The following is a 110,336-nucleotide window of genomic DNA, read 5'->3' as shown; positions in this document are numbered from 1 at the left end:
AGGCAGAAGTCATCTTCAACAATTCCTCGATGATGTGCTTCCACCACTTGGACAATATGACGCCCGAGTTCGGGAGTGAAATCGGGCTCAACGCCGAGGAAGCGACCTTTGTCAATAGTGCCCTCCCCGGCGACAAAGACCGTGGCTATTCGGAAATGCTGCTCGCCGTGGACGAGGATGGAACACGGGAGTGCTACCCGCAACGGGTTGAAATGAGTATGGATGTGAACCCGGTCGAGTTCTCGATCGTCGATTATGAACCGAGTGACCACGGCAACTGGCATGAGTACTTAGAACGCCAGCTTGGCGACCGCTTCGATGATGGGCAGCAATCCAGTGATGAGTCGGAGAACGAGACAGAGACACACCGTTCGGTAGTGGCGGCTGACGGAGGTGAGCAGGAATGAGCCTCCTATTCCAGGCTGTCGAGATGGTAGTGGCCGCGTTTCACACACTCGCGAGTGTTCCACCTATCCAGCAGTTCTCAACGTTCCTCGCCGAGCGGCTGTTCGCGGTCTTCTTCACGAACAGCCTCGTGCCGGGGTTCCTGGGCTACTCGGCACCGGAACTCAACGCGCTGCTCGGTGACATCGTTGCGTCGTATCTCACGATCGTTGGTGTGTTGATCGGAGCCTCGAAACTCATTCCGGGGGTAGGTCGATGAGTCGCCTGAGTCGGTCAGCCGAGTACCGTGCCACACAACTCGGTGCAACGTCCAACGACCAAGCTAGTGATGAACTCATTCGCGTTCGGCCGTTCAAAGACGATGGCGGGATAGACACCGCGATCGAGTGGTTCGAATCCGTCCATCCGTCTCACTCAGACCTGAGTGGCAAACGAAGCGTGCCCCGTGCAGCAGAGATTGTCTACGACGGTGAGCAGATCAGCTTCCGCTACCTGCCGTGCAGTGATGATTTCCACTGGTTCCTCACTCGACTCCGGCACAAGTATCCTGATTCGGACGTCCGGCGGGAAGAGGCCAACCTCATACACATCGATGAGGGGGATTACGTGGCAGGCGGTGAGTGGACGCTCCGGAAGCACCGATGGTGGCCAATACGTCGCCGTGACCTCGAAGGGTTCCGCGAAGACGACCCATACGAGACCGTCCTCGGCGATATCGTGGATGATGCGGTGAAAGCCGGTGGTGCAACTGGCCGAGAGCCGATCCGGAGCGTCATCCAAGTCATGTTTCGCCCGACAACACGAAACTGGCAGACAGGACGGCTTCTGACGACGAATCTCACCGAACTCTACTATCATTTGAACGGCGTCTACACGATTCACGACCTCGCCGAAACAAAACGTGAGAAAGAGACAGCCGATGCAACGGAGATCGGGAATGTCCTTGATCGGCGTGCAAAGGAGAAGGCGTTCGATGTGATGATTCGCCACCTTTCGGTGGGTGACGACAAGGAAGCGGTCAAGCACCACGCCGAAGCGGTCGGTGCCTCCTTTGCGAGCTACTACAACTCGAAGACCGAGCAGGCGTTCATCGTCGAGCCGAGTAGTTCGCCGGACACATTGGCGGAAACGATGGCCCGCCGGGAGTGGTCGGGCGAGAAAATGCTGCTCACGTCGCTAGAGATCGCTCCAATTGTGCACCTGCCACCAGCAGATATCTCGATCGCGCAACTCGACCGCCGCCAGACTAAACGCGGCGAAGAGGTGCCGGTTGGGTCCCACGAGCACAGCGGATACATCACGGGGGAGAAAGATGCTTAATCGACTCTTCGGTGGTGGGAAAGACGATTCGGTGGATGAATCACCGGGGGGTAAAGCCGAAGAGAGCGCTACCGTTCCGACGACGATCACGAACGAACCGTATGGGTTCACGCAAACGGGTGCAGAGTACGCGGCGGATGGAATGACCGAAACAATCACCGAGACCGAAGAGCAGGGACCGGTGGCAGGCCCAGAGATCCGCGAACTGCTCGAACGTGCCCGAGACCATCCAGACATGCCACTGTGGCTTGGATACAACGATAGCGCCCAGCAGGGCTTCGATCCAGCTCCTGTGGAGTTCAACCAGCTCTTCCAGCATCTCTGGGTTGTCGGCACCACTGGTGCCGGGAAGACCACCGAAATGCTGAACTGGATGGTGCAGCTCGCGTGGGCAGGCTACGGGTTCATCTACTTTGACCCCAAGGCCGAGGACAGCAAAGAACTCCTCCAGAAACTCCCCGAATACCGGCATGACGACGTGATCTGGATTGAGCCAGGTGACGACGACCACGATCGGAGTATCGGGATCAACTTCCTCGAAGTCCCGGACTGTGAGAGCGAGATGGAGCTTGAACAGCACGTCACCGATCGTATTCAAGTTCTCAAGGCTGTTCTGTCGGGTGACGACTACTGGGGCCCACGGATGAATGCGATCGTTGAGTCGATGGCTCGGGCGATGATGCAGGCGAATCACGAGATCGAGGACCCAGACGAGCAGTACTGTGTGCTCGATATGTATTTCGTCCTCTTGAACGCCCAACGACGCGAGGACTTCGCCGACGAGATTGACGATCCGTGGGTCGGTGAGTTCGTCTCCGAAATCGCCGAAATGGATGATGACGCTGTGCGACCCGTGATCACCCGGCTGAAACCGTGGGTCGAGAGTCCTGTCACCCGTCGCATCGCGGGCTGTCGTGCGAGTACGATCGACTTTCGGGAGATCCTCGATGACGAGAAAATCGTCATCGTTCGTACGGCGGTTTCCGACGACGATATCAAGCAACTCGTGACACTCGGCACGCTTCGCCCGCTATGGAATGCGATTCAAAACCGCTCGATCGAAGGTGCGGAGAAAACGCCGTTCTTCGCAATCCTCGACGAAGCCGATCGCGTCCTTCACAAGAATCTTGACGTCGACGACATGCTGGCACGTGCCCGTTCGATGCGCCTCTCGGTGACGTTGGCGTGTCAGTATCCGACGCAACTCAAAGAGTCGGGTGTGCTCAAACCAGTCAAGAACAACTGCAACACGGGTGTGTTCTTCCGCGTGCTGGACGACGAGGACGCCCGCCCTCTCACGCGGCGGTTGAGTGACTGTGATATCGAGGATTTCACCGAACTCGAGAACCATCGAATCTGGTCACGTATTCCGTTAGACGGCGGCACCCGGTTCTCTGGTGCGCTCAAGCTCAAGACGTTTGCGCCGTATCCGAACATCCGGGACGAAGACGAAGCAGAGGCAATTATCACTGAAAGTCTGGAGCGGTTTGCGGCCCCGCCACTCACTGACGACGAGATGATGCGCCAGCTCAAGTTTGGTGGGATGAACGAAGCCGTCACGCCGGAGAAAGCGAGTGCCAAGACACTCGATACGGCGAATGATGAGCGATCGCGTGATGCGGCACTGAAAGCCATCTACGACGAGAGCATTCGGCAGGGGCAACCAGGTGAGTTCATGCCGATTGAGGCGTGTCTCGATCGCCTCACCGACTACCTACCTGCACGGGGCGGCGTTGAGACCGCTGAACGTGCGTGGCGGCATGTGCTCAAAGACATCCCTGAGGCCTACCTCGAATACCGCGAAGAGAGCGGCCAAAGCCAAGTGAAGGTACGTTCTCGGAGCTTCATGAACGTCGGCGATAGCGAGAATGACGGCGGGGCAGAACACTGGGCACCGATGGCTGACGCCTATGTCCCGATGACACAGCTCGGTTTTATCTTCGAAATTCCAGATCAGACGGGCAACGCAATGCCGGACGGTCTTGCACGGGTTGATGAGATGCTCGCCATCGACGACGCTGATGATCCCGAAGCGATCACCGCCAAAGTGACCACCTATCGGGACAATCACGCTCTCCTGAATCGGCTTGCGGGAGCGAAGGACGCCTATATTGAGAGTGAACACACGACCGGCAGCACCCAGCCCTCACAGACAGTGAAAAACCTCGCCCAAGCTCACAACGCCGGACATCGGTGTCTGTTCTTTGCCCGGGAGGAGGTGGCTGAGAACGTTTATGAGACGGTGGCAGACGAGCCGTTCTGTTGTCGGAGCAATCACCCGGTGGCTGACGAACGGCGGTTCTACACCGGCACCCAGATGCTTACGATCGATGGCGAGACGATGACCCGGCCTGGAAGTCGAGAAAACGTCTGGATACATGACGAGCAGACTGGCGAGTACGTGCTACGCGACAGTGAGGGCACCATCCATGCCCGGTTCGAGTCGGCAGCAGACATCTTCACTGACGCGAGTGCCTACCCCAGCGGTGGCGAGCGGAACATCAAGCCGCCAGTGATCCCCGAGTACGAAATGGATGGCGACCTCGACGCGGTGGAATGGGATGTGATCGTGGTGCCGCCGGAGACGCAAACACCGATGGATATCCGGCTGTATGAAGGCGAGACACAGACGCTACTGACTGATCTGGTGAACGATGCATCCAGCTATCAGCTGGAATCGAACGTCGGGAGTACCAATGAATCAGGCACAGACGGTGAGAGAGACGAGCATGAAACAGACAGTAGAGACGACCTGGGAGCCGAACGAGAGGAAGGCATAGCACCGACTGCTGAGAACGTGAGCGACGAACGCGATACGAACAGTGACGAGGAGGAAAATCCCGAGTCGGACAGCGGATTTGGCGTGTTACGATAGCTTTGTGTCGGCTTCGGCGAGGATCTGTTGTACTTGCTTTTGCGTTTCGTCGTCTTGTGCTCCGGAGATGACTTCGAGGATGTCGATGATAACTTGACGTCGCTGGCGGGTTTCTGCTTCGAGGTCTTCGATACGATTTTCAAGCGCCGTTACCCGTGTGGCAGTCTGTGCGGTTTCTGGTGGTGAGAGCACGTCGTCATGCTCTTCGATGAATGCCACGCCGTCGTCGGTGAGCTGCCACACGCGAGCACGTGAGCCACCTTGCCCAGTGTAAGTGCGATCCGGTTGTTGCTCAATGAGATTCCAGCGGGTGAGTAGCTTCAAGTGATGGTCAATACTCCCGGTTGGAACGTCAGCCCGTTGTCGAAGTGTTGATGTATCCAATGTGGCCTCGTCGGCCCGGTTGAGTGTGGCGAGCATTTTCCGGCGCTGGTCGCCCAGCTTGTCTCGCATTTCTTCAGGGGTTGGTGTGGAGGTGTCAGAGTCCATAGTATGCCTACACCCAGCACTATTGAGGTAGTACACCTTCAATATTAGGGCACTATACAGCTGTATCAATAACTCCCGATAGCTGTGCATGAAGCGGTAAACAACACCAAAAAATAACGGCAAGGGGGCACCCCCTCAATTCTATCAAAAGTTGGAAAAGAGTGTGCGCGACACAACGCGGGGGCTGATGCCCCCGACTACAGAATAAATTGACCTACGACGAAAACAGACAAATCCAGGACAGTGAGAGCCAGCGGGACCCCCAATCTATCACAAAACAGATGATGCACAGTACTGGCGGAAAGAGGGCACCCCAACAGGCGACCAGCAGAAGCATCTGAGGTGATGCGAGAGTGCAGATAGCCGGGAGCAATAGCACCCGGACAGTCTACCAGAGCGAATTCTCGACGACACCCAGGACACGAAGAAGAGGACAGTCCACCATGCAGAACAACCGGGAAGGAAGAACATCGAAGGAAGGGACAATCCACCGAGGTCACACGAGGAATACAGAGAGCGAGACAGTGGGACAGTCAGGCCGTGCCGATCCTAAAGGGAACAACAGACTGACGAAAAGGGGACGCCCACCACTGTACTTAGCGGGCCCGCTGAGGGCAACGCAGTGTAGCAGGAACAACAACACAGCACTGGCGGCAAGCCGCCATGAGTAGCACTGGACAGTGTGCCGCACAGCAGAGAGGCTACAACAGCACAGCGACAGCGACCGCAACAGCAGACCTGGAATGATGGCCAGCACAAGCGAGTGGGGCCGTGATTACCCTTGAGCCAGTGATAGACGAGAAAAGTGGACAGTCTGCCCTGCCAGGACATACTGAGAAACCCGCAAAGCGACTATGTGGGGTGCCAGTATCCGAACTGGAATGGGGTGCCGATGAGCGACACGCAGTCAACCAGTCTTGGTGCACTGACTGGGGTGCCAGTAGCACGTACTCACGGAATCCTCATGTGATGGCAAAGGTGGGGTGCCACATGGGCACCAAAGAAGGACAGCAGCGAGAAAACGAGAGTTAGCGTTGGTAGTAGAACTCAACGACTTTGAACACACCCCAGATGGTGATGAAGATCGAACTGATGAAGATCACATTTACCCAGAGGAGCGGCAGTGGTTGTGCAACGCCAAAGAGGTCAAGCCCAAAGCTGATGAGCTTGCCAAGGGCTGCATAGATGAGTGGCCCAATCAAGATCAGTGCGAGGAGCGACGCACCAATGACTTCGAGAACGTTCCGAGTGTAGGGCTTTTTGAGTGACTGAACAACTGAGCTCATAGTCAATACTACAACGGCAGCGATAATATAGATTTCTAAAATATTAGCTGTGTATCTAAGCGCAGCTGTAGAGAGTTTCACCACTAGTTACCGATGGTGGGTCAACGATAGAACACGGTGCACAGTTCTCTTGGGTACCACATGGGCGCCAATAGGTGAGCGACCGTCTTCCATAGAACGCACGAGTGGCGGCAGTAACGCACTGCCAAACTGTCCACAGGACGTTAGGGCACCGTCCCTGGGACGGCACAGGGCAGCATATTGGACTGTCCAGGGCTACAGCACAGTAGAGATAAGCAGGCGAGAGCCCGGTGGACTGTCCTCTGCGTACCAGCAGGAGAGTGGTAGGTTTAGTAACGGTGGGACTGTCGAGCAAGCGCTGTTAACAGCGGAACCCTGGAGTCTCACTAGCAGGGCTGTCAGGACCTGGGGCTGACTGTCTAGCCGGTGAAAAAGCAGATGAAATCCAGTGTGTTGCAGCTGGGTGGGCACCCATGTGTTTCTGCCGGCCGACTGTCCTCCGTACGAACGCAGGTCGACTGTCCACTGCGTATGAGGGATTGTGAATGGTGAGGGCTATGGGTTGGTGGTTGGCGTAGGCGGTTATCGGGAAGACGAGGGTGTTCGGCTCGGTTAGATTGTTCAAAAAGCGTGCGATATGCTACCGAGTAGCCCCTAAAAACTATTAGCACACCTTGCTTGAGCAGAGCGTATGGAGAACACGTCATCATCGCAGCCAGAGCCATCGATACGTACGACACCTTCGGACACGGAGTCGATCACTGGTGCCGTGGTGACAGCAGTAACTGAAGCCAATGGCACGAAGCCTGCGACCCCTCTTTACGAGGTGATTGACCCAGATGCCCTCGAAGCGCTCTATCAACATGGCTCACCAGAAGTGAGCTTTGAGTATATTGGATATCGTGTTACGATTCATTCTGACCGGACGGTTTCTGTTGCTGCCGTCGATTCGTAGAGTGCTACGAGTTAGATTCGTTCACATCCGATTCAGTGCCATCGTCACCGAGGCTCTGTCCTGCCTGCAGCAGTGCTTCGAGGCGAGGGTGTTCCGTGTACGAAACGAGCTGTAGTGAGGAATTGTACTCGATTACGCCATAATCAGCAAGTTTGGGCAGATGGAGATGATGGAGCCGAATCACGAGGCGCTCTCGGTCAGTGTCTGTGTGTCTCTCGAGATGTTCCACGAGTGCCTCGAGCGGCACAGGTTGATCGGCATGTGTAACGAGGTACGTAAGGATATGACGGCGGTGTCTATCTGCCAAGAGTTTGAATAGCTCGTCAAGCGAACATCGCTTGTCTGGGTTGTCCGAAGAGGAGTCCATCAATTTCACTGCCAGCAAAATGGATTTGCTGGCAGATTAAAATGGTACTTTACTGGTCAACCCTCGTGCTAAATTCACTATTCTCCAAGAGGTGTTCGAATATTGTTGCATATGCCTTTCGGAGATGTTCATGAAAGGCTTGCTTTGAAATACCCATCCTCTCTGCTAGTTCCTCACCCGTACTCATGCGTGGTTGCTCGTAGTACCCACTGAAGTATGCGATCCGCAATGCAGTCAGTTGTCGGTCAGTCAATTGGTCTTCGATGACGTGTCGAAAGACGTGGACTGTTTGAATCGTGTGAGAGGAAACAAGATCGAGATCCGGATAAATGTCGTGAACAGCATCGACAACCATGTCTGTTTTGACACTCGACGGAAATTCTGCAACGACATGGACTCCATTCTCATCATACACGGCGGCTTTGGTGTCGCCATCAAATTCATCGAAGGCTGAGAATAACGACGAGGTATCACCATGAACCTCGATGCGATGGGTATCGCCAACCGTGCTCAATAGTCGAGCATCGAGAGTGGTCGGGAAATTCACGACTGTTTTGCAAAGTCGATCGGGGGAGGTGTGAGTGACCGTCCAGTACTGGAGGTGAGTCCCATCGGCAAGTTGGACGACCGAATTCACTGTGATTGTTACCGGTTCATCGAACGTCTCTTGAAACGGCTTTGCGAGATTATCGGAATGAAATTCGAGTCTGAGGCGTGGATCTCTGGGTGGAAAGTCGTCATCTGCTGTAGAACGTCCCGAAGTATCATCTGGAGACTCACCTGTCATTAGCAACTGGTAGGTATCGTGTCGTCAAAACCCTCGTGTCTTGTGCAACTGTGTTGCAACATAGAATTGAGATCAGGAAAACCTCGTAGTGACCGCTGTACACTGCAAGCGGTCATTGATGGTGACATCCGAGAACGACAATTGGAATCATTTAAATTTATATATAATCGAAGTTGTTCAAGAACCACATCACCAGGATCTACTCATCGCGAACAGGAGATAGTCGAGTAGCCATATCATCAGTGAAGGATGTTGGTGGCCATGAAGGTCCACCCATCACCCTCAAAGCAGGGAAATATCCCTGCTCTATGTTCTGCTGCTCCCCGCGTGAAAGGTGCAGCAGATTGCCGTACGGTAGTGGAGGTCTTAACCTTGCAACTTTCGTCAATAGCCGAATTCCAATGACGGTCGTCGAGAGAACAGGCGCAGACGCGATGGGCTGTGAGACAGCACAAGACGGTCAACAGCAGCAGGTCAAGGGAAGTGCTCGGCGGCGACGTTCGTTGCGTGTTGCTGTGCTCGGTCGAGGAGGGCCGTCGCTGTCTCCGGTGTATCGTCGGTCACAGCGTTCGCACTTTCCGTGAGCGTTCGCTGGTCGGTGCTATCCGAGACCGTCACTTGGCGTGTTATGCAGAAAAAGAGCTAAAGCGGTGGTTAGTTCGGCAGTTCCTTCCGTCCTACACGAATGCACGGCCAGCACGGGAAGTCACCGAGGTTCTCACAGTCGCAGTCTTCGGGTTCGGTATCGTCGTCCCTCGAGGGGAACGCATGGAGCGTCCCGTCGTCTGTTGCTCCTTCGACAGCAGCCATGTGTTTGCAGAAGGCGTTACGGTGGACGTGATGCGGGCACGTGCAGGCCATCAGTTTCTCGGTCACGTCGTCGATAGAGACTGTGTATTGGTTCTCTTCCGGGTTCTCGTGACTCTCGTTGGTGACTTCAACGAGTCCGGGGGCATCAACGTCGAAGGAAAATTGTTCGGCTTGTGCGCGGTTCTGTGCCGTCACGTCAGCGCCACGGGCTGCGGATTGTTTTGTATTCATGGTCTTCTGGTGCATCTGGAAGACCAGTACCGGGTGCTGTAACACCTGGCACGTTTCTACACACGCCCGAGGGCATCATTCTTCCCACCATATTGTATTCGCCACATAGCATACACTAACAGGACTATACTTCGGTAGTGTGTACTGTGGCGTATGTCCAAAGACCGCAGCGATTCTGGGCGGTATAGGTTCTCAATCTTGTGCTTCATCGCGCATCCCTCGTGCTCCCCACAACAGGAAGAGATTGCTGGCAATTGCAGCAAGGAATGCCACTGGCACTGCCTGAGTAAGGAACGTCGTCTCCCACAGAATGATACCGAGAGCTGTGATGAGTGCCCCCCAGATAATGAGGTTGATTTTCACAACGTCGGGGAGCGTGCTCTTACGCTCAGAGACAGAGGAATTACTGAGTTCCATAGCATATAAAGGAGCGAATAGAGAATAAATATTTCTACATCTGTGAGGGTAGATGATACTTATTTCTGATGTGCCATGCTCTGTATCTATTTGTTTGTAGATGATGAGAACTACTATTCATCTTCCATTTTGATTGAGTGACATTATTCGAATTCGTCGTTGGGACGCGCATAGAGCAATTCGCTCTCACCATCATCGTAATCGCTCTCGGGACTGATGTCATCACAGATCTCATCCAGTCTGGCGAAATTACCATGGACAATATATGCAGATGAGCGAACGCGAGTCAGATCACGGTCCGCAATTGGCTTCGATGGACCATCAGTATGACTGAGTAATTGGTCTATCGTGTTCGTCGAACCAGTACCGGTCATGAAAAGGTGTAGCGCTATTCGTCTGCAGCGTCGCCAGCCATCTTCGCTGCGGCTTCGCGGTCTTTTCGGAGTTGTTCTTCCGATTGGCCCGTTGTCTCGGCCAATTGTTCGACCGTGAGTATCTTTTCCAGCGCCATGTTCGTATGTATCTCTACTTGGTAAAGACGATTATAAGTTTGCACTTGGCAGCTGTGAGCTGCAATCCCCCCGGCTGAGAACTGCGAACGGGAGTTCTCAGTCTCAGTTATTGGTGGGTGGTAGAGTAGTGGGACGATTGTCGGTGTGGGTGGTCAGGGAAGCGGTCAGGGTTTGCAAGATTGCCGAAGGTTAGTATAGAATACTAACATCGGCATCGTGCTAAGAAGAGAGACCGAGCGAAGGCCAGGAAAGTATACCTGATGAAGACGAGAAGAGGAAAACGAGTTCGTACAGGAACGGTCTCCAACGGATGTACTCGAGGTCATGAAATCACTCGAATCCTCTATGGTGAGCGAAATCGCGGACAAATTCGATTGGTCACGGCGGTCGGCCTATAACGATCTCACTCGGCTGCATGAGAACGACGAGATTCGAAAGAAGAAGCCCGAAGTTCATCGGGTGATCTGGATTCGGTTTGAGTAGCGGTTCGTCGTTAGAGAAATGAGTTCTGTGTAGTGACTAGCAAAAACAGGTTGATGTTATCTGAAGCGATGAGCAGCTACAAATCGCGCGCTTGGACGGTTTTGCGATCGTTTTCTTCGGCTCGTTGAGCAGCGTTATCGAGGACTGAAGCGACTTCTTCATCGAGTGCATCGTAGAAGTCGCTGGCCACGTTCTGTCCTTCGAGCTGTTCTTTCACTGCGGATTTGACAATCAAATCAGCCATACAAGCATCCAGACGGTAGAATACTACAAAAAGACAGCGGCAAAATAGTCGAGAGGGGACAGTAATTCGGATCACTGATGAGGATATTCTTCGAGTGATTCGTGCGTCCGAGTTTCCGGCGGTGACCGCTCGGTGGGTCGCAGATACAGTTGAGATGGAGCGACGGCCAGTACATCAGCGGCTCGAGGAGTTGCATGAGCCGGGTGCGTTAGAACGGGGGAAATTGAGTCCGCGAGTGGTTATCTAGTGGTTTTCCGAGGAAGGGTCGATCGTGGAAGAAGACAGGCAGATAACACAGGCGACGTAGACAGCGACTACAGTACCGACAACAACCGAGGCGACGACGCAGCAGCCGACCCAGCCCACGACGATGTGGACGCAGACCACCGTCCAAGTGGACACGCCAAATGGAAGCGACCGCTTTGAGGCCTGCGTGACGACAAGCACCGTCGCTCCGCCGCTCAGGTGGTCTGCCACGCGAGTTCGAATAACTGTCCGAAGGTCGATTGAAGCTGTGAACTCTGGGTCGCCATCGCCACGAATCGATCTTCCTGGTCGCTCAGCCACGTCACCAGGATTCGCTGGGAGTCGAAGAGGTAGATGCGCCCCTCGATGGCGTTCCCGTTCTGAACAGTAGCCCAGTCGTCCGCGGCGTCAAGCACCACGTCCCTGACCTCGTCTTTTGGGACGATAATACGGATATCGACGCCATGTTTGGCCCGATCGCGGAGTATCTCTTTGTGCTTACAAACTACTCGTCCGAGGCTGTCGCCCTTGGTTATCATCTGAATCTCGTCGGTGGCGCTTTGGCAGTACTGACCGAACTGCTTTAGAATGTAGTTTTTCCCTTTGTACGACCAGAACACGTCGATTTCGTCGTTTTGACGGTACTGGAACTGCTGCCCGTCAAGCGCGTCGAGGAACTCGTTGCCAATATTCCGACTCCGTTCGATTTCCGCTTCCAAGTTGCTCCGCTTGTACTGGACGTACTGCGTGATGGCGAGTTCCGGTTCGATCGGGCCGAACTTCTTTGGTCGTCCCGGCTGTACCGTGACGAACCCCTTCGATTCGAGCGATTCGAGGACGTCGTACACTCGTGATTGGGGTATATCGGCGGCTTCCGAGATCTCTTTGGCTGTCGTTGTCCCGCTTTGAAGCACTCCGAGGTAGGCACGAGACTCATACTCCGACAGACCGATTTCGTGTAGGTATATTTCGAAGTCGTCCGCGAGTGATATTCCCATGTCTATGTGTGACATTATCTCGGTTGTATATACCGTTTGCCAAACATTCTACACTTCGTATAATTCTGAACGCTTATGCATGAGGGAAGGCAGTTCTTTTTGTACTCGTCGAAGATACTCAAAATCGAGATCGGCGGTTGTGACGCCGACCGTGTCGCTGGCCTTAGCGACCACGTTCCCCCACGGATCCGCGACCAGCGACCTCCCGTAGCTCGGAACCGAGTTAGGCTTGTCACCGATTTGGCCCGGTGCAAGTACGTACGACTGGGTTTCTATCGCTCGAGCGCGTAGTAACGCCTCCCAGTGATCCTTGCCGGTGTGCTTGGTAAACGCCGCGGGAAGGACGATGACGTCGGCTCCTCGCTCGGCGAGGCTACTGAACAGTTCCGGGAACCGGAGGTCGTAACAGATGCCGAGGCCGACGGTAGCGAATCCGGCGTCGAACGTCACGAGTTCCTCGCCAGGAACCACCCGAGCAGACTCTTGGGTCACGACCTCGTCGCCGATTTCCACGTCGAAGAGGTGGATCTTTCGGTACTGCGCGCGCTGGTCTCCGTTCGGACCGAATACCACGGTCGTATTGTGAACTTTCCCTTCTTCGTCGGCGACCTCGAACATGCTCCCGCCGTGAACCCACATGTCGTGTTCGTCCGCCTTCGCCGAGAGTTTCTCAGTGACCGATCCGGGTACCACCTCGGCCGCTCCTCGATACTCGTCTTTGTCACCCATGAAGGTGAACATTTCCGGGAGCGCGGCAAAGTTCGCTCCTTCCTCGGCCGCCTCGTCGAGGAGTGAGAGAGCCGTCTCGACGTTGGCTGATTTATCGTCTTTCGAGTCCATCTGACAGACCGCGACCGTCGTCTTCGTCATACTCCATGGTACCAAATCACACCTAAAATACGTAATTCACCACCGAAGAGTGGTCGTAAACCGTCTTATACAGTGAATTGCGTTCACATGCCATGGTCATCAATGATCTTGACCGTCCCGAGGAGCGACTCGTCGAACAACTAGCGGGCATCTCACCGAACGACGTGGGTCACCACCGCCACTTCGGTTTTCCGTCCGCAGACGTGGAGTATATGGGCACTGGCCCCGAGGGGCCGCTGACCGTCGCAGGTCCCGCACTGACGGTCCGCATCCCACCGGAGGACTCCACGATGGTCCACAAAGCGACCGAACTCGCGGAACCCGGCGACATCATCGTGGTGGACATGCAGGGTCACACCGAGAACGCGCCGTGGGGCGAGATGACGACGCGAGGCGCGATGGCGAGCGGTGCCGCGGCCGCCGTCATTGATGGGGCCATCACGGACTCGTGGGATATCAACAAACTTGACTTTCCGGTGTTCGCCCGCGGTCGCTCCGCCCGAACGACCCGCCTCCATGGACGCGGCGGTGATATCAACGTCCCGGTGCAGGTAGGTAGAACGGTCGTCGAACCCGGCGACGTGGTTCTGTTGAACGAGGACGGCGTCCTCTTCCTCCCGCCAGAGGAGGCCGAACGCGCGCTCAAACAGGGCGAGGCCGCCCTCGAAAGCGAGGCGACAACGGTGGACCGCATCGAGAACGGCGAGTCCATCGCCGACATCTCGAACGCGAACGACCTCGTGGAAGAAATGCAGTCTGACTAACCATGACTTCGATTAGCCTCGACGCCGTCGGCAAGCGATTCGGCAGTCTTCGAGCAGTCGAGAGCGTGGACGCCCAGATTCAGGACGGCGAGTTCATCAGCATCGTCGGCCCGAGTGGGTGTGGCAAGACGACGACGCTCCGCATCATCGCGGGCCTTGAAGAGGCGTCCAGCGGCACGGTCCTGTTCGGCGAGGAGGACGTGACCGACGCGCCGCCGGAGCGCCGCAACGTCGGGATGGTGTTCCAGAACCTCGCGCTCTACCCCCACATGTCCGTCCGGAAGAACATGGAGTTCGGCCTCAGCGTTGGCGGTGTCCCCAAAGACGAGCGCACCGACCGTGTGGTCGAAGCCGCCGAAATGCTCGACATCGAGGAACTCCTCGACCGCAATCCGAGCGAACTCTCGGGCGGCCAGCAACAGCGGGTCGCCATTGGCCGGACAACGGTCTTGGATCCCGACGTATTCCTGCTGGACGAACCGCTTGCCAGCCTTGACGCGAAACTCCGCGTCGAAATCCGTGAAGAGTTACAGGAACTCCACCGTCGCATCGGCGTAACAACCGTCTATGTCACCCACGACCAAGAGCAGGCGATGACGATGAGCGACCGCATCATCGTGATGAAAGACGGCGAGATACAGCAGTTCGCCGCCCCTGAAGAAGTGTACGCTGACCCGAACAACGAGTTCGTTGCCCACTTCATCGGCACGCCGTCGATGAACTTCTTCGACTGTGAGGTCGCTCGTAGCGGCGACGACCTCTGCGCCGATCTCGGGTTCAACTCGGTCCTACTCGACGTGAGCGAGGGCGACCGGTCGTTGTCGTCCGGCGAAGCGATGCGGTTCGGCGTCCGACCCGAACACGTGGATCTCGTTGGCGACGGCGCGGCGGCCTTCAACGCCGACGTGAAGTTCGTGGAACCGACAGGCAAGGACAAAATCGTCCACCTCGAAGTCGGCGACGAGACGCTCAAAGCCATCGTGGAAGGCGAAGAACGCGTCGAAGCAGGCGAGACGCGCCGGGTGGCCTTCCGCGCCGAGCGCATCCATCTCTTCGAAGCCGACTCCGGCGACTGCGTGTACTGACCGCTCGGCCGGTTCTCCTCAGCAGTTCGGTTCTGTCCCTGTTCTTCCTGATTCGCTCATCGGAGTGCCGATTTGACCATTCGCGTTCGACTGCATCCTGTTTTCCTTCTCGATCGCGTCACTCTAGCGACGAGAAGGCCACTGTGGTCGCTGGTCGAGGGTCGTCACCGGCTGACGATGCCAGCCATTAGTCACGTCGTTCGAAGCGAGTGTAGTGACGCTATCGCCGAGATCTGAGAGAAGCGTGAGTGAAGGACGGAAGCGTAAGCGAAGCTATCATCGCTGTGGCGCTCGACGGATCGTCGAGCGCGTCGCTGGTCGCATAGACGCGATTCGAAAAGACCGCGAAGAGAAGAAGCTATGCGTGGCGTCGCGGCGACTACAGCGTGCTGACGCTGAACCCTTCCAGGAGGTAGTCGTAGAGGAAGAAAATGAGAATCATCGGCGGGAGGCTCATTATCATCACGCCGGCCAGAATCAACCCCCAGTTGGTCGTCGCGATGTTGACGAGGTTGGCGATGCCGATAGGGAGCGTGTAGAGGCCGTTATCGTTCATCATCAGGAGCGCGAAGAAGTACTCCTTCCATGACAGCGCCATCACGAAGATGACGGTCGCCACGATGCCCGGCAGCGATAGCGGCAGTATTATCTTCCGAATGATGGTAAGCCGACTCGCGCCAACGAGCCGCGCCGACTCCACGATTTCAGGCGAAATATCGTTGAAGAACACCCGTAACAGCATCAACGCGAACGGCAGCGCGAACGCCGTGTGCGTCAGCGCCAGCCCGACGCGAGAGTTGGTGAGGCTGAACCGCGAGAAGATGACGAACAGCGGCAGTCCTAACAGCACGAGCGGGAACATGTAGATGATCGTGCTGAGGTTGGTGACGTACTTCCGGCCATGGAACTCGTATCGCGTGACTGCGTAGGCGGCCGGGGTTGCGATCGCGAGTGTGAACACCATGGCGAGGACAGCCGTAATCAGGCTGTTGACGAAGTACTGGGCAAAGTTCGTCGTTTCGAACAGCAGTTGGTAGTTTTCGAGCGTGAGACTCGACGGGATTATCTTCGGCGGCCACGAGAACAGTTCCCGCGAGGGCCGCACCGTCGAGAGGACACCCCAGATCATCGGAATCATCAAAACTACCGTCATCGTCGCGACGAGGCCGTACGTCGTCGCGCGTTCGAGGTAGTGGCGCTGGCGGAGCGAGAGGTCCAACATCTACGCGCTCGCCTCCCCAAACGTCTTGAAGTAGATGGACGTGCCGACCGCCAGCACGACGAACGTGAGGAACGCCACCGCGGTTCCTTCGCCGAGTTTCAGGCCGTCGAGTGCGATGCGGTAGGCCATCACCGGGAGGGTCTCGGTCGCGTTGCCGGGGCCGCCCTGGGTGCCCAGCCAGATGATGTCGAAGAGATTGAACGTCCAGAGCATCCGCAGGAGGATGGCGACGAACAGAACGCTTCGAAGCTGTGGCAGGGTTATCGAGAAGAATTGTCTAGTTCGGGACGCGCCCATCAGTTGCGCGGCCTCGTAGTACTCTGCGGGAATCGTCTGGAGCTTCGCCAGCACGAGCATCGTGACGAACGGGTACAGCGCCCACCCGCTGATGAGGATGAGTATCGGCATCGCGTACGCGGGGTCGCTGAACCACGCGATCGGCTCGCTGATGATGCCGAGTCTGACGAACGCGTAGTTCGCCACGCCCGACAGTCCGTTGAAGAACCAGCGGAAGACGATGACGATTCCGACGATGGGAATCATGTACGGCGAGAGGATGAGTCCGGTAATCACTCGTTCACCGACGAACGACCGATTGAGGACAAGTGCGGTTCCGACGCCGATGACGAGTGTGACCGCGACTGAACCGATCGTGTAGACCACGCCGTTCTGGAACGCGTTCCAGAATCGCCCGGACTGGAGCAGCTCGACGTAGTGGGTCGGTCCAATCCACTCGCCGCCAGTGGCGAACAGGCTGATTTCCTGTAAACTGAACAGGAATGCCCGGAGGATCGGGTACAGGTACAACGTGGCCAACAGGATCGCGAGCGGTGCAACGAGCAGGAGGCCGACCTGATTCTCGCTCAAGTCGTCGAACCGACTTCGAAGCCGTTCGCCCACTCCGGTCGCTGCCGACGTCTGGTGGTCACTGATTTCTGCCATGAGACTATTTGAGGTCCTCGCGCATCTTCTTCGCCCACTTGTTGGCCGATGCCATCGGGTCCATGCCGTTCAACACCACGTCTTGGGCCGACTTGACGACATGCGTCTCGCTTAGTGCCTGCCCAGTGATGGAGTTGACCGTGCCGGGGTTCTCGTTGACGGCGATGATGCGACCGTAGTCCTGTGCGATGCCGACAAGGTTCCGGTAGTGGTCTTCGTACTCTTTGAGCGTCTCGCTCTCCCAGAGCTGGTCCTGTTCGAGGATGCCCTTGACCATCGGAACCTTGCCAGCGGGTTGGGACAACAGAAGACGCGTAACGTTCTCCTTTCGAGTGACGAACTTTATCAACTCCTTCGCCAGTTTGGGGTGTTTGGTCTTACTGCTCAGGCCGTACCCGGTCCCCGTCATTCGGGCGACTGGCGTGTGGCTACTGTCTTTGGCGGGGACGTGGGTCACGTGAACCTTCCCCTTGAGGTCGGGGTTGTACTCCTCGATGTCGCTCGGCATTAGGTTCGTCGAGTACCACGTCATTGCGAACTGGCCCTTGTACAGTGGCGGTCGCATGTCGGGGATGCTGGAGTTGTGAGCGCTCTTCGGACTGAACTGATCCATCTCCTTGATAAACGCGAGTGCCTCGGCGGTCTCTTTCGAGTTGTAGACGATTTTCCCGTTCGAGTTGACGAGGTGGCCGCCGTTGCCCAGTACTAGCATCATTGGCCACACACCGTGGAAGTGGTTGCTTCCGAGGAAAACAGGGTGTCCGTACTGATTCTGGTCGGACTTTGTCAGCATTTTCGCAGCCTTCTTATACTGGTTCCAAGAGTCGAACGGCGGCATCGGTGCACCGGCCTCCTTGAAGAGGTCTTCCCGGTAGAGCAGGTTGAGAACCGACCCGTAGTGGGGGGCGAAGTAGTTGTCACCGTCCAGTTTGAAGATGGCCTTCTCAAGCCAGTAGTCCGACCCGCCGCGATCCGAGATAACGTCGTTGATGGGCTGGAACAGCCCTTTCTTGGCAGCCGTCACGTTGTTCCCTGGCGACGCAAGGTTCATGATGTCATAGGGGTTCCCGGACGCATGCGCCTGTGACGCCTTTTGTGGGGCTTCGGCGAACCCGACGCGGTTGTACTCAATCTTCACGTTGTCGTGTTCGTCCTCGAACTCCGAGAACAGCTTTTTGAACGCTTTCTGCGTGGGTTCATACGCCGAGTTGAGAACTCGGAGCGTTTTCGTTCCGCTACTCCCGGTCTTGCCACCGCCGAGTCCACCGAGACACCCCGCGAAGGCGACGACACTGCTTGCGCTGGCCGTCGCCAAGAATCCACGGCGTGTTCTTTTCGCCCTCGTCACATCGTTGGGAAGAGTATTGTTATCTTCAACCATGATACTCACTCTCTCAATAGGGTATATACTACTTTTTCACCATGGGAGAGTGGTAAATGCTGTTCGAATAGTGACTCAGCTGCGAAGCCGCCGAACTGTTCGCTCGTCAATAGGAAGCCAAACAACGTTCATGCTCAGCCACTCGATGTTTTTCGATAAGAGAGCGCTTGCTTGCCTTGGTCAATAATCACAACTAAATGAACATCACCGTGGGTCTGCTCTTGTGCGTTGCTCGCTATCAACTCCGCGTCCTCGCGATATATCACGTGGATTGTAAACTTGCGTGTGTGGTTAGACGACAGCTGGTACTGGCGCAAGGTTAATCGACTGTAAAGACGGCAACACGCAAAGAATTTCCTCGTAACTACTCTAGATCGAATTGTGTCAGCAACAGAATAACTTGCCACACAGCTTGATGATGCTGGCGAAGGGTAGGAAGAGTAACACCACAGAAATGGAAACTGGTGTCAGTGCAATACTTGAGGCCAGAGTGCAGAGGAAACGACTGATAATGATATTTTTCGAGTGATTCGTGAGTTCGCGGGTCGTTATCTGGTGGATTCCAAAGGAATAGTAGAATTATTTTTTGAGTCTCCGCTAATGCTTTACTATGGACAAGAGTATCATATGTATGCCAAACCTCGTGAGGCGTCTCATCGGTTTCTTGCTTGTCCTCCTCGGAATCGGACTGATGCCTCTGACTTTTCACCAGTAGTACTATTATGGGATGTGATGGTTTTGGCCCTAATTTTTAGGGCATTGAATTTAGTCGAGTCAGAATCACAGAAGTTGATTTGCAAAAAATGGCGGTGTATTGGTACGACGGGTGTAATAGACACATTGGCTCTCTGCTTCTATTTTCTGGTACGCTTTGTCTGGTGATTGCTGGGTTATTTCTGCTTGGTGGGCCAATGGTACGCCAGACGAATTGAGGAAGTCATAGGAGCGGTCAGGGGTTGGGGTCGCTCGAAGTTAGTATACAATACTAACCTTGGAACCAGCACCAAATTCAGAAAAACGACCGAGTGACGGCGAGAGGAGAGAGAGGCGAGTTCATTCAGGAACGGAAGCCGGTGGATGTACTCGGAGTCATGGAACCGCTGGAACCCTACATGACGAGCGAGGTTGCGGAGGAGCTAGGGTGGCCACAGCGGACGGCGTATGAGGTTTTGAACGGGCTTGCCGACGAGGGAGAGATTTGGAAGAAGCCTGAAGCACGTCGGGCGATCTGGATTCGGACGGAATAGCGGTCATTCGGATACTTCGTTGGGACGTGTATAGAGCAATTCGCTCTCACCATCATCGTAATCGCTCTCCGGACCACCGATGATGAGATCTAACTCTCTGGTAATGCCGCCGACCTCGATTGTCTCCGGATAGCGCCCATCATATTCGAATTCGTCCATAGCATCGAAGCTCTCGAATGCGAGGACAACATCAACGTCGCTCTCTTGGGTGACCTCCTTGTTCGGGTTCACAAAACTTCCCGAGAGCTATGCACTGATAGGGGTTAGCAGAAGAATCCATACATTCAGTATACGTACTCACTGCCGACTGTCAGAACCGCCGTGCAAGATGTAGAGGTTCGATCCATCACGACGAATCGGTGTATTTCGTGCCATCGATTCTGATCGTCTGTACGTAGATTCGCTCGTCGAACCGACGACGAAGATGAGGTGAAGACTAGGCTCCGAATCGTTAGTTCGAGTTACGGGCGAATGTGAGAACCTCGTCGATGAAGCGGTCTGACGCAGTGTTCATCGGCTCATGTGATTGGCCGTCAAACCGAACGAGCCGAGAGTTTGGGAGCGCATCGGTGACCGCTTTCGTCGCAGCTTTGTAGAACGAGGGACTCGCGCCACCACCCAACACCAAGGTCGGCGTGGTCACGTTTTCAAACCGGGCCCCATCGAACTCGTACTCGGCGATTGCTTGCCACTCGCGGGGCAGCGTATGGGCCGCGGCCACCATATCCTGCCAGATTGGTGCCGAACGAGCCACATCGATTTCATCCGGCGTGAGGTGGGCTTCTGCTTGTAAGAATAGCATGAGCGTCTGCTCATTTTCACCGTCGTCTAGCAACCGTTTCATTTCAGCCACCACCTCTTCGACATCGAATTCGTGATTACCGACTTGAATTGGTGGTTCGTTCACGATGAGTTTGCGCAGGTTGTCAGTTCGCAGGGCCGCCTCTAGCGAATAGAGAGCGCCACTAGAATGGCCAAGGAGGGTCACTGGGTCGTCGATTGCATCGACGACCGCAGCCACGTCCTCGGCCTCCCGTTCCAGTTCGTATTCGGTGGCGTCGCCACTCTCGCCGCGCCCACGACGATCAATCGCGTAAACCGTGAAGTGTTCCGCAAAGACGGATCGCACGTCAGTCAAATCCCAGAACTCGTGAACGTCGCAAGCCCCGTGCACGAGCACGAGCGGTGGCCCGCTTCCCGTCCGTTCAAAGGCAATTGCAGTCCCATCTGCTGACGTGACTGTTTCTACTTCCCCACCTGCATCTGGTGGTGTTGCGTCTGCCATCGGATGATTCCCCCAACTATCCTCTATGCCTCACAGTCACATAGCATCATTGTCCGAAACATCCACACAGTTAGAACAAGGTGTGCGGCCGCTTGAGGGGGGTCAGTCGGTGACCGATACGCGCCCTGTATTCATCACGCAGATTCATTCAAGTCCGAGAGCTGGTACGTTGGAAAGTGCGAAGACTTCCGCAAATTACTATGAGAAGGCGATATTCGTTGACTTCGAGTGCATCTCGGATCTGTGGCCACATTGGCTTGCGTTCGTTATTGCCCATTGCAGTGGAGTACCGATAATTGGTTACTGTGATACCGGTACCAAGTCGCGATGCCGGAACCAGACATCGATTTCCTTGCCATCGGTTTCGATGCGGTAGCTGTAGGAGTCCAGTTCGCGCCCAGTCTCGTCTCCGAGAGTGTCCTGCAGGACGTCCGTGATGATGCCTTCTTTCCCGTGGTGTTCGCTGTCGGGATCAGTCTTTGAGATGTAGACCTGTACTTTGTCGCCCGGTTGGTAGGGATCGCTCGCAGGGTTGAACGTATCTCTAACTATCATTGCCCCTCGGAGGTTTCGTTTGTAACCGTCAAGTGTCGTCTCGGGGTGCGTGATTATGAGGTTCAACCCAACAAGGGTCCTTCTTCTATATCGTGATTCATTATTGTTTGGCATTAAATGGCATCTGCGGGAATTGTCAAACTGCCGTTACCTTGTCTCTTTTTATAAAACAAGAGCGAAGAATTTTCTTCACCCTTTTTTAAGGGAAATTTTCAGACCATCGTAAATCTCGTTAATCCGGTAAAGTAGCCCTCTTTGTGAATATCTCAATAGCTGGATTAAATCTTCAATATTTGAATCATTTATTTTATAAAAACCAGGTAACCTACACTCTACGTTGAAAACATTTATCCGGAAAATTTCTTGATTAGATAGATAATTAATGTTATCATGGCTTAACAAATAATCGCTTAGAAATTCATCATGAATAGTTCCATCCGAATCATTTTCATTGTCGTACACTCCTGAAGCTAAATACCGCTGTATTGCATATAGTTCACCAATCAATGCTGCTCGTACTTTATTTGCGTTTCTTTTCCTATGGTTCTGATAGATGAAATAAAATGCGGATAATCCCATAACTAGTAAGAAGAAGTACACGGCCGGGACAGGGTTCTGTTGAATAATTGTTATTTGTTGGTCGATAGTCTGATGTGAGGAAGGAGCACCTTGTCTTGCTTGTCCCCCATTCCCATAAAGTGATAGAGTGAACAAAGTGAGCAAAGCATTGACAACAATTGTAACAATGGTTGTAAAACTATTAATAAGAATAGAAATAATTGAAATAAGGCCGTTGATTAAGTTACCAGCTACTGTCGCGGTCGTTTGAATTATTATAGCAGAAATTCCTATAGAGATATTGACAATAGATTCTAATATCTGTATGTATATTCGCAATTCCTTTAGTGGCACTCCTAGCCTAACCAAAGCAAATGCGGATATGTTGACGAGAACCCCAATGATAAGAACAAGCCACGTAATTCGTGATCGAAAAATTCTTGATAGTGTGGACAATAATCGTTGGGATTTCTTTCTACCTATTGTTCTATATTTTTTTGTGCTCATGACTTCCCCCCCAATTTGCTAACTGTTTCCTTCCATCCTTGCGATTGGCTCACTGACGAACTCACCACTCGATGCGAGATTGCCGCCACAGGAGCATGTCTACTCCCCCTATCATGATACGTGCGAGGAGCACCGCTATTGGTTTTGTGTGCCTCATGCCGTTTCCCACCCTCAAATGTAGCTACAACATGCAATTCAATAAAAGTGATTGAAAGTGAATGTTCAAGTCAGAAACCAGAACTACCGGCAGAAGCAAGGGTGCTGTGCGTATACGAGAGACGGGAACGAGTTGGCCGCAAAATGAAGAATCGTCTCACGGTACCTTCCGAGTGGTAGTTCGATTGAACCTGCCGACATCAGACTTGAAGGCATCATGCAACTAACGAGGCCGATTGTTCGAGTCATGGTACTATTGGATATCTCGAAGTAGTACTCATTTATTGTTTCATTGGGAAGAAGTCAACTATGGCTGACGAACGGCGGATGACCACTGATCGATTCTTCGGCGGCGTTGACGGACGACTCTCCAACCTCCAAGTAATGCTCACGTACGTCCATGCCGAAAAACCAGACCAAGAGGATCTCTGGGCGTGGTTGCAGTCGAACACGGCCGCGAGGAGCGACTCAACGATTGAGAAGTACGTCCAGTTCGTTCGTGCAATTGACTTGCTTGAACGCCATGATGGCACCTATACGAGTACCGCCCGTGGGAAGGCGTTTGCCGATACTGGTGACCCGCAATTGATTTTCACCGCGCTCACCGAGCACGTCAAAGGCTTCGAGACGATCCTCCTTGCTATTGACAGTGGAGCGCGAACGATAGAGGAGATCCAGAAACATCTCCATCGGATGTACCCTGACTATAGCTTGCCTACCTCAATCGTTGGACGGCATATAGAATGGTTTCGTGCAGTCGGTGCCATCGAGAAGCACGACGATATGTACCTGCTAACTGGCTTCGGACAAGCAGAAGCTCGAAAGCTAGATCCGGATCAGTGGCTCGATTCCGGTTCTGAGACGGGGGAAGTCAATACGCCGCCATCGCGACGGGGATCAAGTAAGGAATCTACTGATCTTGCATCACTCCGTGAACAGGCCGAGCGCGATGCAACTGACTCCGTTTCGCCGAATGGACAGCGGACGACCACCGAGTATGATCGGTCAGACGCAATTCGACAGTACGTAAAGCGTCGGGCCGATGGTGTCTGTGAAGGCTGTGGAGATCCAGTTCCGTTCACTAATCGGAGAGGTGATCCGTATCTCCACGCCCACCACGTCCACGAAGTCGCTGGAGGTGGGCCAGATTCACCAGAAACCGTGATCGCGCTCTGTCCGAACTGCCACTTCCGCGTGCACCACGGCCGTGACGGAGCAGTTTACAACCGGGAGCTTATCCATCGGCTAGGGAGTATCGAGGATGTTCCGATTGAGAAAATCCTCGCTACCGAAGAACTGTGAGATCAGAATAGTATTCCATCCAACCTAGCCATGAAAAGCAGATCCCAAACCCACATTTATGCTTGCATACTCAACTCATCATACTTGGCAAAGAACTGTCTGATGCCTCCGTAGGGATTCACAAGGCCATGTTCTGCTATCAACACCGATAAGAGGTAGATTAACTATTACTCATTCCTCTTCAGCGGCTGGATACCACGATCACTTCTTTGCCGGAAGCCGGTCTCGGTGCCACTCTTGATTTTCACTTTCACCGAGGCCCACGCAACCTTTAACCTAAACTATCCGATAATAGAACCATGGTTGAAGTGTTTGATCATCCCGGTCCAGAACAGAGAACAAACCTCATTGAGACGTTTGACGCGAAAACGATGACTCATTACGTGTGGGAGGATGTGGACGAGTTATTGGCGGATGATGGAGATACTATAGAGTACAGCGGCGAAGTTGTTACGATGATTAGCACGGATTGGATAGACGACAGTGCCGAAGAGGGAGATATTATTGACATAGAAGGCAACCCAGCTGAAATCGACTTCCTCGAACGCATGAACGGCGAAATCATGGGACCAATCGGTATAACGCTGTTCGAGCACATGGACAACCCGCCAGAAGAGCGCTGTTGTGACAAATGTGGGACGCCCTGGGACGAAGTTCCTGAGTTCCCGAGTGTTGGCGTCAAAGGAACCGGCGCAAACCTAATGCCCCTATATGATCCCGATGACGGCGAAAGATTGCTTTGCCGCGATTGTTGTCCCGACGAACTTCTTGAGGGGACCGACATATAAGCGACGTCCGAAACACGCGTGTCGGACGACACGAGATAGTCCACCCGTGTTCGATGCGCTTCGTCATGAAGCGATTCCGTATCAGCCGTTGTTCACAAGTCGGTACGTGCTCTCGGAGTTAGCCATGCTCACCAGTTGGAAGGTCAACCACAAGACGGCAGTCGATGTGCTTCAGGAGATTCGGCGTTCGGAGAGTTTCAATATTCTTCCCGTTGGAGAGGGTGTGTTTGCGGCGGCGTTTGATGAGTTTGAACGATATGACGACCAGCGAATTTCGTTTGTTGACCATACGAATGCAGTGCTTGCTCGTAAATATGAGATTGAGCATATCTTCGCTTTCGATCAGGATTTCATGAAGCTCGGGCTGACTCGGGATTGCGAATATCCACTTCCCGGAGTGAAATAAGTGGAAGCAATGCCGGGAACTCGCACTCTGCTGTCTCGTTTATAATCTTGATCAGACACTCTAATCGCTAGATGTGGACGGGCTCCGTATCGTCGTGGAGAGTACTCTTTACCTTATCGACAGGACAATAGAAACCTATTCTGCTATCTCTACTGCAGAAGCCGCGTTGATTTGCGCATTTTGAATTGACAGGTTTGAGAGAGAGCTGAGGAACTACCAGGAGCCCTGTGGAGAAGGCGTTTCAGAAGGAGAGACCCCATGTAGTTGACCGGTATGAAGTCTATTAGCGAGTGTTGAGTGATTTTAGTCTATTTTCGGTCTGGATACCAGCGGTCGGCTTACCACGTTACCGGTAGCAGAATGACGAGCCGAGGATGAGGCAGTAGTGGTTCGGACAAATTAACAGCACGGCGGAAAAGAATATCGAAAGTAGAAATCAGAAAATGATTTTCTTGAACTCAGTGGTTAAGACTACTGAATGGCACAACAACCTGTACCAACGAATCAAGTATCTGTATTTACTCGGATACTAGTGGGTCAAGTTTCTCCGTTACAACGTCTTCGGATAATGATTCATCGTGCCGCACGTACACCAACGTCACACCATGTTCTTCACAGAGATTCTGTTTCACTTGATCGCGGTGCTGACGTTTCTGTAAACCCTCTTCACCACCCCAATGCTCCACCACTTCGTAGTGTTGGACTCCCTGATATTCAATCCCGATATCTGCTTCCTCAAGGTAGATATCGAGTTCGAGGCCACCTAAAAAGTCTGGACGATAATGCCGACGGATTGTGTATTCATTATAACAGGTATTCACAAGCTGATAGAGAATCGTTTCGCTCGTCCATCGTGACCCTTTTTCATAGTGACCGACTGCTCTCCGGACTTCGTTCTCAAGCGCATCACTTACCGCTTTTTGCTGTCTTTTGAGTGCATCTTCAAGATGCGCGAATTCTTTTGCTTCTGTGTCCGTCGCCGTAGGATGTAGTTGCACACCCGCGATGGAAATCTCATTAAATCGCTCTATTTGGGTTTTAACATCATCATCAAGCAAATCACGTATTTCGTCAGAGCAGAAATCGAGCGACACGTCTGTAAGGGGTGTTGTAGTGACGGTTGAAAACACGCCGTGTTCGTAGTGTTTTTGATTGACGTACCATCCATAGTTCTGCATAAATACGGTACCATACATATCATTGCAATAGGCGTATTTCGGCACGACTGCGTTGCACTGGTGACATAGTTGGTCTTCAAAATGAAGTTGTGAAATGATCTCGTCCGGGTCGTGAATATCCTGTTCACGAAAATACTCGGTGAGTTCTATCGGGAATACATTGGAACTCACGATGTGATTCTTATTCGGATCAGCATTTGGTCGCGATGAGGTTCTAGCGTGGTAGGTGAGGTAGTTCTCGATAGCTTCTGCAGCACAGGTACAAAAATAAAGAGGAGAATCCGTCTCCGATTTGAATCCAATGAATGCACCATAGTGCCCGGGGTACTGTACAACGGGATATGGTAGATGATCATTATATGACTCAGTACCGTCTTCAAAAGCGACAGGAAGTTCACTCATCAGCAGAATAATTAATTGCATCTTATATTGATTTTTTCACTAGATCTAGAGAAGTTTGATTTTGAATAAAGTTTTACGCGATAGGCTATGCTTCGCCACTCTTTGACTTCAATGAAAAATCAGAGTTACTCGCACATCGAAACGATCAATATTAGTGATGTAATCGATGGCACGCGAGGTAGGGAGCACACCTGCGGCGATAGAGACTCTTCGAAGCAACAGCGTGATCAAGCCGTCTACTGTGTGGGTAAGCAACCGCCTCTCATCGCCTGCTTTAGGAACTGTATTAGACCGGTATGGTTGAGCGCATGAAATCGGGTCCATAAGTTGTTGTCTAGCGGATCTCAGAGGAAAGTAGGCAGTCTGGCAGATCTCTCGCAGCAACAATCGTGAGTCCCGAAATAGTATCCTGTTGGTCAGTTTATTAGTCGGATTTGGCCGCAATTGCATTTATGAGAGGACCAAGGAAAAGCACAGGTCGGTCGATGCTTAATCAGGAAGCAGAATACTCATGGTGAGTAGATTGAGCGTTGATGACGTTGCCACTGTCACGACAGTGGTTGCTGCTGCCATTTTGGTTCTCTCCTCGTCGACCAATTTGATAGTTGCTCCATGAGATGATGCAGTCTCCGTCACTAATTCTGCTAATTTACGACATTATCACTGTCCTCCTCATTTTGCTGTATTTTCCAGAAAGCTTATTACATATGTGTGAAAAATATATCCGTCTGTGATGAAGCGCTGCAAAATCCTCGAGGGGACTGGAGAAACGACCGCTTTCGCTGTAGGAACAGAATATACATCTCCTCCTGCATCTGCAACCCGGTCCAAAATTTGGTTCAGTGATGGTGCTACGATCGCGAACGGTACCAACTATTTCACTGAAATCGTAGCGAATACATCATTGGTGGTTGGTGAGATATTCACATGATCTTTGGACACTTATCTGATATTCACCTTGGCCATCGACAGTACGGTCTAAAACAACGAGAGGATGATATGGCGAACTCATTCAGAGCGACGCTTCAACTCATCTTAAAAAACAATCCGGATACAATTCTACTTCCGGGAGATCTGTTTGACTCTCGTGATCTACGACCGAAAATCCTCGAGGAAGCCGAAAGAGGGTTGGAGATGGTGCCAGATGACATTCCAGTCCTCGTTTCGCGTGGGAATCACGACGAGAATCTCACTCCCCGGAAAGTAACGTGGCTGAACTACCTCCACCGTCGGGGGCACATCATCCTACTGGAAGCGGACCTCAATTCAGACTCCGAAACTGCCAACTTTACGCCCTATCGCGAAGACCCTGAGGCCGGTCGTGCGGGTTTCTACGACATCGAATCGGATTCCGGGACAGTCCGTGTATTCGGACTTCAATGGCGAGGTGCTCGTACGGATACCGCACTCAAACAGGTTGCTCGTGGAATCCAGGCGACCAATGAAAAGTACGGAAACCCAGACTACACGGTTCTCCTCGGTCATTTCGGTATCGAAGATGAGGTCCCTTCTCTTGGAGGGAGTATCACGCACGCAGAGCTACGCGACGTGCGGGAAGTAGTCGATTATCTCGCGCTTGGTCACATTCACAAGCAATACGAAGCGAGTGGCTGGATCTACAATCCCGGAGCGCCAGAAGCACACTCCACTCGAGAGGCACGAGACGACTGGAAGCACGGGTACTACAACGTCACGCTCACACCAGCAAATGACGAATATGGAGGGCCGGGACAACTTCAGCACGACACGGAACATCATCACTCACGCCGTCGCCCGTACTTCAGTCCACCTGCCTTCGATGTCACATCATATGACTCATATGGAGAGCTAAGAGAGGCCTTCCACATTTATATCACCAAACAAGAAGGAGCTCTCAAAGAGGAGATTAACCATAAAGAGTTTTTGAAGCAAGACGAGCCCCGGCGTCCCATCCTCGACCTTCAGTTCGAGGGAACACTCCAATTCGGCAAGGGTGACTTCCACATTGAGGAACTCGCCAACTGGACGGAAAACGCATATAATGCTCTCTATGTCCAGACCAATACTAGTCGAATTACAACAGCTGAAATCGAGAAGTTGTTATCGGAGATTGATGACGACGAAGTGTTCGTCGATGGGCGGCTTCGGACGGACGCCCTCGAACAGCAGGTATTCGAAACCATCGCGACTGAGTCACAGTTCAGCGAACATTCGGAAAAGGTGGCAACGCTTCTCGGAGATACACACCGCATGGCAAAAAACGGAGAAGCCGCCAAGGACATCGCAGATCTCGTGACGGAGCGACGGCGCGCTCTCTTCCCAGACGCCACTGAGAACGTGACGATAGAAGTGGACGAAGACCCCTTCGAGGAAATAGACCAATCGGATGTCGATGAGGAAATCTCTACGATAGGCGAACCAATGGCAGGGGACGGTGGTTCGACGGAGAAGACTGGCGAGATTACCTCTGAAATGAGCGATATCAATGAGGTTGACGACGAATGAAAATCAAAGAAGTCACTCTGGAGAACATCAAGTCCTACGAAGAACGAACGTCAATTGATCTTCAGGGCGGTGTGACAGCGATTCTCGGTGAGAACGGTTCGGGGAAATCAACAATACAGGAGGCAATTGGCTTCACGCTATTCGACTCGCTCCCATTCAATAACAACGAGTTCGTTCGCGAGGGAGCATCATCAGGGACGGTTGACGTTACGATCGAGCTTGAGCAAGGAGGCGAGGTTCAGCAGTATAGAATAACACGCTCTGCCGGGCGGGCCAACTATGATGTCGCTCGATTTGATGAGACGAACGAGGAATGGGTCAGTCAGGATATCGACTCCAAAAGCGCGTTAATTGACTGGCTCTGCGTGCGCTTCGATGTCGAGGACAGAAAAGACTTACAGAGTCTCTGGAAGTCGTGTGTTGGAGTACCGCAGACACGGTTCCTCTCCGACTTTGCGCAAACACCCCGGAATCGAAAACAGACATTCGACGAACTTCTTGGTGTTGACGCATACGAAGAATCGTTCACAGGTGCGCTAAAGAGAGTTCCTGAAACAATCGAAGAGGAGCAAAACCGAATCCAGGGAGGCATCCAGCAACTGACCGGAGAAGTGCAGAATCTCCCGTCACGACGGAACGAGAAATCGGAACTAGAGGGGAAAGTTGAGTCACTGATACAAGAGATCTCCAAAAAGAAATCCGAACTTGGTGAGGTTAAGCAGCAGTTTGAAGAGTTAGATTGCATCAAAGATCGCATTGAAGAGCTGGAGGATGAGATTGCACAGGTCGATCAGGATGTCGGGGTGAAAAAGGACGCATTAGAGACCGCAAAAGCGGAATTGAAAACTGCACGCCAAGCTGCAGAAAAATGTGAGGAAGCAAAGGAGGGACACGACCAATACGAGGAGGCAAAGGAACTTGAAAAGGAACTCAGTGGTCGAAAAAAAGAGCTGGATACTTTAGAAGACCAACATAGGAAAAAACAAGCAGAATTAGAGCACTTACAAGAAAAGAAAGAAACTCTTCAGCAGCAAGCACAGAAATACAATCAGGCCAAAAGGGATCTCGAGGCGTATGAGGATCAGAAGGAACGGTACGAAAACCTAGGCGAACAGATCTCAGATCTTGAGAATAGCCAGGACGCGATCGACCGATTCAGTGACAAAATTGACGATCTCGACAATCAAGCGCATGAGGCACTGCAGCAACTCCGAGCAAAGCAAGAACTCATCGCCGAAATCGAAGCGGAAGCCGAGACCGCCCCCAACGCAAAAGAACTTCGCGATCAAATCAGCGATAGGAAAGTCGAGCAAAGGTCCAATGCGGCGGAGCGAAAGGACATTGAAAACCATCTTGAGATACTCCGAGATGCCGAGGCGAAGGCACCTTGTCCGACGTGTGGAGGACCTCTCGATTCCCAGGATCGTCAAGAGAGAATTAACGAGCAAGAATCCCGCCTCGAAAAAATCGAGTCTGAGTGCGATCGGTTAATAAACGAAATAAGTGACCTACAGACAGAACTGGAAGAAGCGGAAAACGTCGAGGAACGATTTTCGAAGCTCGACATTCATTATGAACAGGCCGCTGAACTAGAGGCCAAATTAGCCGATCTCCAGCAAAATCGGAAGGAAAAGGTCGAGAAAATTGAGGAACTCGAAGAGCAAGTGAGTTTGCTACCTTCTATTCGGGAGAAGCATGCGTCGCTTGAGGATGCCAAGGACTCCTATTATAAGGCGAACGCACGAGTTGACGAGTTCGCGGATGCACCAAAAGAACTGGAGAAAGTGGAGAGTACAATCGAAGAAACAGGAACAGATATAGACCGACTCGAAGGAGAAATAGGCGAGTTCGAAGGCGTCGAAGAGGAACTAAACGATGTCAAAGAAACCCTCAGCGAGTGCGAGGAGGACTACAAGAAATACGAGCAGAACAAGCAAGCCGCAGACCAACTTGAACAGCGACAGAAGACCGTGGAGGGTGTTGAAGATAGAATTGATCGACTTGAAGAAAACAAAAAGAAGTTGAAAGAGGACTTGCTGGAGGACAAAAATTCATTCGACTCCGAGAAATATCAGCAACTGGATGAGCGCATCGACTCTCTCAAGCAAAGACTCACCGAACTCTCTGTACGCAAAAGTGAGCGGGTGAAAAAACTTGAGGAAGTGACCAGCACTGTCGATCGCTTAGAAGAAAAGCTAGAGGAGCGGAGTCAAAAAGTTGAGGCGCTACGCAACCTCGCTGCGGATTACGACTTCGCGACTTGGGTTCGCGAGAACGTTCGCAAGGCCGGACCGAAGATGCGCGAGGTCATCACCAACAGAATCGGAACAAGAGCCAACACAATCTTCCGCTCTATCCGAGGCCGGAAAGCTGAGCAACTGGAATGGACGTCCGATTACGACATTGTTGTGGTCGATGCTGATGTCCGAAAGTCGTTCTCCACGCTATCTGGCGGTGAGAAAATGGCAGCCGCACTCGCAGTTCGGTTAGCAATCCTCGAACAAATGTCGAGTCTAGGAATTGCCTTCCTCGACGAACCGACTGCCAATCTCGATCAACACAAGAAGTCGAATCTTGTGGATCAACTGAACGCGCTGGACGTCTTCGAGCAATTGACTGTGATCAGTCATGACTCGACGTTCGAGTCGATGACGGACTACAGCATCACCATCGAGAAGCCGGAGCAGACCTCCGAAGTGGTGAGTGACTGATGCCGCTGGATAAGGCTAGCGTCGCGGCAGCACTCGACGCGAATATTGAAACGATAAGAACGTATCTGGAGGACGATGATGATCTCGTCGAGCGTTATCGAGCTGCATTTCGTGACCTTCCAGAAAGGGGGTCTGCAGCCGATCTCCGAGACGAGCTATCGAGTTTTTCCTATCCGGGAGCGATGCCGATCGAGTCGTTTGATCAATGCGACTCAATTATTAACCATCATCATCCTTCTGATGAATGGAAGAGCCACGAAGCGGTTAACAGGTGGGCTCGGGATCTCTTGATGGATGTGCCGATGCTGGCAGCCGATGGATCAGAGATTCCCCCGACGACACAGTTCAATGTCCCGCTCGCGTACGTCCAGGCAGCATGGTGCCTCAACCATCACGCCCCCGAGGGTGAACTTGAACGAGCTCGGGAAGGGCGGTTACTCGGACCAATGGACGTAACCCGTGCTGGCGGTCAGAACGACGACGATGAGTACCGTTTCGTCGATAATTCACTGGTAGGACTTCATAGATATGAACACGAGGCAAAGGTACTCATCAATCAAATCGAAGAACTCGCAACCGCGTACGAATTAGGTGACGTCGACCGGCCACCAATCGTACTTTACGACGGGCCTTTGGTTGTCTCATTCGCCAATCCAAGGCGGCCAGCTGTCCGAAACAGGTACCTCGAAGCGGTTAGCCAGATTCTTGCAGCTAGCCAGCATCACGAGATTCCTGTAGTAGGGTACGTGGCTGGGACGAACGCTATCGAGATCGTAAAAATGACTCGACTCCTCCTGAATGAGGAGTTCGGAAGTAATCGTATCATTCCAGATGCACGAGTGCTCACGGGGATGATGAGTCCATGGGGAGATACAACGATTCCGTTCCTATGTCGTCGGGACGGCAGTGTGGATGGATTGAAAACCTCATACAAAGGACGAGAGTACGAGTTCGGTGAGGAGATTCATTTCACCTATATGAAAGTCCCTCCCGGGACAGGTCTGGATCGGTTGGAATTTCCTGGATGGCTCCTTGAAGCGAGTGCTCCGGGCAACTACGATGACCTCTATGAATACACACTCGCAATGATTCGCGCTGAAGCGGGAATCGGTCGAGGATATCCGGAAGTTCTCCAGCAGGCAGACACTGACGCGGTTCTGGATCAACAAGACCGGCAACAGTTCCTACGCCTGCTCCAGAAGTGGGGCGAAGAGAACAATGTCCCGATTGAGTGGGATGCCAAGGCACTCAGTAAGGAGCTCCGGCGGCGATGATCGTCCGAACTGAGGACTTCTGGGACACAACACCCCTAGTCAATAAAAACCGTGGGAGGTCCTCGCTTGAAGGACAGTTCACTGAATCAAAGACATGGACGAAGCACCGACTGGACAAACGCGGTAGTGAGGCCGTCATCTTCACGTTTAGCCAACAGCACACATGAGTTCACTTTCCTCAAACGAGCACAGAGACAGTTCATCAAATCATGTCGATGATTGTCTAGCGGTCGGTAGCATTGTCAACTCAAACAGTCACATGGACTATACGGTCGAAATTTTTAACGAGTCAGATCGCGATAGACCCCCAGAGCGTGACGAGTGTGGGTTTGGACAGCCTGTCTTCATTCGAAAAACCATCGGTGGCAACGACTATCTCATCATAGGCGTCATCTACGACACGCAACTAGTCGATCCCGATCAGGGTCGTTCAGGTCCACGATTGGCCCAAGAGAACCAACCGCAGTTCACACCAGGCTATGTTGAGGAGCGAACAACCCTTGCGGGTGTTGCACTACTTGGAATCGCAGAGGTGACCGATGATGAGACAATCGAAACACCTAGCCACAAAATGCCCAGATGGACGCTTTCAGTTGATGACGTAGTTAAACAATGTCCAGATGGTGTAACACGAGCGTTCCATTCAGGAGAAGACGGTAGCCTGCAAATCGCATACATCGAGCGCCTCCTCGATGTTGCTGGCCCGCTCGGTGCAGAGGTTACACTCGCGATTATAGAGCGACTTCAAGAGCTATTCCCCGATGAAGTACACCAACGGGTATTGAGTGTCGTAGAGAAGAATGTGCGCTGGCAATCTTCTATTGACCGAGGAGTGATGCGATGAGTTCTAACGAGCCCATTTCCTCGGAAGAAGACCGTAGCGAAGAATTCATTGGTACGGTTGCAGGTCCTGGAGATGGTCCAAACGAGTTTTTCGTGGTTACCCCAGATGAACAGGCTGTCAAGACAGGCGAGTTCATCACTTACTCCGTTTCAGTCGAAGGAATTGATCGAGACGTTATTGCTCGAGTGACCAACCGTGAGCAAGAACGTGGGCTCCCTGATACGTTCATGGCAGACCCCAAGGTTGCTCCTGAGATGGTTGCTGAGACGTTAGGAGTCCCAACAGATGACATTGATCTGTATAGACTTGAGGCAACCGTTATCGGATTTTATGACACCCAGATGCAAACGTTTTCGAATCCGCGTCAACTCCCAAGACCGGGAACACGGCTTCAGACTGCACCGCACAGTCTGCTTGAAACCATTCTTCCGAACCTCGGAATCGGAAAAGAGGTGATCGATTCGAGTGGAAAAATAGACCCGAGTCGAGTCGGCGTCGAGGCAAGAGATGGTCTCGCACATATCGGGTGGCTACTCAATCGCGAAACCAATGCGGTCGATATCCACCTCCCCATTGACGAGTTCGCAGCAACACATCTTGCGGTTCTCGCGTCCACCGGATCGGGGAAATCGTACACTGCCGGTGTCCTCATGGAGGAGATGATGATGCCAGACTCCCGGGCATCACTACTTGTCTTTGACCCCCACGGAGAATACGACACACTCGCAGAGATGCGGGGGGACGGGAATTTCGGTGGCGATGACGGCTACCAGCCGGAAGTAGAGTTTTTCAATTCAGAGAATCTTCGGATTCGAATTTCCGAGCTGAATGTCGGTGACGTAATGGCGATTCTCGACAATCCGAGTGACCGAATGCAGGAGCGACTCGATAGTGGGTGGCGTGCCATGCAAGACCAGGAATCGCGCACTTGGGGAGTTGATGATCTGTTAAAGAAAATGCGCGACATATACAAATCAGATGATTCTAGTATCGGAGCGCTGGAGTGGCGACTTCGCCGATCGATTCAGCGTAACGAACTGTTCACGACAGATGCAAACGTCAAATTAGATGATCTAGTTGCACCGGGACGCTGTACGGTTCTCCAAATGGATACACTCAGCCGCCGTGACCAACAGATGATCGCAACCGTGCTCCTACGTCGATTATATCAGGCGCGCCTTGCATCGGTTAGAAACCGTAGTGAAGAGGACGGCTATGAGGGTGAAATTATTGACTATCCCTTGTTTGCACTCTTCGAAGAGGGTCACCGGTTTGCGCCAGCAACTGGAGGTGCGCCATCGTTAGAGATCATGCGAACGATTACATCAGAGGGACGAAAGTTCGGGTTTGGACTGGGAATAATCAGCCAACGTCCCTCGAAGATTGACCAAGACGTACTCTCGCAATGTGGTACGCAGGTGACAATGCAGATACAAAACCCCACTGACCAAGACGCGATCAAAAACAGTGTGGAGGCTGCTGGCGAAGAGGTTCTTCGTGAGTTACCCGGATTGACACCAGGCCAAGCTGTAGTCTCGGGAGATGCAATGAATACGCCGGTGCTCATTCAGGTACGTGAGCGACACACCAACCACGGGGCCGACAGTATTCCGGCGACATCGGACTGGCGTACTGCTTATGAACGCCGTAGTCAACAACCTACTCGCTCGGAAGGTGCAGATATGGGTGGTGGTGAATCGTCTGGAAGTGAAGATTTACTCTGACAGATTTTGAACCAGGTATTTATGTTGCAGTGATTCGATACTTTATGAGAATATGCTAGATAAAATCACCAACTTATTCCGATCCCGAGGAGAAGAAGTTCCAGGTTTACTGAACGTTCTGGGCTTGGGTGAATGGTATACAAACCTGCCTGCAGAAGACCAGCAAAAACTGTATGAATACAGCACAATTTTTGGAATGGGAGGAGAGTCCAACCAACTGGATCATTCCGTCCATTCCACCTCGCAGACCCAACAATCCCACTTAAAGAGTGTTGGTTCGACTGCAGTACATGAGAAAGACTACGAATTTGCCGAAAAGGTTCTGCTAAAAGCGTTAGACGCTGACGGAGACAATCCAACTGATCGTCATTTTGTTTACAACTCTCTAATAGAGCTCTACTACAAGCAGCGAGATGAGCGAAACGACGCGATTGAGAAGTGCATTGCATATTGTGAGGAAGATATCGATACAATCGACGCATTTCTAGACGCATGGGAGCGAGAATACGGCGATGGACCGCCAGGAATTCCGTCATTCAAACGGTTAGCTATCATCCTTGAAAAGCAAGGTAACTACCAAGATGCTCTTGAAATTTGTGAGATGGCAATCCAACGAGGGCTATCAGATGGGACAAAAGGCGGATATAAAGGCCGGAAACAGCGTATACAGAATAAAATAGACGGATGAAACGAAGAGGGGGGACCCTTTATTGGAGAATACAAAACTATTGGAACCCACGCGTCGGTTCGTTCTCAATGCCATCACTCTCCTCGAACTCTTGTTGATGGTCAGCATTTTGTTGAGGTCTCCTCTCATCGGCTGGGTTGCGCAATCCAAGGTACTTCCAGCGTAGGTAAACATACCACAACCCAGCAAACCCACACACAGCGGGCAACCGTGCCCATCTCACTGCTCGTGATGCTTCTGGTGTCCACATATGCCGGGTACTTCGTCGATCCAAATACATCGTAAACCAGGTTAGTGGCCAGAAAACGATAGCAAAGAGTACAAACAACCCACTAATCGGTTGATCACCCATTGCAAGAGCGAGAACCACGCTTGCCGCTTCTACTGCGGATGTTCCCAACACCCATTGCCAACGGCCGTTAGGAAGTCGTGAGCCTATCATCCGTTTGAGTCGCGCTGTGATTCCTCGAGACTCTGCAAGATGTTGGTATGAGTTCATCTTTCCACTATCTGCTGGGATAGGGACTTCTTGTGGATTTGGCGCATACTGCAAGAGCAAGTCATATGCATCCCATACATGGATAATTTCGGCAAGCCGCTGTCCACCTACAAGTTTGACATTCAGCCGCTCTGCTGTATCAATTGCCTGGCTGGTGAACTCACTGGAGGTGACGATCATCGCCATGTCCACATTCTTTTCCATGTCACGCATTGAGTGGTATTGTTGTACTTCTGGACCGCCCACTCGATTATTTGGACCGTATCGCTTTACTTGGATTAGGATTTTCGACCGGACCGGAAAGTCTCGCCACGCTGTAACATCAATTCCATAGTCTTGAGATGCCTGGGACACTTCTGTTTCCCAGCCTATAACTCCCCAAAGATCACCAATGAAATGTTCAAATTGGTAGTCATCCATTCGCTGGAGTTGGGCAATTATTTCGTTGAAGGGGATATATCCGCTGCCATCAGTTGTCATTACCTAACCCCATCTCTGACAATCTCATATAATTCAGGAACTGAGTAGTCATGAACCATTTATGTATTGGTAGATATTAATATTGCCATTGATAACGAATGATTATTTAGTTATGCAAAATTAAGAGATATATAACGGAGACCAATCCCAATGAGCAACGAAACTCACTCAGTTCCCATGAAACGCTTCTGGTTTTGCCCCTATAGACCAGATCCACTCTTCCACGCACAACAGGACTGCTACCGACTCAAGAACAACGTCACTGAAAAGCGTGATCTTGACCAGCTCGCACAGGCACATATCCCAATGGACACCTCTGAAATAGGGGAGCCACCGAAACTGAGGTTCTGTACCGAGTGCGGTACTGACGACCCATTCAACTAGTTTACTCGTCCCTGGGGGAGCGTGGGGTAGAGAGGAAGCAGAGTGCGCCAAAGTTAGTATAGTATACTAACCTCGATACCACTATTGGATCAAGCGACTGAATTACTCGAATGAACGCCTGGGGAGGGATTCAGAACTCAAAGTGCCAAATCCCACTTTAATAGTATGAGTCAGCAACCGAATTCAGCCCCTAGCCGTCATCGATCTTCCTATAATATGCGCCACCAGAGGCACCGCCGTTCGGAAAGTGATCGGGACGGGCGAGACAACCGTATCGGTGACCCACTTCGAGGTCATCGGGGTGTATGTGTAGCGAGTTCGGTAGGTCGAACAACGGAACCCGTTCTCGCGTCGAAATCACGAGGATAGGTCGACAAAAGCTTGCTAGCAAGCTTGATGCGGATGAGTTGGAAGAGTAGCTATTTGGTCAAACCCCATTTTTATAGTGAGAATATCGTGTGCAGCTTCACAGGAGTTGGAGTGGGAGGTAGTGTCTCTTGAATTACGGTTTTAAGAACGTAATCGGACTGTACTCAGCAATTATACCGTTACTTGCCTATTGAATCTCTGTGCTGTTCCCTACTTTACCTAGACCACTATGCTCCGATATTTCAAAAGGACTAATACTTACCAAATGACTGTAGGTAGATAATGGCGTTTACTTCCGGTGTCGTGGGACTCGTGAAGGGGGATCTCGATGACATCTACGATGACCACATAACCGAGGAAGTCGGAAACGATACTCTCAATTGCTATATCAACGTTGAACAACGACGGAAAGATCTCTCGGGTGAAATCACGACCATTCAGGGAAAGGTAGCTACGGAGAAGTACCTAGAGCAAGATATCGTTGAGATCGAGAACGGCGCGATTAGGATCAAAGAAGAACGAAAGTCCGACTGGACATGGTCGAATTTTTGGTTGGTTCCAAGTGGGAGATTCATCGTTGCGGAGAGTACGAACGGGACATTCCCCTTCGACAAATTAAGCCAATCAACTGGCGTTCAAATCGTCCGGGCTAATTTCAATCTGACTAAAATCGTAAAGCAGTATACCGGTCAGTGGATGGGTGGATTCCAAGATCGTCCTGAGCAGGTGCGTTCCGGCACCCTATATGGCGAAGAGATAGAGACTGACATCGACATGGGCGAGCCGTTCTTGGAGTCGGATAAGACGCAGATTGGACCACTCATCGAGTTCGACGGTCAGAAGCTCAAAGCACGCATCACGAAGGATGGGTTAGTACAGGTTGTTGCACCGGGGAACTACCGGCGAGAAAGGTATCTCTCATTCATCGATGAGATGCTAATTCAGCATACCTACTCCTAAAGAGGCCTGAAGTATTTCTCTAAACCTTGTTTTAAGAAGTCTGGATTTTCGAACCTGAGCGTCGTCCAACCGTCATTTATCTTCGCTCTCATCTTCATTTCGTCGTCGTTTATCTCGTCCTGATCGGCGGGGAGTTTCCCTTTTACCTTGCCAGTTAGGAACGTTTGCTTCGGATCGGCATTGCCGAAACACTCACGTTGGACAATCCTTGATATTTCTCTAGAGAGTGATTCGAACTCGGTCAGTGGTTTGTTTTTCCTATATCCAAACGCCATATCAGTAAATGTCTCTACGACTACCTCGTGCCGGTCAGCTGTGTGTGAGTCGAAGTTAGGCATATGCTCAATCCGAATCTCTAGAGGCGTTGGAATTGATTCACCCCGGACTCGGAGTCGATTTCCGTTAAGCGCATCGAACTCAACTGCATTGGAGAATTCACTTATCTCTTCAAAAAGATGCATATCGATGTCGCTAGTTGGTTCAGAATCATAGCGGTCTCTCCGTGACAACTCAACGAAGACCGTCGTGTCTGTGAGGTAGTGACCAGTTCGACGAACAAAGTTGATAACACGCGATCTGAAAAGAAATCCGACAATTGAGATGATACCGGTAGCTAGGAGACTCCCGACGATTCCAAGACCGAGTTTTCCAAGTAGGGCACCCATCTCAGTTGTCATTTCTACCTTCCACACTGATATAGTTATACCGACCGATTGCTGTGTAACTCTGCTTGATATAGACTATATCTCCATCACTGAAAACAATATGGAAAGGGGAGAGTGAAAGTGAAATAACCAATTATCGGGTCAATCAAACCTCACAACCAATTAAGATTGAAATAGGCCCATTAATACAGATGTTACTCATCCCCAATATTTGTTCTATCGCAAACTTCCTCAACGACAAGTTCGTAGACCTTTGGGAAGTTCGCCTCAAGGAAATCAACATCATCACCTAGTCGTTTTTTAATGCGATTTCTAACAGTTGATTCGACTTTATACTGATAGTTATCAGAAACGTCAGCGTTACCTCCGATAATTTCTCTTTCCCGGTCAGTGAGGAGAGCACGCCCTTCGTCACTCATGGTTGGTGGTGTTTCGTCTGCTCTCATATATTCCTCCGTATTGTAGCTGGATTCACTCCAACAAATACCTTACTCTGAGAAGTATATACTCTATGAAGTAACCATTAAGAGGCTAGAGGATACTCTATAAAGTAAGAAGCGTGGAATTCCGGTACAGAAACCGGACGGCGCTGGTGACGCCGACCGCGCTTCGCCACCTGACGAAGCATGACTAGCAATACCCCTGCCGTAGAAAAACGCATCGACTACCAACCACTCGTTTTCGGAGGACTGGACTAATGGCGTCCTTCGACGAGAAACCCAACGGCGGGCTCCTCTCACTCGAGGCTCAATTCGGCGAGAAAACCTTCCACCCCCTCAAGCGCCTCGAACCCACCCCCGAAACCGCCACCAAAGACCCCGACCAACCCACGCCCACTACCGACGAGCAAATCACCCGCGCGTACCTCGTCGAACTCCGCGTGGGCTTTCAAACCCGAACCAAGACCACTGACCAAGCGCCCTACTTGTACTCCATCTACGCCACGCCGGACTGCCAGCAATTCTTCGAACGGTGCTGCCCGATTGAGTACGACGAGGAGGGCTTCCAGATTCCCGAGGACACCGACACCTACCGCTCAGTCGCCACTACCAAAACGGGCAATCCAAACCTCCCTTCGACACCACCGGGCGAAACCCACGCAGAAACCCGCGCACACTACCAGGACATCCTCGAGCAGTGCTACGGGATCGACGCCACCACCCACACCACCACAACCGAGGTGCGCACGTAGATGTCCCCCACAGAACGCCCTTCTCAGCGAGCGACAGCCACCGAAGGTGATGGGCGATGACCCGCACGTTCACCTCGATCACCGCCGAGGAGATCGAGAACACATTCGAGCGTTGTCCGGACTGTGGAACCTACGCGGTGCAGATCACCGACTCCCATTACTGTAATACCCGATTCACAAGCAACCTCACCGATGCCGAACGCGACCAGCGCATCGCCGCCGATTCCTATCCTGGGGACGAGACGGTTGCCATCGTCGATCAATTTGTAGGCGACGCCTTTGCCTATCACGAACTCGACGCGGATAATCACTCACTCTGTACGCTGCATACTGACACCCCACTCGCCTATTGCACTCGTGAAGCGGCACAAGACGATCAGTATGCACCCTGCCAGCTCTGTCAGCGCCTTCGTGAAAAACGGGAGGACAACCGATGACCGACCAGCGGACGGTCCTCGGTCTGGAGTGCACGGATCCAATTCAGATCCACACCCAACAGCGCACGCTGACGGGCGTCGTCTATCAGTGTGAGCATTCGGAGCCCACACTCTCCTGTCGTGGTCCCGAGCCCGGTGAGCACGTCCTGTACATCGCCACCCCAACACATGATCTGTACCGGCTGCTGTTCGCCTACTACGAGAAAATCGAGCACACCGAAGCCACACTCGAACACTACGACCTCTCGCCAAACGGTCGCTACACCTGGCTTCGGACGGGTGCCCGTGTTGAGTGCATCACCAACCCGGCGGGAGGTGAGCAGGCGTGAGTACCGACCACCACTCGATCATCCCCAAGCCACTGAACCCACGCAATTCAGCAGCACTCGTCCAACAGCTCTCTCCTGGTGATCGCGTTCGTATTACCACGACTGAGTTGCCACGGACGATTTGCACCGTCAGAGAGACACACCCCATCACGAGTCACGCTCCACAGCTCGTCCTAACAGCGCCACCGATTACGACGACGGCACAGGACGACATTCAGCAAGCCGCCTTCCACTGTTGTAGCCACGCCGATTCGCCAATGACTGTTCTCGAGTACATCCACACCGCCACTGACACGACTGCTCGTTGTATTGGTTCGCTCACTACCATCGCTCACCTACCGCGTCTTTCGACATCGTCGGAGAACACTGCAGTTCCATTGAAGATGCACGCCGATGAAGGCCCCACTATTTCCACTGAATTCGGCGAGAATACGGTACTAAAACAGCCAGAAACAGACGATTCGATATCGGGAGATGATCGATAGATGTCGGCAACAACCGACTCGGTCACTCAATCACAGTTTCAGAACTCTCAACCGAAAAACGTCCAGAAAACCTTCTGGACAGACAGCCAGGGCAACGCCCAACTCGATGCACTCGCCGCACTCAACGACTGTTCGCAGGGGGCACTCCTTCGGTCACTCGTCGACGAGGCGTTCACTGAACAGTTCGATGACCTCGATCCGCAGCACATCGAACAAAATCAGGTTTCCGTCGACTATCTCCAGGCCCTCGCGAACGACGTGATCACAGTTGAGGAACTCGATTTGACGACTGACACGACTGAATCCGTCGGAGAGTACGAACCGGACTCGTACTATCTCACCGTCACACCCGACGACCTGGCTGAACCCGGCCCCGAACTCGACTGGGAAACCCTCCGCGACGTCGTCGAGAATCCCGAGGATGGTGGCTATTGGAACGACGAGCTCGAAATCCACGAGAGTCGAGTTGGCGACACGACGCTGAAAGCCAGTCATCGACCGGCCGCCCGCATTCTCACGGCGCTCGCTCGCTCGAACGCGTCCGAGAACGGTATTCTCCCACGACCGATGATCGAGGAGCTCATCGATAAGTATTGTCTGCATCTCACGAATCGAATCACAACCGACGAACAGGAACGCGGGAAAGTGCATATCCGCGAGACGTACACGGAGCTCGTCACTGGCCACCTGTACGAGAACCCGTCACCGACTGCAGAATCGTACTACCGGAGCAAAAAGCGGCTCGAGGAGCGACTCCAGGCAGAAATGGATACCTCACAGACCGTCCGTGAGCGTGCCGATATGATCACCGATATCGACGCGTGGAAAGCGAGACAGGAAACGATCGCCGACGCAGACACAGAGGAAGTGGCCGCTGACCTCGACGGCGCAACCGATGAGGAAGTGCGACAGATGTGGATTGATGATCTCGTGTACTGGATGGGAGACCTCGCTCGTGCCAAGCATGTCGGTCGCGTGCATTCGGCTGCCCTCCAGTCGGGTGCCTACGACAGTCCGACACCCAATGAGGAGAAAACGGCATTCAACGCATTGCACTCGAATCTGCATGATGCTCGGGAACAATTTGACGAGCTCTCCGCGGACGTGAAAGTCACGGTCATCGAGTCACTCGACGACGCGTTGCTCGCCGCCGCCCGTTTCGACTAACGAGTGCTCCAGCCGTGACCGCCTGCGGTCGATAGCGATAGCTCTCTCATTCTGATTGCTGAATCACGTCTCATGCCCGTATTGCCGTCTTTAGTAGCGATATTGAAGCAAAGGATGGGTCGTACCCGCTTACTGTGCCGATCCGAGAGATTGTAGATGGCGGCATCCAACCAAATGACGAATACCACGTGGCAATACTGAAACAGCCATCACCAGCGGAGAGCACAAAGCGAGAGACAGCACTCTCGACACCATCACCGACGACACACCAAGAGCAGAATCACGATTGACAGTCGAGCCCTTCGGCAGCTCCAATCGAAGTGGGCGACCATCGAACGGTCGAAATCGAAAGCATCGGCGAGCAAGGCGATGGCATCGCCCGCGTCGACCGTGGGTACGTGATTATCGTGCCCGACACGGAGAATCGTGACCGCGTTACTGTCGAGATCAACGACGTCACACCCACCATCGCTTTTGCTGAGGTCGTCAAATGTAAAGTCTACTACGAGTGTAGCGCCCGCTCCCACGCCTAGTCCACTAGACAACAACCCGATAGAAGTGATATCACTCGGCGGATCGTCGTCCAGTGACGAAACTCGATTCTGTAGAAACCAGCGCTCTCGGTGCCACCAATCACCCCTCGAATGGAGTGATATCACAATTGTCGGTCTTCTTCTCGTCCACACGATTCCACCGAATCCGTCCGACCGATGAAATCGTAGACGGGTCTCACGGGGGACAGCAACACGAAGAGACACGAACCACGAAGGGACACGAAACACCGACAAACCACGCCGTTCCGGACGACCACGCGTCGTCCGTCACCACAAAAGCTCTCCTACGGACTTCTAGAGTACATAGCTATTTAAAATTTTCTCCAATTGTAAGCGAGTTAATTTTGTTTGATTGCTAGTTTACCGTGGATTTTCCCCCGTGTTATTGAAGAATCACCGTCTCGGTGCGTCGGGTTCGACCCTGCGCCGAGACGAATGTGCGAGAAACGCGAACGACGAGAACACGACTGATTGTGATATCACTTGTTTGTGCCACCGTCAACTCTTTCGGCATAACTTCTGAGAAAAACACTCCGTTGTTTTCCTCCACGAACTCGGAGTGGGTCCTGGACATCCTCTCCACCCGAACGGGAAAGAGATTCCACAAAGTGGAAAGTAAGGGCATTCACTATCACCCCTCGATGTAAAGAAATGTAGATTTCCGAAATCGTAGCTTCCAAAATCGAAAATCCCAATTAGGGAGAGATGCTAGTAGCTGTATGGTTCAATTCATTGATCGAGACGTCGAACTCGATCAACTCACAGACTGCTACGAGTCCGAGACCGCAGATCTCGTCGTGATCTACGGACGTCGTCGCCTCGGGAAGAGCGAACTCGTCCGTCAGTCCATTGCTGATCGGGACGACGCCGTCTACTACCAGGCAGTCGAATCCACTGCACAGAACCAGCTCGAACAGTTCGTCGATATCGTCACTGCACAATTCCCCTCGCTGCGAAATGTTCGCCGTGATTGGGAGGCTCTCCTCGAAACGCTCGGCGAGGAAGACGCGGTCGTTGTCATCGACGAATTCCCGTTCCTCATCGAGGAGGACGAGTCGCTTCCCTCGCGGATCCAACGCGTCTGGGACATGGAGTTACAAGAAACCGGGTTGACGCTTCTCCTTGTCGGCTCCTCGATCAGCGTCATGGAGGACAAGGTGCTCTCCGGAAGTGCACCTCTGTACGGTCGCCGGACGGCAACAATTGATCTCAAACCCCTTTCGGCATCCAACGCACAGCAGTTCTTCCCGAACTACGACTCTGAGACCGCCATCACCGCGTGGTCGATCTACGGCGGCACCCCATACTACCTCCAGACTATCGACCCAGAACAGGCGCTGGGGACTAACGTTCAGCAATCGATCCTCTCGGAGCGCGGCCTCTTGTACTCGGAGCCTGAATTCTTGCTCCGGACCGAGCTTCGGCAGCCGAACACGTACTTCAGTATTCTCCGCGCCCTTGCTCACGGCCGCCGCACACCGAACGAGATCGCGGGCATGGCAGGCGTGGAGTCACAGTCGCTGAGTACGTACCTGCAAAAGCTTCGCCGGCTTCGGCTCGTCGAACGGCATATTCCCGTGACGGAATCCCCAACATCCTCGAAACGAGGCCGGTATCGCATCGCTGCGCCGCTGTTCCGGTTCTGGTTTCGATTCGTATACGGCAACCAGGATCAACTTCGCATGCTCAGCGACGACGCGTACGATGAACTCGTCGTGCCTGAACTGGCGGATTACGTGAGTCCGTTGTTCGAACGGCTCTGTCAGCGAGCACTCTCGAAACTCGTCAACCGTCGATTCCGTGACGTCGGGCAGTGGTGGTTCAAGCAACATGAACTGGATGTCCTTGGGCTGACGGATGAAGGACTCGTCGCTGGTGAGTGTAAGTTCACATCCCACCCTGTGAGCGAAGGTGTGCTCTCCGACCTCGAACGAACAGCGTCGGAAGTCCGGTGGTCGGGGATGCCAGCGGACGGGGAAACGTTGTACGTTCTATTTAGCCGATCCGGGTACACCGACGATCTCAAACGCGTCGCTGACACACGAGATGACGTGCTCCTCTTCGACCTATCGGAAATCATCTCAAGTCAGTGAACTACCCCGTCCTACGCGCTTCGCGCGCTGAGGACGGGGCTTCCTGTTTCGATGACGTACTCCCTACGGGCACCGTTGTGTCTGCAAAGCGCGTCGTAGAAACGGGAAGCCTCGGGGCTTGACCCCGAGGCGATTCACTCCGTACAGTCACGGTTGACCTTGATTTGCACACCGCCGATGGCGTTCGAATTGGGACGACGGCCGTCTGGTTTCTTCGAGAGTTGAACCGCAAGCAAAACTCCGAAGAGAGACTGAAAGCCCGTACCCGCTCGATATTCTGTGACTGATGTAGATCGTTTCTGTTGTGGATTCGAACATCTTTTGAGCTGTCAGACATTGATTGCAATAGGCTGCGATGGGGAGTCGGCCTGTATCATCCTATCAAATGTATTATCCACCGTCTCACCTGTGTTTCATACTGCGTGCACCGGTGAATTTGCAAATACGGAAGAGTTAATCTGTGCAACGAATTCAGGCGTCTAAGCCGATTTTCGCCCTCTATTTTCACATAGCACATTCAACCATTTTCATATAGCATGGTTAATAAGACTCAGTGGATTAGCAGTAAATGCGATATTCGGCAGTAAGAGAGCTTAACTCGGTGCATATATCACTCAGAGAGTCCGAAACCATTTGCATATAACAAATAACGGCCAGAGATCACTCTTCCGCTATTATATGCAAATCTAACGCCGTTATATCGCCATTCGTACCTCGAAATTCGTCCAAAGTAAAGGGTAGGTACAGGGTGCAGAGAGACGAGTGTAACAAAGTATCTTGTCGGGGAAGACAGAAATCCACAGAAATCACAAATCTATCAATATTAGAGAATAGAAGTGAAATGCTGAGAACGATGTGTTTGTGAGCATCAGAGATGTGACCAAACACAAGAGCGAAGTGAACGGTTATCGAACGGCTATCGTTCACAGACACATACCTCGGCAAGTGGGTCGATGAACTCGAAGACTATCGCGAGGAGGCGACGAAAGAGCGTGCCCAGGACCGACAGAAACTCAGTAGTCTCGAAGACATGACCGAGACCATGGAATCGGACATCGACGATCTCACCAAAACAGAGGTGAAGAATGCACGAGTTCGGGCGTCGGTGTCGCGTATAATCAACCTCGTGTGAGATTACGAGACTGAAGAGAGCGTTGACGACGATTCGTCGAACCTCGCCGCGGAAGCAACCAATGCAGGTCGCCAGCTCTTCGAGACGGTCCAGCGCTCGGAACAGAACACCGAACTGCTCAACTTCCGGGAAAAACACGCTGAGAGTCAGCAAGTCGAGGACAAGTATCTCGACGTCCTCGAACACGCGAAGAACGTCGCCAAGACGAACGATGTGATGGTTGCACGACTCGGATATCGCGAAGTCGCGACTCACTACGGCTGTGCATACAAAAACGACGGCTATCGGGTGATGGAAGAGATGGCTGAACGGGTACCCGGCGTGAGCTACAAGGAATCGCGAACGCTCTCCGTAGACGACGCGATGGGCGTCGGTGGCCATCATATCGAAATCACGTTCGCGCATCCCGACTTGGCCGGGTGGATGCGCGCCCACGAAGCCAACGCGGCGAACGGAGAGCGCTGATTATAGCGTTGTAATCACGGGGGTTCGACGAACCCCCATTTCGGCGATGCCACCACACGAGATTCACACCGCTTTGTCGGTGACACATGGTGGTACTAGTCGGTTGGTTACGGTGGAGTGTGTCTATTTCTGCGTCTATTTCTGCGAAATGGAGGGGGTCGCTCTCGCGATCCCCCTCTATTATAACGTCATAATCGGCTCTGCTGAAATCATCAGAGAGTTACAAGTTGTCCCGGTAGTCTAACCAGATGGAAGCCCTCCCGAAGTCGCGGTTACTCCGGTTCGTTGAGCAAGCGATGCACTTAGCTCAGCGAGCTGTCGCTCGTTACTCCTCGAAGTTCTCGAAACGGCGGTATACACTTCATCAGCACATCGTCTTGCTCTGTCTCAAGATCCGGAAGAATACGACGTACCGGACGCTTCTTGACGAACTTATAGAGATGCCTCGTATCCGAAGCGCCATCGACCTTCAGGAACTCCCTTCTCCTTCGACGTTGTGTAAGGCGTTCAATCGCCTCGATATGGCGGTTTGGCGCGTCCTGCTCAACCTCTCGGTCGCACTCCTTCCAACCAACGGTGTCGTCGGGATTGATGCCTCGGGGTTCGACCGGAGTCACGCCTCGAAACACTATACAAAGCGAGCGAAGTTGACGATTCAGCAGTTGAAGGTCACGCTTCTCGTGGACACGAGGTCGAACGCGATTCTCGACGTACACGTAACGACGACACGAAAACACGACTCGAAGATCGCGCCGTCGCTCATCAAGCGGAATACCAGGGAAGTAGCGGTTCTCCTCGGCGACAAGGGATACGATGACCAGAAGATTCGCGCATTAGCGCGTAAAACTGGTGTTCGTCCGCTCATCAAGCACCGCGAGTTCTCGTCCCTTCACAAAGCGTGGAACGCTCGGCTGGACGCCGACCTCTACGGCCAACGGAGTCAGAACGAGGCGGTGAACTCTCGCCTCAAACGAAAATATGGCGCATTCGTCCGCTCACGCCGTTGGTGGAAGCAGTTCCGTGAACTTGCTGTTAGCTGTCTCACTCACAACATCGACAAGACACTCTGAACGTTAGATATAGAGGGCTGTGTCTATCAACTAACGAGTTGCTGGCAAACGCTATTGTAGTATCCACATGAATCTCAGTCATCACCAGCATGGACGGGCGTAAGCTATCCGTCGAAATGGTCGCTGATATCAGCTCGCACCTCGTTCCGTCTCTCTGCGTACCTATCGCCAATGTCTGAACGAAGCACTTCTACCGATTCAGTCGACGACGTAACTGGTGAGCTGCCTGCTGTCGGGACAGCCGTGGTGACAGGGGCGAACAGCGGAATCGGCTTCGAGGTGACGAAGGGTCTCGCTAAGAAGGGTGCACACGTCGTGATGGCGTGTCGGAACATCGAGCGCGGCGAGGAAGCGAAGCGGCGAATCGAAGCCGAAGTCCCGGGAGCGTCGCTGACGGTCCACGAGCTTGACCTCGCCGACCTCGAGTCGGTCGCGGCGTTCGCCGAGTGGTTCACGTCGACGTACGAAGCGCTCGACGTCCTCTGTAACAACGCGGGTGTGATGGCTATCCCACGCACGGAGACCGAACAGGGATTCGAGTACCAGTTCGGCGTCAACCACCTCGGCCACTTCGCGCTCACCGCCCACCTCCTCCCCGTCTTACAGCAGACCACGGGCGAGTCCCGTGTCGTCGTGCAGAGTAGTGCCGGGCACAGGAACGGCGATATCGACTTCGAGGATCTCCAGGGCGAGGAGTCGTACAGCGCGTGGGGGGCGTACGCACAGTCGAAACTCGCGAACCTCCTCTTCGCTTACGAACTTGACCGTCGACTCCGCATGGCGAAGGCGAGCGTGAAGAGCCTCGGCTGCCACCCGGGTGGGTCCAAGACGAACCTCCTGGACCACAGCGCCGCACAGGGCGGGTTCCGGCCCGACCTCCTGCTGATGAGACTCCTGAACGCAGTGATCGTACGGAGCGCCGAACGTGGCGCAGAGTCGATGCTCTACGCCGCCCTCGACCCGAGTATCGACGGCGGCGAGTACGTCGGCCCCGACGGCTTCATGAACATGTACGGCGACCCAGTGGTCCAGCCATCGAGCGACCGTTCGTACGATGAGACACTCGCCCGCCGTCTCTGGGACGTCTCCGAAGACCTCACGGGGGTCTCGTTCGACCTCCCTGAACCGAACTAGCGAGAGCGCTGCTGATACACTCGCACACCTACCTAACGGCTATTCCAGCGAGACAAATGTTGGAACGATGGGATTTCAACAGAGCCTCATAATCGACTATTCCCACGAGTGACAGTCGAGGGCGGCATGGTTGAGAACGTTCCAAAGTGTTCCGGGCTGGCGAGACAGCAGTTGAACATTACCTACCAGTCATCAGTTAGAAATGGTGTGCCAGATATAGAGGATGAATCTCTCATACGATGTAGCCAAGACAGAGCGTCTGTTCAGATCCCGGGCCATGAGGTCTGCGGGAACAGCCCTGACTCAGGAAGAGATGCCGAAGATCGCGATGGCCGCCATTGCCAGGCCGACCAGGGTGATGCCCACGGCCTGTGCCCACTGCTTGTCGCGGGCGGCCAGGATCAATGCCATCAGACACTGTATCGCGAAGAACACGGCGAACACCCGCGAAGCCATCGCGACAGCCGTGAGCACGTCGGTGACCAGCACGATCGCGATTGCGCCCACGGCGAGCAGCGGGAAGGTGTACCGACGCGGAATCCGCTTGTTCGAGACTTCCACCAGGACGTCGGAGCGTGAGGCGATCGCATTGATCGAGGCGGACGACTGGCTCCCGATGGCCAGGAGCAGCGCGAGCCAGGGGAGCACGGGGCTCGCCACCTGGGCGATCTCGAGGACCGCTTCCGGCGTCGGCTGGGGAAAAACCTGCGAGAAGAGGAGGAGTGCCGACGCCGGGAAGAGCACGAAGGCGACCGTGGAGATGATCTGTGCGCTCCGCATCGTGCGGATACGGCGTGCGGCGCTGTACTCCTCGGTGAGGTACCGGGACGCCTCGAAACCCTGGACGAGCGCGAAGAAGCCGAGAATCTGGCGGAGACTCTGCGTGGTCCGTGGCGGGTTGTAGGGGCGGAGCGACCAATCCCCCTGTACGGCTATGACGACGTTGTACGCGAGGAACCCGACGATGATCGCCGTGACGGCCGCGAGGTTGAAGGCTGTTATCCGATTACCCCGCTCGTTGAGCCGGTCTAGCCCGTAAAAGTAGCCGACGGCGCCGAGGGCTACAAGCGACCCCACGGCGATTATCGTCACGAGCGTCTGGCCGTCCCCGACGTTGAAGGGAAAGATGATGGCCGAAGCCATCAGCTGCAGGTAGTAGGCGACGTTCACGAGCGAGGCGACGATCAACGCCCACTTGGCGACGTTCGAGATGCCGCGCAAGAGGCCCTTCTCGCCCATCACCGGTTCGAAATTTCGGATGTTGTAGCGCATGACTCCGCCCATCACCAAGCCGAGCACACAGAGGCCGAGCATTGTCAGGGGCGAAAAGACGCCGGTAATGTGCACGATGATCGGCGTCATCGCGACGAACCCGATGTCCATGATGTTGGCGAGCGGGACGACCATGGCCTGGTAGCGCCTCGATTCCTGAACGCGGCTCGAATAGAGCACCAGGCTCAGTGCGAGCAGCGTCACGATCACGACAATCGTAATTACGAGCATGACTTACTCCTCTGCTCAGATCGAGCGCCGAAGTGGATAGTCCACGAGTGTGCGCAGGCCCTGAGCGAGTTTGAGATCGACGTGTCGAACGTCTCTCTCCTCAAACCGTATATTTGGAACATGTCTCTTGCTCGCAACTCCGATGTCTGGCCAGTTATAGATTATTTGTTATTTACTATCTATCTGATGATAGTGTAACCTTAACAATTCCATCGTCAATTGGTTGGTTCGGATAGGACTGTCACGCTCCCATCTCAACCGAGAAGCGCTTTCAATTCAGTAGCGTTACTGAAACCCATCACCGATTGGGGATATCAACAAGGTCGTTGCTCAGTGTTTCTCACCCAAACGACGCCAAACTAGACTCGATATACTGGCCCAATTCCTCCTCAATATCCGACTCACGCCAGCCAAGCGGTGACAACACACTCGCTGCTGCACGAACCAACAACTCTCGATAAAACCCGACATCATACTCACCAAGTTCCTCACCCGCCAACTGTACCCGCTCCCACGATTTCTTCGAATCATCCACCACCACATACGACACACTCTGACCAGGCGCACGTCCCAACCCCAACTCAGCCGCCCGCTCTAAGGCTGCCACACTCCGGGTCGATTGCGTGTAGTCCTCCTTCTTCTTCGAAACACGATTCGTGATCACCAACTCACTCGGATCGACTGCCCCACGCTCAAGCCGATCAACCCACGACCGCAGTTCCTCACAAACCGCTTCTGGATCACGAGACGCATCCACCGCTCGAATCAACGCTTTCTGCGCATCATCGATAGACGACGGCGTACTCCGCTGCCGACACTCGATACCTCGATACTTGGACTCGTCATCACCAGTGACCTTCCCGAAGTACTTCGTCAACGCACCAGCATCTGAATCACGTAACGGCACAAACGATATCCAGTTGTAGTGGGCTTCATGTTCAAGCCGAATTGCCACTTCCTCGGAAATCTCCGAGACAAGCTCTGAAAGCGACGTCTGTTCTTCGTCTTCGATTGGTGTCACCCACACATAGCCCACGATGTCATGCACAATTCTTTATCCATTCTCCCGAAACCTTGAGAGGAGATAGCCTATTGTAAGAAGATTATCTCCCCGTCCTATCACATTGAGTACCTACTCTGAGATGGCTGGTTCGTACTGTCCGAAGCGACTGATTTGCAAATACGGTTGAGACGCTCTCGCTGGGAAATTGAGCAATGTGAGCCGTTTTCCACCGCTTATTTTCATGCACGATTGGTGACCATTTTCATATAGCATTGGAAACATAAAACATCCAATTGGCAACAAATGCCGTATTTAGTCGGGAGAGACCTGCACGCGGTGCATATACCATTTATCGAAATCAAAACCAGTTGCAAACACGATTTTACACGCTGATATCAGTCCTCCGTTGCCATATGCAATTTTAAGGCCGTGATATCGCCTTTCGTACCTCGAAAATCGTCCAAAGAAAGGGGGAGGTACGAAGAGCGAACAAGCAGGTGTGACGAGTGGGAATCCGCGGAAACTCAAAGACCACTGAAAATCACAGAATAGTCAGTTTCGGAGTATAGGTCGAAGCAGACGATGGATGCGATGCACGAACTCTCGAATGGACGGCTCGGGAAGATCAAGTGGCAACGATCCAAGGACGGATTGAGCTACTAAGAGTTACGTCTCGTCCTGAAAACCGATATCGAGCTTCCCGGAGAGATGACGAACAGTGACACAGAGGATAGCACTCGTCTGTGCCACTTTCCGCACTTCGGGTGAGGCTTTGAGAAAACAACAGTGTGTTTTCTCCGCGAGCTCGGAGTGTATATCTCCGTAAGAGATGTTCACAGGGTCACCGAAACAGGTTAGTCTATAGTTCGCGTACTATGGACTACAATGTCAGGAACCATCAAGAACGGCAGTCCCAACGGAGATCAGGGGGCAGCAACCTTCTTTATCGCACAAAAGCTGCTGTCGGACCCCAATCTCGCGTACTTCTACACAGACCTTCTCGTCAATTCACCAACGACGATCAAAGAAGCGATGGCACGCCAGAATATCGTGAAAAGTACGGCATACAAATACGCAAACGAACTAGCTGAACTCGGCATTGCAGAAGAACTCGATCAACTCGAAGATGGGGCAGCACTTTGGCACGTCGATCCAATCGCCGGGACGTGGGAAACAGGCGACACTGCACTCATCGTCTCACCGACGGTCATCGCCGTTTACGGTGCTGCGAAAGTCGACGATGATATCAAGTACTTCAGTGAGCGTTATGGGAACGAGCGCCTGCTCCGTGCTATCGATGAAACACTCGAATACCTCAATGGAAATCATACCCGCCGCGGAGTCGCCAATTCACTACAGGTCTCATCGGCGGCTGGAATCGCAATTTCCCAAGCCATTGAAGCCGTTATTGGGGTCGTGAGTCGATACGATCCGGAACTCCCTGATCTCTCCGAAGAAATCCACCAGCGTGTGATTGCTGACGCCCCATACACGATCAGCCGTGACTAGTACATCTTTTCCCCCTGTTCCGACAGCACTGCTCCTCGACACCAGTTTTCTCCGGACACTCGGTGGACCGGGACACCACCGACACCAACTCTTCACCGAATACGTGAAAGCAAACAGTATTGAATTGTATCTGAGTGAGCGTGTCCGACAGGAGATCGAAGAACAGGAGGTCTGGATCAGCCCAGATTGGCTCCACAAGTCACAAACAGAGTCGTGGGTTACTGCTGCTCAACCAGTTCAGGAGGGAGTAAGCGTCTATGATGGACCATCTGCAGCAGTGATTATGGATCGAATTCAGCAGCGGCTCTCAAAGATTGAGCAAATACCACCGGATAAACTCCGGAAGACAGACGCTGGTCTGGCTGGTACAGCGATCATGATTCTAGCCTCCACAGATCACGACGACATCGGCATCGTGATGGATGACAAAAACGCCGAACAAACGATTCAAACCGTTCTGTCGGATACGTACTATGAAGACTATATTCGGGTATTCAATATTTGGGATATCATCGAATATATTGAAAAGTAAATCCTGCTGATCGGAGATTCACTACCTCCGATAGCGAAAGCGTCTCGGCCGTTCCCTGAGGGCCGAAGATGAAACAGGACAGGCATGAATCAGTACTCAATAATCGGTGAGTCGGAGCTTCCCGTCGACCTCATAGAGATGGCCTTTCATGTAGAGCCGTTCGATAATATCCTCGGCAGCAGGGCGCTCAAGATCTTCTTCGTCGTTGAGAATTGCATACGCTTGCTCGTACGTGAGCTCTCCCGCATCCGGAAGTCTCCTCGCAAGCGCGTCGAGCGCATCCTGCGCGAGTGGAGTGAGTGGCGACGTCCCATTCGAACTCATTGCTATCTCTGGATTTGAGAGCTGTACAGGTAAGTACACGGGATACCGCTAGGAAGGATGGATACCCCCACATCTCACGGTCAACTCCGAGCCGAGAGTGCATCCAGCAGGGCGAATACTCTTGGGTTAGCATAACATACTAACCAATAATGCCCAACACAATCAAACGATCCGGCGATGGCCTTGCTCTTCAGGTCACAAAGCCTGCCAGAGCCGCTGGATTCGTCGAAGAAACCGATGATGAGCCCACCCGTCTTGCAGACATCCGTGTATTCGCATTCAACGACCTCCTGCTCGTCGTCGACATCGACCGCATCACCGATGAGAACATCGTCGAACTCGCAACGTCAGCCGCGCTCGACACCGTCTCGATTCACCGTGTTACAAACGCCTCACTCCAAATCGCAGGGAACGGGTATCAAGTCCAACTGCCGGGTGCTGCAGATGCTGGATTTCATGTCGGTGATCGAGCGCCCTGTACGCCAGCGCCAAATCTGCTCGTGATTGCAGCCAAAGGATCGGAGCGTATGGCGGCAGATATCGTGACGATTCGAAAAGAACAGGTCTGAAAGGGGTTGCGTCGCAGGTTAATATTACATACTAACCCTGGCCCAACCGTTTTCGTTTTGCTACCCTTTGATACACTTTGATTCCGCATTTCGCATACTGGTTCTTGTATGATCAGCCGGGAGTATACGTATAAAGTTTTTATAGTAGTGGTTACATAGGGTATCTATGGAGAGCGAAAGTAGCCAACACGCGGCGTCAACGGGAGGTGAAGAAACATCTGCAGCGACGATACAGGTTCCAGTGCCAGCAAGCAACCCGAATCTCTATCGCCACAAAGCAACAGATAAATTGCTTCAATTTTTAATCGATCGTCCTTTCAAGGAGTACACGATCCGAACACTTGCGTCCATGGTGGACGTCACACATCGGACCGTCGGAAAAGCAGTCGACGTGCTCGCAGCAAATGACCTCGTCCACATTCGACAGGAAGGAAACAAGAAACTCGTCAGTATCAATCGAGAACGGGTGATGATTCCAGATAATCCGTTGCTCCGTATCCCACAGGCAGAATTCCACGCACCGGTACGAGCTGCTGTCGAGACACTCAATGAGGACCTCAATGATGTCCTCGGAATTCTCGTCTACGGAAGTGTCGCACGGGGTGAAGCGGATCGACAAAGCGACATTGATCTCTGGGTGCTCGTTCGCGAACACCGAGGCCGCAACCAACGACGAGCAGCGCAAATCGGGAAAGAACTCGCGTCGGAGCAGATCAATGGTGAACGATACGACTTTCATATCGTTGTTGAATCCCCCGCATCTGTGCCTGCACACACGGAAGATATCGCTGAAACAGTCGTCTCTGGGATCACACTTTCCAAGACCGAAGAGTTCGAGAAATTCCAATTGATTATGGAGGACCTAGTCGATGAGTGACGATCCAAAGGTAGTCACAGATGCACTCGATACGGCACACCGGTCCTTTGAGCGAGGTGGAACGCCGGAAAAAGGGCTTGCCGAACTAACCGAAGATGAAGCACAACTCAAGAAGGCATGTCGCCTAATTGCTGCCGCCCAGACGCTTCAAGATCAAAACGGCTACCATACAGCAGTCGTAGAACTCGCGTTTGGGGCGATCGAACGCTCATTCGAATTCTACGCTATCGCGATGAGCGACGACGCTGTCCACGATTTCATGGATCATGAATACGCATACCAACGCGCGTTTGAACTGGGAGTGATCAGCGACGATTTGAAAGAAGACTTCCAAGCACTGTACAACGAGAACCGAGCGGCGTCGTACTATTCAGGGCGGGCAGTTACCGCCGAGCAGGCGGATGCGATGCTCGAACTTGCGATAACGATACATACGTTCCTGCGAGATCATCCACGAGATCATTTCAACTGCCTTTGTAGATGAGAATCATCGCTTTGAGACCGTATTCTTGTTGAGAGCAGCATTTTGAGTAGACTGAATCCAAATCAGAGAGTGCTTTCTCTGTTCGATTCGTGATACTCGAGAACGAGTGATTAGTAGTTGTGACCACTACACAACAGTAAGAATATCACCATGTCTGAATCCACACGATCGGATCTCCCCCTCGACACCGACTTCGGAGCAATCACGCCGTGATCGCCGAAAACAGATGGCACGAGCGCTTGCTCGCGGTGGAATGGAAGGCGTCCATGTCCTGAGCCATGAAAGCGCGGCTGAAATCCTCACTCCAAAACGACGCGATCTCATCACATACCTCTCCGAGAACGAGATTGCGTCAGTTCGTGATCTCGCACGCCAACTTGACCGCGATAAGGGGCAAGTAAGTCGTGACCTCGAAACACTGGCCCGCCATGGTGTGATCAGCTTCGAGACGGGCGGGCGTACCAAGAAGCCGTATCTGCAGCACGAACATGTTGTCGTCGAACCGATTGTGTGACATCCTCCCGTCTCCATTTCCGATACCTATCGGAGATCAATATTCACAGAATACAGTAACGAGTCTGTCCTACATCAGTTCAAAGAGATCTCATGCTCACTGACCGCCACAACCTGCAAAATGAAGAAGAGCTCGCGACGACGATTGGGCTCTACAGGCGGAGCAGGCCGAGTGCCTCGGGGCTTGACCCCGAGGGTGAAGGCCGTACGCTCCGCTAAACGTGGCTCGTTCGCTCGATATACTGTTCAATCGTGTCGGTTGAAACGTCGCCTGCCGTCCCCACATAGTATGATTCCTCCCAGAACCCACCGCCCCACAGGTACTCTTCTAAGAGCGGCTCGTGCTGTTCCCACATCTCTCGTGCCGTGATACTTTTGACCGTCCGTACGATCTCGCTCGGTGCGTGCTTCGGGTGAGTAGAGAGGAACAAATGTACGTGGTCGGGCGAGATGTGGAGCGACAGTATCTCGTACCCGTACTCGTCGCACACGTCGCGGAAACTCGCTTCCAGCGACTCCTCAATTGGTTCGAGAATCGCGTGACGGTACTTCGGACACCACACAAAGTGGTAGTTGACGTTGTATACCGTGTTGTTCGACCGCTTCTCGCCCATACAGACAGTACGTGAACAAGAATTAAGTATTTCAGTATTTGAGTAAGAATGTGAGATGACGAAACGACTGTCCGTGGACTTCGAGGACGACGTGTACAAGGAGTTCTCGAAGAAATGCATCGAGGTTGATGAAACAAAGTCCGACGTAGTGCGCGGACTCGTCAACGAATGGCTCAACGAATCCGAAAAATGACCGACGCACAGGCTCTCGTCAAGACGCTGGACTTTCAACTCGACATCCAGAGTGACAACGAGAGCCTGCTGTACGACGCCACTCTCGAAGCCCGCTCGGTGTACAACGAAACCATCCGACTCGCCAAACAAGGCGTGGACTGGGACGCGATTCCCGACCGTGTAGCCGACGACGCCAACCTCGTGAAGAACACGACCCAGCGCATCGTCGCCAAAGCACTCGGCGCGATGGAGAACTACTACGAGTACGACGACTTCGGCCAACCCAGTCACACCAAGGACGGTGCGTACCCACTCCGTGCGAACTACGAGGAAGGGTACAACCTGTCGCTCACCGACGACGGTGACGTGGCGTTCCGCATCAGCGCGAAGCCGTACAAGCACGTCAAGGGCGTTCTCAAAGGGAGTGACGCTCACCTCGATATTCTCAAGACCGCACTCGGAAGCGACGAGTGGAAGATTGGAACTGCGGAAGCTCTGTTCCACAACGACACCCCCGAGTTGCACGTCAACGTTACCAACACTGAACAGACCGTCCGTGACAAGCAGGACTCACGAACGGTCGTCGGTTTGGACGTGAACGAGGACAACGTGGCTCTCACCGCGCTCTCCGAGAACGGTGTTGAGGACACGTTGGTCATCGACTTCCCCGAAATCAAATTCGAGCGCCACCGCTACTTCACGATGCGAAAGCGCGTGCAGAACGTGAGACCCCCCCAGATTTCACGAGTGTTTTATCGAAGATGTGGTGACCCCCTCCCCCCACTTTTCACGAGTGTTTCTGCACAGACAGGGGGTGGGGGGGATGAAATCCCTTTCTCTAGTACCGACATCTATAAGTTGATGTGTCTATAACAGAATCCGTAATACAACTAGTCCTTTTATTTCTCGATGTAAGTTGGTTAGAAGATCGTCAGACATTCTTTTTGGATACACGCTTTCGAACCAACTCTCGTGAAGAATGGGGGGAGGGGGTGGTTTAAACACCCGACACTCATGAAACTCGTGAACCGTGGTTTATATCATATGCTATCTAGACCTATTGCAAGATGGGTCTGGAGAAGTTTTCGCCGGATGAAACGATCTTCCAAGACGAGAATGTGCTCCGCGATTCGTATACTCCAGACCAACTCATCTGCCGTGACGAGGAGTTGGCACAGTATCAATCCGCTCTCCGTCCTGTGATCAATGGTGCACAACCCAAGAACATCTTCCTCTACGGCGATGCCGGTCTCGGGAAAACACTCGCGACTGAGCTTGTCCTTGATCGTCTCCGAATGGATCAGGAGGACTACGATCTACACACAGATTGATTCGGGGCCCCGGGGTGTATTCACTGCCGCTTATACTGCCCACAGGAAGTCAATCACCAAAATCGGCTAAATTCGAAAATTCGACCTCGCCGCCGTCGCACGTTCTACTTCCATTATAGAACCAATTACGCATCTTGAAACGCGTTGAAATCCCAGAAAGTAGACTGTTTTCCCCCGATTGTTCAGAGTAGTCGAATTCGATCATCGAAATCAACGACAGTTAGCACGCCAAATATGTAGCACGAACTGTACAGTGATCGACGTTGTCGTACTTGTCGTAGCCAGTGTGCGGGCCACTGATACGCTCGTCGTCCGATGGGAATGCATTGAGCGTGCCGTCGTCAGTTGCGTTCTCGACGCGGCCATGTGCTTGCAGCTGGCAGCGCTATGCTACTACTGAACAAAGTAGCATTTATTGCTGAGTAGAAGAATCTACTAGCATGGCAACGTCAGTGAAAATGGACGAAGGAACGAAGTCTGATTTGGAGGAACTCCAAGCAGAAATTCGTCTAAAAGCAGGAAAGCAAGTAACGCAACAGGAAATTCTCGCCCGGATCGTTGCACAAGCGGTTGACTCGAAAGCTGATCTCATCGATTCATTTCGCGATGAAATGCCAGCACTCGATTCAAGTGAACGAGAAGCGTTCCACCAAGGAATGGTCTCTTCTGGCGTGAAAACATCGGAATCGGACATCGACGAAGAGTTGTACGGATGAGCGTTCTTATCGACACTGGTGTTTTTTACGCCCATCACGATGAAGACGCTGAACGCCATTATACTGCGGTTTCTGCGATGAATACAGTACTTTCTGGTGAATACGGACAACCGTACACCAGTGACTATGTCTATGACGAAACGGTCACATTAACTCGAATGCGGACTGGTTCATTTACGGCTGCAAAAACCGTCTCCGACCGTATTCTTGGACGTGAATCATTCCCAGAGATATTTGAGATTATCCAGATGGGGCACGACGACTTTAAGGCGACAGTCGATACATGGATCCAATATCAAGACCACGATCTGAGTGTGACTGACGCAAGTCTTGTGACGCTCTGTGAACGATATGATATCGATACTCTCCTCAGCTTTGACTCAGATTTCGATGGAATCGTCCATCGAACAGACCCCTCTCATATGTCTACGGAATAAGAAGAGCGAGGAGAATTAGTTCGGTAGTTCCTTCCGTCCGGTTCGCACGCACGGCCAGCACGGGAAGTCACCGAGGCCGTCGCAGTCGCAGTCTTCGGGTTTGGTCTCGTCTTTGTCTTCGGATGGGAAGGTGTCGCGCGTCCCGTCGTCGGTTACATTTTCGACGGCGGCCATGTGTGTGCAGTAGGCGTTTCGGTGGACGTGATGCGGACCCGGACAGGCCATCAGTTCTTCAGTCACGTCGTCGATGGAGACGGTATACTGGTGGGCTGCAGGGTTCTCGTGGCTCTCGTTGGTGACGTCGACGAGTCCGGGAGCATGGACGTCGAAGGCGAATTGGTCGGCCTGTGCGCGTTTCTGTGCCGTCTCGTCAGTTTCAAGGGCTAGGGGCGATATTCGAGAGAAAATAGAGCCCAGAAACATTTCCTTCGTGGAGGACAATCCACCATGACAATGGCTCAAGAGAAACTAACTCTCCTGCACGATTTACCGCCAAGCGCCAAGCTGGTCTACAAGGTATTAGAATACGAATCTGACCTCACCCAAGACCAACTCGTCACGGAAACCCGACTTCCGCCTCGAACCGTTCGGTATGCGTTAAACGAGCTGCACTCATGCGATCTTATTGAAGAAAAACTTTATTTTGCGGATGCTCGGAAGCGACTCTATTCGATTCAAACTGACGAAACCCAGTAAGTGAAGTTCCGGAGTACAACAAAGTGGAAACAGAGCGCCAACAGAGGATCACAGCTAAAATATGGAGTTTGAGCCACCTTGTGCACCGATTACGCCTCGTACGTCTCATTCCAGAGGACCGTATCTAAGTAATCAATGAACCGAGTCATACGACCGTCTTCCAGGTCACAAACGTGTGCAAAGGGAACAGCAAGGGGCTTGTCTGACGTTCTGTGCTTCCCACGGAAGGTACCGAGGACCACGATCGTGTCACCACCATCAATGAATTCATCGGTGTCGACCTCAAAATCCTCGAAGTCCTCAAGGCAGGGGGTGAACACGTTCTTTAGGATCTCCTCAGGGCTATGGTACGTCCCACCGTAGATGTCGCCCTCAGGCTCGATCCACTCGATATCCTCGGCCATTGTGGCCATCGGTGTGTCGATGTCACCCTCGTTGAACGCGTCATAGACACGCTGCACGATTTCGACATTGCTCTTAGCAGCGGCGCTCGCCATGGTTCTTCACCAAGTCGTATGTACGTCACCCAAAAGCATAAAGATAGATATGTGCTAGCACACCACTCCTATGATTTGACACCGTTCTTACTCCATCAAACGTACTATCGTGCTCTACAATCTTCGTTGAGACGGTGAATCGTGAAATAGTGGGTGTAAAGTAAGCAATTCCAGAATCAGTCAGTCAAGATAGATCAATTTGACAGCATGCTCCTGTCTCGAGTTCATTCTCCTCGATGTACCGGGCCAAACACGCATAATTACAGAACTGTCCAATAGTGGTTCGTTCTCCTCCTTGTTCTTCGTCGACAAAGACAGGCTCATGCGCATGGACGTCACTTCCACAGTACGTACAGGCTTTGCTCATATGCTGTGAGAACGAGTTACAGAAGGAAAAGAGTAGTCTCAACGAATCCGGAGATAGGCAACTGATCCAGTCATGTTTCTGTTACCCCGTTCGACGTCTGAGATCGATACTGAGCAAGCTGGCGATATCCACATTCTTGGCATTGATGAATGAGACACAGGTGCAGTCTTTGATACGCTGTCGTCTGAGACGGCTCGCAAACTCCTTGTGGCGATCAATGACGAGCCAGGGACTTCGTCTGAATTTGCCGATCGCCTTGAGACGTCAATTCAAACCGTTTCCTACCATCTTATCCGTTCAGTCAATCATCGTCATCCTAGAAATCATAAGAAATCTTTGTATGGCTCCTTGATATTTAATGGTCATGTATGAGTCAATTCTGATTCCAACCGACGGTAGCCAGAAAATGGAATCAGTCGTTGATCAGGGACTCGAGCTGGCTAAGCAAAATAATGCGACTGTTCATTCACTCTATGTAGTCGATGAACGAGCGTATCTGGCGATTCCGGATGAGGAACGCGACCATGTCCGCAAAACACTCGAGGAGGATGGTCAGGCCACAACGAAAGCCATTGAGGAACGGATCCTTGACGCCGGTCTCGATGTCATTCGAGAGATCCGATGGGGCGATCCCAGTGCGGAGATCCTTACATATGCTGTCGAAAATGAAATCGATCTCATTGTGATGGGAACCCATGGCCGGACGGGATACGAACGGTATTTGCTCGGCAGCGTGGCCGAGAGAGTAGTACGAACCGCACCAATTCCTGTTTTAACGATCGCGGTTGGCAATATCGATAAAGTAATCGCAAATATCCAGGATAGGCTACGGAGTGAATCGGCAGTTGAAGCGACAGAGACGGTATCTGAGACACACGATCAGGTTGACGAACTCCCAGACTCATGATATTCATAGTTTAGATAATCAATCCAGGTTCATGCTCGTAGTGGAAGATAATGTATTTAAAAGAACATGGATTCAAAAAGAACGTATTCGAATTATATCTTGTGTCGCAAGAGTAACCAACTATCTGAGAACGGCCATGTGTGTGCAGTAGGCGTTGCGGTCGATGTGGTGCGGACACGTGCAGGCCATTAGCCGGCCCTCTATATCCTTCAAAGCGAAAAACGCCATCCTAATCGAATTCATAGCATGAACTGAGGTATTCAACGACCGTTACACGTGCCTGTATTCTGGGATATGATGACATGCTACTATAACTATGTTTGAACGATTTTCCGCTTTTTTACTCCCTCTTGGAGAACTGTGTCTGGGAAAACAATGAGTCAAGCTACAAGCGTCGACACGAGTTCAGAGCAATTCCACGGCGGGGTGATAGCAGGAGCCATCATCGTAGTACTCGGCTTTCTTGCGATCCTATTCCCATTTTTCGCGGGAATATCGGTATCGGTACTCCTTGGTGCGCTCTTGGTTGTCGGTGGAATCGTTCACGTTGGGCATGCATTCTCGGCTGGTAGTTTCTGGGGAGTTGTCTGGCAAATTCTCCTCGGGATTCTTTACGGCATCGTGGGAATCATGTTCTTGGCGAATCCAGTTGTCGGTCTCACGTCGCTAACGATTCTTGCGATTGCGTTCTTCATCGTCGATGGGGTCGTTGAAATCGGGTGGGCTGTAGCGGGTCGGGGGAATAGACGATGGATGTGGCTCCTTGCGAGCGGTATCCTATCGCTAACCGTCGCTGGCCTGCTCTGGGTTGGGTTTCCGGCCACAGCAGTGTGGGCGGTTGGTCTCCTCCTTGGTGTGAACCTGCTCTTCACCGGATTTTCGATGGTTATGCTCGGACGAGCAACTCGGAAAACTAACGCGGAAGAAACATCAGCAGATGAGCGAGGTCAAGAAGCGTAAACAGAGACACGTACCACATTCACTGGTTCACTTTTAGATAGAATCGCGACAGTCCGAACGAATGAAAGGGGTTAGTTCGGCCGTTTCTTCCTTCCCGCTCGCACGCACGGCCAACACGGGAAACCACCGAGACCATCACAATCGCACTCCGTTGGTGTGGCATCATCTTCGTCGTCTCGAGGAATGCGGTGAGTATCCTATCGTCGATTGTACTTTCGGCAGCTGCCCTATGTTTGCAAAGGACATTCCGATGGAGATAGTGCAGACAGGTGGCGACCATCAGGCCGAACGACTCTTCTGACGAATCCTGCGAATTGGACGGTAAATTATGGTTTTTGGGCTGAATCGAACCGTCGTACGAGAACGCGGATCCACCAGAGTTTCAGCCCACTTGCCACCACCGTTGCCACTGCGGCACTAGTTGGCCGTCGTTTCCACGCGGCGACGAACGCATAAAGGAAAGCCATCGCGCTGACCGAATTGCAAATATTAGGGTAGGTGACTCCCATGGTTCCTCTTCCTTCCTCGCGTACCCACCAGCGTTCGGCGAGGACGCCTCGAGTCATCCACGCATCGTCCGTTTCCGGCGGCGAGAAGAGAAACGGGTTGATCGCGGCCCAAAGCAATCCCGCGAGGAGGAGTCGCCAGTCGCGCTGGTAGACGGCGTAGACGAGGACAGCCCCGGTCGGGACCCGAGTCCACCCACTCTTCGGGTTTGCATGCCGCGACCAGAGGACTTCCTCAGTCCTGTCGAGCGTGTCTTTCATACTGATTTATTGACGCTGATCAGTCCCCTTGTCCCATCGGGATACGAAGTAGATGACTCCGGCAAGACCAATCGCCAGGGAAAGGGCAACACCGCGACGCCCGACGGTGCCTCGAACAGTGCTCTGGATCGTTCCGTCATGGCGGGACGGAGGTCGTTTGCTCTCGACGAGTTCTCCAAACGACGTCGCGAAGTGTTCGACATCGTCCCAGTCTGTGTACTCGTAATCACGCGACGTATCTGTATCGAGGCCAAATGCGAGCGCGGCCAATTTGAAGAGCCAGCGCATCTTGAAGTCGTACTGCGTGTACTTGAGGGCGCCTGCGAACAGGCCTACTCGATCCGGATGCCAGCCGGTCGTCCCTTCAAGCTTCTCGACGTAGTCCGCTGCCCCGTCTCGGGCCCACTCCGACGAGAAAGCGGACGCCAGCGACAACTGGAAGAACCCGGATGGCCGGTCAGCCAGCGCTTGGTTGTAGCGCTCAACGAAAGTCAATACCTCTGGTTGATGCGTACGGTTGTTAACCGAGGCACCGATTAACACCCCATCGAATTCACTCACGGCGATATCGGAAGCCTCGGACACGTGGGTAGTCGTCACGTCGAATCCCTGCCCCTCGAGGACCGAGTCAATGTACTCGGCCACTTTCTTTGTTTGGCCCTCACCGGTTCCGTACGCGATAAGGATCGAAGTCATGGCGAAATATGTACGTCACGAAGCCCGAAATAGGTTTCCTGACTTTATTCGAGAGCGAGCTCAGTCTTTGGTAGCCAATCAGTTTCAGCTGAGATTCGCTCGAGGAAATCCATAGTGGCGTCCAGGGCACCATTAGGGAAAATATGGATTTTTGGGAAAATCTATATTTGTCTGTGACTCCTAGAGGAGTGTAATGCCCGATTCAGATCCACTGTGGGAAGGAGACGTTAACGAAGCAGTCGTTGAGGAATGGAAAGCGGAGACGACACCATTCGAACGCGTCCGTGAGGTACTTCTCTCGACGACTAGCCCACAGTACGCTAAAGAACTCGCCGAACGCGCCCGCGTTAGCGAGCCAACAGCTCGAAAACATCTTCAAATCCTCGTCGAAGCAGGTATCGCTCAGACGGAAAGGACAGGACGCGGAGAACAATACAAACGCTCGCGACAAACCGTCGCGATGCAACGTATTAGCGAGTTACATACCCAACTCTCACGGGAAGAGCTCGCAAATGGTATTCAAGATCTCCGAGAGCAAGTACAGGCGTATCAAGACGACTTTGACGCGACTACTCCGGATGATCTTGCACTCCAGATAGAGTCCGCAGAGACCGACGAGTGGACAGCCGTTTCGGAGTGGCGAGCACTCGAAAAGAATCTTCACGTTGCACAGGCGGCGCTTGCACTCTATGATTTTACCCCCGATAGTGGAGATCGTACTGAGGCCACTGGAAGTAGTGAGTCTCGTGGAGCGTTCGCCCATGGAACCGATTCTGGAACACTCGTCTGAGAAATGGTAGGCGATTCATCTGCCGGAATTTCTTCTGACGAGCTAAGTGGTGCTATCGGACCGCCTGATGCGGCTGAGATGCAGACGATACGAGATATTGTTCTTCAGGAAGAACCCGTCGTCGAGGACGCGGTGTTCGATAATATTCTCTCTCCGAAAGAACTCCGTGTCATGTTCACTGATGGAATTGGAGACGCTACGTGGTGTCGATTCGATATCACGTGGTACGCATCCGGAGCATACCGATTTCACTACGTAGATGAAGTCGATGTGAACTGGCGATTTGATCGACACCCGAATACCCATTCCCCGGAAAAGCATTTCCACGAACCGCCGGAAGCAGACTCGCAAACGGCAATTCAGTCATGCATAGAAGTTGAGGAACCACGGCTTGTGTCACAAGCCGTGTTGAAACTGTGGCGTCGGGGGTACGAAACCGAGAGTTTTGCCGAGCTCAATACCGCTCAGAATCCACCCTAATAGTCTCCATGAGCGTTCGCTGGTCGGTGATATCTGTGAATGTCAATTGCCGTGCCATGGATAAAAAGAGCTGAAGCAGTGGTTAGTTCGGCAGTTCCTTCCGTCCCGTTCGCACGCATGGCCAGTACGGGAAGCCTCCGAGGCCGTCACAGTCGCAGCCTTCGGGTTCGGAATCGTTGTAGTCCTCGGAGGGGAAGGCTTTGAGCGTTCCGTCGTCGGTTGTGTTTTCGACGGCGGTCATGTGTTCGCAAAAGGCATTGTGGTGGATGATGTTCAGTAGGCTTGTCGTGGCTCTCGTTGGTGACAGTGAGGAGTCTGGGGGCATCGACGTCGAAGGCGAATTGGTCGGCCTGTGCGCGTTTCTGTGCCGTCTCGTCAGCGTCACGGGCTGCGGATTGCTTTGTACTCATGGTCTTCTGGTAGCATTGGGAAGACCGGTGCCGGGTGTTGGCGCATTTGGCGTGTTTCAACACACCAAAGGGAACCGTTCTTTCTACGCCAAATTATGCATTATACCGATTCTGCGTGTGCCATGAGGTGGTGAATTTGTCCACATCTGGTGTTAGCGTGGTCACTTCCTTGCTTTTACTCAGTACTGTACGTCGTAGTTGAAAACACCAGGTCAAACACTTTCCGCTCAGCCTTCCGGAGATGCTGATGGAAAGTCGGTGGGGCCACACCCATTGATTCGGCAACATCCTCACCAGACGTCTCACGGGGCCACTCAAAAAACCCTGCGTGGTAGGCAGCATCCAAGGTGGCGTGTTGTCTATCGGTGAGATCCGATACAAGGTGCCGAAAGAGGCGCTGAGAATCGTCGTGCGATCGCGTAATCTGCCGGCGGCGGATCATCTCGGCCTGTGGATATTCTTTTTCAACGGCGTCGATGACCCGGTGAACGTCGACACTCGGTGCAAGGTGGATTGTCATCTGGTAATTGCCGTCATCGATGGTGACCTCCTTGATGTTACCACCAATGGATGCGACGATCGAGAGTATGGGTGGCTCAGTTAGCTTGAGTTCGAAGCTAGTGGGAGTCCCCTCTGAGTGAAAGGTAACCGCATTCCAGTGAGGGAGCGTTTCGACGAGGCTGGTCACGGTATCGATAGCATCCGATGTTGCGGTGCCATACACGAGGAACTCGTCATCGCCGATCGGAACCGCGTTATCGAGCGTGATGGTCCCCTCCATCTTGGCCGGGATGCCAAGGGTTGCAGCGACGTTTTGAATCCGAAACTCTAGTTCGACAAGTTCATCGCTCATCAGCGCCCGTTTTCGCTCAGTAGCGGCGATTGTATGGCCTATAATCTCACTGAGTTGAGCGATTAACTCGCCTTCGTGGCCGTCGAATGCAAATGGCCGCTCCGCGTAGACACTGAGTACGCCATAAACGGTATCCTCGTGAATAATCGGAATTGCGGCGGACGATCGGAAACCGTACGATTCGATTTGATCCCGCCAGGGATCGTACCGGGAGTCAGAATCGAGGTCCTGTGATGTCTGTATCTCGCCTGTTCGGAACGCTCTGCCGATGGGGCCCTTGCTCCGATCATCGTCGGGATCGACAGAGATCGTGATCCCATCGAGATCACCCTCAACGCCAGCTTTAGCCCGCATGTTCACTGTTTGAGTAGCGGCATCGGCATCGCCAATCCAGGCAAATAGGTACGAATCGGAGTCGGCAAGGTGCTCACAGACGGTCGCCTCGATCTCCTCGCGCGTGGATTGGTTAATAACGGCGTCCATGATCTCCTGAATTACCTTGTTGAGACTATTCAGCGCCGTGAGTTGCTCGTTCCGGTGAATCAGTTCCTGCTTGCTATCTACGCGTTTGTACGCAATTTCGGCGTTCGTCGCCAACAATTCCAGCAATTGACGGATACTCGAATCAAATCCATCGACATCACGTGACCCGGCGGTAAGAATCCCTTCAGTACCCAGTGGGACGAATAGCCCGGCACGCATTTCGGTCGCATCTGGGGACATCTGAAGGTTTGGTGACTCAAGCACGTTCTCGTAGTACTGGGGGTCGCCACTACTGAACACGCTGCCTGTGATGCTACTATCGTCGGACGGGACTTCTGGAAACTCCTCACGCATGAAGTCAGCCTCGCGAGACGTTTTCTCGGGGACGAGGCGGTCACGTTCGGCATCGTAGTCATAGAACACGACTCCAGGGAGGTCGAGGACATCGCTCGCCGTCTCAATGAGAATTTGGCTGATTTCTGGTGTCGTGTCCGCTGTGAGGAATCCGCGTGACGAAGTGTAGAGCGCCTGGAGTCGCTCTTCGTATTGTTTACGTTCAGTTACGTCCTGTGACACCGCCATGGCAGCGAACACGTCGTCATCGTCGGTAGTCAATGGGATCGTTCGAAATTCCAACGTTCGTCCCTGGACCTCCAGCTCGAACGAGTTTGCTGTACCATCGAGTGCAGCACGGTAGTGTGGTTCGATGATCTCTGAGACGTCCTCAGAATACACTTCTTGCATGCGTTTGTTTTGAAGGTCGTTAGCGTTGAAATCCAGGTTGTTAAAGCCCTGTCCTCCGACAATCGTATGCTGTAAATCGTGGTTTAGGAAAGCGACTGCTCCGTTTGGGAAGTTCTCTACGAGCGTGCGGTAGCGCTGCTCAGATTCTTCGAGTGCCCGTTCACGTTCTTTGCGTTCAGTGATGTCTCGGAAGTAGACCGAGAGGCCGCTCTTGGAAGAATAAGCCGTGACCTCCAGCCACGCCTCAGCTGCATCGGAATACTCCTCGAAGGTGACAGGGGTCTGGGTTTCCATTGCCTGTTCGTAGTAATCGATAAATGAGCGATGGAGGTCGCCGGAGAAGGCGTCCCAGACATGTGAGCCCAGAAGTTCTTTTTCCGTCTTCCCGACGAGCTCTTCGGCGCGGTCGTTGAGGTACGTGAACCGCCAGTCCCCATCTAGTCCGCAAACAGCGTCATTAATGCGGTCGAACACCTCGTTAAGTTCAGATCGCAACTTGGTTCGCTGGTGTTCGAGCTGCTGCTCCTTTTGCTTGAGGTCGGTAACGTCGTAGTAGAGTTCGACACGGCCGCCCGCGTACTCTCCAGACTTGATGGGTTTACTTCGGTGTTCGAGCCAGCGACCCTCGTGTTTGTCTCCCGATACCACGTGGCATTCAAAGTGTTCAGTATATGTGTTGTCGTCGTACGTCGCCAGAACCGTCTCCGTAAACTCCCCAGAATCCTTGACGATCCTTGCGATGTGCTCGTCGATGAGTTGGTGCTTGTCTCTGCCAACGACCTGCTCGCGATCAAGCCCAAAGTATCGTTCCGTCGCGCCGTTGATCCAGGCGATGTCAAAGTTCTCGTCGAGGACGAAGATGCCGACTTCGACGTCTCCGAGGACATCGTCGATAAGGGACTCCGCAGCAGCCGACCAGTCAGGAACCGCTTTATCCGCGTTTGTCGGCGATCGCCACCATACACGGGCATTCGCGCCAACCTTCTTCGTTTTGATCTTGTTATGCTCGACAAGCCGCTCCAGTCGGGCGTAGGTGCTCCGTCGACCGAGGCCAAGGGACTCAGCCACTTCAGGCGTCGTCCAAGGTTCCTTAGACTCGTCGAAGATTGCGAGTGTTTCTCGAAGACTGTTGGTTAGCGGTTCCGATTTCATTATCCTGTATACTGGACACCCCGGATATCAAGGTTCCGTCGATGGAGTCATTCTGTCGAGATAGTACCCAATATGGACGGATGTGCATCCCGAACAAAATCGTCAACAAAAATTGCCGTACTAATTCAGAAGCCGTCCACCATTCCGGTGAGAAGAACCTAATCACTTCTAGCGTCCCCTTACGGAAATCAAGTTCATTCATCTATCACAGACTAACTGATGCTGACCAAATCGGAGAGATCCCAATGTCCCACAACTCAAACAACATGATGGATGAAAATTCGAGTACAGACGAATTGACTGCAAGCGATCTTCACAACTTGCTTGCGGTGGAGCGACGCCGTCTAGTTCTCGATATCCTTACAGGGATCAATACCACCGTCGAACTCAAGGAACTAGCCAGGGAGGTTGTGGAGCGAGAAGACGGGATTGACGCCACCGATGAGGACATCATGGAGCGGGTGATGATCGGACTTCAGCACAATCATCTACCTCGCCTCGACGATGCTGGCCTGGTGGACTACGACCCTGATAGCCATACCGTCGATCCGACTCGGTTAAGCAATTATCAACTAGAAGACTATTTAACCATCACTCCAGAGAAGGAGTAATCGCGGATTCCACCATCTACTGTGAGGATATATCGGGGATTTCGTTCGTTGAGCGTTCGCTGGTCGGTGATATCCGAGACCGCCAATCGACGTGCCATGGATACAAAGAGCTGAAGCGGTGGTTCGTTCGGCAGTTCTTTACGACCCGCACGAACGCACGGCCAGCACGGGAAGTCACCGAGGCCCTCACAGTCGCACTCCACCGGTTCGAGATCGTTGTCGTCCTCCGATGAAAATGCCTGAGCGTTCCGTCGTCAGTTGCGGTTTCGACGGCAGCCATGTGTTTGCAGTAGGCGTTCCGGTGGACGTGATGCGGGCACGTGCAGGCCATCAGTTCCTTGGTCACGTCGTCGATGGAGACTGTGTATTGGTGGGCTGCAGGGTTCTCGTGGCTCTCGTTGGTGACTTCGACGAGTCCGGGGGCATCGACATCGAAAGAGAATTGTTCGGCCTGTGCGCGGTTCTGTGCTGTTCCACCATTGCAAACTAACATCGTGTCTCAACCACCCACCGTTTAAGGCCGGTTACAAGTATCAACAAAATGAACTAACGGGTATAGTTCCATCTTTATCGATTCCTACGACGTATACTACGATATGAGTGGGGGAGACTTTCCAGAACCAAACACGTCGGTTGAATCGCTTGACCCCGAACGCTTGAGAGAAACCATCGACCGCGGTGACACGGTAAGTATCCTGGACGTTCGATCTGAATCGGAATACGATACGTGGCACATCGAGGGAGAAAATGTCGACAATGAGAATATCCCGTACTACGAATTCATCGAAGGTGTCGACGCGAAACTATTGACGCGGGAACCACACGCAGATCGATTGGTGGTCGTTTGTGCAAAAGGCGGTGCCAGCGAATACGTCGCGGGCTTAATCGAACAGGAAGGACGCAACGCAGTTAATCTCGCCCACGGGATGAATGGGTGGGCGAACATCTACGACGCGTACGAGATCACTCGATACGAGGGATCGGGTACCGTGCTCCAATACCAACGCCCTTCGAGCGGCTGTCTTGGATACCTCGTCTATCACAATGGTGAGGCATGTGTCGTTGATCCACTGGAGGCGTTCACTGAGCGCTATCGCGCCGATACCGCTGAACTCGGTGTCGAACTCAAATACGCCATCGATACACATATTCACGCCGATCACATCAGCGGTGTGCGCCGACTAAGCAGGGAAGGCATCGAAGCTGTGCTTCCGGCACCTGCCGTCGCACGCGGTTTCAAATATGGCAGTGAGTACACGACCGTCGAAGACGGAGACAAACTATCTGTCGGCGATGCTGAGATCGAGGTACTGCACACACCAGGCCATACGACAGGAATGACATCGTATCTGATAGATGGGAGCGTCCTTTTGACGGGAGATGGCCTGTTCACTGAGAGCATCGCTCGTCCGGATTTGGAGGAGGGCACAGAGGGCGCACCCAGTGCTGCCCGAGTACTTCACCAAACCCTCCACGATCGCATCCTTATACTTCCCGACCAGACGACGATAGCGCCTGGTCACGTCGGACCGACTGGAACGGCTGCAGAAGACGGGACATATACAGCACAGCTGGGGACGCTCCGTGAGTCGATGGCTGTTCTTTCAATGGAACGCGACGAATTCGTGGATTTTATCCTCTCGGATATGCCGCCACGTCCGGCGAACTTCGAAACTATCATCGCCATCAACCTTGGCCAACAGGACGTAGACGACGAGCGAGCCTTCGAGTTGGAACTTGGCCCCAATAACTGTGCTGCAACACCTGACGCGGTCAGGGGAGCCTGACGGTCGGGATTTTTCGGTGAGAAAGAGTCACGATTTCGAAGATGCCGGTGCTCACCCAAAACTGAATACGTGATTTGCGTCTGCAGTGACGGTAAGGAAGTCGGCAGCACCAGCGAACCGGGTCGTGACGGTATCGTCCATCGCCTCTTTATCCCAATCGAGCATATCAAGGGTCGTCGTACAGGCGACGGTCGTCACGTCGTCACCACCGCTCTCGACGAAGTCAGCGAGTAAATCGTACGGGTTGGGAACGCCAGCATCGAGGAGATGCTGGAAGCCCGAAAGGTCTTTTTCACCCTCCATTAGATGTGTCAATCCATCGAATGTGAAGTAGACGATGACTTCTGTGTCCATCGCCAGCGCGACATGTCCGAGGTTCATCGCCATGGCTAGACTCTTCGGGTCGTCGCTGTAAACGATGATTCCGATTTTGTTCATCATGGCCATGTCAGGACACCTTCCTGACGTGGTGTTTGTAGACGATCTCGCCGGACTCCTCTTCTTCGAATTGGTCGACGAGATCGACACCCTCGGTCGCGTTCGCCCACCCGTTGATATCCGGGACGCTTCCAGGGTCCGTCGCTTGCACTTCGAGCACCGCACCGATATCGAGTGCGTCGATGGCCTGTTTGGTCTTAATGACGGGAATCGGGCAGTTCAATCCCGTTACGTCGAGTGTCTCCGTAATTTCGTACTCTTTTGGCATGCTAGCACCCCCCAATTGCATATCGAATATACACTTTCGTCGGGCAAAAGTATAGCGACAGTTAGCAGGTCTTCGAGCGTCAATACCGGGCAATTCGTCCGCCGCAGTCCTCGCAGATGAGCCACCACTTTGGCGTAGTGAAGCGCTCGCAGTGTTGCGAGGTGTTGAGACGGTCTATCCACTGGGTGAACGTGGCTCCGTGATCCGCGTCGCCGAACTCGTGGTACTGCCACGCGTGAATGAGTTCGTGGCGGACGGTTGCACTGAACTGCTCCCATCCGTGTTGTTCATAGGCTTTCCAGGTCAGCACAATCGTGATTGCCTCTGTTGTCGGGTCGTCCTTCGTGACGCCCGCCTGTCGTTGGGCTCGATGTGATACCTCCCACTCAATCGTTTCGACCGGCAGATCCGGGAAGTGCTCGGCGGTGACGTTCGTAGCGTGCTGTTTTGCTCGGTCGAGGAGGGCCGTCGGTGTCTCGGGGGTATCGTCGGTCACAACAGTTAGAAACTGTATCAGTAGAAACAGAACGGTGAGAGATATCGGATTAACAACTGCCGAGATTCCGGAAGTCGCTCTGGTTACACTTTGAACAATGAGATGGTTTTGAAATAAAGGCGGTACCGCATTCTTCGCATTCAAAAATATCACCGGTCGGCCGTACCTGCTGTTCCGTCTGCCGAGAAGGTTTTTCTGAACTAAAGGCACCGCGTAACCGATGTAGTATTTCCATAGCAATGTATAGACACTTGCTCTACATACATAGATTTTGTCACCAAAATACCATAATGACGTCCATCATTACTATGTAGAATATTGTTAATGAAGTCGGCTCACCGGTTATGAGATACCGCTGAAATCCTCATAGTTGCACTCCTTCGGTTCGTTATTCTTCACCCTCGGAGAAAGTCCCAAGCGTCCCGGGACGTACTCGGCGGCGATATCGGCCGCGTGCTGTTGTGTATTTCTCTCAGGTGTATCGTCGGTCGCTGTGTTCGCGCTTTCGGTGAGCGTTTGCTGGTCGGTGATATCCGAGACCACCAACTGGCGTGCCATGGATAAAAGAGACTCAGTCTATTAGCTGGTCACTGGAATCCTCCGGAATGCGTTTTCGTGAGTCGCCAATTTGGATTGATGCACCACAAATCTTGTTCGGTTTAGCGGTCAGTCGAGGATTTTTCGCAGATCACATACCGAACATTGACCGATGGTGGCATGAATACGTCTGTCGTACTAGAACTAGGGGTAACTATGGACATTGTGGGGGCCAATATAATTGGGAGTCAAATTAGCGCGATCGTGCTCGCGACCGGGTCGTTTCGCGAAGTCGGACAGTTCGTTGCCGAGTGGGCATGGGATATTTGGTGGGCACTCGTGCTTGGATTCACGATTTCCGGGGTGATTCAGGCCTACGTCTCGCAAGAACGAATGGTCGATCTCCTCGGAGGCCGCGGATTGCGCGAGATCGAGTTAGGTGCCTTTTTCGGGTTTCTCTCGTCCAGTTGCTCGTTCGCTGCAATCGCAGCCACCAGAACGATCTTCAAAAAAGGAGCATCACCAGAAGCGTCGCTTGCTGCGTTCCAGTTCGCATCTACCAACCTCGTTATCGAAATCGGACTCGTCATGTGGATTCTGCTCGGGTGGCAGTTTGTCGCCGCCGACTTCCTCGGCGGTATTTTCCTGATTCTCTTACTTGCAGTGATAACGAAGTACCTTATTCCTACTTCGTGGTTCGAACGTGCTCGTGAGCATCCTGATGAAACAGGTGGAGGAATGCAAATGGATACGATCCTGTCGTTGTTACTGCGGATTCCCAAACGAGTACTCTCGACCGGATCGCCCCCAGGTTCCAGCGAATCACACCAAGAGCACCACCACGGGCACGCACATCATCCCGACCACGATGCTCACGTAGAACACGACGAGGCGCCATCGAAGACGGGATGGAAGTATGCGTTCCGCCGGGCGATTCACGAGTGGGAGATGGTCTGGAGCGATATCATCATTGGGTTCATCATTGCTGGGTTCATCGCTGCATACGTTCCACAATCGACGTGGACCCAGTTGTTCACACTCGCCCCACAAGGAACATTTGCTTGGGTGGCACTCGGTAGCCTGATCGGTGTCATCGTGGGTATCGTGACGTTCATTTGTTCGGTCGCAAACGTCCCATTCGCGCTCGTGCTGTGGAGTGCAGGGATCCCGTTCGGTGGGGTTCTCGCGTTTATTTTCGCTGACTTAATCGTTCCGCAAATCGTCAATATCTATCGGAAATACTACGGCCTCCGGATGGCCATCGCTCTCTCGGTCTCCATCTTCATCGTCGCCGTCATCAGTGGAATACTCATCCACTATTTGTTCGTCGGCCTTAACCTTGTTCCGCAAGCCACCGATAGGGGTGCTGTGTCCGGAATCTACACGCTCGTGCTGAACGTATTGTTCACGCCTCTCTTCCTCGCACAGGTGTACGTCACTTACATTGAACCGCGTCGAGGATCTCGTCCGACCCCTGCTTGAGTGTGAAGCGAGTGGTCATTTTTATCACCACGTCCGGAAGTGGAAGGACGAGTTGTTGATGGCACCCGAGTACGAGGATCGATAACGAATGCGACCAACTCATCTAAACCAGAAGCAAGTTTGGTGATCCCGATCAGCTAGCTCAATTCTAGATTCTATCTAACGACGAGAGCGCCGTCGAGATCCATATAGGGATGCCCGTAGCCACAGTAGGTCAGACAAGAAAGCGTGTAATCCCCTCGCCGAGAAGCCCTCATGATGGCTGCTGTCGGTTTCGTCGCATCGCGTGGGAGAGCGAGCGGATGCATCATCATCCCACCCCCCATACCACCACCCATGTGATTTCCACCGGACGGCATCACAGCGACGCTGTGGTTTGGGTAGCGCTCGTTTGCCTCCTCCAGCAACGTGTGTAGATCACCGCGCTTGGGAGGCGGGATCCGCTGTTCGTTGCGTTCTTCTAGTTCGTGGTGTTCTGGAATCCTATTCTGAACAGTCGAGGGAAGTTTGTCGAGTGCCTGCTCTGCGTTGGTATTGAACGCAACAAGACGAATCGCGGTTCCGCGGTCAAGGACGACGTGGTCATGAATCTCGTCTCCATCGGCGTCCAATAAAACGAACCCCCAGTGATAGGCTCCGATATAGAGAGTCCGGTCTACATTTCTACCACTCCCAGGCAGACCGCCGGATAGACACCCAGAAAGACCGGTGATCCCTGTCGTTGCACCGATAGCAGCTAAAAAGCTCCGACGGTTCGACGTGGGCGTCATCGTAGCCTTACTCTCTCATTTGGAGCCGTTCATGGCGCTCCACGTACTCTTCCTCCGAGAGTTCACCACGAGCGTACGCCGTCCGGAGCTCTTCGAGTGCTGGATCGCCTGTGTGACCTGTGGTACCGCGACCAACGAGACCGCGGTAGAAGAAGTAGCCAATACCCACAATAATGACCAGCCAGACGAGCAGCATTCCAATCCCCCACAGAGGCGAGAATCTACCTCCGAACATGCCACCGCCCCACCAGCCCATCATCCCCATCATAGGCATGGCGAACACCATCATCAACATCGGGGACAGAAGGATGATAGCAAGAACGATGAGGCCGATCCGAAGAGGACCATCTTCTGTATCCGTAGTAGCCATAGTGTACAATTGGCTGTCCGAATTTATCTCGATTGTGGTTTGCTATCATTTGACAAATGGTGAAATTTCCTAATCTGTTCGCTACACATCCGTCGAGTCATTATTTTCAAAATCGAAGGATCCCAGAGCATCCTTCTACAATAGTATTCTGCGGTACCGCTGCCCAAACCTAGCCTACAGAACGATGGTAACACCGAAATCGACATGACGGAGATCATCTGTACGCATGGAAACGTAGAACGGGAAAAAGTGATTCGCCGGGTTGTTCTCTGGTGGATACGAGGTTTAAGCCACCTTGTACCCCGATTACGTCTCGTACGTCTCATTCCAGAGGACCGTATCTAAGTAATCAATGAACCGGGTCATCCGACCGTCCTCCAGTTCACAAACGTGCGCAAAGGGAACAGTAAGGGGCTTGCCTGACGTTCTGTGCATCCCACGGAAGGTGCCAAGGACAACGATCGTGTCACCGCCGTCGATGAACTCGTCGGTGTCGACCTGGAAGTCCTCGAAGTCCTCAAGACATGGGGTAAACACGTTCTCTAGAACTTCCTCTGGACCGTGATACGTTCCACCGTAGATGTCGCCCTCTGGTTCGATCCATTCGATATCCTCGGCCATTGTGGCCATCGGTGTGTCGATGTCACCCTCGTTGAACGCGTCATAGACGCGCTGCACACGTTCGACATTGCTCTTAGCAGCGGCGCTCGCCATGGTTCTTCACCAAGTCGTATGTTCGTCACCCAAAAACATAAAGATAGATATGTGCTAGCACACCACGCCTGCGATTTGACACTGTTCTTATTCCATCAAACACACGACGCTGCATACACACAACCGGTTAGCGTTCGCTGGTCGGTGATATCCGAGAACGTCACTGAGCGTGCCATGGATACAAAGAGCTGAAGCGGTGGTTAGTTCGGCAGTTCCTTCCGTCCCGTTCGCACGCACGGCCAACACGGGAAATCACCGAGACCGTCGCAGTCACAGTCGTCCGGTTCAGCATCGTCTTTGTCGTCCTCGGAGGGGACGCCTCGAGCGTCCCGTCGTCGGTCGCGGTTTCGACGGCGGCCATGTGTTTGCAGTAGGCGTTGCGGTGGACGTGGTGCGGACACGTGCAAGCCACCAATTCTTCAGTTGCGTCGTCGATGGAGACAGAGTACTGGTGTTCTGCGGGGTTCTCGTGGCTTTCGTTGGTGACTTCGATGAGTCCGGGGGCACCGACGTCGAAGGAAAACTGTTCCCACTGTGCGCGTTTCTGTGCTGTCGCGTCAGCTTCAAGTTCACTAGACGTTTTCGTTGACATGGTCTTCTCGGGATTTGGAAGACCGGTGCCGGGTGCTGGAACACCCGGCGCGTTTCTACACACGCCCGAGGGCACCGTTCTTCCTACCATATTGTATACGCCACATGGCCATAAAGGTTGGTATTCACCACATGGCGTACACCAACAGGACTATACTTCGGTAGTGTGTACTGTGGGGTATGTCCAAAGATCGCAGTGATTCTGGGCGGTACGTCGAGACGGTAACGCTCGCCGACGTCCTCGCTATCTTCGAAGAAGTAGAGGGCCCAGTAGTGACCTCTGGTGATGTGGCTGATGCCCTTGAGTGTTCACGAGAGACCGCTCGACGGAAGCTTGGACAGCTTGAGGATCAGGGCCGAGTGAAGAGCCGTCAGACTGCCGGGCGAGTCGTGTGGTGGCTTGTCGATGAGGATTCGGTGAATGAAGTTGATCCAAGTGACCCGATCTTTACGCGGACGACCTACAGCTCTGGAGAGTCTACCGATGCGTCCGAGCACGTAGATGATATCCTCTATGGGAATCGATCGAAATGAGTCGTCCACTGCTGCTGTTCGTCGATACCGGTGGATTGTACGCTGCTTTTGATGAAGACGATGTAAATCACGAACACGCGAATGCTGTGTTCGATGGAATAGAATCTGGTGAGTATGGGCCAGTGTTTACCAGTCGGTATGTGCTTTCGGAGTTTGCGACGCTGATGTTGTACCAGGTTGGCCATACAGCGGCTGTTGAGGCGCTTTCGACAGTTCGTCAGTCACAGACGTTCAACATCCTGCCTGTGGGAAAGCAGACGTTTGACGCGGCGTGTGAGGAGTTCGAACGATATGGCGACCAGCAGATTTCCTTTGTTGACCAGACGAGTGCCGTGCTTGCTCGAGAGCACGAGATAGAGCATCTGTTTGCCTTCGACAGTGACTTTTCGACGATGGGGTTCGAGCGGGTACCAGTGGATATCGAATGAACTCGGACACAGCAGCTGACTTCGCGGCCGAGCGTGCCCGTCTCCGAAAGCAGCGGCAAGCAGCGGAGACAGTGCACGAACGTTGTGAAGTAATGCGTGAGATGGCGGCACTTGAGCGGAAAGAGCATACCGAGACGTACGAGAAGCTCGCAAAGGAGTATAGAACCGCAGCTTGGTAGTTCTTTTTCGGATAAATCACGTCCCAACTCTGCTGTTAGTTTTGTCACAACTCGATCGTAGAGTCGTTCGAGATAGTCGCTAATCGTCATCCTCAGCTGGAAATCTCCCTGGTAAGCAGGGTGACTGACCGACCTTCTCAACACATCCCATTCATTATTAAATAAATATAATTAATGTATTGGTATATAAATAATCAATCATATATGCAATATCTTTATTGTGGGGTATTGTGACGGAAGTACCAGAGGGTTACGCCTCAATGTACGAATTACCACGACGAACAGTTATAGGTCTCCTTGGAGGAGGAATAACTACTGCACTCGGGAGCGGGCTTGCAGCGGCGAGACACGTTCCAGAACTCCCCCGTATCACGTTCAATAAACAGACCAGTCGCGTCCAAGAAGATAAACCGACCACCATCGTAGTTCCGCGGGCCGATCTTCCGGAGGGCGGGTGGATCGTAATCCATGAAGGTCGACATGAAGACCATATGCGCGGCGAAGGTGATCATCAGATGATGAATATCATCGGTCACTCTGAGTATCTTGAACAGGGTCACTACGGTGGACTCAAGATAGCGGTGTCCCCGTCTGAGACGGGCACCCAAACGCTTACTGCGGTACTCCATAAGGACGATGGTAACGAGGAATTTGATCATCCAGGTGGTGACCCACACTACACGACGTCAGATGGGTCAGAACCGGTTCGGGATGTTGCAGAGGTCAGGTTTAAAAGGTGACCGTATAATTTTAGATATTAAAAGAATAGTGGCGCCCGAGTGGGGATATGGTTCACGGGGTATGTTCATGATGTCGGCGCGGCCTCGGTGGATTCCAGTCGTTCTTTGAAGAAGATGAGTTCCTTATTTGTGTGGTCATAGAGGTTCGATTTGCCGTCAGGAACGGTAGTACACAGCCACTTCAGGGCACGTTCCCGCTGTGAGTTTGGGAAATCCATCCAGACGGCATGTGACATCCGAGTTCCAGCTTCAGTCTCTTCAAGTCGAATGGTACCACCCTCGGAAATACGAACGGTGATGAGTCCGCAAAGGAGGGGATAGTACGCTGTCCCACTCCAGACCGCCACGTTCGGATGATCGATGTACGGAAATCGGCCGTGGAGGTCGGCGTCCATCCCGGCGACCTCTTCACGCTGATGGAATGTTGCCCCTTCACGCGGACGATTGTCGGGGGTATCGTATTCGAGTCCGTAGTGTTCCTCGGGATTCGACGCCGTCCAGTGGACGAGGTCAACGCAAGGGCATGACCATCGCTGACCGCAGCACTCCAATATCCGTTCGCGCGTCAGGCTCCACCGAAGTCTTGCGCCGGATGATCAAAACTGGTACAGTGTTGTCTCACCAACGAAATCGCATGACCAACCGACACGCTAGACTGAGGTGGAGTGGATGAATCGACGTCGGGGCGACATGGTCGTCGGGATTTTCATTGCTGCCATCCTCCTCGTCGGCAGTGCGCTCAGTTGGCAAGCGTTCCAACAGCAGCAAGCCTTCGACCAGATGGGCTCGATGATGGGGACGTCTATGGGTGCCGTCCATGGGACGAATCCGCTCTGGTACGTCCTCGGGACACTGCTCATCTCCGCTGTCGTCGGTGGACTCTATCTCACTGTCCGTGACGATCTCCCGGTAGCGGGGGCAAATAACCAATCTCTGAACGAGTTATCGCGTGCGGCAGACAGAGAGATCGATAGCTCACCGGAGGACGACGTTCAGTCGAATGGCACGATTAACCCGGAGGAGCAGCCTCGAGCCCGCGTCCTCGATCTCTTGCCGGACGACGAACGCCGGATCCTCGAACCAGTCCTCTCTTCGCCCGGTATCACACAGATCGAACTGCGGGATCGCTCGGACTTCTCGAAGAGCAAAGTGAGCCAGACGGTCAGTGCCCTCGAGAAGCGCGGCCTACTGTACCGCGAACGCCAGGGGCGGACGTATCGCATTTATCCGAGCGACGACTTGCAGCAGAATCAGGTGCACTAGCAATCGTTACCACAGAGCTAGAACCGTTTGGACCCGTAGTCGTGGGTGCCGAACTCGAGACGAGCTACGTCCATGTGACCGCGTTCTCACCACGAGGCCGATACCCGATGACCTAAAAATGAGGGCTATGCCCTCCACAAAGCTCTCCCGCCGCCGTATATTGCGAACGAGTCCCATCGCACTTGTCGGACTCGCGGACTGTCTGATAGCCCGGGTCGTCAGATCCAACGACGAACTCGTTACTACGGTCACCGACTACTAGCACGACAAATATGGAGACGAGTAATGACGACAACGAAACAAGCGTCGCGTCCATGGACGTCACCGACTTCGTTTTCTATCCACTCGGGGGTGTCCATCCTCACGTTCATCGCCAGGCCCACACCCAGTACGTTATCGTCCGGCTGGCAACCTCAAAATCGAGGAACACGCTCCATAACCGACTGACGCTCACACTCGACGAGGAGGCCGTTCCGCAGGCGGTGGCGAGACTAACCCCGAAACCACCGGATTCGGCGGAGATGAACGATTCCATTTGCGAGAAACGATTAGAACCCCCTATAAACGTTCTCGGACGTTCTCCTACGCGGATTCACACCCATGGGGGTAACTCCCGAGCGATCCTACGAGTAACCGAGGGGAAGACCAATGACGAACTTCAACATCGGCCGCTGGCTGCTCGTGGCACTCGCGATCGTCGGACTCGCGTTCGCCGCGCCCGTGGTCACCGCACACGGCAATGAAACGACCGCTGACGACGCGCCCCCCTACGATGGGAACGCAGCTGACTGGGCTGCCTGGATGGAAGCACAGATGACCGACCACATGGGCCCTGGTAGCGTCGAGTGGATGGAGTCACACATGGGTGTGACCGTCGACGAGATGGCCCAGGACATGGCTGACGATGACTACAGCGGCGGGATGTACGGACAGGGCCACTGCTGACGAACCCTGACCGTACCGAACGCGTTGAACGAACACGGAAACTCACCCCACAACTCACGATCATGACCCAATTCACCACTCACTTCGGACGCACAACCCGTCGACTCACGCTACTCGCCGTCCCCCTGCTCGTCGCGACGACCGGTACGGCTGCCGCCATGGGCGGAAGCTACGGCGGCGGCATGATGGGCGGCGGCTGGGGACTGTTCGGTGGAGCCATGGGCCTCTGGGGGCTCCTCTGGATGGGATTGCTCATCGCAATCCCGCTCTACCTCGTCTTGGCGCTCGCAAGGCGTGACGGAGACGGAACCGACGAACGGCCGCTGGCGGTCCTCAGAGAGCGCTACGCGCGTGGCGAGCTCTCGGACGATGAATTCGAACGGCGGCGTGAACAACTGGAACGTGCCGGGTAACCCTCCCGGTATCTGTTATAATATCGCCAGATGTCCGTTCTATCGGTAAGATCCAGGGTAGTTTTGTCGTAATTCGTGTTCCGGGCGCTATCACCAGATCATCGGTAAATTTGATGGAGATCCTTTGTCCACAGCAGGTCAGATGACTAGATAGTGTCGTCGATATCGAAGAGATGGGGCTCCAGTGGCTAGAGCTATCGCTCTTGGACAGCCTCACTTCGGCGAAGCGAGGCGGTCAACCGATGGCGTCTCCATACCCTGGCGGCAATCCGACACCGTTCGGTATTTAGTCGAATTCGTCTATGGCCTCGTCGGTCTCAAATGCGAGGACAACATCGACATCGCTCTCTTGCGTGACGTCCTTCGTCGGGGTCACAAAACTTCCCGTGAGCCACGCACTGCAAAGGCGATCCTCGTTAACTTCGAGTGCATCTTTGATCTGTGGCCACGTAAGTTTGCGTTCGTTATCGCCCATTGCAGTGGAGTATCGGTAATTGGTTACTGTGATACCGGTACCAAGTCGCGATGCCGGAACCAGACATCGATTTCCTCACCATCGGTTTCGATGCGGTAGCTATAGGAGTCTAGTTCGCGCCCAGTCTCGTCTCCGAGAGTGTCCTGCAGGACGTCCGTGATGGTGCCTTCTTTCCCGTGGTGTTCGCTATCGGGATCAGTCTTGGACAGGTAGACCTGTACGTCGTCGCCCGGTTGGTAGGGCTCGCTCGCTGGTTGGGGCACGTCCTCCATCGATACTCGGTATTCTGTGTGGAGCGTTTTTATCGGTACCGAACATCTGCGTGATTCGATGGCCAACCATTCCCTGGCCAATACTGAGGATGATTGTGATGTAAATCCCGATATAAACTGGTAGCGGAGAGATCCAAAGGAAACTGGAATGACGCTGGCGAGAAACAAATGAACTTGGGTGGGGTATATCTTCACCATCCGCCGTCGAATTCAGCAGTCAGACCACATAGCTCGGCGAATCTCGTCAGATACCGTTTCTTACTCCCCTGATCTAGCGCGACATAGAGATAGTAGTCATCAGAGAGGTCCCTCTGCATCCGCATTGGCTCTCCGGTGGGATGAATCGGCTCTGAATTGAGGATCGCATTTTTGGAGCCAGGGACATAGGGAAACGACTCTAACTGGTCGAATTCATACCTAACCACGATACTATTCCTACAAATGCAATAGCGTATTCGTCCCACTAACAACGGCAGAAACATCAACAACACCTACACGTTCCAAATAGCCACAAACGCCAGCGGTGTCGTCATGAACTGAAACACGCTCTAGAACGCACCCGTCACTGCAGAATAACAACCCGACAGACGGTAGAAATGAACTCTCGATCCCGCTCGTGATTCTGAGGTAGTTCGCGACCGCGACCACAAGCATTCCAACGAACGCACCGTCGAGTGAGGAGAAGCATCAGCCATTCTGAGTACTGCATGTCTCTTCACGAAGCTCTTTAAGTAGTTCTGGATGATGCTCAGCAAGTAGTTCGATATCTTTCGGAAGTTCATCACGAATTCGCTCCCTTACTCTGGAAATTGCCTGATATCGTTGGGAATCGGTTGGGTTCCCTTCTCCTGCAATGTATTCTCGTTCCGTTTCTGTTAGTAGTGCGCGAGTTCGCGCCATTCGTCTATCCGTTTGTTCCATGATTGTATATACACACATCACATACAGGCATAAAAACTATCCACATTTGCAAACCTTTGCATATTTGCAAACCTATAAGGGTCTCTGTAGCGTACCTGTAGGTGAGAAGCGCGGATTACCTTGTAGAAAGGCCGGTGGTAGGACACCGACCGCGCTTCGCTTGGGACGAAGCATGACTAGCAATACCCCTTCCGTAGAAAAACGCATCGACTACCAACCACCCTTTTCGGGAGGACACTGCTGATGGCGTCCTTCGACGAGAAACCCAACGGCGGACTGCTCTCCCTCGAGGCCCAATTCGGCACAAAAACCTTCCACCCCGTCAAGCGCCTCGAACCCACACCCGAAACCGCCACTCAGGACCCCGACCAACCTACACCCGTCACCGACGAGCCACTCACTCGCGCGTACCTTGTCGAACTCCGAGTGGGCTTTCAAACCCGAACCAAAACCACCAGCCAAGACCCCTACTTGTACTGCATCTACGCCACGCCGGACTGCCAGCAATTCTTCGAACGTCGCTGCCCGATCGACTACGGAGAAGAGGGCTTCCAGATTCCCGAGGACACCGACACCTACCGCTCGGTCGCCACCACCAAAACGGGCAATCCGAACCTCCCCTCGACACCACCGGGCGAAACCCACGCCGAAACCCGCGCACACTACCAGCGTATCCTCAAACGGTGCTACGACATCGACGCCACCCACCCCACCTCCACAACTGAGGTGTGCGCGTAGATGCAGCCCACAGCAAGCCCTTCCCAGAGATCAACAGCCATCGGCGGTGACTGGCGATGACCCGCACGTCCACCTCGATCACCCCCGACGAAATCGAAGACACATTCGAACGCTGTCCGGACTGTGGCACCTACGCGGTGCAGATTACCGACTCCCATTACTGTGACAGTCGATTCACAAGCAACCTCACCGACGCCGAACGCGACCAGCGCATCGCCGCCGACCCCTATCCTGCTGATGAGACGGTCGCGATCGTCGATCAATTCGTAGGTGACGCCTTCGCCTATCACGAACTCGACGCGGACAACCACTCGCTCTGTACACTGCATACCGACAACCCACTCGCCTATTGCACTCGCACAGAGGCACAAGACGATGAATATGCACCCTGCCAGCTCTGTCAGCGCCTTCGTGAAAAACGGGAGGCCGAGCAATGACCGACCAGCGATCGGTCCTCGCGCTGGCGTGCACCGACCCGATTCAAATCAACACGGAAAAGCGCACGCTCACGGGCGTCATCTATCAGTGTGAGCACCACGAACCCACGCTTTCCTGTCGTGGCCCCGAGCCCGGCGAGCACGTCCTGTACGTTGCGACGCCGTCGAACGATCTGTATCGGCTGCAGTACAGCTACTACGATGAGTATGAGCACACCGACACAGAGCTCGATCAGTACGGACGCACCCCCTCCGGCTCGTATGCTTGGTTGCGCACGTATGCCACGGTCGAGTGCATCGTCAATCCGACCGGAGGTGAGCAGGCGTGAGTGGGTATGCACCAAAGCCGTTGAATCCTCGCGATGCCGACGCACTCGTTACACACCTCGAACCGAGTGACCGCGTTCGTATCACGACCACAGAGTTGCCACGGACGATCCTCACGGTCAAAGAGACGAACGCACCGACACGCTGTGCACCGCATCTCGTTCTGACGGCTTCACCGATCACCACGACTGCACAGGACGACATTCAGCAAGCCACCTACCACTGTTCCAGTCAGCCCGATTCTGCCATGACTGTTCTTGAGTACACCCACACCGCCAGCGACACGACTACCCGTTGTATCGGCACGCTCACTACCATCGCCCACCTGCCGCGTCTCTCCACGCCAGCAGAGGACACTGCGGCCACAGTGGAGGTGTCTGCCAATGAGTAACCCCGCCACGTCCGGAGCGTCCACTCTCGAAAATGTCTCGACCAGCGAGCTCGCCAAGCACGTTCAGACACTCGCTAACTCAATCACCGAACTCAAAGCGGAAGTCGCCGAGAAAGACGAACGAATCGACGACCTCGAGCAGCGAGTGGATGAACTCGAAGCCGAACAAAACACACAGGAAAAGCGGATGGATGCCCTTGGAGTGGGAATCGAGAGTGCCAATGACGACATCGCTGATCTCCAAGACAATATCGACGCCACCAGCAGTTGCACTGACGAACAGAGTACACCAGCAGACGACTGGACGCCACTCGAACGGCTCTCGGTGATTGGAGAAGATGCACTCGATGACCACGTCTCGGCCAGTGATCGGCGTGCTGTGGCGTTGTTCGAACATTGGGAAGAGTGGTCAACCAAGACACCGCAGGGAAACCTCCTCAAGACGAGTGATAACCTCAAGTCGCTTCTCTCCACAGCCACCGACGAGCATCTCGCCTGGAAACAGGTGTACCGCGCTTGCCGACGGATCGAACAGCTATCGCAGGGGCGACTCACATTCTTCCAGCACGACAAACACGGTTGGATGCTCAAGCAACATCGATCGTTCTCCTCTATACAGAGTACGGACACAAGAGTGACAGCGTCGTCAGTGACCACGTAGGCAACCCCGTCAGTACACCCATCCCGAGAGGGACACCAATCTAACACGAATCAAAACACCACGACACGAATCGATGCAAGCAACTATCGATTACTGTGGAGTATACCTTGTTTTGCGGTTGGTTTGCGGTTGGAGGGAGGGCGGTGATGCGTGAAATGGTTCTGACGACGGTGTCAGTTGCTTCTGCTCGCGAGCGAACACGGGAGAAACTCACTTCTGTACTCCGAAATAAAACTCGCCAACGTTAGTATTCGATACTAACTTTGTGGCTCCGAGAAATCGTCGACCTTTGTCTATCACAAATATTTGCGAGTTCGAAGCATATATTGCGAAACAGCACGTAGCACTACCAATGACCGAGTTCGATCCCACCCCTGACCCAGATACCACCGACAACATCCGACAGCGGTGGCGGGAAAACACCGACACATTCGGGCGGGTCTACGATACGATCCTGGCAATTACGACGCCGACACCCTATGCTGAAATCGCAGAGACCGCAGCGTGTTCACCAAACGCCGCCAAGAAGCACCTCGAACGACTCGTCGAGATGGGAATCGCGCGTACTGACCGCGAAAGTCGCCCCGCTCGATATGAGCGCAACGAAGGCTATCTCGAATGGCAAGAAGCCAGTCGCATCGCGACCGATCTCACGGTCGACGACATCATCGAGCGAGTCCAGCGACTCGAAGCACACCGTGAGGAGTTCGAAGACAGATTCGAAACAACGGACCCATCCTCGGTCGAGGTCTTTGCACAGGACGACCACGATGCGATTCACGAACGGATGGAGGCGGTGAGCGAGTGGCATGCTGCCGAGCGAGATATTCGTCTCTACGAACTCGCTCGACAGCTAGCACAGAATGACGGCCATCTCGTCCCAGCATGAGTCCACCACCAACAGAGAACGGTGGTGAGACAACAGGGCCACCGGATCGACAGACACTCCGGCTCTTAGAACGGATTCTGACCGACGAACCGACCGTCGCAGCGACAGAGTTCACGCCCGATAGCTACGAACCACGATCACTTCGTGCACTACTCGATACAGGGCGCTATCCATCGATGGTCGACGCTGCCCGGTTGGATATTCGGTGGTTTACGACAGGTGATTTTTCGATCCACTACATCGAAACACACGATAGCAAAAGCTGGGAATGTCGGTGGGACCGTCACCCCAATTCGCATAATGACCGTCTCCATTTTCACCAACCACCAGATGGAAATGACGTTGCGGATATTTCGCTCGAATCAGTGCATCCGTTAGATGTACTCTCGACGGTACTTGCTGCCATCGAACAGCGCATCACTCGGCAGTGGAAAGCGCAGTCACAAGGGTGACCACTAAGCAAAAGGCCACCCCAAATCGAAGAACTAGAAACATCTGCAAGCGTTGCACAAGCCCACCGAGAGGCAATCACCCGCAAAACCCAGTCCCGTGATGAACGCATCGACGAACTGCAAGCACGCGAGTTCGAGAAAGGTGCCCGCCTACTCGCCGACAACGTCGAAGAGGACAGAATTACAGTTGAGGGAAACTCGCTTGAGCGCATCACCAAAGACGACGGTAAGACCTACTTCCGACTCCCCGGTGAGGACGATGTCCTCGGTCGTGGTGGCAGCGTTGCCAATTCGACGGCAGACCTGCTCCCACTGCAACGACTCGCACGTTATGACGACGGGATGCTCGCGTCCGTCCCGAATCGCAAGCCCGACGAACTCGCAGGCAAAGTGTGGCGTGAACGGCTACGAACCACTGGATCTCGATTTGAGTGCGTTCGTGCTCGAACGGAGGTATTCGTCGACCGAATGGATGAGCTCGCGGATCAGCTTCGAAAGGAGAACTGACGAGAACCAGCAAGCCAAGGGCAACTTCGATCTCCTCGAGCATGCGAAGAACGTCACCAAGCCGAACGACGTAATGGTTGCCCGACTCGGCTATCGGGTAATGGAGGAGATAGCCGAACGTGTACCCGGCGTGACCTACAAAACGTCACGAACGCTGTGTGTGGACGATGCGATGGGTGTCGGTGGTCACCACATCGAAATCACGTTCGCGCATCCCGACCTCGCCGGGTGGATGCGAACACACGAAGCCAACGCGGGAGGAAACGGAGGACTCTGATTAGAGCGTTGTAATCACGGGGGTTCGCAGAACCCCCACTCGAACCACGCTACCACACGAGATTCACATCGCATTGCCGGTGAAACATAGTGGTAGTAGTGTGTTGGCGACGGTGGAGTGCGTCTATTTCTGCGAAACGGAGGGGGTCGCTCTCGCGATTCCCCTCCATTACAACGGTGTAATGTGCAGCAAACCGATTGCCAGGAGCAATCACGGAAAATATCCGTGCGCTTGCCTCACGTAACTGGCTGGGCTTCGGGGAACTGATAGCTCCCGTTGATGATTGGCTTGCGCGGTTGATAGAGCCGGACGATATAGTGCCATCCTTCTGGCGTGTAGATGAAGTTCGGCTGGTCGGGATCACCACCGAAATGGATCGTGACACTGCCGTCATCGGCTCGCTCTGCGGTCAGATTGTTAATCGTGTACGCGTCGTGCTTATTCTTCTCGAAGTACAGGTCGCGGTTGTAGACGCTAACCGACCAGAACGCGTCGACGGGAACATCTTCGTCGACGGTGAGTTCGTATGGCGTTGTGCCGTCATTCTGGGTGGGAATCCGTTGGAGGAAGAGCGCCTCCGACGGCTGCGGGACGCCGGTCCACCCCGACGGACTGGCGACGAAAAATTTCACCAGATCGACCTGGCCGACGTCACCATACGCGCCTGAGAAGTTCTCGAGCGTGGTAAAGACTGTCGTGAGTGCGTCGTCGATCTGTTTGAATGATTGCGGATCCCAGTTGGGAATCTCGAACGACCCTGCCGATGCTTGTTCTACGCCGATCTCGTCCTGGAGTTTTTGGACTTGCTTTACATCGTCCGGGTCGTTAGGGTCAACAAATGTGCGAATTCCGACGCCAGCATACCGAGTCTCTGTGAGCTCTTGTGTGATCGTGTACGGGCCAGGTTCGGTGACGCACATCTTCCCATATTGACTCTCATTCTGCACATTCATTGACATGTATCGGTCACCGCTGTCTGGGAGTGTGATGGTAACTGGCTCGGTCAGATCAAAGACCCCATATGAGTAGAGCGTGTCACGATTTGTCTCGACGTCCAACTGCTCCCCGATAGGGGCTATATTTCTGACATTATAGAGCTGTCCGAACCCGCCCTTGTCGACGGTTGCCTGGAATGAAGCATGACAGTTGGCGCGTGGATAGTTCGCCCATGTCACCGGGACTGCATTGGTATTGTCCGTCGTCTGTTGCTCGGCTTGGTTGGTAGTCTGGGTCGGTGTGTTTTGGCGAGCACTGGCACTACCGACGCCCAGTGCGAGTAAGCCGGCGAGCCCTGCTCCTTGAAGCGCACTTCGGCGTGTTGCTTGTATCGTTTTGGATTCCGAGTCAGCCGTCGTGTCGTGTGTCTCGTTACTCATGGCTGGTTTCTCTTTCTCTCGCGCGATGCCCAACAGCACTGCTCCACCCAACTCCCACTCTCCTACGACAACCCCAAATAAAGAGATGATGGCAAAATTTCATAAGATTTTAATATGGTGGAAGTGAGCACTGTTGAATGACCGATTCAGCCGTACTTCGATATTGGTTCGATCGACACTGAATGATCTAACCGCGGCTATGCTATTTTGAGGGTCAAAGTTGTAGACCACTGTATGTGTCCAGATGAGTCTACTTCCAACGGAAGTTCTCATCTCTCTACGAACGTGAAGATGAGGATACAATACTGGGCCCCAGCAATCGCCGTGAGTCTGACGACGTTCCTTGTGGTTCTCAATGCATCCCTGATGAACGTGGCGATTCCCACGATGGTGGAAGAGTTTGATACCACAGTCACCGTGATTCAAGGGGCAGTTTCACTCTACTCACTAGTGATCGCTGCGCTGATTCTCCCAGCCGGTACGCTGCCGTCTCGGCATAGTAGTCGGCGTGTAATGGCAGTTGCACTGATCATATTTGCCAGTGGGACGCTGGTGGCGGCGATGAGCTGGAATACTACGGTCCTCTATATCGGCTGGTCATTCATCCAGGGTTCCGCGGCCGCTGTGATATTTCCCCTGACATACACTGTATTGAGAGTCAGTTACGAAGACGATGATCGGGCGAAGGCATTCGGACTGTTGGCTGGCGTGAGCGGGGTTGGATCGACTCTTGGACCGATTATCGGTGGAGCACTAACCACATACGCGAGTTGGCGGTGGGGATTTGCGCTCCAACTCATTGGTGTGGGGGTTATTCTCTTCTTCGTTCGGTATGTGAGTCCGACCCCACTGTCAGAAACACGCAGTTCGCTGGATAAAGGTGGGACAGTTCTGTCCATCGTCGGTGCGACGTCGCTCGTTACGGGATTCCTTCTCAGCGGGAAGTACGGGTGGCTACTCGTGAGGCGACCGTTTTTCGTCGGCGACGTACAGTTCAACCCGCTCGGCACGTCGCCGGCGATCTGGTTCCTTGGGGTCGGATTGCTCGCGTTCGCCGCGTTCGTTCAGTACGAACGTCGGATGGAACGTGCTGGGAAGTCGCCGCTCGTTCCGCTGAATGTACTGACGAACCGCTCTTTTTTATCCGGTGTTATCACATACAATATTCGCTCGATAATCTCGGCTGGCTTCTTTTTTATTTTCCCGGTCTATCTCCAGGCCGTACTTGGATACACCGCCTTTGAAACTGGGTTAGCGTTGTTACCGTACTCTCTTGCGTCAATCCTTTTTGCAACGTTTACGCCCAGTTGGCGTAAGTTCATCTCGCCAAAGACGCTTATCCAGGGTGGCATCGTGTGTATGGGCTTTGGACTCGTGCTGTTGTACGAGCAGACAGGCCCCGGTCAGACGATCAGCAAGATGGCTATCCCAATGGCGCTTTATGGAGCTGGTGTCGGACTCATATTGGCACAAATCACCAATATGACAATGTCTGCTGTCCCTACCGCGGACTCCGCCGAGGCATCCGGAGTCCTGAACGTGAGCAGTTCGATAGGATTTTCCTTGGGGACAGCAGTCGTTGGCTCGTTTTTTCTTGGACAGTTCTATGGTGGTGTCGTCGATAGAGTACTCCGAGCAGAACACGTGACCGTTTCAGTGGAGCAACGAAATGATCTGGTAATCGCGCTCGAAGATGCAGCAGAGACGGCGACCGAAGCCGCGCAGCAGCAGTTCCTGAACCAACTCACTCCGACACAACAACAATTACTCAAGAGTATCTTTGAGGCTGCGATGTTTGACGCTCAGCAGGCGGCGCTGCTCCTCCTCGTACTGTTTGTGCTACTCCTGCTTATCGCATCGACGTTCCTGCCGCGATCCCCGCCTGAAACTGAAGAGTGAGACACCACGCCCGTCAGGACGTGGCATCCGCGATCCCAATCAGGCCGCTGGCTCCGCTCTCCACCGGTCGATGACGTCAGCGACCGATTCTTCGGTTTTCACACCGCCAGCGTTCGCCGCGAGTCCCGTCGTCTCGAATATCTGTACAACGTCGGACTCCGCCCCCGCAAAACGGAGGTTGATGCCACGCGATTCGAGATTCTGTTGAAGTTCCTCCAGCATTTGTGCGGCCCCGAAATCAACCGTCGGCGACGAGGTGAGATCGAATACGACCAGTTCGATGTCGGAGTCGCGTTTCGCGAGACGGTCAAGGAGGTCGGTTCGAACCGTCTCTGCGTTCGCGTAAAATAGTTCGGCTTCGACGCGGTAGACAAACACACCCCTGATGGTCCTCACTGTCGGATACAGGTCGAGGGCGACGAATTGATCCGTCCCGGGGATCCGACCGAGTTCGTGTGTCTCTGGACGACTGACCCGAGAGATTGCGACCAACAACGAAAGGACGACACCGACGTAGATGCCCCAGAGCATTCCGACTGTGAGAACCCCAAATAAGGCTGCCATCGCGATGGCGAACTCGCTCTTGCTCACCTGGTACAGTTGCTGGATAGCTGGTATGTCGATGAGACCCTTGACGGCAACAATGACGATCGATGCGAGGATTGTTTCCGGGAGGTTCGTGAACACGCCAGTGAGAAAGAGGAGGACAACGACGAGGACGAGCGCGACGACGGCGTTCGTGAGTTGTGTCTTGCCACCGACGGCGTCGTTGAGCGCTGACCGGGAAAAACTGCCGCCGACGGCGAATCCACCACCGAGGCCAGCAGCGAGGTTGGCGCCGCCATCGGCCAGCAGTTCCTGATTCGCATCGATGTCATAGTCGTGGCGTCGGGCGAACGTCTCGACTGCGCCGATGCCTTCGACGTATGATAAGAGGAATAACGCAACGGCGATGGGGATGAGAGTACCCAGCGTCGAGATATCGGGTATCGTCGGAACCGTCAGCGCGGGCAGACCGCTTGGGATCGATCCGACGATGTCGACGCCGCGGGCCTCCAGATTCGTCACTGACATGAGCACGATCGCGAGGACGACGACGACGAGCGCGGTTGGAAAACGGGGTGCGAACCGGTCACCGAGGACGAGCAACACGATGCCCGCAACGCCGACAGCTAGCGTCTCGGGGTTCGTCATATCGAGATGGGTCAAGATGTACCATACCCGCCCGAAGAAGGTTTGCCCGAAGAAACCGCCCGCCGTGCTACTCTCGATCCCGAATAGTTTGGTGAGTTGGGTGGACATGATATACAACGCCGCTCCGGCGGAAAACCCTGTGAGCACCGACCCCGAGATGAAGTGGACGAGAAAGCCCAACCGCAACGCCCACGCAACCACTGCGATGATGCCCACGAGGAGCGTCGTCACGATGACGAGAGACACATATGAGGCGGTGGTTCCGGAAGCTGCATATCCGACGCCACTCGCGAGCAGGATCGCCAGTGCCGAGGTGGGACCTACGATGACTTGCCGAGAGGTGCCAAGAAAGAGGTAGGCGATGACGGCCATCAACCCGGCATACAAGCCCGTCTCCGGTGGCAAGTTCGCCAGCGACGCGTACGCCAACCCTTCAGGAATGACCGACGCCGCAACGGTGATTCCCGCAACGACATCTAGACGAAGCCACGACGTGTCGTACTGCGGAAGCCACTCGAACACCGGAAGGATCGACGAGAATCGGTGGCTGACCCGATTTCGTAGACGTTCCGTTTCCGATTCTGAGTCAGCCGTCGTGTCGTGTGTTTTGTCGCTCATGGTTGGTACCTGTTTTCTCTCGCGCGGTGCCGGCAGTACTGTCATACCCCAACTCGCGCTCGTACGACGACTCCTTGTAAATAGATGGTGTCTATAAAACATAAGTTTCTTATACAAGAGTGGTCGGGACTGTCAAACGATCGCTTCAGCCGTTCCGAGAGATTCTCTCAGCACTGACCGACCTAATCACCTCCTGTTTGAGATCGTTGGCGTGCTTCATTTGCGCTCTCTATTCAGCACGACTTCGTCAAATTGTCACTGGTTAATGGTTTCAACAGAGCCAGAATACGTAGAGTACAGGTCATGGCTCCATCGACTCAGCTGCGAACGCAATCGCGTATGGTTGTGCACCGCTCTGTGCCCTCCGACCGACTCGTGCGGAAGAAGACGTGCGTCGTTTATTCTGGTTGACACGGATCTGTTGCAGTATCGAGTCGGTAGACATCTTGCGCTGCATCGAAATCGTCATCGAATGCATAGAGGTAGCCGAGTCCTTCAGTCTGCATGTAGGCGACGATGCAGGCGTCAACGAACGAGAATCGCTCGTATTGCCGAAAGAGCGCTTTCGCGGTGGCGAAGGCGTCGGTGGTCAAGAACTCGATGTGAAAGCGCGCGTTCTCCTCTAGCCGGTCGAGAAAGTCCGTTGCAGCGTCGTGCCCAGCGTGCGTGATCAGCCCGTTTAGCGTCTCTGCAAGCACGTAATCAAGGACAACTGCCTCCGGAAGTGATGCTGTGTCTACAGCCTGTACAATCGGGAGTGCAGCGTCGTGTGCACTGTCTCGACGATAGGCGGCAGCGAAGAGGACGGTTGTGTCAATGAGTGCGCGTGGCATTTAGTTGACGTCGACGCCCCACGCATCGTGTTCCGTCGTTACGTCAGTCTCGTCGTCGCCGTCGTATCCGCCGAAGTCACTAAACGTACCACTTCGACGCTGGACGACGTGAATACGAACCGTACCGTCATCTTGGAGCTGCCAACGAAGTTTATCGCCATCATCGATATCGAGTTCATGACGGATTCGTGCGGGAATATTCGCTTGATTCCCCGAGACTTTGCTTTCGGAATCCACGCTCTCGCTGCTCATACAGACCATGAGGGGAACGCTCGATATAAATGTAGTGTGTGCTCACACTACCGTCAGTCTCACCGACACAGAGGAAAAAATGCACGAGTTCGGGCGTCAGTGTCACAACTCATCAATCTCGTGTGGGATTACGAGACTGAAGAAAGCGTTGACGATGACTCACCGAATCTCGCCGCGGAAGCCTCGAATGTAGGCTGCCAACTCTTCGAGACGGTGCAGCGCTCGGAACAGAACACCGAGCTCGTCAATTTCCGTGAGAAGCGAGCCGAGAGTCAACAAGTCGAGGACAAGTATCTCGACGTCCTCGAACACGCGAAGAACGTCGCCAAGACGAATGATGCAATGGTTGCACAGTTAGGCTATCGGGAGGTTGCGACTCATTATGGCTGTGCGTACAAGAACGACGGGTATCGCGTCATGGAGGAGATGGCCGAACGTGTGCCCGGTGTGACCTACAAAGAAACACGGACGTTGTCGATCGACGACGCGATGGGTGTCGGTGGGCATCACATCGAGATCACGTTTGCTCATCCCGACTTAGCCGGGTGGATGCGAGCACACGAAGCGAACGCGGGAGGGAACGGAGGGCGCTAATTATAGCGTTGTAATCACGGGGGTTCGCAGAACCCCCGCTCGAACCACACCACCACCCGAGATTCACACCGTACTGCCGGTGACACATGGTGGTAGTAAGAGGTTGGGTACGGTGGAGTGCGTCTTTTTCTGCGTCTATTTCTGCGAAAGAGAGGGGGTCGCTCTCGCGATCCCCCTCTATTACAACGTTGTACTCGGCACCGCTCAATGAGAACAGAAACGAGCCGTCCGATTGAGAATATAATAAACAGTAGCGATTGCGATAAGAAGACTCAAAACGTGTTGATGAACGTAAAAAATGCGAATATTTTAGAGTAACTACTTGGATTTAGTTACCGTGCTTTCTAGACTGACCAGACTTCAAGCAGAAATGATCGCCGCCATCGTGGGACTTCTCCTCGTCACAGTTGGATTCCTCATGGGAGTCTGGGCTGTCTTCTACGGCATCCTCATCGTGTTAGACATGACGTTTGCCATGCAGATAGCGTTCGGTATTACCGCTGTGACGCTGTTGACAATTGGCTATTTTGAGTACACTCATCTCGAGACGATCGAACGGCTTGCAGATGCCCAGCCAGTAGATCAAGAAACGGCACCGGAATTATACAAGATAGCAACACGGGTCGCTGCCCAACTCGACGTTCCCGTGCCAACGATTGCAATCTCGGAGCGTACTGCTCCGAAGGCACTGGCGGTCGGTTTCCGACCGAAAAATATCCATTTGGTTCTTTCACTTGGAGCAATTAACACACTAAATAAACAGGAAGAGCTGGAAGCAGTGATTGCGCATGAACTTGCTCATGTGAAAAACCGGGATGCAATGGTCATAACGGTCGTTTCGCTCCCTATTGTCCTCGCTGACGGATTGCGATCGCGGATCCTTACTGATGGACTGAATACGGGATTTGGACAGCTAAAGGACATGGGATGGGGCGCAATTATAACCGTTCCTCTTGCACTTCTATCAAATATCGTTTGGGTGGTTGGAAGAACAATCATGGCTCGTTTCTCCAGAACGAGAGAACTAGCGGCAGATCAATCAGCTGTCGAAGTGACTGGATCTCCCACTGCCTTGGCCAGTGCGCTCAAACAACTCGATCAGGAAATACAGGAAACGCCCAATCGTGATCTCCGAGAAGTTTCAGGCGTTTCGTCACTGTCGATTCTCCCGCTCGAACCGAGAGAATTGGAAAAGGTAATGCTTGGGCCCGAGGGTGACATCGAACCGTCATACTGGTGGCTCCGAAAACGCCTCTATCGGCTCCGTCGCTGGCTCTTTACAACGCACCCACCAACCGAAGAACGTCTTGCAATGCTCGCAGAAATCGAGCGCAACTAATAGCGGAACATCTAGTCGTCTGTCTCGATCGTATCTCGCGTTCAATTCAACAGAGAACCAATTATGGCTGTGAGTGTTGGCAGCATGATGATGAGCATCGGTGTGTCCACGGAATGCGATGCAGCTCTCTTAGCTCAGACCCAGTTTTTCTGAGGGTCGGCTGGCGATTTGGCGAGTCTTATCGGAACGACGCTAAACTGGACTCTGTATACTGCCCTAACTCCCGCTCGATATCCGATTCACGCCACCCAAGCGGTGACAACACACTCGCTGCAGCACGAACCAACACCTTCCGATAGAACTCGACATCGTACTCGTCTAACTCCTCACTCGCCAACTTCACCCGCTCTCGCGACTGCTTCGCATCGTCAACCACTACATACGACACGCTCTGGCCAGGCGCACGCGTCAACCCCAAATCAGCCGCCCGCTCCAGTGCCGCCACACTCCGTGTCGACTGCGTGTAGTCCTCCTTCTTTTTCGAAACACGATTCGTGATCACCAACTCGCTCGGATCGACCGCTCCACGCTCAAGGCGATCGACCCACGACCGCAGTTCCTCACACACCGCCTCTGGATCACGATACTCATCCACCGCTCGAATCAACTCCTTTTGCGCCTCGTCGATATACGACGGCGTACTTCGCTGGCGACACTCGATACCTCGATACTTGTACTCGTCTTCACCAGCGACCTTCCCGAAGTACTTCGTCAAGGCACCAGCATCTGAATCACGTAACGGCACAAACGATATCCAGTCGTAGTGGGCTTCGTGTTCGAGCCGAATTGCCACCTCTTCAGAAATCTCCGATGCAAGCTCAGATAGCGACGTTTGTTCCTCGCCTTCGATCGGTGTCACCCACACACTATCGACGACGCCATGCACAATCCGCCAGCCATGCTCCTCGAGTACTGCTTTCGTCTCCAACAGGATCTCCCGAGCATACGCGTTGATCGCCTCATGGCACTCAATCCGTCCGAATTTGGCATTCGAAAAGCCTTGATAGCCGAAACACGACACCAAAATCCACTTGATCGCACTGGATTGGCCTTCCAACTCCTCGCGACGATCCTCATCCTCAGTCGCTCGAATCTCGGCTTTGATCGCATCTCGATCCTCGATCAACGGCTCAAGCACGTCCGGAAGATAGCCTCGCTCGTCACAAATCGAATACCCAATGCCCGGCACGTCTTCCCGACCGGCATGGCACTCACATCGAATCTTCTCGGGACTCACGTTCCGCGTGACGATGATATTGGGATACAACGAGGAGAAGTCGAGTTCGTGAACGTCCTCGTGCAGGCCGACATCTGGCGCGAAGGTGAACCCACCCCGGTCGGCGTCGTGCAGCTGGCGCATCGTTTTGAATTTCTCGTGACGCCACGAACGCCAGGGCACAAGGACATCCCGCTCACGGGCTTCCTGTATCTGAATGCCAGTCAAAATATTCCCGATCGACGACCACGCTAACTCCTGCAGTGGTTTGCCCGACTGTTCAACGAGATACAGACAGCCATCGAGGTTCGTCTGATTCCACATGAACGTGTTCGAGCCGTCGATAATCACTCGACCGGGGAGATTGTAGCGTGCAGGTGAGTGCCCAACCTGCCCGTATCTTTCGTAGGTTGATTCACCCGCCAACTGCTGCCACCCCGACCGTCGGCCAAGCTGGAGCTCTACGTCGAGCCGATCGGCCTGCTGGAAGAGAACGGGAATGAGGTCGCTCGTATTCAAGAAGAGAACGTCAGGGTCAACCGACTCAACCCGAGCCGACAGTGTGGTTAACACGTCTTCCCCACTCCCAGTCACCGTTTCATCGTCGATTGTGAGTTCGGTGACTCTCTCACTCGCGAGTTCTGACTCTGGCACCGCAATCTGCATCTCCGAGAGTTCGTGTTTCGGAAGCGGGTCAATCTCCTCTTCGAGACAGTGGCGGAACTCCCGCGAAAAATCGATGTTGTAACAGCGATACTCACCGGAAGAGCCCCACTTGCTCACCATTCGTGCCACCGAATTCACCGCCTTGAGGTCAACCACATCCACCTGGAGCACTTGCTCGGGGTCATGCCGAAAACTCACGCGTTCATCAACGACAGCAACCCGAACAACAGCGGGATGATCACGGAGTGCCGCACATGCCGTCGAAAAATCACCGTCACCATGCACCGACACGTAGATCGTCGGCGTATACGACTCATCGACTTCACACTCCACCTCTGTCTCAGTTACCGACCATCTGAGTACGTCGCCGTCGACGTAGTCGATTTTGTACACCATCGCCTCATCCCTGACTGTTCAAGTCGTCCTCTACGTGATCGAGCCGATCTTCCAAATCGTCGAGTTGTCGCTGCTGTTCGATGAGAATCGAGATGAGAATCGGCGTCTCAACGAACAGGGGCTTGTGAACCGTGCTGGGATCGGTATGCAGCTGGGCATACTCGAAGAGTCGATCAAAGACCGCTTGGTCGGTCGGTCGAAGTGCTCGTCGATACTCGTCCCATCCTGCCTCAATGTTGCTGGTTTGGCTCATTACAGGTAAACACGACTACCGAGGGATCCTTATGTAAGCCCGGGTCGCTTCCGAATGTTCCAATAGAGGAAATGTCGACGGAAACGGATGTGAGTACTGCTCGTGCTGGTCGCCACAATCGAGAAAGAACACGCTCTGTCAGATCACTACGTTCAACCGGTCGACTACATCGATAGGAGCCCACTGGAAATTCGAGGTATTCCTGAAATTTGGTCGGGGTGAATCTCACATTCCGTTTCGCAAAATATCGATGAGGGCGTGATGGTGTCGAATATATTGGTCGATAAATTCGTGGTGAATTTCACGCCACTTCGAGGGCCGTTCGAAGGGGAATTATAGATGGTTCGATGCCGTCCGTTGACGGCGTTGTGCACGGATCGAGCACCGTCAATCACCATCTCAAATTGGCGAAAAAAGCGACTGGATTCGACTTCTTCTAATCGTTTCCGATTCGGATTTCCGAAACTACGACTCTCGACACAATGCGGCACACGCTCATCAATCGGAAAAGGCTAGGGAGGGAACGTCAGCTCTCACGGCCAACCACGGCGATACTGTCAGGAGATGGCATCAGATGGTGTCGTCGTGCTGGCTTCCGTGAGAGCGTATCCTCATCAATGGCATAGAGGGTGAAAAAATTTCGTCAGACGTATATTGATTTTATTATATAATATCCCTAAATAATATATAACAATCTCAATTTCTAGCGTCACTTATGTTTGATCCAGTAAATTCTGCGGTAAGCGGCCGTTACTCAACTAGCTAGAGGGCGAATAGAAAGTGTGAACACCGAATCATTGACCACCAAAACGACCCCCTGGTTCGGCTCCACCACCAAGCACTCTGAACCGAGTCCACCACCACAATATGCATTGATCGCCTCTGAGACGATCGATCTCGAATCATCGAGTTCGGGCTTGTTACTGGTCTCGTTAGGGCACTCATTGACGTGATCGAGCCAGCAGCCGGCCAGACCACGCTCTCGCTGTACGAATACGTAAATCCAGATGCGCTCGAAGACATCATCGAAGCAAGTGCATCGAAACAGAGCGACGTTGAGGTGCGATTCACGGTCAAGGGCTATCTCGTCACCGTCCGGAGTAACAATACCGTCCTCATCTACGAACCGCTCGGAACACAACGCGATAGTGGTGGTAACTCATGCCCGGGTAGTTGATCAAGAGAAGCGATTCAAGTTACGCGACGTATTACCCTCACCCGCGTCCACGAACGAAATCGTTCTAGCTATTCAGAGCCGTAATCCGTAAGTCGGATTTTTCCCTCGACTTCGTAGAGATGGCCCTTATTGTAGAGTCGTTCGATGATATCCTCAGCGCCCGGTCGCCCAAGATCTTCTTTCTCATCAAGAATTGCATACGCTTGCTCGTAGGTGAGCTCTCGCTCATTCGGCAATGCTGTTACAAGCGCGTCCAGGGCGTCTTGCGCAAGGGGTGAGAGTGATGATCCTCCCTGTCCAACCATTGGTACTCATTGATTCGCGCACTCGCCACGTAAACCCTTGGACGGGGCGTCCTCTTTCGCTGAGTAGAGTTCCGTGACACACTGGGATGAAGACGGCATGGACGCATGGGTTTGGAAAGAGTGCAAGATCCCATGCCGTCTGTCGGGGTACACGGGCTGCATTTGCGTCTGGAATATGCGAACTGAAGTCAGTTTCTATCCAGTATGGGGTGAAACAGAGTCAAAACTCAAGAGATGAGGCGAATGTTCTTGGGTTAGTATATTATACTACTCAACAATGCCAAACACAATCAAACGATCCGGCGATGGCCTCGCTCTCCAGGTCACAAAGCCTGCCCGAACTGCTGGACTCGTCGAAGAGACCGACGACGAACCCACTCGTCTTGCGGACATCCGCGTGTTTGCATTCGACGATCTCCTTCTCGTCATCGACATCGACCGCATCACAGACGAAAATGTCGTCGAACTTGCGACAACAGCCGCGCTCGACACGGTCTCGATCCACCGAGTTGCAAACGCTTCACTCCAAATCGCAGGCAATGGCTATCAAGTCCAACTGCCGGGTGCTGCAGATGCAGGATTTCACGTCGGTGATCGGGTTCCCTGCACACCAGCGCCGAATCTGCTCGTGATTGCAGCAGAGGGTTCCAAACGAGTGGCAGCGGATATCGTGACGATTCGACGTGAACAGGTCTGAACCTGTAAATGTGCTCTGTGGCAGTAGACTCAAATTCGAACAGCCTACTTCCGACGTTCGATCAAAGGACGGACTCGAAGATTAGGGGACACCCCCCACCGTGTCCGCATAATATCTTCCACCAAACGGCAGGTCGCTTGTCCCCCCACCCCCCACCATGTCCGCATAATTTAGCCGCGATAGCGTCAGACGTTCCGGCTTACACCGGTTTCTCACTAGATCTCATTCAATTTTACTTTGAGCTTTCGCTAGTACGGATTTGGTTGAACGACTATTGCCTTAGTTCTTTTCCTAATCTAGTACTCTTGCCGACTCCAGTTGAAGGGGTGGTTCTCTCACGAGAGAATTTATCCGGACGTGGTGGGGGGCGGGGGTATATACAGAATCGAGTATGCGGACACACCAGACGCTCCGGACACGGGGGTTTATGTCCCCTCGTGATATTGGTTTGATTAGCATGTCGGGTGATGGAACTGATTCCGGAAACCCTTACGAAACTCTTGACGGCAACCCGTACGGTGCATCTGTCGAGATTTTCGCAGATGAAAGTGTTCTCAAAGAGGATTGGCAACCCGAGAAACTCCCCGAGCGGGAAGGTGAACTCGAGGAAATTAGGAACGCTCTCGCTCCTGCAACGAGAGGAGTTAACGCTCACAACTTGTTCCTGTATGGAAAGACTGGCCAAGGAAAGACCGTCGCTATCGATCACGAGATCAATCTGCTTCAGGAGTACGCTGACGACCAAGATGATCTCAACCTAAGCGTCACCAAAACAAGCGCAAACAATCAAACAACGAGTTACCAGCTCTGTGCTCATCTGATTAAGGAAATCCGTGGTGGTACAAAGAAACCGAGTGGTATCGACCAACAATCGATGTTTGATCTTCTGTATGATGAAATCAGTGAGCTCGAGGATACTGTCATTATCGTCATCGATGAGATTGATACAATCGGCAGTAACGACGAACTCCTTTACGAGCTTCCAAGAGCACGAAAAAACGGGCATATCGACGATCAATGGGTCAGCGTCATCGGCATTAGCAACAATCTCCAGTTCCGTGATAACCTTTCGCCAAAGGTCAAAGATTCGCTATACGACTCGGAGATTGAATTCGCCCCATACGATGCAACCCAGCTAACGTCGATTCTTGAGCGTCGTGCAAATCGAGCATTCGTTGAAGGTGTGCTTGACGGAGATGTCATTCCACTCTGTTCGGCGTTTGCTGCTCAGGACGAGGGGAGTGCCCGCCAAGCAATTCGCCTTCTGTATAAATCGGGAGAATTAGCCCTCAATCACGACGATGAGCTGATCTGTGAATCACACGTACGTGAGGCTCGAGACATTCTCGAACGCAAACGAATCGAGGAGGGGATGCGCAGTTTGACGACACAGGATCAGTTCGCGCTCTTATCGGTGGTTTCGCTTGCAATCGAGGAAGAAACACCTGCCCGAACTCGGCAGGTATACCAGAAGTACAAATCGATTGTCGACCGTCTTGATGGGAATCAGCTTGTCGAACGTCGTGTACGTGACCATCTCCAAAGCCTCGGGATGCAAGGATTCCTTCTTGCAACAACCCGGAATACCGGGATTCAGGGTGGGTCACACTATCGATTCGAGTTGAAAACGGATTTGGAAGCAACACTCGACATCCTAGCCGAGGACAATCGCATTGACTCTGTTGTCGAAGATCTGGTCAGCGTTGCAACAGCGAAAAATCTGGTCTAGTATACTCTCGTCGTTTCGTAGTCGAATTTTGTGTCTAGATGAGCCTACGTCGCTAGCTTAGACCAGATAGCACTGACGGACGTTTTTAATCTTAAGATTAATGTTAATGGCGTGGCCGCTTCCCAATTTCTTGCTCCGATATCGCTAGTTCGTAACTCTACTGGATATTTGCATTGCTACAGATTTCCAACGCTGAGTCATTGGCAAGACTATTGTCCTAAACTTAAACTTAAACTCAATCTTAAGCTTAGCATTGTCCATCGACTTCTCGTATAGCAGGTTCACTCTCTGCTTTTTCGGTGGATCTCCCCCCACCGAGTCCGCATAAATTCGAGACCAGGCGAGATCATTGTCGATTTGGAACTAGGAGTCACGACTGAATCAGACAATTAATAAAATCATGATTAGTAAAATCACGATTTAGATAACCGCCACGATTATCATCTACTGGCTCAAAGTATCCGTATGGCCCCACCGCGTTTCGTCAACCGTGAAAAAGAGCTCAACACGTTACGATCGCAATTTCAACGTGATACTGCCGACTTGAGCGTGATTTATGGACGTCGTCGACTCGGCAAGAGCGCACTTGTTCGTGAGGCAATCAACGATCTCGATAATGCCGTCTACTGGCAGGCAACCGAGGAAACACCGGAGGCCCAGCTTACTAATTTCGTCGAGACAGCGAGCGAAATGTTTCCGATTGTGGCTGATATCCAACGTGATTGGGAGGCACTGCTTCGTGCTCTTGGCCGGGAGGATGCAATCGTCGTCCTTGACGAATTTCCGTATCTCATCCAGTCGGATGATGCGCTCCCATCGAAGATTCAGCGAGTGTGGGATCTGCAACTCGAAGAGACGGGGGTGACGCTTGTCCTTGTTGGATCCTCAATCAGCATTATGGAAGAGAAAGTTCTCAGTGGTGGTAGCCCACTGTATGGTCGTCGGACGGCCGCAATTGATCTACCACCGCTTTCGCTGGCCGATGCGCGGCAGCTCTATCCGACTGATGATCCTGATACGATGATTCGATATTGGGGCGTTTTCGGTGGGACGCCCTACTACCTACGAGCACTCACACAGTCGGCGTCGCTTGCAGAGAACATCCAGTCCCATATCCTCTCCGAGCATGGCGTTCTTCACAACGAGCCAGAGTTCTTGCTTCGGACGGAATTCGGACTCCGAGAGCCCCAGACGTACTACACGATACTCCGAGCTATCGCCACAGGGAAGAGAGAAGCAAACGAGATTGCAAACTTTGCGGGTGTCGATTCGAACACTCTTGGGTCCTATCTCTCGAAACTCCGTCGTCTTCGATTGGTCGAACGGGATATTCCTGTGACGGCGAACCCCACTGCAACGCGTAAAAGTCGGTATCGGTTGAACGAACCCTTGTTCCGATTCTGGTTTCGCTATGTTTACGGACAAGAAGAGAAACTTGTTCAGCTCGGTAACGATGCCTATGAGCAGCTAATTGAACCATCGTTCTCTGATTATATGGGATCGATGTTTGAGATCGTCTGCCAAGACACGCTCCCAGCACTGGTTCCAAAGACCTACCAGGGAATTGGGTACTGGTGGCACCGTCAGTTCGAAGTAGATGTTGTTGGCCTCGCGAGCGATGGAACACTCGTCGCTGGCGAGTGCAAATACACGTCTCGAGAGATGGATGAGGGTGATTTAGCTAATCTTGAGCGGAGTGCAGCACAGATACAGTGGACGCCGGAGGACGGCAGTGAGCCAACGATCCACTACTGCTGTTTCTGTCGATCTGGCTTTTCAGATGGACTCCAAGCTACGGCTGATGAGCGGACTGATGTCTCACTGTTCACATCCGACGACATTATCTCCCAAATAGAAATTTAAAACTGCACTGTAAATAGGAGGTCACCAGTAGGAGCGACAGAGGGCACCGACTTCATGCCTCACCAGTTGTTCAGAGTAGAGCACTGTAGAGAAAGAGGAGATATCTTCTTGGAATGCATTGTCTTCTTGGAACACCTTGACTGCATCGAACGAATTGAATGCATTGAACGCAATGTCTTCTTGGAACTAATTGAACAACAGGAACGATTGGAAGTCAATTTGATCCTTTAGTAGCCAAGGGCCTTAGCACACGCTCAAGGGCTACAAAGGCATCTGAGTGATATTGGCAAATGGAAGTCGCAGAAGAGAAAGCGTTCAGAGAACGCATTGAACGAGTGGAATGTGAAGAAAGAAGGGAAGATGGTCAAACAGAAGGTAGGGCCAGAAGACTATTCGTCAACTGACGAAAGGAAGTCACTGATGCGAGAATCTTGTTCGAGAACGGATTTGACGATGTCGGGTTCTTCAAGGAGACGGTGCTTTGCGTGAACCCCTTGGCCACGTCCACGCCCTCGACGTTCTGATTGAATCACATTCAGGAAATCATGCTCTTTCAAAATTTCTTGGGTACGTCGTTCAGAGAGCATATCGAGACCAGTACCACGCGCGATTTGCTGGTACCGGCGATAAATTTCCTTCGTGGAGAACTCATCGGCTTGCTGTGACTCGGTAAGATTGGTAAGCGCCAGCAGAATCGTCTTTGCTTGTGTCGGAGCACCAGCGATCAATTCGGCAAATCGGTCAGCTTCCGTCTTTTTCTTTGCTTGGCGAACGTGTTCATCGGTTACGGGCACAGTATCTGATTGAGTAGCGAGACGGCCAGCATTTCGAAGAATATCGATTGCCTTGCGGGCATCTCCGTGTTCTTGAGCTGCAAGAGCCGCAGTTAGGGGAATAACATCGCCTTCGAGGACATCCTCACGGAAGGCGTCACGGCGATTTTCGAGAATATCGACGAGTTGGGTCGCATCGTAGGCAGGAAAAACAAGTTCGTCGCGTGCAAAACTGGATTTGACACGTTCACCGAGTTCGTCAGCGAAATTGATCTTGTTAGAAATTCCGATGATGCCGATGTTTGATTCGGAGATTTGCTGATTCTCACCTGCTCGCGAGAGCTTTCGAAGGACTTCGTCGTCCTCGAGGAGGTCGATTTCATCGAGAATGAGAACTGCGACGTCACAGCATGTATCGAGAACATTCCAGAGCCGACGATAATAATCACCGGTTGCAAGCCCTCGTTCAGGAATCGTAATATTGCTCTGTACTGGATCATTGACCTCACGTCCAATGGTTTTGACGACGCCTGCCTCAGTGTTCTGCTCGCCACAATCGACGTATGCAGCCTTCACTGTGATATCGTCTCGCCGAGCTTCGTCAATAACCCGCTCGGTCACACTTCGTGAAATCAAACTCTTTCCTGTTCCAGTTTCCCCGAAGATGAGAAGATGAGTCGGTTCACGGCCGAAAATAGCAGGGTTGAGCGCTTCTGCAACCTGTTTCATATGCTCATCTCGGCCAACGATGCGGTCTGATCCGGGTATGTGCTTGATTTTCAAAAGCTCTTCCCGAGCGAAAACAGGATCGTCATACCGGAAGAGTGGGTCACGATCATCTGACTCATCGGCTGTCATGCCATTGGCTACTACATAACCCCCATTCGTAATAAAGGGCAGGGGAGTCGCGGATGTAAGTCGGTGAAAATCACCACTCAAAGCTGTCGAAATCGTTGTTTGTATTATTCCAATAAATTGGGTGGTGTCGCGGATGAAACAGCGGGAGACAACTTGAAACTTCAGCGTCGGACACCCATGTCGCGAGTGTAAAGATGGGAAAAATAGGCGATAGAAGGCTCAGATCCATTGGCAAAGAAATACTCAAGTCGATAAAACAAGCTGAAGCACACACACCACCGTCGCGGATGTAACGGATTCAGCAATAGGAAGGGAGGAGTCTCTACTCACGGAATTAGACAAATAAGAAGAACGAAGAGTGGTCGAAAAAGATAACCACTCTTCCAAGTTGTCGAAATTAACTTAATGGACTCTACGTCTATATGCTATAAATGTGTTTGGGTATAGTACAGAAAACGTATGAGAATTCGCCAAACTCCCGAGCGCTACTTAGTAGTTACATCCGCGATGGTGGTGTGTCTCCTACCGATCTGAATAAGCGACACACTCTTGTTCCCGTTACATCCGCGACCAAGGTGTGTCTGTACGTGGTTCTAGCACTCACGATTGAGTATCTGGAAATTGATCCCAACGCGGTGCATCTGCCAGCGATACTCTACAGCGATTTGTCTGACGTAGATTTATTTTCTATGCGTTCATGGAACGACTTGCGTTCCATGAGCGAAATACAAACCATTGGGGTTACAAACCAGAAAGGTGGTGTGGCGAAGTCGACTAACACGATCAATCTCGCGGGCGCGTTAGCATACCGGGGTAACCGAGTGCTTGCGGCAGACCTTGACCCGCAGGGGTATCTCACGAACAAACTCAACTTACGAGACGCATACAAAGCTGATCCTCCCTCGTTGTTCGATGCGATGAAAGAACCGACTGAACACAATGTTAATGACCTCACTGTCGAGCATGCTGAGTTCGACGTCCTTCCTGGGAACATCGATATGTTCCGCCTAGAGCAGGATCTAATTGCATCAGGATGGCGACCCCGGGAACGACTTCAGATGCTTTTCGACAATCTTGAGGGCTATGATTTCGTTCTTGTTGATGCTCCGCCGAGTCTCGGCCCGATTAACGACAATGTCCTCCTTGCCTGTGGTGACATCATCGTACCAGTCGAAGCTGAAGATACGTCGATTCTCGCGCTTGACCACCTCCTCACACAGATTGAGACGCTAGAGAAACGATACGAAGTCACCGTTTCCGAGCGTGGGGTCATCATCTCTAACGTCAACTATCCGCTTGACAACGAACAACGGGAAATGATTCGGTGGTTCGAGGACACCTTTGACGATCGCTGTCCGGTGTACGAAGTTCGGCATCGAGCCGCAATCAAACGAGCAATGAATGCTGGCGGTTCCATTTTCGCACCAGATGCCGAGGAATGCGACATGATTGAAATCTATGATCGAATTGCGGCAGACCTGGAGGAGAACCATGAGTGACCACCGTGACGACGCAACTAATCGGATCGCCGCTCGTTTCGATGGAGAGCAGACAGAGAAGAACGAAGGGAAAGCAAAGAACAAAAAGAATGCAAAGAACGGTGGGAACGCACAGCCTGCTCAATCCAATGGGAAGGCAGATCCTTCTGGGAACAAAAAGAACGATGGGAAAGCAAAGAACGTAAAGAAGGATTGGAACGCCCGGAGTGTCTATCTATCTGATGATCTTGATCGGAAGGTATCGACTGGATACAAGCGTCTTGATTTAGAACTCGAAATGGAGTTTGGGGAGACAGTCAAGAAGACTCGCCATTTCTACCCACTCGTATTCGAACTTGGATTGGAACGCATGGATGAACTGGAACCACAGGAACTCAAAGAACGCATTGAACGGATGGAACTCTAAGCGCTCCTGGAAACGTGTTCATTGAACGGTGATCTCTTTAGAGAGAAGCTGATCAGATAGTTTGAATCTTTTCTAACTGGCTCAAAACGGTATCAATCCAGATGTCCAGCTCCTGCTGTAGCCACTCCGTGGTTTCTGCGAGTGGTTGAGCGACATGCAAATACTTGACCCCACCACTACTGACAGTGCGTGGATACCGAGTGACCAACTCCTGTTCGTATAGCGGTTGCAGTTGCTTCCCTACCGTACTCTGATCACGATCGAGAATATCAGCAATTTCAGCGATCGTACTGTGTGGATAATCGAGAACGGTCAGGTATACACGGAATGATGCTTTATGCACTCCACAGACCGTGGCTGTCAGTTCTGTGAGTTCCAACTCGGAATTTCTATCCAATAGTTGCTCGAATCTCGCTACTCGTTCCTCTGGGAGTACTGTCCCCTCTGCCAACTCATTGTCTTCTGTCTTCATACGTGAGTGGACTAGTGATAGCTAATAGGTCTTTCTCACACACCGACCGAATCTACCGATAGAAGAGCCGACGAGTATACTTACCGTGGCCGAAGTTGCATCGGGAGTCCACTTTTCGTCTTCATCGTCATTTCTGGTTCGATCGAAACCTCCTCCTCACCCATCCATTCAAGCGTCCAGTGTTGACCAATCGTCGCTAGCACGAGCGTTGCTTCTAGCGTAGCAAATTCTCGCCCGATACACGTCCGACGTCCCCCACCAAATGGAATAAATGCGTAGTCAGGCAGCTTGTCCTTGAACTCCTCCGTCCACCGATCTGGACAGAAGGATGAAGGATCGTCGTAGAATCGCTCATCACGGTGTATCGCTTGGAGTGGGAGATGAAC

The 110,336-nt window shown here is 53.0% G+C and carries 133 protein-coding genes and 2 pseudogenes (2 of these 135 only partly in view); 77 read left to right on the top strand and 58 right to left on the bottom strand.

Features of this window, described 5'->3' with window-relative positions:
• The 4 genes in view from ACN2TU_RS22860 to ACN2TU_RS22845 are tightly spaced (each overlapping or abutting the next) and all read left to right on the top strand, a layout consistent with a single transcriptional unit that may run on beyond the window.
• On the top strand, positions 1–407 hold the end of the coding sequence (locus ACN2TU_RS22860; protein ID WP_435158716.1) for a VirB4 family type IV secretion system protein. The gene continues 2,506 nt to the left of window position 1, outside the view; 407 of the gene's 2,913 nt are visible here — the last part of the coding sequence; its start codon lies beyond the left edge, outside the window; it ends in the stop codon at positions 405–407.
• Positions 404–664, top strand: a complete 261-nt coding sequence (locus ACN2TU_RS22855) for a hypothetical protein (RefSeq protein WP_435158714.1) — start codon at positions 404–406, stop codon at positions 662–664. Before ACN2TU_RS22860 ends, ACN2TU_RS22855 begins: the two co-directional genes overlap by 4 nt.
• Entirely contained in the window at positions 661–1,725 is a 1,065-nt protein-coding gene (locus tag ACN2TU_RS22850) for a DUF8128 domain-containing protein (protein WP_435158711.1), read from the top strand. Before ACN2TU_RS22855 ends, ACN2TU_RS22850 begins: the two co-directional genes overlap by 4 nt.
• Positions 1,718–4,600 carry a type IV secretory system conjugative DNA transfer family protein gene (locus ACN2TU_RS22845; RefSeq protein WP_435158709.1) on the top strand — a complete coding sequence of 961 codons (2,883 nt, stop codon included), beginning with the start codon at positions 1,718–1,720 and terminating at the stop codon, positions 4,598–4,600. Before ACN2TU_RS22850 ends, ACN2TU_RS22845 begins: the two co-directional genes overlap by 8 nt.
• Here the strand turns inward: ACN2TU_RS22845 and ACN2TU_RS22840 are convergent.
• A complete protein-coding gene (locus tag ACN2TU_RS22840; protein WP_435158707.1) occupies positions 4,592–5,053 on the bottom strand; it encodes a hypothetical protein in 462 nt (153 codons plus the stop codon). The genes ACN2TU_RS22845 and ACN2TU_RS22840 overlap by 9 nt on opposite strands.
• 1,064 nt (positions 5,054–6,117) lie before the next feature.
• Positions 6,118–6,375, bottom strand: coding sequence for a hypothetical protein (locus tag ACN2TU_RS22835; RefSeq protein ID WP_435158706.1), 258 nt, complete (start codon positions 6,373–6,375; stop codon positions 6,118–6,120).
• Positions 6,376–7,087: 712 nt separating this feature from the next.
• Here ACN2TU_RS22835 and ACN2TU_RS22830 point away from each other — a divergent pair.
• Entirely contained in the window at positions 7,088–7,351 is a 264-nt protein-coding gene (locus ACN2TU_RS22830; RefSeq protein ID WP_435158703.1) for a HalOD1 output domain-containing protein, read from the top strand.
• 4 nt (positions 7,352–7,355) lie between these two features.
• Here ACN2TU_RS22830 and ACN2TU_RS22825 read toward each other — a convergent pair whose 3' ends face one another.
• The 7 genes from ACN2TU_RS22825 to ACN2TU_RS22795 all read right to left on the bottom strand — a co-directional run bounded on the left by ACN2TU_RS22825 (position 7,356) and on the right by ACN2TU_RS22795 (position 11,202).
• Positions 7,356–7,718: a DUF7344 domain-containing protein gene (locus ACN2TU_RS22825; protein WP_435158702.1), complete on the bottom strand. Its 363-nt coding sequence runs from the start codon at positions 7,716–7,718 to the stop codon at positions 7,356–7,358.
• A gap of 49 nt (positions 7,719–7,767) precedes the next feature.
• The gene (locus ACN2TU_RS22820) at positions 7,768–8,505 is read right to left on the bottom strand and encodes a helix-turn-helix domain-containing protein (protein WP_435158699.1); all 738 of its coding nucleotides are present in this window, start codon (positions 8,503–8,505) and stop codon (positions 7,768–7,770) included.
• A gap of 474 nt (positions 8,506–8,979) precedes the next feature.
• On the bottom strand, positions 8,980–9,123 hold the full coding sequence (locus ACN2TU_RS22815; RefSeq protein WP_435158697.1) for a hypothetical protein: 144 nt from the start codon (positions 9,121–9,123) through the stop codon (positions 8,980–8,982).
• A 36-nt stretch (positions 9,124–9,159) separates the two neighbouring features.
• A complete protein-coding gene (locus ACN2TU_RS22810) occupies positions 9,160–9,546 on the bottom strand; it encodes an SWIM zinc finger family protein (RefSeq protein ID WP_435158696.1) in 387 nt (128 codons plus the stop codon).
• A 192-nt stretch (positions 9,547–9,738) separates the two neighbouring features.
• A complete protein-coding gene (locus tag ACN2TU_RS22805; RefSeq protein ID WP_435158693.1) occupies positions 9,739–9,963 on the bottom strand; it encodes a hypothetical protein in 225 nt (74 codons plus the stop codon).
• 388 nt (positions 9,964–10,351) lie between these two features.
• A complete protein-coding gene (locus tag ACN2TU_RS22800) occupies positions 10,352–10,474 on the bottom strand; it encodes a hypothetical protein (protein ID WP_266083363.1) in 123 nt (40 codons plus the stop codon).
• Between the two features lie 560 nt (positions 10,475–11,034).
• On the bottom strand, positions 11,035–11,202 hold the full coding sequence (locus tag ACN2TU_RS22795) for a DUF1931 domain-containing protein (protein ID WP_435158690.1): 168 nt from the start codon (positions 11,200–11,202) through the stop codon (positions 11,035–11,037).
• A gap of 246 nt (positions 11,203–11,448) precedes the next feature.
• Here ACN2TU_RS22795 and ACN2TU_RS22790 point away from each other — a divergent pair, with 246 nt between their 5' ends.
• Positions 11,449–11,628 (top strand): hypothetical protein, encoded by a 180-nt coding sequence (locus ACN2TU_RS22790; protein ID WP_435158687.1) that lies wholly within the window; start codon positions 11,449–11,451, stop codon positions 11,626–11,628.
• 35 nt (positions 11,629–11,663) lie between these two features.
• Here the strand turns inward: ACN2TU_RS22790 and ACN2TU_RS22785 are convergent, their stop codons facing one another.
• Together ACN2TU_RS22785 and ACN2TU_RS22780 are read right to left on the bottom strand one after the other, a co-directional pair.
• The gene (locus ACN2TU_RS22785; RefSeq protein WP_435158685.1) at positions 11,664–12,446 is read right to left on the bottom strand and encodes a TrmB family transcriptional regulator; all 783 of its coding nucleotides are present in this window, start codon (positions 12,444–12,446) and stop codon (positions 11,664–11,666) included.
• Positions 12,447–12,494: 48 nt separating this feature from the next.
• Positions 12,495–13,316 (bottom strand): carbon-nitrogen hydrolase family protein, encoded by an 822-nt coding sequence (locus ACN2TU_RS22780; protein ID WP_435158683.1) that lies wholly within the window; start codon positions 13,314–13,316, stop codon positions 12,495–12,497.
• A 92-nt stretch (positions 13,317–13,408) separates the two neighbouring features.
• Between ACN2TU_RS22780 and ACN2TU_RS22775 the strand changes: the two genes are divergently transcribed.
• Both ACN2TU_RS22775 and ACN2TU_RS22770 read left to right on the top strand, forming a co-directional pair.
• Positions 13,409–14,080 (top strand): RraA family protein, encoded by a 672-nt coding sequence (locus ACN2TU_RS22775; protein WP_435158681.1) that lies wholly within the window; start codon positions 13,409–13,411, stop codon positions 14,078–14,080.
• A 2-nt stretch (positions 14,081–14,082) separates the two neighbouring features.
• Positions 14,083–15,165 carry an ABC transporter ATP-binding protein gene (locus ACN2TU_RS22770; RefSeq protein ID WP_435158679.1) on the top strand — a complete coding sequence of 361 codons (1,083 nt, stop codon included), beginning with the start codon at positions 14,083–14,085 and terminating at the stop codon, positions 15,163–15,165.
• A 379-nt stretch (positions 15,166–15,544) separates the two neighbouring features.
• Here the strand turns inward: ACN2TU_RS22770 and ACN2TU_RS22765 are convergent, their stop codons facing one another.
• From ACN2TU_RS22765 to ACN2TU_RS22755, 3 genes are read right to left on the bottom strand one after another with little or no spacing between them, the layout of a single operon-like run.
• On the bottom strand, positions 15,545–16,387 hold the full coding sequence (locus ACN2TU_RS22765; protein WP_435158676.1) for a carbohydrate ABC transporter permease: 843 nt from the start codon (positions 16,385–16,387) through the stop codon (positions 15,545–15,547).
• Positions 16,388–17,329 carry a carbohydrate ABC transporter permease gene (locus tag ACN2TU_RS22760; RefSeq protein ID WP_435158674.1) on the bottom strand — a complete coding sequence of 314 codons (942 nt, stop codon included), beginning with the start codon at positions 17,327–17,329 and terminating at the stop codon, positions 16,388–16,390.
• A gap of 4 nt (positions 17,330–17,333) precedes the next feature.
• Positions 17,334–18,710, bottom strand: coding sequence for an ABC transporter substrate-binding protein (locus ACN2TU_RS22755; RefSeq protein ID WP_435158671.1), 1,377 nt, complete (start codon positions 18,708–18,710; stop codon positions 17,334–17,336).
• Positions 18,711–19,735: 1,025 nt separating this feature from the next.
• Between ACN2TU_RS22755 and ACN2TU_RS22750 the strand changes: the two genes are divergently transcribed.
• A complete protein-coding gene (locus ACN2TU_RS22750) occupies positions 19,736–19,957 on the top strand; it encodes a hypothetical protein (protein WP_435158669.1) in 222 nt (73 codons plus the stop codon).
• A gap of 3 nt (positions 19,958–19,960) precedes the next feature.
• On the opposite strand, the gene ACN2TU_RS22745 is transcribed toward ACN2TU_RS22750, so the two are convergent.
• The 4 genes from ACN2TU_RS22745 to ACN2TU_RS22730 form a co-directional block, all read right to left on the bottom strand.
• Entirely contained in the window at positions 19,961–20,188 is a 228-nt protein-coding gene (locus ACN2TU_RS22745) for a hypothetical protein (protein ID WP_435158667.1), read from the bottom strand.
• A gap of 220 nt (positions 20,189–20,408) precedes the next feature.
• Positions 20,409–21,242, bottom strand: coding sequence for an alpha/beta fold hydrolase (locus tag ACN2TU_RS22740; protein WP_435158665.1), 834 nt, complete (start codon positions 21,240–21,242; stop codon positions 20,409–20,411).
• 300 nt (positions 21,243–21,542) lie between these two features.
• A complete protein-coding gene (locus ACN2TU_RS22735) occupies positions 21,543–21,797 on the bottom strand; it encodes a DUF8139 family protein (protein WP_435158662.1) in 255 nt (84 codons plus the stop codon).
• 189 nt (positions 21,798–21,986) lie between these two features.
• Positions 21,987–22,862 carry a hypothetical protein gene (locus tag ACN2TU_RS22730; RefSeq protein ID WP_435158660.1) on the bottom strand — a complete coding sequence of 292 codons (876 nt, stop codon included), beginning with the start codon at positions 22,860–22,862 and terminating at the stop codon, positions 21,987–21,989.
• 465 nt (positions 22,863–23,327) lie between these two features.
• Between ACN2TU_RS22730 and ACN2TU_RS22725 the strand changes: the two genes are divergently transcribed.
• From ACN2TU_RS22725 to ACN2TU_RS22715, 3 genes are all read left to right on the top strand, one after another.
• Positions 23,328–24,320, top strand: coding sequence for an HNH endonuclease (locus ACN2TU_RS22725; protein ID WP_435158658.1), 993 nt, complete (start codon positions 23,328–23,330; stop codon positions 24,318–24,320).
• 299 nt (positions 24,321–24,619) lie between these two features.
• Entirely contained in the window at positions 24,620–25,108 is a 489-nt protein-coding gene (locus ACN2TU_RS22720; RefSeq protein ID WP_435158656.1) for a hypothetical protein, read from the top strand.
• Positions 25,032–25,514 (top strand): type II toxin-antitoxin system VapC family toxin, encoded by a 483-nt coding sequence (locus ACN2TU_RS22715; protein ID WP_435158654.1) that lies wholly within the window; start codon positions 25,032–25,034, stop codon positions 25,512–25,514. The genes ACN2TU_RS22720 and ACN2TU_RS22715 overlap by 77 nt, the downstream gene beginning before the upstream one ends.
• Positions 25,515–26,032: 518 nt before the next feature.
• Here the strand turns inward: ACN2TU_RS22715 and ACN2TU_RS22710 are convergent.
• Positions 26,033–27,094 carry a PDDEXK family nuclease gene (locus tag ACN2TU_RS22710; protein ID WP_435158652.1) on the bottom strand — a complete coding sequence of 354 codons (1,062 nt, stop codon included), beginning with the start codon at positions 27,092–27,094 and terminating at the stop codon, positions 26,033–26,035.
• A 927-nt stretch (positions 27,095–28,021) separates the two neighbouring features.
• On the opposite strand from ACN2TU_RS22710, the gene ACN2TU_RS22705 reads away from it, so the two are divergent.
• From ACN2TU_RS22705 to ACN2TU_RS22680, 6 genes are all read left to right on the top strand, one after another.
• Entirely contained in the window at positions 28,022–29,578 is a 1,557-nt protein-coding gene (locus tag ACN2TU_RS22705) for a metallophosphoesterase family protein (protein ID WP_435158651.1), read from the top strand.
• On the top strand, positions 29,575–32,289 hold the full coding sequence (locus ACN2TU_RS22700; RefSeq protein WP_435158649.1) for an AAA family ATPase: 2,715 nt from the start codon (positions 29,575–29,577) through the stop codon (positions 32,287–32,289). Before ACN2TU_RS22705 ends, ACN2TU_RS22700 begins: the two co-directional genes overlap by 4 nt.
• On the top strand, positions 32,289–33,563 hold the full coding sequence (locus ACN2TU_RS22695) for a DNA double-strand break repair nuclease NurA (protein ID WP_435158647.1): 1,275 nt from the start codon (positions 32,289–32,291) through the stop codon (positions 33,561–33,563). Before ACN2TU_RS22700 ends, ACN2TU_RS22695 begins: the two co-directional genes overlap by 1 nt.
• A gap of 163 nt (positions 33,564–33,726) precedes the next feature.
• Positions 33,727–34,407: a DUF8166 family protein gene (locus ACN2TU_RS22690; RefSeq protein ID WP_435158645.1), complete on the top strand. Its 681-nt coding sequence runs from the start codon at positions 33,727–33,729 to the stop codon at positions 34,405–34,407.
• Entirely contained in the window at positions 34,404–36,131 is a 1,728-nt protein-coding gene (locus ACN2TU_RS22685; RefSeq protein ID WP_435158643.1) for an ATP-binding protein, read from the top strand. The genes ACN2TU_RS22690 and ACN2TU_RS22685 overlap by 4 nt, the downstream gene beginning before the upstream one ends.
• Before the next feature lie 52 nt (positions 36,132–36,183).
• Positions 36,184–36,819, top strand: a complete 636-nt coding sequence (locus ACN2TU_RS22680) for a tetratricopeptide repeat protein (RefSeq protein WP_435158641.1) — start codon at positions 36,184–36,186, stop codon at positions 36,817–36,819.
• Positions 36,820–36,856: 37 nt separating this feature from the next.
• On the opposite strand, the gene ACN2TU_RS22675 is transcribed toward ACN2TU_RS22680, so the two are convergent.
• Positions 36,857–37,798, bottom strand: a complete 942-nt coding sequence (locus tag ACN2TU_RS22675; RefSeq protein WP_435158639.1) for a restriction endonuclease — start codon at positions 37,796–37,798, stop codon at positions 36,857–36,859.
• A 150-nt stretch (positions 37,799–37,948) separates the two neighbouring features.
• Here ACN2TU_RS22675 and ACN2TU_RS22670 point away from each other — a divergent pair, with 150 nt between their 5' ends.
• On the top strand, positions 37,949–38,182 hold the full coding sequence (locus tag ACN2TU_RS22670; RefSeq protein WP_435158637.1) for a hypothetical protein: 234 nt from the start codon (positions 37,949–37,951) through the stop codon (positions 38,180–38,182).
• 681 nt (positions 38,183–38,863) lie between these two features.
• A complete protein-coding gene (locus ACN2TU_RS22665) occupies positions 38,864–39,511 on the top strand; it encodes a hypothetical protein (RefSeq protein ID WP_435158636.1) in 648 nt (215 codons plus the stop codon).
• Here the strand turns inward: ACN2TU_RS22665 and ACN2TU_RS22660 are convergent.
• Both ACN2TU_RS22660 and ACN2TU_RS22655 read right to left on the bottom strand, forming a co-directional pair.
• Positions 39,508–40,188: a hypothetical protein gene (locus ACN2TU_RS22660; RefSeq protein ID WP_435158634.1), complete on the bottom strand. Its 681-nt coding sequence runs from the start codon at positions 40,186–40,188 to the stop codon at positions 39,508–39,510. The genes ACN2TU_RS22665 and ACN2TU_RS22660 overlap by 4 nt on opposite strands.
• Positions 40,189–40,370: 182 nt before the next feature.
• Entirely contained in the window at positions 40,371–40,622 is a 252-nt protein-coding gene (locus tag ACN2TU_RS22655; protein ID WP_435158633.1) for a hypothetical protein, read from the bottom strand.
• A gap of 251 nt (positions 40,623–40,873) precedes the next feature.
• Between ACN2TU_RS22655 and ACN2TU_RS22650 the strand changes: the two genes are divergently transcribed.
• The 8 genes and pseudogenes from ACN2TU_RS22650 to ACN2TU_RS27025 all read left to right on the top strand — a co-directional run.
• A complete protein-coding gene (locus ACN2TU_RS22650; RefSeq protein WP_435158632.1) occupies positions 40,874–41,368 on the top strand; it encodes a hypothetical protein in 495 nt (164 codons plus the stop codon).
• A gap of 56 nt (positions 41,369–41,424) precedes the next feature.
• Positions 41,425–41,805 carry a hypothetical protein gene (locus ACN2TU_RS22645; protein ID WP_435158631.1) on the top strand — a complete coding sequence of 127 codons (381 nt, stop codon included), beginning with the start codon at positions 41,425–41,427 and terminating at the stop codon, positions 41,803–41,805.
• Positions 41,802–42,134 (top strand): hypothetical protein, encoded by a 333-nt coding sequence (locus tag ACN2TU_RS22640; RefSeq protein ID WP_435158630.1) that lies wholly within the window; start codon positions 41,802–41,804, stop codon positions 42,132–42,134. Before ACN2TU_RS22645 ends, ACN2TU_RS22640 begins: the two co-directional genes overlap by 4 nt.
• Complete coding sequence (locus ACN2TU_RS22635) at positions 42,131–42,619, top strand: hypothetical protein (RefSeq protein ID WP_435158629.1); 489 nt, start codon at positions 42,131–42,133, stop codon at positions 42,617–42,619. Before ACN2TU_RS22640 ends, ACN2TU_RS22635 begins: the two co-directional genes overlap by 4 nt.
• Positions 42,620–43,786, top strand: coding sequence for a hypothetical protein (locus ACN2TU_RS22630; RefSeq protein WP_435158628.1), 1,167 nt, complete (start codon positions 42,620–42,622; stop codon positions 43,784–43,786).
• 320 nt (positions 43,787–44,106) lie between these two features.
• Entirely contained in the window at positions 44,107–44,319 is a 213-nt protein-coding gene (locus ACN2TU_RS22625; protein ID WP_435158627.1) for a TRAM domain-containing protein, read from the top strand.
• A 740-nt stretch (positions 44,320–45,059) separates the two neighbouring features.
• Positions 45,060–46,433 (top strand): ATP-binding protein, encoded by a 1,374-nt coding sequence (locus ACN2TU_RS22620; RefSeq protein ID WP_435158626.1) that lies wholly within the window; start codon positions 45,060–45,062, stop codon positions 46,431–46,433.
• A 146-nt stretch (positions 46,434–46,579) separates the two neighbouring features.
• A pseudogene (locus ACN2TU_RS27025) lies at positions 46,580–46,720 on the top strand (DUF8158 family protein); the annotation flags it as partial.
• Between the two features lie 629 nt (positions 46,721–47,349).
• Here the strand turns inward: ACN2TU_RS27025 and ACN2TU_RS22615 are convergent.
• Positions 47,350–47,751: a hypothetical protein gene (locus ACN2TU_RS22615; protein ID WP_435158625.1), complete on the bottom strand. Its 402-nt coding sequence runs from the start codon at positions 47,749–47,751 to the stop codon at positions 47,350–47,352.
• Positions 47,752–47,781: 30 nt separating this feature from the next.
• Here ACN2TU_RS22615 and ACN2TU_RS22610 point away from each other — a divergent pair, with 30 nt between their 5' ends.
• From ACN2TU_RS22610 to ACN2TU_RS22600, 3 genes are all read left to right on the top strand, one after another.
• Complete coding sequence (locus tag ACN2TU_RS22610; protein WP_435158624.1) at positions 47,782–48,030, top strand: hypothetical protein; 249 nt, start codon at positions 47,782–47,784, stop codon at positions 48,028–48,030.
• A 248-nt stretch (positions 48,031–48,278) separates the two neighbouring features.
• Complete coding sequence (locus ACN2TU_RS22605; RefSeq protein ID WP_435158623.1) at positions 48,279–49,100, top strand: IS5 family transposase; 822 nt, start codon at positions 48,279–48,281, stop codon at positions 49,098–49,100.
• Between the two features lie 171 nt (positions 49,101–49,271).
• Complete coding sequence (locus ACN2TU_RS22600) at positions 49,272–50,234, top strand: oxidoreductase (RefSeq protein WP_435158621.1); 963 nt, start codon at positions 49,272–49,274, stop codon at positions 50,232–50,234.
• 303 nt (positions 50,235–50,537) lie between these two features.
• Here the strand turns inward: ACN2TU_RS22600 and ACN2TU_RS22595 are convergent, their stop codons facing one another.
• Positions 50,538–51,737 (bottom strand): hypothetical protein, encoded by a 1,200-nt coding sequence (locus tag ACN2TU_RS22595; protein WP_435158620.1) that lies wholly within the window; start codon positions 51,735–51,737, stop codon positions 50,538–50,540.
• Between the two features lie 340 nt (positions 51,738–52,077).
• Positions 52,078–52,758: a hypothetical protein gene (locus tag ACN2TU_RS22590; protein WP_435158619.1), complete on the bottom strand. Its 681-nt coding sequence runs from the start codon at positions 52,756–52,758 to the stop codon at positions 52,078–52,080.
• Positions 52,759–53,625: 867 nt separating this feature from the next.
• On the opposite strand from ACN2TU_RS22590, the gene ACN2TU_RS22585 reads away from it, so the two are divergent.
• Together ACN2TU_RS22585 and ACN2TU_RS22580 are read left to right on the top strand one after the other, a co-directional pair.
• Positions 53,626–54,249, top strand: coding sequence for a DUF7437 domain-containing protein (locus ACN2TU_RS22585; protein WP_435158618.1), 624 nt, complete (start codon positions 53,626–53,628; stop codon positions 54,247–54,249).
• Entirely contained in the window at positions 54,242–54,781 is a 540-nt protein-coding gene (locus ACN2TU_RS22580; RefSeq protein ID WP_472850221.1) for a PIN domain-containing protein, read from the top strand. The genes ACN2TU_RS22585 and ACN2TU_RS22580 overlap by 8 nt, the downstream gene beginning before the upstream one ends.
• A 96-nt stretch (positions 54,782–54,877) precedes the next feature.
• On the opposite strand, the gene ACN2TU_RS22575 is transcribed toward ACN2TU_RS22580, so the two are convergent.
• The gene (locus ACN2TU_RS22575; RefSeq protein ID WP_435158615.1) at positions 54,878–55,105 is read right to left on the bottom strand and encodes a hypothetical protein; all 228 of its coding nucleotides are present in this window, start codon (positions 55,103–55,105) and stop codon (positions 54,878–54,880) included.
• A 149-nt stretch (positions 55,106–55,254) separates the two neighbouring features.
• Between ACN2TU_RS22575 and ACN2TU_RS22570 the strand changes: the two genes are divergently transcribed.
• The 5 genes from ACN2TU_RS22570 (at position 55,255) to ACN2TU_RS22550 (ending at position 57,767) form a co-directional block, all read left to right on the top strand.
• On the top strand, positions 55,255–55,674 hold the full coding sequence (locus ACN2TU_RS22570; RefSeq protein WP_435158614.1) for a hypothetical protein: 420 nt from the start codon (positions 55,255–55,257) through the stop codon (positions 55,672–55,674).
• Positions 55,675–55,840: 166 nt separating this feature from the next.
• Positions 55,841–56,551: a nucleotidyltransferase domain-containing protein gene (locus tag ACN2TU_RS22565; RefSeq protein ID WP_435158613.1), complete on the top strand. Its 711-nt coding sequence runs from the start codon at positions 55,841–55,843 to the stop codon at positions 56,549–56,551.
• Positions 56,544–57,035 (top strand): DUF8154 family protein, encoded by a 492-nt coding sequence (locus ACN2TU_RS22560; RefSeq protein WP_435158612.1) that lies wholly within the window; start codon positions 56,544–56,546, stop codon positions 57,033–57,035. Before ACN2TU_RS22565 ends, ACN2TU_RS22560 begins: the two co-directional genes overlap by 8 nt.
• A gap of 226 nt (positions 57,036–57,261) precedes the next feature.
• Entirely contained in the window at positions 57,262–57,549 is a 288-nt protein-coding gene (locus ACN2TU_RS22555; RefSeq protein ID WP_435158611.1) for an HVO_A0114 family putative DNA-binding protein, read from the top strand.
• A gap of 92 nt (positions 57,550–57,641) precedes the next feature.
• A complete protein-coding gene (locus ACN2TU_RS22550) occupies positions 57,642–57,767 on the top strand; it encodes a hypothetical protein (protein WP_435158609.1) in 126 nt (41 codons plus the stop codon).
• Here the strand turns inward: ACN2TU_RS22550 and tnpA are convergent.
• A complete protein-coding gene (gene tnpA, locus ACN2TU_RS22545) occupies positions 57,764–58,162 on the bottom strand; it encodes an IS200/IS605 family transposase (RefSeq protein ID WP_435158608.1) in 399 nt (132 codons plus the stop codon). The genes ACN2TU_RS22550 and tnpA overlap by 4 nt on opposite strands.
• Positions 58,163–58,217: 55 nt before the next feature.
• Between tnpA and ACN2TU_RS22540 the strand changes: the two genes are divergently transcribed.
• The 5 genes and pseudogenes from ACN2TU_RS22540 (at position 58,218) to ACN2TU_RS22520 (ending at position 60,820) form a co-directional block, all read left to right on the top strand.
• Positions 58,218–58,355: a plasmid partition protein ParG gene (locus ACN2TU_RS22540; protein ID WP_435158606.1), complete on the top strand. Its 138-nt coding sequence runs from the start codon at positions 58,218–58,220 to the stop codon at positions 58,353–58,355.
• A pseudogene (locus tag ACN2TU_RS22535) lies at positions 58,352–59,059 on the top strand (RNA-guided endonuclease TnpB family protein); the annotation flags it as partial. The gene ACN2TU_RS22540 and the pseudogene ACN2TU_RS22535, both read left to right, overlap by 4 nt.
• Positions 59,060–59,403: 344 nt before the next feature.
• Complete coding sequence (locus tag ACN2TU_RS22530) at positions 59,404–59,667, top strand: AAA family ATPase (RefSeq protein ID WP_435158605.1); 264 nt, start codon at positions 59,404–59,406, stop codon at positions 59,665–59,667.
• Between the two features lie 440 nt (positions 59,668–60,107).
• Positions 60,108–60,383, top strand: coding sequence for a hypothetical protein (locus ACN2TU_RS22525; RefSeq protein WP_435158603.1), 276 nt, complete (start codon positions 60,108–60,110; stop codon positions 60,381–60,383).
• A complete protein-coding gene (locus tag ACN2TU_RS22520; protein ID WP_435158602.1) occupies positions 60,380–60,820 on the top strand; it encodes a type II toxin-antitoxin system VapC family toxin in 441 nt (146 codons plus the stop codon). Before ACN2TU_RS22525 ends, ACN2TU_RS22520 begins: the two co-directional genes overlap by 4 nt.
• A gap of 15 nt (positions 60,821–60,835) precedes the next feature.
• On the opposite strand, the gene ACN2TU_RS22515 is transcribed toward ACN2TU_RS22520, so the two are convergent.
• Complete coding sequence (locus ACN2TU_RS22515; RefSeq protein ID WP_435158601.1) at positions 60,836–61,243, bottom strand: SWIM zinc finger family protein; 408 nt, start codon at positions 61,241–61,243, stop codon at positions 60,836–60,838.
• Positions 61,244–61,273: 30 nt separating this feature from the next.
• On the opposite strand from ACN2TU_RS22515, the gene ACN2TU_RS22510 reads away from it, so the two are divergent.
• Positions 61,274–61,516 (top strand): MarR family transcriptional regulator, encoded by a 243-nt coding sequence (locus ACN2TU_RS22510; RefSeq protein ID WP_435158972.1) that lies wholly within the window; start codon positions 61,274–61,276, stop codon positions 61,514–61,516.
• A gap of 89 nt (positions 61,517–61,605) precedes the next feature.
• Here ACN2TU_RS22510 and ACN2TU_RS22505 read toward each other — a convergent pair whose 3' ends face one another.
• The gene (locus tag ACN2TU_RS22505) at positions 61,606–62,013 is read right to left on the bottom strand and encodes a nuclear transport factor 2 family protein (protein ID WP_435158599.1); all 408 of its coding nucleotides are present in this window, start codon (positions 62,011–62,013) and stop codon (positions 61,606–61,608) included.
• A 184-nt stretch (positions 62,014–62,197) separates the two neighbouring features.
• Complete coding sequence (locus ACN2TU_RS22500; protein ID WP_435158597.1) at positions 62,198–62,380, bottom strand: hypothetical protein; 183 nt, start codon at positions 62,378–62,380, stop codon at positions 62,198–62,200.
• A 177-nt stretch (positions 62,381–62,557) separates the two neighbouring features.
• On the opposite strand from ACN2TU_RS22500, the gene ACN2TU_RS22495 reads away from it, so the two are divergent.
• The 3 genes from ACN2TU_RS22495 to ACN2TU_RS22485 all read left to right on the top strand — a co-directional run bounded on the left by ACN2TU_RS22495 (position 62,558) and on the right by ACN2TU_RS22485 (position 64,247).
• On the top strand, positions 62,558–62,752 hold the full coding sequence (locus tag ACN2TU_RS22495; protein ID WP_435158971.1) for a helix-turn-helix domain-containing protein: 195 nt from the start codon (positions 62,558–62,560) through the stop codon (positions 62,750–62,752).
• Entirely contained in the window at positions 62,745–63,287 is a 543-nt protein-coding gene (locus ACN2TU_RS22490; protein ID WP_435158595.1) for a universal stress protein, read from the top strand. Before ACN2TU_RS22495 ends, ACN2TU_RS22490 begins: the two co-directional genes overlap by 8 nt.
• 375 nt (positions 63,288–63,662) lie before the next feature.
• Entirely contained in the window at positions 63,663–64,247 is a 585-nt protein-coding gene (locus tag ACN2TU_RS22485) for an HdeD family acid-resistance protein (RefSeq protein WP_435158593.1), read from the top strand.
• Positions 64,248–64,573: 326 nt separating this feature from the next.
• Here ACN2TU_RS22485 and ACN2TU_RS22480 read toward each other — a convergent pair whose 3' ends face one another.
• Positions 64,574–65,014, bottom strand: a complete 441-nt coding sequence (locus tag ACN2TU_RS22480; RefSeq protein ID WP_435158592.1) for a DUF6653 family protein — start codon at positions 65,012–65,014, stop codon at positions 64,574–64,576.
• 6 nt (positions 65,015–65,020) lie between these two features.
• The gene (locus ACN2TU_RS22475; RefSeq protein ID WP_435158591.1) at positions 65,021–65,710 is read right to left on the bottom strand and encodes a flavodoxin domain-containing protein; all 690 of its coding nucleotides are present in this window, start codon (positions 65,708–65,710) and stop codon (positions 65,021–65,023) included.
• Between the two features lie 193 nt (positions 65,711–65,903).
• Between ACN2TU_RS22475 and ACN2TU_RS22470 the strand changes: the two genes are divergently transcribed.
• Together ACN2TU_RS22470 and ACN2TU_RS22465 are read left to right on the top strand one after the other, a co-directional pair.
• Positions 65,904–66,500: a winged helix-turn-helix domain-containing protein gene (locus tag ACN2TU_RS22470; protein ID WP_435158590.1), complete on the top strand. Its 597-nt coding sequence runs from the start codon at positions 65,904–65,906 to the stop codon at positions 66,498–66,500.
• A gap of 78 nt (positions 66,501–66,578) precedes the next feature.
• The gene (locus tag ACN2TU_RS22465; protein WP_435158589.1) at positions 66,579–66,980 is read left to right on the top strand and encodes a toxin-antitoxin system TumE family protein; all 402 of its coding nucleotides are present in this window, start codon (positions 66,579–66,581) and stop codon (positions 66,978–66,980) included.
• Positions 66,981–67,062: 82 nt separating this feature from the next.
• Here the strand turns inward: ACN2TU_RS22465 and ACN2TU_RS22460 are convergent, their stop codons facing one another.
• Both ACN2TU_RS22460 and ACN2TU_RS22455 read right to left on the bottom strand, forming a co-directional pair.
• The gene (locus ACN2TU_RS22460) at positions 67,063–67,221 is read right to left on the bottom strand and encodes a hypothetical protein (RefSeq protein WP_435158587.1); all 159 of its coding nucleotides are present in this window, start codon (positions 67,219–67,221) and stop codon (positions 67,063–67,065) included.
• A gap of 344 nt (positions 67,222–67,565) precedes the next feature.
• Complete coding sequence (locus tag ACN2TU_RS22455; protein WP_435158586.1) at positions 67,566–70,622, bottom strand: bacterio-opsin activator domain-containing protein; 3,057 nt, start codon at positions 70,620–70,622, stop codon at positions 67,566–67,568.
• Between the two features lie 245 nt (positions 70,623–70,867).
• On the opposite strand from ACN2TU_RS22455, the gene ACN2TU_RS22450 reads away from it, so the two are divergent.
• The gene (locus ACN2TU_RS22450; RefSeq protein WP_435158585.1) at positions 70,868–71,233 is read left to right on the top strand and encodes a DUF7344 domain-containing protein; all 366 of its coding nucleotides are present in this window, start codon (positions 70,868–70,870) and stop codon (positions 71,231–71,233) included.
• A gap of 16 nt (positions 71,234–71,249) precedes the next feature.
• Here the strand turns inward: ACN2TU_RS22450 and ACN2TU_RS22445 are convergent, their stop codons facing one another.
• Positions 71,250–71,726: a hypothetical protein gene (locus ACN2TU_RS22445; protein ID WP_435158584.1), complete on the bottom strand. Its 477-nt coding sequence runs from the start codon at positions 71,724–71,726 to the stop codon at positions 71,250–71,252.
• Positions 71,727–71,829: 103 nt separating this feature from the next.
• Here ACN2TU_RS22445 and ACN2TU_RS22440 point away from each other — a divergent pair, with 103 nt between their 5' ends.
• Positions 71,830–73,020: an MBL fold metallo-hydrolase gene (locus tag ACN2TU_RS22440; RefSeq protein WP_435158583.1), complete on the top strand. Its 1,191-nt coding sequence runs from the start codon at positions 71,830–71,832 to the stop codon at positions 73,018–73,020.
• Between the two features lie 51 nt (positions 73,021–73,071).
• Here the strand turns inward: ACN2TU_RS22440 and ACN2TU_RS22435 are convergent, their stop codons facing one another.
• The 4 genes from ACN2TU_RS22435 to ACN2TU_RS22420 all read right to left on the bottom strand — a co-directional run bounded on the left by ACN2TU_RS22435 (position 73,072) and on the right by ACN2TU_RS22420 (position 74,780).
• Positions 73,072–73,461 carry a DsrE family protein gene (locus tag ACN2TU_RS22435; protein WP_435158581.1) on the bottom strand — a complete coding sequence of 130 codons (390 nt, stop codon included), beginning with the start codon at positions 73,459–73,461 and terminating at the stop codon, positions 73,072–73,074.
• 7 nt (positions 73,462–73,468) lie between these two features.
• Positions 73,469–73,726 (bottom strand): sulfurtransferase TusA family protein, encoded by a 258-nt coding sequence (locus ACN2TU_RS22430; protein WP_435158580.1) that lies wholly within the window; start codon positions 73,724–73,726, stop codon positions 73,469–73,471.
• A gap of 79 nt (positions 73,727–73,805) precedes the next feature.
• A complete protein-coding gene (locus ACN2TU_RS22425) occupies positions 73,806–74,222 on the bottom strand; it encodes a SprT-like domain-containing protein (RefSeq protein WP_435158579.1) in 417 nt (138 codons plus the stop codon).
• A 342-nt stretch (positions 74,223–74,564) separates the two neighbouring features.
• A complete protein-coding gene (locus ACN2TU_RS22420; RefSeq protein ID WP_435158578.1) occupies positions 74,565–74,780 on the bottom strand; it encodes a hypothetical protein in 216 nt (71 codons plus the stop codon).
• 195 nt (positions 74,781–74,975) lie between these two features.
• On the opposite strand from ACN2TU_RS22420, the gene ACN2TU_RS22415 reads away from it, so the two are divergent.
• On the top strand, positions 74,976–76,241 hold the full coding sequence (locus ACN2TU_RS22415) for a permease (protein ID WP_435158577.1): 1,266 nt from the start codon (positions 74,976–74,978) through the stop codon (positions 76,239–76,241).
• A 155-nt stretch (positions 76,242–76,396) separates the two neighbouring features.
• On the opposite strand, the gene ACN2TU_RS22410 is transcribed toward ACN2TU_RS22415, so the two are convergent.
• From ACN2TU_RS22410 to ACN2TU_RS22395, 4 genes are all read right to left on the bottom strand, one after another.
• Positions 76,397–76,852, bottom strand: coding sequence for a cupredoxin domain-containing protein (locus ACN2TU_RS22410; RefSeq protein WP_435158576.1), 456 nt, complete (start codon positions 76,850–76,852; stop codon positions 76,397–76,399).
• Positions 76,853–77,018: 166 nt separating this feature from the next.
• Complete coding sequence (locus ACN2TU_RS22405) at positions 77,019–77,381, bottom strand: SHOCT domain-containing protein (RefSeq protein WP_435158575.1); 363 nt, start codon at positions 77,379–77,381, stop codon at positions 77,019–77,021.
• Positions 77,382–77,687: 306 nt separating this feature from the next.
• On the bottom strand, positions 77,688–78,095 hold the full coding sequence (locus ACN2TU_RS22400) for a nuclear transport factor 2 family protein (protein ID WP_435158574.1): 408 nt from the start codon (positions 78,093–78,095) through the stop codon (positions 77,688–77,690).
• Between the two features lie 160 nt (positions 78,096–78,255).
• Positions 78,256–78,687: an SWIM zinc finger family protein gene (locus ACN2TU_RS22395; RefSeq protein ID WP_435158573.1), complete on the bottom strand. Its 432-nt coding sequence runs from the start codon at positions 78,685–78,687 to the stop codon at positions 78,256–78,258.
• Between the two features lie 179 nt (positions 78,688–78,866).
• On the opposite strand from ACN2TU_RS22395, the gene ACN2TU_RS22390 reads away from it, so the two are divergent.
• From ACN2TU_RS22390 to ACN2TU_RS22375, 4 genes are all read left to right on the top strand, one after another.
• Positions 78,867–79,220: an HTH domain-containing protein gene (locus tag ACN2TU_RS22390; protein ID WP_435158570.1), complete on the top strand. Its 354-nt coding sequence runs from the start codon at positions 78,867–78,869 to the stop codon at positions 79,218–79,220.
• Positions 79,217–79,648 carry a type II toxin-antitoxin system VapC family toxin gene (locus ACN2TU_RS22385; RefSeq protein ID WP_435158569.1) on the top strand — a complete coding sequence of 144 codons (432 nt, stop codon included), beginning with the start codon at positions 79,217–79,219 and terminating at the stop codon, positions 79,646–79,648. The genes ACN2TU_RS22390 and ACN2TU_RS22385 overlap by 4 nt, the downstream gene beginning before the upstream one ends.
• Positions 79,645–79,827: a hypothetical protein gene (locus ACN2TU_RS22380; RefSeq protein ID WP_435158568.1), complete on the top strand. Its 183-nt coding sequence runs from the start codon at positions 79,645–79,647 to the stop codon at positions 79,825–79,827. Before ACN2TU_RS22385 ends, ACN2TU_RS22380 begins: the two co-directional genes overlap by 4 nt.
• A gap of 230 nt (positions 79,828–80,057) precedes the next feature.
• Complete coding sequence (locus ACN2TU_RS22375) at positions 80,058–80,567, top strand: DUF7282 domain-containing protein (protein WP_435158567.1); 510 nt, start codon at positions 80,058–80,060, stop codon at positions 80,565–80,567.
• Between the two features lie 65 nt (positions 80,568–80,632).
• Here ACN2TU_RS22375 and ACN2TU_RS22370 read toward each other — a convergent pair whose 3' ends face one another.
• The gene (locus ACN2TU_RS22370) at positions 80,633–81,118 is read right to left on the bottom strand and encodes a hypothetical protein (RefSeq protein ID WP_435158566.1); all 486 of its coding nucleotides are present in this window, start codon (positions 81,116–81,118) and stop codon (positions 80,633–80,635) included.
• A gap of 118 nt (positions 81,119–81,236) precedes the next feature.
• Between ACN2TU_RS22370 and ACN2TU_RS22365 the strand changes: the two genes are divergently transcribed.
• Complete coding sequence (locus tag ACN2TU_RS22365; RefSeq protein WP_435158564.1) at positions 81,237–81,830, top strand: helix-turn-helix transcriptional regulator; 594 nt, start codon at positions 81,237–81,239, stop codon at positions 81,828–81,830.
• 367 nt (positions 81,831–82,197) lie between these two features.
• Here the strand turns inward: ACN2TU_RS22365 and ACN2TU_RS22360 are convergent, their stop codons facing one another.
• Positions 82,198–82,365 carry a hypothetical protein gene (locus tag ACN2TU_RS22360; RefSeq protein WP_435158562.1) on the bottom strand — a complete coding sequence of 56 codons (168 nt, stop codon included), beginning with the start codon at positions 82,363–82,365 and terminating at the stop codon, positions 82,198–82,200.
• Positions 82,366–82,478: 113 nt separating this feature from the next.
• Here ACN2TU_RS22360 and ACN2TU_RS22355 point away from each other — a divergent pair, with 113 nt between their 5' ends.
• Entirely contained in the window at positions 82,479–82,775 is a 297-nt protein-coding gene (locus ACN2TU_RS22355; protein ID WP_435158560.1) for a hypothetical protein, read from the top strand.
• 62 nt (positions 82,776–82,837) lie between these two features.
• Positions 82,838–83,188 (top strand): SHOCT domain-containing protein, encoded by a 351-nt coding sequence (locus ACN2TU_RS22350; protein WP_435158559.1) that lies wholly within the window; start codon positions 82,838–82,840, stop codon positions 83,186–83,188.
• Between the two features lie 286 nt (positions 83,189–83,474).
• On the opposite strand, the gene ACN2TU_RS22345 is transcribed toward ACN2TU_RS22350, so the two are convergent.
• From ACN2TU_RS22345 to ACN2TU_RS22335, 3 genes are all read right to left on the bottom strand, one after another.
• Positions 83,475–83,663: a hypothetical protein gene (locus ACN2TU_RS22345; RefSeq protein ID WP_435158558.1), complete on the bottom strand. Its 189-nt coding sequence runs from the start codon at positions 83,661–83,663 to the stop codon at positions 83,475–83,477.
• 23 nt (positions 83,664–83,686) lie between these two features.
• The gene (locus ACN2TU_RS22340; RefSeq protein WP_435158557.1) at positions 83,687–83,935 is read right to left on the bottom strand and encodes a DUF8139 family protein; all 249 of its coding nucleotides are present in this window, start codon (positions 83,933–83,935) and stop codon (positions 83,687–83,689) included.
• Positions 83,936–84,622: 687 nt separating this feature from the next.
• Positions 84,623–84,835 carry a hypothetical protein gene (locus tag ACN2TU_RS22335; protein ID WP_435158969.1) on the bottom strand — a complete coding sequence of 71 codons (213 nt, stop codon included), beginning with the start codon at positions 84,833–84,835 and terminating at the stop codon, positions 84,623–84,625.
• A gap of 264 nt (positions 84,836–85,099) precedes the next feature.
• Here ACN2TU_RS22335 and ACN2TU_RS22330 point away from each other — a divergent pair, with 264 nt between their 5' ends.
• From ACN2TU_RS22330 to ACN2TU_RS22290, 9 genes are all read left to right on the top strand, one after another.
• On the top strand, positions 85,100–85,594 hold the full coding sequence (locus tag ACN2TU_RS22330) for a hypothetical protein (RefSeq protein WP_435158555.1): 495 nt from the start codon (positions 85,100–85,102) through the stop codon (positions 85,592–85,594).
• 56 nt (positions 85,595–85,650) lie between these two features.
• Positions 85,651–86,031, top strand: coding sequence for a hypothetical protein (locus ACN2TU_RS22325; protein ID WP_435158554.1), 381 nt, complete (start codon positions 85,651–85,653; stop codon positions 86,029–86,031).
• Positions 86,028–86,360 (top strand): hypothetical protein, encoded by a 333-nt coding sequence (locus ACN2TU_RS22320; protein ID WP_435158553.1) that lies wholly within the window; start codon positions 86,028–86,030, stop codon positions 86,358–86,360. Before ACN2TU_RS22325 ends, ACN2TU_RS22320 begins: the two co-directional genes overlap by 4 nt.
• Positions 86,357–86,749 carry a hypothetical protein gene (locus ACN2TU_RS22315; protein WP_435158552.1) on the top strand — a complete coding sequence of 131 codons (393 nt, stop codon included), beginning with the start codon at positions 86,357–86,359 and terminating at the stop codon, positions 86,747–86,749. Before ACN2TU_RS22320 ends, ACN2TU_RS22315 begins: the two co-directional genes overlap by 4 nt.
• A complete protein-coding gene (locus tag ACN2TU_RS22310; protein WP_435158551.1) occupies positions 86,742–87,410 on the top strand; it encodes a hypothetical protein in 669 nt (222 codons plus the stop codon). The genes ACN2TU_RS22315 and ACN2TU_RS22310 overlap by 8 nt, the downstream gene beginning before the upstream one ends.
• Positions 87,411–87,762: 352 nt before the next feature.
• Positions 87,763–88,299 carry a DUF7342 family protein gene (locus tag ACN2TU_RS22305; RefSeq protein WP_435158550.1) on the top strand — a complete coding sequence of 179 codons (537 nt, stop codon included), beginning with the start codon at positions 87,763–87,765 and terminating at the stop codon, positions 88,297–88,299.
• Positions 88,296–88,751 (top strand): toxin-antitoxin system TumE family protein, encoded by a 456-nt coding sequence (locus ACN2TU_RS22300; RefSeq protein WP_435158549.1) that lies wholly within the window; start codon positions 88,296–88,298, stop codon positions 88,749–88,751. Before ACN2TU_RS22305 ends, ACN2TU_RS22300 begins: the two co-directional genes overlap by 4 nt.
• Before the next feature lie 24 nt (positions 88,752–88,775).
• Positions 88,776–89,258 (top strand): DUF8008 family protein, encoded by a 483-nt coding sequence (locus tag ACN2TU_RS27020; protein ID WP_472850223.1) that lies wholly within the window; start codon positions 88,776–88,778, stop codon positions 89,256–89,258.
• The gene (locus ACN2TU_RS22290; RefSeq protein WP_472850222.1) at positions 89,149–89,535 is read left to right on the top strand and encodes a hypothetical protein; all 387 of its coding nucleotides are present in this window, start codon (positions 89,149–89,151) and stop codon (positions 89,533–89,535) included. Before ACN2TU_RS27020 ends, ACN2TU_RS22290 begins: the two co-directional genes overlap by 110 nt.
• Positions 89,536–89,771: 236 nt before the next feature.
• Here ACN2TU_RS22290 and ACN2TU_RS22285 read toward each other — a convergent pair whose 3' ends face one another.
• Positions 89,772–90,911 (bottom strand): DUF1214 domain-containing protein, encoded by a 1,140-nt coding sequence (locus tag ACN2TU_RS22285; RefSeq protein WP_435158544.1) that lies wholly within the window; start codon positions 90,909–90,911, stop codon positions 89,772–89,774.
• A 291-nt stretch (positions 90,912–91,202) separates the two neighbouring features.
• On the opposite strand from ACN2TU_RS22285, the gene ACN2TU_RS22280 reads away from it, so the two are divergent.
• Positions 91,203–92,810, top strand: coding sequence for an MFS transporter (locus ACN2TU_RS22280; protein WP_435158968.1), 1,608 nt, complete (start codon positions 91,203–91,205; stop codon positions 92,808–92,810).
• 39 nt (positions 92,811–92,849) lie between these two features.
• On the opposite strand, the gene ACN2TU_RS22275 is transcribed toward ACN2TU_RS22280, so the two are convergent.
• The 3 genes from ACN2TU_RS22275 to ACN2TU_RS22265 form a co-directional block, all read right to left on the bottom strand.
• A complete protein-coding gene (locus tag ACN2TU_RS22275) occupies positions 92,850–94,667 on the bottom strand; it encodes a SulP family inorganic anion transporter (RefSeq protein WP_435158542.1) in 1,818 nt (605 codons plus the stop codon).
• Positions 94,668–95,020: 353 nt separating this feature from the next.
• Positions 95,021–95,455, bottom strand: a complete 435-nt coding sequence (locus ACN2TU_RS22270) for a type II toxin-antitoxin system VapC family toxin (protein WP_435158540.1) — start codon at positions 95,453–95,455, stop codon at positions 95,021–95,023.
• Complete coding sequence (locus ACN2TU_RS22265; protein ID WP_435158537.1) at positions 95,456–95,707, bottom strand: AbrB/MazE/SpoVT family DNA-binding domain-containing protein; 252 nt, start codon at positions 95,705–95,707, stop codon at positions 95,456–95,458.
• A gap of 99 nt (positions 95,708–95,806) precedes the next feature.
• Here ACN2TU_RS22265 and ACN2TU_RS22260 point away from each other — a divergent pair, with 99 nt between their 5' ends.
• Both ACN2TU_RS22260 and ACN2TU_RS22255 read left to right on the top strand, forming a co-directional pair.
• On the top strand, positions 95,807–96,301 hold the full coding sequence (locus ACN2TU_RS22260; protein WP_435158535.1) for a hypothetical protein: 495 nt from the start codon (positions 95,807–95,809) through the stop codon (positions 96,299–96,301).
• Positions 96,302–96,671: 370 nt separating this feature from the next.
• Entirely contained in the window at positions 96,672–97,640 is a 969-nt protein-coding gene (locus ACN2TU_RS22255) for a M48 family metalloprotease (RefSeq protein ID WP_435158966.1), read from the top strand.
• Positions 97,641–97,818: 178 nt separating this feature from the next.
• On the opposite strand, the gene ACN2TU_RS22250 is transcribed toward ACN2TU_RS22255, so the two are convergent.
• Both ACN2TU_RS22250 and ACN2TU_RS22245 read right to left on the bottom strand, forming a co-directional pair.
• Positions 97,819–99,918, bottom strand: coding sequence for a type B DNA-directed DNA polymerase (locus ACN2TU_RS22250; RefSeq protein WP_435158534.1), 2,100 nt, complete (start codon positions 99,916–99,918; stop codon positions 97,819–97,821).
• A 4-nt stretch (positions 99,919–99,922) separates the two neighbouring features.
• On the bottom strand, positions 99,923–100,171 hold the full coding sequence (locus tag ACN2TU_RS22245) for a DUF8156 family protein (protein WP_435158533.1): 249 nt from the start codon (positions 100,169–100,171) through the stop codon (positions 99,923–99,925).
• 949 nt (positions 100,172–101,120) lie between these two features.
• Here ACN2TU_RS22245 and ACN2TU_RS22240 point away from each other — a divergent pair.
• On the top strand, positions 101,121–101,348 hold the full coding sequence (locus ACN2TU_RS22240; protein WP_435158531.1) for a HalOD1 output domain-containing protein: 228 nt from the start codon (positions 101,121–101,123) through the stop codon (positions 101,346–101,348).
• Positions 101,349–101,416: 68 nt separating this feature from the next.
• On the opposite strand, the gene ACN2TU_RS22235 is transcribed toward ACN2TU_RS22240, so the two are convergent.
• Positions 101,417–101,653: a type 1 periplasmic-binding domain-containing protein gene (locus ACN2TU_RS22235; protein WP_435158530.1), complete on the bottom strand. Its 237-nt coding sequence runs from the start codon at positions 101,651–101,653 to the stop codon at positions 101,417–101,419.
• A gap of 277 nt (positions 101,654–101,930) precedes the next feature.
• Between ACN2TU_RS22235 and ACN2TU_RS22230 the strand changes: the two genes are divergently transcribed.
• The 3 genes from ACN2TU_RS22230 to ACN2TU_RS22220 all read left to right on the top strand — a co-directional run bounded on the left by ACN2TU_RS22230 (position 101,931) and on the right by ACN2TU_RS22220 (position 105,942).
• A complete protein-coding gene (locus ACN2TU_RS22230) occupies positions 101,931–102,350 on the top strand; it encodes a hypothetical protein (protein WP_435158529.1) in 420 nt (139 codons plus the stop codon).
• 457 nt (positions 102,351–102,807) lie between these two features.
• Entirely contained in the window at positions 102,808–104,079 is a 1,272-nt protein-coding gene (locus ACN2TU_RS22225; RefSeq protein WP_435158528.1) for an orc1/cdc6 family replication initiation protein, read from the top strand.
• Between the two features lie 465 nt (positions 104,080–104,544).
• Positions 104,545–105,942 (top strand): ATP-binding protein, encoded by a 1,398-nt coding sequence (locus tag ACN2TU_RS22220; protein ID WP_435158526.1) that lies wholly within the window; start codon positions 104,545–104,547, stop codon positions 105,940–105,942.
• Between the two features lie 389 nt (positions 105,943–106,331).
• On the opposite strand, the gene ACN2TU_RS22215 is transcribed toward ACN2TU_RS22220, so the two are convergent.
• Positions 106,332–107,573: a Cdc6/Cdc18 family protein gene (locus tag ACN2TU_RS22215; protein WP_435158524.1), complete on the bottom strand. Its 1,242-nt coding sequence runs from the start codon at positions 107,571–107,573 to the stop codon at positions 106,332–106,334.
• Positions 107,574–108,289: 716 nt separating this feature from the next.
• Here ACN2TU_RS22215 and ACN2TU_RS22210 point away from each other — a divergent pair.
• Together ACN2TU_RS22210 and ACN2TU_RS22205 are read left to right on the top strand one after the other, a co-directional pair.
• Positions 108,290–109,072, top strand: a complete 783-nt coding sequence (locus ACN2TU_RS22210; protein ID WP_435158522.1) for a ParA family protein — start codon at positions 108,290–108,292, stop codon at positions 109,070–109,072.
• Positions 109,065–109,478: a DUF8160 family protein gene (locus tag ACN2TU_RS22205; RefSeq protein ID WP_435158521.1), complete on the top strand. Its 414-nt coding sequence runs from the start codon at positions 109,065–109,067 to the stop codon at positions 109,476–109,478. Before ACN2TU_RS22210 ends, ACN2TU_RS22205 begins: the two co-directional genes overlap by 8 nt.
• Before the next feature lie 52 nt (positions 109,479–109,530).
• Here the strand turns inward: ACN2TU_RS22205 and ACN2TU_RS22200 are convergent, their stop codons facing one another.
• Complete coding sequence (locus tag ACN2TU_RS22200; protein WP_435158519.1) at positions 109,531–109,950, bottom strand: helix-turn-helix domain-containing protein; 420 nt, start codon at positions 109,948–109,950, stop codon at positions 109,531–109,533.
• Positions 109,951–110,030: 80 nt separating this feature from the next.
• A protein-coding gene (locus tag ACN2TU_RS22195) for a cytochrome P450 (RefSeq protein WP_435158517.1) crosses the window boundary here: on the bottom strand, positions 110,031–110,336 show its 3' portion. 1,032 nt of this gene lie beyond the right edge of the window; 306 of the gene's 1,338 nt are visible here — the last part of the coding sequence; its start codon lies off the right edge, out of view — the gene reads right to left on this strand; it ends in the stop codon at positions 110,031–110,033.

The organism is Haladaptatus marinus (genome assembly GCF_051194195.1).
Note: the sequence above shows the minus strand (reverse complement) of the source record. Positions and strands in the feature narration are given on the sequence as shown.

Coding starts and splice junctions, on each gene's coding strand:
- ACN2TU_RS22855 (WP_435158714.1), top strand. CDS start 404: ATGAGCCTCCTATTCCAGGCTGTCGAGATGGTAGTGGCCGCGTTTCAC.
- ACN2TU_RS22850 (WP_435158711.1), top strand. CDS start 661: ATGAGTCGCCTGAGTCGGTCAGCCGAGTACCGTGCCACACAACTCGGT.
- ACN2TU_RS22845 (WP_435158709.1), top strand. CDS start 1,718: ATGCTTAATCGACTCTTCGGTGGTGGGAAAGACGATTCGGTGGATGAA.
- ACN2TU_RS22840 (WP_435158707.1), bottom strand. CDS start 5,053: ATGCGAGACAAGCTGGGCGACCAGCGCCGGAAAATGCTCGCCACACTC.
- ACN2TU_RS22835 (WP_435158706.1), bottom strand. CDS start 6,375: ATGAGCTCAGTTGTTCAGTCACTCAAAAAGCCCTACACTCGGAACGTT.
- ACN2TU_RS22830 (WP_435158703.1), top strand. CDS start 7,088: ATGGAGAACACGTCATCATCGCAGCCAGAGCCATCGATACGTACGACA.
- ACN2TU_RS22825 (WP_435158702.1), bottom strand. CDS start 7,718: ATGGACTCCTCTTCGGACAACCCAGACAAGCGATGTTCGCTTGACGAG.
- ACN2TU_RS22820 (WP_435158699.1), bottom strand. CDS start 8,505: ATGACAGGTGAGTCTCCAGATGATACTTCGGGACGTTCTACAGCAGAT.
- ACN2TU_RS22810 (WP_435158696.1), bottom strand. CDS start 9,546: ATGAATACAAAACAATCCGCAGCCCGTGGCGCTGACGTGACGGCACAG.
- ACN2TU_RS22805 (WP_435158693.1), bottom strand. CDS start 9,963: ATGGAACTCAGTAATTCCTCTGTCTCTGAGCGTAAGAGCACGCTCCCC.
- ACN2TU_RS22800 (WP_266083363.1), bottom strand. CDS start 10,474: ATGGCGCTGGAAAAGATACTCACGGTCGAACAATTGGCCGAGACAACG.
- ACN2TU_RS22795 (WP_435158690.1), bottom strand. CDS start 11,202: ATGGCTGATTTGATTGTCAAATCCGCAGTGAAAGAACAGCTCGAAGGA.
- ACN2TU_RS22785 (WP_435158685.1), bottom strand. CDS start 12,446: ATGGGAATATCACTCGCGGACGACTTCGAAATATACCTACACGAAATC.
- ACN2TU_RS22780 (WP_435158683.1), bottom strand. CDS start 13,316: ATGACGAAGACGACGGTCGCGGTCTGTCAGATGGACTCGAAAGACGAT.
- ACN2TU_RS22775 (WP_435158681.1), top strand. CDS start 13,409: ATGGTCATCAATGATCTTGACCGTCCCGAGGAGCGACTCGTCGAACAA.
- ACN2TU_RS22770 (WP_435158679.1), top strand. CDS start 14,083: ATGACTTCGATTAGCCTCGACGCCGTCGGCAAGCGATTCGGCAGTCTT.
- ACN2TU_RS22765 (WP_435158676.1), bottom strand. CDS start 16,387: ATGTTGGACCTCTCGCTCCGCCAGCGCCACTACCTCGAACGCGCGACG.
- ACN2TU_RS22760 (WP_435158674.1), bottom strand. CDS start 17,329: ATGGCAGAAATCAGTGACCACCAGACGTCGGCAGCGACCGGAGTGGGC.
- ACN2TU_RS22755 (WP_435158671.1), bottom strand. CDS start 18,710: ATGGTTGAAGATAACAATACTCTTCCCAACGATGTGACGAGGGCGAAA.
- ACN2TU_RS22740 (WP_435158665.1), bottom strand. CDS start 21,242: ATGGCAGACGCAACACCACCAGATGCAGGTGGGGAAGTAGAAACAGTC.
- ACN2TU_RS22735 (WP_435158662.1), bottom strand. CDS start 21,797: ATGATAGTTAGAGATACGTTCAACCCTGCGAGCGATCCCTACCAACCG.
- ACN2TU_RS22730 (WP_435158660.1), bottom strand. CDS start 22,862: ATGAGCACAAAAAAATATAGAACAATAGGTAGAAAGAAATCCCAACGA.
- ACN2TU_RS22725 (WP_435158658.1), top strand. CDS start 23,328: ATGGCTGACGAACGGCGGATGACCACTGATCGATTCTTCGGCGGCGTT.
- ACN2TU_RS22720 (WP_435158656.1), top strand. CDS start 24,620: ATGGTTGAAGTGTTTGATCATCCCGGTCCAGAACAGAGAACAAACCTC.
- ACN2TU_RS22715 (WP_435158654.1), top strand. CDS start 25,032: ATGATCCCGATGACGGCGAAAGATTGCTTTGCCGCGATTGTTGTCCCG.
- ACN2TU_RS22710 (WP_435158652.1), bottom strand. CDS start 27,094: ATGAGTGAACTTCCTGTCGCTTTTGAAGACGGTACTGAGTCATATAAT.
- ACN2TU_RS22705 (WP_435158651.1), top strand. CDS start 28,022: ATGATCTTTGGACACTTATCTGATATTCACCTTGGCCATCGACAGTAC.
- ACN2TU_RS22700 (WP_435158649.1), top strand. CDS start 29,575: ATGAAAATCAAAGAAGTCACTCTGGAGAACATCAAGTCCTACGAAGAA.
- ACN2TU_RS22695 (WP_435158647.1), top strand. CDS start 32,289: ATGCCGCTGGATAAGGCTAGCGTCGCGGCAGCACTCGACGCGAATATT.
- ACN2TU_RS22690 (WP_435158645.1), top strand. CDS start 33,727: ATGAGTTCACTTTCCTCAAACGAGCACAGAGACAGTTCATCAAATCAT.
- ACN2TU_RS22685 (WP_435158643.1), top strand. CDS start 34,404: ATGAGTTCTAACGAGCCCATTTCCTCGGAAGAAGACCGTAGCGAAGAA.
- ACN2TU_RS22680 (WP_435158641.1), top strand. CDS start 36,184: ATGCTAGATAAAATCACCAACTTATTCCGATCCCGAGGAGAAGAAGTT.
- ACN2TU_RS22675 (WP_435158639.1), bottom strand. CDS start 37,798: ATGACAACTGATGGCAGCGGATATATCCCCTTCAACGAAATAATTGCC.
- ACN2TU_RS22670 (WP_435158637.1), top strand. CDS start 37,949: ATGAGCAACGAAACTCACTCAGTTCCCATGAAACGCTTCTGGTTTTGC.
- ACN2TU_RS22660 (WP_435158634.1), bottom strand. CDS start 40,188: ATGACAACTGAGATGGGTGCCCTACTTGGAAAACTCGGTCTTGGAATC.
- ACN2TU_RS22655 (WP_435158633.1), bottom strand. CDS start 40,622: ATGAGAGCAGACGAAACACCACCAACCATGAGTGACGAAGGGCGTGCT.
- ACN2TU_RS22650 (WP_435158632.1), top strand. CDS start 40,874: ATGGCGTCCTTCGACGAGAAACCCAACGGCGGGCTCCTCTCACTCGAG.
- ACN2TU_RS22645 (WP_435158631.1), top strand. CDS start 41,425: ATGACCCGCACGTTCACCTCGATCACCGCCGAGGAGATCGAGAACACA.
- ACN2TU_RS22640 (WP_435158630.1), top strand. CDS start 41,802: ATGACCGACCAGCGGACGGTCCTCGGTCTGGAGTGCACGGATCCAATT.
- ACN2TU_RS22630 (WP_435158628.1), top strand. CDS start 42,620: ATGTCGGCAACAACCGACTCGGTCACTCAATCACAGTTTCAGAACTCT.
- ACN2TU_RS22620 (WP_435158626.1), top strand. CDS start 45,060: ATGGTTCAATTCATTGATCGAGACGTCGAACTCGATCAACTCACAGAC.
- ACN2TU_RS22610 (WP_435158624.1), top strand. CDS start 47,782: ATGGTTGCACGACTCGGATATCGCGAAGTCGCGACTCACTACGGCTGT.
- ACN2TU_RS22605 (WP_435158623.1), top strand. CDS start 48,279: ATGGAAGCCCTCCCGAAGTCGCGGTTACTCCGGTTCGTTGAGCAAGCG.
- ACN2TU_RS22600 (WP_435158621.1), top strand. CDS start 49,272: ATGTCTGAACGAAGCACTTCTACCGATTCAGTCGACGACGTAACTGGT.
- ACN2TU_RS22595 (WP_435158620.1), bottom strand. CDS start 51,737: ATGCTCGTAATTACGATTGTCGTGATCGTGACGCTGCTCGCACTGAGC.
- ACN2TU_RS22585 (WP_435158618.1), top strand. CDS start 53,626: ATGTCAGGAACCATCAAGAACGGCAGTCCCAACGGAGATCAGGGGGCA.
- ACN2TU_RS22575 (WP_435158615.1), bottom strand. CDS start 55,105: ATGAGTTCGAATGGGACGTCGCCACTCACTCCACTCGCGCAGGATGCG.
- ACN2TU_RS22570 (WP_435158614.1), top strand. CDS start 55,255: ATGCCCAACACAATCAAACGATCCGGCGATGGCCTTGCTCTTCAGGTC.
- ACN2TU_RS22565 (WP_435158613.1), top strand. CDS start 55,841: ATGGAGAGCGAAAGTAGCCAACACGCGGCGTCAACGGGAGGTGAAGAA.
- ACN2TU_RS22560 (WP_435158612.1), top strand. CDS start 56,544: ATGAGTGACGATCCAAAGGTAGTCACAGATGCACTCGATACGGCACAC.
- ACN2TU_RS22555 (WP_435158611.1), top strand. CDS start 57,262: ATGGCACGAGCGCTTGCTCGCGGTGGAATGGAAGGCGTCCATGTCCTG.
- ACN2TU_RS22550 (WP_435158609.1), top strand. CDS start 57,642: ATGCTCACTGACCGCCACAACCTGCAAAATGAAGAAGAGCTCGCGACG.
- tnpA (WP_435158608.1), bottom strand. CDS start 58,162: ATGGGCGAGAAGCGGTCGAACAACACGGTATACAACGTCAACTACCAC.
- ACN2TU_RS22540 (WP_435158606.1), top strand. CDS start 58,218: ATGACGAAACGACTGTCCGTGGACTTCGAGGACGACGTGTACAAGGAG.
- ACN2TU_RS22530 (WP_435158605.1), top strand. CDS start 59,404: ATGGGTCTGGAGAAGTTTTCGCCGGATGAAACGATCTTCCAAGACGAG.
- ACN2TU_RS22525 (WP_435158603.1), top strand. CDS start 60,108: ATGGCAACGTCAGTGAAAATGGACGAAGGAACGAAGTCTGATTTGGAG.
- ACN2TU_RS22520 (WP_435158602.1), top strand. CDS start 60,380: ATGAGCGTTCTTATCGACACTGGTGTTTTTTACGCCCATCACGATGAA.
- ACN2TU_RS22515 (WP_435158601.1), bottom strand. CDS start 61,243: ATGTTTCTGGGCTCTATTTTCTCTCGAATATCGCCCCTAGCCCTTGAA.
- ACN2TU_RS22510 (WP_435158972.1), top strand. CDS start 61,274: ATGGCTCAAGAGAAACTAACTCTCCTGCACGATTTACCGCCAAGCGCC.
- ACN2TU_RS22505 (WP_435158599.1), bottom strand. CDS start 62,013: ATGGCGAGCGCCGCTGCTAAGAGCAATGTCGAAATCGTGCAGCGTGTC.
- ACN2TU_RS22500 (WP_435158597.1), bottom strand. CDS start 62,380: ATGAGCAAAGCCTGTACGTACTGTGGAAGTGACGTCCATGCGCATGAG.
- ACN2TU_RS22490 (WP_435158595.1), top strand. CDS start 62,745: ATGTATGAGTCAATTCTGATTCCAACCGACGGTAGCCAGAAAATGGAA.
- ACN2TU_RS22485 (WP_435158593.1), top strand. CDS start 63,663: ATGAGTCAAGCTACAAGCGTCGACACGAGTTCAGAGCAATTCCACGGC.
- ACN2TU_RS22480 (WP_435158592.1), bottom strand. CDS start 65,014: ATGAAAGACACGCTCGACAGGACTGAGGAAGTCCTCTGGTCGCGGCAT.
- ACN2TU_RS22475 (WP_435158591.1), bottom strand. CDS start 65,710: ATGACTTCGATCCTTATCGCGTACGGAACCGGTGAGGGCCAAACAAAG.
- ACN2TU_RS22470 (WP_435158590.1), top strand. CDS start 65,904: ATGCCCGATTCAGATCCACTGTGGGAAGGAGACGTTAACGAAGCAGTC.
- ACN2TU_RS22465 (WP_435158589.1), top strand. CDS start 66,579: ATGCAGACGATACGAGATATTGTTCTTCAGGAAGAACCCGTCGTCGAG.
- ACN2TU_RS22460 (WP_435158587.1), bottom strand. CDS start 67,221: ATGACCGCCGTCGAAAACACAACCGACGACGGAACGCTCAAAGCCTTC.
- ACN2TU_RS22455 (WP_435158586.1), bottom strand. CDS start 70,622: ATGAAATCGGAACCGCTAACCAACAGTCTTCGAGAAACACTCGCAATC.
- ACN2TU_RS22450 (WP_435158585.1), top strand. CDS start 70,868: ATGTCCCACAACTCAAACAACATGATGGATGAAAATTCGAGTACAGAC.
- ACN2TU_RS22445 (WP_435158584.1), bottom strand. CDS start 71,726: ATGTTAGTTTGCAATGGTGGAACAGCACAGAACCGCGCACAGGCCGAA.
- ACN2TU_RS22440 (WP_435158583.1), top strand. CDS start 71,830: ATGAGTGGGGGAGACTTTCCAGAACCAAACACGTCGGTTGAATCGCTT.
- ACN2TU_RS22435 (WP_435158581.1), bottom strand. CDS start 73,461: ATGATGAACAAAATCGGAATCATCGTTTACAGCGACGACCCGAAGAGT.
- ACN2TU_RS22430 (WP_435158580.1), bottom strand. CDS start 73,726: ATGCCAAAAGAGTACGAAATTACGGAGACACTCGACGTAACGGGATTG.
- ACN2TU_RS22420 (WP_435158578.1), bottom strand. CDS start 74,780: ATGGCACGCCAGTTGGTGGTCTCGGATATCACCGACCAGCAAACGCTC.
- ACN2TU_RS22415 (WP_435158577.1), top strand. CDS start 74,976: ATGGACATTGTGGGGGCCAATATAATTGGGAGTCAAATTAGCGCGATC.
- ACN2TU_RS22405 (WP_435158575.1), bottom strand. CDS start 77,381: ATGGCTACTACGGATACAGAAGATGGTCCTCTTCGGATCGGCCTCATC.
- ACN2TU_RS22400 (WP_435158574.1), bottom strand. CDS start 78,095: ATGGCGAGCGCCGCTGCTAAGAGCAATGTCGAACGTGTGCAGCGCGTC.
- ACN2TU_RS22395 (WP_435158573.1), bottom strand. CDS start 78,687: ATGTCAACGAAAACGTCTAGTGAACTTGAAGCTGACGCGACAGCACAG.
- ACN2TU_RS22390 (WP_435158570.1), top strand. CDS start 78,867: ATGTCCAAAGATCGCAGTGATTCTGGGCGGTACGTCGAGACGGTAACG.
- ACN2TU_RS22385 (WP_435158569.1), top strand. CDS start 79,217: ATGAGTCGTCCACTGCTGCTGTTCGTCGATACCGGTGGATTGTACGCT.
- ACN2TU_RS22380 (WP_435158568.1), top strand. CDS start 79,645: ATGAACTCGGACACAGCAGCTGACTTCGCGGCCGAGCGTGCCCGTCTC.
- ACN2TU_RS22365 (WP_435158564.1), top strand. CDS start 81,237: ATGAATCGACGTCGGGGCGACATGGTCGTCGGGATTTTCATTGCTGCC.
- ACN2TU_RS22360 (WP_435158562.1), bottom strand. CDS start 82,365: ATGGAATCGTTCATCTCCGCCGAATCCGGTGGTTTCGGGGTTAGTCTC.
- ACN2TU_RS22355 (WP_435158560.1), top strand. CDS start 82,479: ATGACGAACTTCAACATCGGCCGCTGGCTGCTCGTGGCACTCGCGATC.
- ACN2TU_RS22350 (WP_435158559.1), top strand. CDS start 82,838: ATGACCCAATTCACCACTCACTTCGGACGCACAACCCGTCGACTCACG.
- ACN2TU_RS22345 (WP_435158558.1), bottom strand. CDS start 83,663: ATGGGCGATAACGAACGCAAACTTACGTGGCCACAGATCAAAGATGCA.
- ACN2TU_RS22340 (WP_435158557.1), bottom strand. CDS start 83,935: ATGGAGGACGTGCCCCAACCAGCGAGCGAGCCCTACCAACCGGGCGAC.
- ACN2TU_RS22335 (WP_435158969.1), bottom strand. CDS start 84,835: ATGGCGCGAACTCGCGCACTACTAACAGAAACGGAACGAGAATACATT.
- ACN2TU_RS22330 (WP_435158555.1), top strand. CDS start 85,100: ATGGCGTCCTTCGACGAGAAACCCAACGGCGGACTGCTCTCCCTCGAG.
- ACN2TU_RS22325 (WP_435158554.1), top strand. CDS start 85,651: ATGACCCGCACGTCCACCTCGATCACCCCCGACGAAATCGAAGACACA.
- ACN2TU_RS22320 (WP_435158553.1), top strand. CDS start 86,028: ATGACCGACCAGCGATCGGTCCTCGCGCTGGCGTGCACCGACCCGATT.
- ACN2TU_RS22310 (WP_435158551.1), top strand. CDS start 86,742: ATGAGTAACCCCGCCACGTCCGGAGCGTCCACTCTCGAAAATGTCTCG.
- ACN2TU_RS22305 (WP_435158550.1), top strand. CDS start 87,763: ATGACCGAGTTCGATCCCACCCCTGACCCAGATACCACCGACAACATC.
- ACN2TU_RS22300 (WP_435158549.1), top strand. CDS start 88,296: ATGAGTCCACCACCAACAGAGAACGGTGGTGAGACAACAGGGCCACCG.
- ACN2TU_RS22285 (WP_435158544.1), bottom strand. CDS start 90,911: ATGAGTAACGAGACACACGACACGACGGCTGACTCGGAATCCAAAACG.
- ACN2TU_RS22280 (WP_435158968.1), top strand. CDS start 91,203: ATGAGGATACAATACTGGGCCCCAGCAATCGCCGTGAGTCTGACGACG.
- ACN2TU_RS22275 (WP_435158542.1), bottom strand. CDS start 94,667: ATGACAGTACTGCCGGCACCGCGCGAGAGAAAACAGGTACCAACCATG.
- ACN2TU_RS22270 (WP_435158540.1), bottom strand. CDS start 95,455: ATGCCACGCGCACTCATTGACACAACCGTCCTCTTCGCTGCCGCCTAT.
- ACN2TU_RS22265 (WP_435158537.1), bottom strand. CDS start 95,707: ATGAGCAGCGAGAGCGTGGATTCCGAAAGCAAAGTCTCGGGGAATCAA.
- ACN2TU_RS22255 (WP_435158966.1), top strand. CDS start 96,672: ATGATCGCCGCCATCGTGGGACTTCTCCTCGTCACAGTTGGATTCCTC.
- ACN2TU_RS22250 (WP_435158534.1), bottom strand. CDS start 99,918: ATGGTGTACAAAATCGACTACGTCGACGGCGACGTACTCAGATGGTCG.
- ACN2TU_RS22245 (WP_435158533.1), bottom strand. CDS start 100,171: ATGAGCCAAACCAGCAACATTGAGGCAGGATGGGACGAGTATCGACGA.
- ACN2TU_RS22235 (WP_435158530.1), bottom strand. CDS start 101,653: ATGGTTGGACAGGGAGGATCATCACTCTCACCCCTTGCGCAAGACGCC.
- ACN2TU_RS22230 (WP_435158529.1), top strand. CDS start 101,931: ATGCCAAACACAATCAAACGATCCGGCGATGGCCTCGCTCTCCAGGTC.
- ACN2TU_RS22225 (WP_435158528.1), top strand. CDS start 102,808: ATGTCGGGTGATGGAACTGATTCCGGAAACCCTTACGAAACTCTTGAC.
- ACN2TU_RS22220 (WP_435158526.1), top strand. CDS start 104,545: ATGGCCCCACCGCGTTTCGTCAACCGTGAAAAAGAGCTCAACACGTTA.
- ACN2TU_RS22215 (WP_435158524.1), bottom strand. CDS start 107,573: ATGACAGCCGATGAGTCAGATGATCGTGACCCACTCTTCCGGTATGAC.
- ACN2TU_RS22210 (WP_435158522.1), top strand. CDS start 108,290: ATGAGCGAAATACAAACCATTGGGGTTACAAACCAGAAAGGTGGTGTG.
- ACN2TU_RS22205 (WP_435158521.1), top strand. CDS start 109,065: ATGAGTGACCACCGTGACGACGCAACTAATCGGATCGCCGCTCGTTTC.
- ACN2TU_RS22200 (WP_435158519.1), bottom strand. CDS start 109,950: ATGAAGACAGAAGACAATGAGTTGGCAGAGGGGACAGTACTCCCAGAG.